Raw genomic sequence first — 111542 nt, 5'->3', positions numbered from 1 at the left:
CTCATCGTAAGCGTCCAACTTTTCCATAAGAGTATCGGCCTTTTCGATTACCCTTGCAAAAGCGGCGTTTTCCTCATCGGTCTGCTCTGGAGGGAAAAATTCGCCTCTCAGATTTCGTTCCAGCATGGAAAGCTCCAGCGGTGTTAATTCTATTTTTTCCATTCTTGTAGTTTATTTGATATTGCAAATTTACGTTATAATTTGAAACGGCGAGCTATCGAAATTGCCCGGCGAGTATATTTGTCGGATTTTCCATGTATGCCTTTGGTGATAACCTCGGCCCAGAACTCATCCACACTTGTTTTGCCATAGGAGCCGTAGCCTTTCTTGCGTTTGTCCTTGCTCCATTGGCGATATAGGTGTTGTATCTCTTTGCCGGCGGCCTTGTGCTTTGGTGAGGTGTAAGAACTGGTCCAAGTGGCGTGTGCTAATTCATGCGTAACCGTGTGTTGAGCTGCGCGATTGGTAACGTTCTTAAACCCATTGGCGTAGTTGGAGGCTTTGTAGGCGGCCTCAAATTTTCTCTTTGACGTGTCAAAGTGTCGGCGGCTTAGATATATGCCTTGTGAGCCATTAGGCCCGATATAGGTAACGCCATAAGCACCCGATATGTCGGCAATGCGGACGTGTCTTTCTCTTACGCCCATTACTGCCTCATAACGAGAGATAGCGCGATTGATTTGCTTTTCCATGTCGCGGTGCTGCATTGAGCTTGTGCCCGTTGCGGTAGCGGTCATCTTTGCCACCTGCTTCGGGGTGAGCTTGCGGCCATTGGAATTGACCGCTATGCCCGTTGTGCCTGCTTTGGCGTAGTTATTAACGCCCCCGGAGTTTCTGCCCATAGTCGTTATTTCTTTTTAGCGTTGATAAAATCGTGGATATAGAGTAATCCATGTTGGCGGCAAAATTCTTTTATCTCATCGCCACCGCCATAGACTACCAAATTGGGGCGTTCCAGACCGCTTATTTCCTGCGCCACTTGCAAATCGCTCTTGAGGCTCTCCATCCACCCGTCCAGTCCACGAGTGAAAAAGGCGTTGTAGCCTTTCGGAATACCCATTTTGTTATATTCGATAAACTTGTGGGCAACATTGAGGTCAGCGTAAACCTTAATGCCACACTCTTGCAAATAGCGACAAAGCCATCTCTTTTTATAGATAAGGCTTATGCCGTATGCGATAGGCGTTTGGTCGTGGCAGCTACAATTAGGCTCAACCACGGCCTCGCAACCGCTTGTGAGCAATTTAATCGGGTCTTTGAATAATGCCTCAAAGCGGTAATCATCCACATAGAAATGATAAGTCGCCACGTCTTTTCTTAGGCGGCTATTCGCTCCCCACGGATTAAGCGGTAACTCAACCTTGCCTGCTTGCATTTCAAGCAAGAGATTGGGGATTTCATAGATGTTGTCGCTCTCATACAACACGTCTTTAAGCATGGAGCGATAGAAAGCCTCCTTTTCATCAGCCTCTTCATCATCGCCTTGCTCATCGTCTATGTCGTTGTCATCGTCCACGTCCTCATCATCGGGATTGTCGAAAGGAGCCGCATTTGCAGTCTTGGCTCCGCCTCTCTTGCTTGCACTCTCTTTCGGAAATTCCAGACCGATAAAGCAAAAATCAACGTCCTCAAAAGCGGGGTCAGTCTGTAATGCGCCAAAATCCCACTCTCCGTTGTTTATGTTGGAGCGCAGGATAAGGTCGTTGCGCTCATCGTCCGTGAGGTCGGAGTAAAGCACGGTCGGGACCTCTTTAATTTTGAGCTTTTTTACAGCCTTGAGGCGTTGATTGCCATCCAGCACAACGAGGCGGCCGTCCTGTTCCTCAATCGCCATAGGTCGGTGTTCCCAAAATCCGTTGAGCTTGATTGAATCAACAACACGAGCCAGCCCGTCCTTGTCGATAGTTCGCGGATTGTTTGGCAGAGGGTGCAGGTCGGCAACCTTGCGATATTTCATTGGCTCACATTTCATCGTCCCCTGCACCCTCCTCAGCCTTTTCAGTTAACAATTCCTCATCCTCGGAGTAATCGGGATTGAGGTTTGTTTCATCCTCGGCCAGATTGAACACCTTGCGGATAAGTTCAGCCACGCGAATAAGGCGATAGTGGCGGCGATTGGCGATAAAAACCAGTCGGCTACCATCGTTTAGGTCAACACCCATTCCATAGAAACGGGCGCGATAGTCCAAAGGCAATTTAACCTTGTTGTCGTAGATATACACCGCATCGGCCACAACTTTTGAGAGTGTCGCGGTGCGATTGTAGCGGCCATTGAGATAGATATGCGCTTTATCGCCCTTAGAGAGCGTTTCGTGGGGCAATAGCCTTGCGACTTTTTCACCTATCCACTCGCGCCCTCCGACAAGCCAAATGGCATATAAGACAACCACCACCGCCAGAACGGTCCAAGCTATCATAACGTAATCTCCAACGTGTGGGGCCGAAATTTCCATGCGTGTAATATTAACTTGGTTAATGATGCGAAGATACAAAATAAAGCGTTTACAGAACACATTTTAGGTGAGAAAATTTACTATCTCCCGAAAACAAGCATAGCGGCATCACGCTTATGCTCATTCGTGCGTCCTTTCCACTTTGTAATGTTTACGAAAGTTTCATGCGTAATCTTGGTAAGATTGCGTTTCGGAGCAACCATTTCAAACCAAACGCCTAAGTCTTTGAGGTATGCCTCCCAGATAGACGCATCACGTTTGACAAAGCCAACGCCTTGCAGTTTTTTACGCTCTTCCTCGCGGGTCATATTCTCCGTACCAAACCACGTTCTTTGTCGCGGGTCCTCAACTCTCACATAAAGCCTTACGCCCTCTTGGTCGGCTATACTCTTGTACTGAGCCACCATTTCCATTGCCTTGTGGATTGCAACATCCTCAATAGCCCGGAAACACTGGCTCCGGCTATCCCACACGGCTATGCCTGTGTGGGTGCCGGTATCAATGCCAATGTGTATCATATCAGTAGTGGGCGCAAACTTTGTCGTAGATAGCCTTGCACACCTCTATGTCGTAGAGCGCATCGTGGAGCTTGCTATCGTCAATAGCAATGCCGAGGGTCTTGGCTACTGTTCCCTGCTTGAAATTCTCCATGTCGGCGCGCTGGACGTGGAGATTGAAAGTTTCCTTAACCTCTCCGTCTATTACCACCATGCCGGAAATCTGGTGGATTCCATGCTTGTTTACGAGCGTTCCGGTCGTTTCTAAGTCGAAAAATAACAGTTTCATTTTTAGAGTATTATTCTTTGATTTTACGAATTTTGATGTATTGCGGGCCGCCCATAAGCACTTGCATATAGATTGTGGCTATGATTTGCCAATAGGCTTCGCGCCCGGATTTCTTGATGATGTCCTTTTTGAGCTTACGCGGTAGGCGTATAGGCTTGTGGGGCTTTTTCGTGCGTATGCACTCCCCTTTGATGTCTTGTGTCATTCTTTCTCGGTCTTTTTGTATGTGAATAAGTCGTTGTTGTCGGTTGTAACGAATAGAGGCGGGATAGCACCCCCATACGTCATTTGTGATACATATATCCGTGGCTTTCTCTTGAGGCGTTCAAAGTCGGCCTCGGTCAACTCCCAGCAAGATATTACTTGGGCCCGTCCTCGGATATGCGACAGGGTAGCGGTTGCACATTCGCATCATTGCTTGAGGCGATTGCGTTTTGTTCTGGAAATTCTATCGGTTTCATTTTGCTTATCTGTTATCGCCCGTGCCGTGGATTGTACCCCGGAGCTTACGGGCAGCTATTTTTGCGAGATTGAGAGTTGCTACCTCGGAAAGTGAGTAGCCTATTGCCCTTGCAAGATTGGCGGCGTACCAAAGCACATCGCCCAATTCGTAGGCTATTCGGTTCCGTGTGTCCTTGTCGGAGAAATCCCCGTTGTGGTCGCGGATTATCTTTTTCACCTTGTCGGCTACCTCGCCGGCTTCACCGCATAAAGCGAGTGCGAGATATTCAACTTTGTTGTCGTTTGGGTAGATAGCCGTAGAGAGAGCCTCCGCTTGGTATTCGTTTAGTTCCATTCGATATTAGTTTTTGCTTGTGATTGTCTTTTTATATTCTCTCATGGCAGCGTGGAGTGTGCCGTGCTTGTCGAGCAACTTTATCAGAGTGTCAACCTCAACGGTCGGCTCACCGTCCAGATACGCGGCAATGTTTCGTAGAGCGTCAGCGATAGCTTTACCTTGCTTTGCATCCTTGAGGGAGCGTTGCACCTCTTTGTTGGTTGCGGTCGAGCGTCCGGCGGCCTTTGCAGTCCTTACGGCCGTTTTGGCGGCTCTCACTTGGTCGTGGGGGTCGGCGTAGTTGCTTGCGAGTTCACGCGCTGCTTTGGCCGACAATTCACCACTCGCTATCTTGTCTTGTAGATATTGGGGCAGGTCGAGCAATGCCAGGCACTTGCTAATGAAAGCTGGGGATTTTTTGAAAGTTTCGGCTATTTGTACTTGCGAATAGCCAAATTCCTCTTTGAAACGGCGAAACATTATAGCACATTCCAGCTCGGTAAAACGCTTGCCCTCGTTCCTCATCATCTGCTCAATGTAGAGGTCTTTCACGCTTGCATCCTTTGGAGCATTGAGAGCCGGAACATAAGGGATGTCGGCACCCTCGGAGATAGCAAGCATGGTCGCACGATAGCGGCGTTCTCCGTCAACCAGTTTATAGCGTTCCACCCCGTTTTCATCCTTGTAGGCGATAACGGTTATAGGGTTAAGTACCCCCTTTTCCTTGATTTGCTCTTTGAGTTCGTCTAAGTCGAAATCTCGGCGCACGTTAAATCCGTCCACAACCACGATGTTGCGCGGGTCCACAAGAAATATATCCTTGCGTTTGGTAGAGTTAGTTTCCATTGTAGTAACTTGTTGTACGTTAGAATAAACTTTTTTGAGCGACAGCTCCACGGAGGCGTTTCATGGCCGGCTCAAAATACTTTTCCAGTATCTCGCATCCGATAAACTTGCGCTTTTCGTTGTGGCAGGCAATGGCGGTCGAGAAAGAGCCGGCGTAAGCGTCAAAGACTACATCGCCCTCGCTTGTATGGAGCAATAATAGACGTTGCAAAAGGCTCACAGGCTTTTCGGTTTCATGTATGCGCTGCGCTGCTTGAGGCGGCTGGTTGCGAAAGGTTTTCAGTTGCATATCATATCCGAGAGAGTTGTATGTGACGCCTTTCTCACGCACATACACGATAAATTCCAGATTGTTGATATAGCAACCGTTTCCGAGTGGAATAGGGTTAGGCTTATCCCATACCAAAAGAGTTGCTACATAACCGCGCTGCTCCCACCATGTCATTATACGCCCTATCTGCTTGTTTGAGCAAAACACGCAGATATTCACACGCTTGCAAATACGCTCAAACTCGCTGAAAATCTTGTCGTAGTCAATGCCTTGCGACACGAAATATAGAGAGCTGTTTTTGCGCGACTGTATCTGCTTACGGGTGCAGAAATCACCATGCACACCACCACCGTTAAGGTCTAAGTCGTATGGAATATCCGACAATATGAAATCCACACTATTATCCGGCAGATTACCCATAACCTTTTCACAGTCGGCGTTGAAACACTTGCAATCGCCCAATATCACGCAGCTATCCATGCTCAATATCGAAAATCGGTGAAATGAATAATTTTGCCCTTGAACACATTGCCGGTGTGAACACTCCCGAAAAACCACTCTATAAAGTCGGGCAGTTCGAGGCCGTCATTCTTGGCGAGAGTTTCAATAGGTACTGGCTTGCCGTCAACCCACGCTTGGGGCTTTTCATCATCCACTCCGTAGGTAATGGTGATGTCTTGCAGTCCTACCGACACAAACTGCTTTATATCGGCCTGCTCGGAGTTGTAGGGTCGGCCCGTCCATTCTCTCACGCATAAGATTTTGTTTCCGGCGTTGATGTCGGCCACTTTTTGCGCCCATTGTCCTTTTTCATCGGCGCGTATGGTGTGTATCTTACGACCCGCAAAGAGCTTGACCGCAAAGAGGGTGTTTATGCCCTTTTTGGAGTGTGTGGCTGGGAATACCCGGCACAATGTAAGGATTACTTTCTTGCGTTCCATTTTTACTTGGTTAATTTGGTTAGCCATTGTTCGTAAACTTGTGTGGCTATCTGGGCTATCATTATTGGCGGTACGCTCATTCCGCAGATATATTCGGGCTTTTGAGTGCCAAAATCGTAGTCTTGTGGGAAAGATGATACTTTGCATATATCCGACACTGAGAGCCATTGTTTGCCCCAATCCGGCATAGGAGAGGCTTTTGCCCTATATCCGGCAACCAACGTGGGGTGTATGTCGGTTTTCTGAACGAGGGCGCATTGGAGATACTTTTTCGGCAATCCTCTCTTGAGGCGGTCGTATTCCTCGGAATAGCACGGGGTAGTTATCGGGTCCCCTAACGTAAGGCCGGCCTCCTCGCATGATATACCCGGCTCGTTGAAATCAAGTATCAGACGAGGCAATACATCGAAAAGGTTGTAGGTCTGCGGCACATAGTCGATAAGGTCTTTTCGCAGACACACGAAAAAGACACGCTCACGCCTTTGTGGTACGCCCATATTCTGCGCGTCTAAAAGCCAGTGTTGGCAATAATAGCCAGCCGCATCAAATTCGGCGTAGATACGTTGCACATACTTTTTCGCATCGCCTTGCAACAAGCCTTTGACGTTCTCGGCGATTACCACTTTCGGCTGGAGCTTACGCGCAACCTCGATGAAATCGAAAAAGAGTGTATCAAGCACTTGCGTAGCCTGCCCCTCACGAAACTTTTTCTCAACGCCCCATGCTTCCTCACGACTACCAGCCATCGAGAAAGCGGAGCATGGCGGGGACCCGTCCAGAATATCGAGATGCAGTCCTTTCCTTGAACATCTGAATTGACTCCAGAAACTTATAGCGCGGGTGATGGTTGCTCTCGTATAGGTTCATTACCCGAATATCTATCTCATTACAGCCTATCACGTCAAAGCCCGCCAGTTTATAGCCCATAGTCGAGCCGCCACCACAAGCAAAGCAAGAGAAAACCTTGCCTTTGTCTTTGGTGAAAATCGCGTCTTTGAGCGTCCAGTTGTAATTAAATCTATGCTCCATTTTCTTATAAAGCTGTTTGGTGAATACACTTATAGGGCGAAAAGAATTAACGCCGGCGGCTACCCCCGTGCAGTTCTATCACGTTGAAAGATTTGAAACGGTCAACAAGTCTGCCCTCAAAGCGTTGTTTAAGCTCCTTGACAGTAAGGTTGCTTGTGATATGATAGCGTTTGCCGTGCTGCTGGTATATCTCATAACGGGCAAAGAGAAATTCATCCGTTATCTGGGTAAGCAACGTGCCGAAACTCTTTTGATTCTCGGTTGCAAGTCCTAAGTCATTAAGGCAAATGTTATACGGGTCCACACCGTCATAAGCCTCTTGGCGGCTCGCTCCTTGCAGTTCGTTGTAGGTGTACTTGTCAATATGCCCGAAAACCTTGTGATAGTTCATAAGCTGGGTCATACTGATATTGCGAAACTGATTCACATTGTTTGTCGCTTGGAGATAGTCGGCGAACACTTGCATAAGCAATGTTTTACCTGTTCCGGGTTCACCTATCAAGAGTATGTTTTTGTGTATCTTGTAGTTCTCATTTGGAAATACAAGCTCGGCGAGGGGGCAGTCGTTGAAGTAGTATAACAGAAAACGCAAAACATCCTTGTTATGCTCATCAACCATGAAACGTGAAAACTCACGCAGCATATAGTTGTTACCCATGCCGATAACCATGTTGGCGTGTACTTGGTATTCCTGCTCGTCTGTAAGGTCATACTTAAAACCTTTCAGCATAGCCTTCCTCCTGCGCATCACCAGATTGCGGGCCTGCTCCTGCTGGAGCTTGTAACGCTCCTGTTGCATATCCCGTAGTAGCTGGAGTGCCTCCTGCTGATTTCGGGGTAGTCGTAATTGTTGGGGGTCGAGTTCCATATCTTTGTTGTCTTTCGTAATAAGCGTCTGCCACCCACGACAAAATAGCGCGATAGTGGCTTTTGTATTTTGAGTAACAGCCTTTTGAGCCTATGTAATTACTCAGTAGGTCAATCATGCCCTTTGTTTCGTCCTCGCCGTATTTCTCGCACAGCTTGGCGTATTCCTCTTGCGTCATTGAAACATAATCGGCATACTGATATTTTTTATTTTTCTCCGCTTTTGCCTTTTGTACCGGCGTTAGCTCTGGGGGAGCTTGAGGCACATCCTCATTATCGAATAATTGAGGTTGTGGCGGCTCTTGCTTGTTTTCGGGGGGAGGCTCAACGATTACGGGCGCAGGCGTTTCGGGTAATTCCGTTTGTTGCTCAATCTTGCGCATGGTTATCTCGCCACCTTTGCGGCCGGCGTTGCGCCTTATTGCGCTTATGCGCTCTTTTCTCACCATTTCGGGGGAGTAGTAAGCTCCTTTGTCATCAACCGCCAATAGCCCGTTCTCAATAAGAATTTCAAGTGCTATCGGGTCAATATCCAAAGTTCTTAATATCTGCTCTCTGGTGTAGGCTTTTCCGTTGGGATATGCCATTATCCCCCTTGTGGGGCTTTCCCACAGATAGCAAAGCATAGTTAGCCACATCCCCCTTATTTCGTAAGAGAGATTATTGATACGGGGGCTGTCTAACCATTCCCCCGTATCAATAGGCATTAGGGATTTGCTCCGCTTGTTTGCCATAGGGGATTTCAGTCTTTATGCCTCCAGAATGGCGATGTCGGGGGCTATCCCGCGGATTTCGTTCAGCACTCGGTCAATGGCCGTGTCGCGCCACTCATCGGAAATTTCCTTTGCGCCGGGCGATACGAGCTGTAAGAACACCTCGCCGTCCGTAAGGTAGTGGTCAAATTCCACATCGAAAGTGGTCTTTTCCGGCCCATTGAAAATAGGGATTTTCACGGTGAACGACTTGGGCAGGTTGCTTTCTACCGTTTGGCGATAGACCTCGGCGCGAGAGCCAGACGGGTCATGCTGCTTTTCGATTTGAGATTGGGCGTTGGCTTTGAAATTCTTGAGGGCCGATACGAGTTTCATGCACTGCTCTTTGTCCTCAAAGGCAGCACGATTGAGGCGTATGAATTGCCCCAGTTTGGCGGGTACCCAGCCGGCGTTGGGTTCGTTGATACCGAATTTCTTGAACACCTCGGAGAGTTCGGCGGTGCCGGAGATAGTGGCTTTGTTGTAGGGGTCGCTTTCATTGACAATAAGCGTGATTGTGTACTTTTCACGCTCTACCAGAATTTTTGCCTTTTTCTGGTCGATTGTGGCAACTCGCTTTTCCAGCCAGTCCTGCGGTGTCGAGAGAACACCGGCTACGTCCGTACTTACGGGGGCTTTCTCATCCAGCACTTTGCCAGCCACGCCCTCGCGGTAAACTATCACGATAGGCTTTTCGCCCGTGTAGTTTTCGATTGTGAGATTGATTTTGCTATTCTCATCCATTGTTGTAAGGATTAAGTTGGTGAATTGTTAATCATCCGTGCCGGTGCGCAAAAAGCGCGCAGCCTGAATGATGTTACGTTGTCTTTCTTCGGGTGTCATGGCACGTTCCTCTATCTTGTAGCCGTCAGCGGAGTAGTAGGCAGTTCTACCCTCGTCAACATCCACAATCTTGTAGGTGTCGGCCGTTACCCATTCGCCACGGGCTTTCAGCTCATCGAGTATCTTGCCCCGGCGTTCAAGCAATGGCTTGATACGGCCTTTGATGTCGGCGCGCACTTGTGCAAGCTCATCTTCAAGCTCGGCCACTTGGATTGACACGGATTCAAGCTCGGCGCGGCGGTCGTTAACCTCGTCTTGGTTGAAAGAGCGCGTAAAACTACGCGGCTCTATCTGGTCGCAGTTGTCGCGCAGCATTTGCTCACGAGCTTCAACCGGGTCATTGGGAAACATTACATCTTGCATATCTCTTATGTTTTTGGGGTGAATTGCAGTTTATTCAAGGTGGCCGCCCACGGTGAAATTGTAGGCATAGGCTTCAGCCCACAATTCCACGAATTGCTTGCCAAAGTATTCTGCCTTTTCCTCGGTGTCAAGGCACAAGCGGAAGCCACCGTACGCAATCGAGTACGAGGAACGATAAGTCGCAGTCAGAGAACCGAAGCCCGCAAACGCTCCAGGATCCGCAATAGCAGACAGGAGGGCACGGCGTTCATCATCGCTCATGTTGGAGATTTCGCCGGGGGTCCAGAGTGCCATTACCGGGTACCACCACACTTTGCTACCGTCAGCCGTGGGCTGGCATTTGTTCTCGCCGCCCCATAGAGCTTTGCAAATATGCTCCAGCTTCATTTGGGCGATAATATGGTTAGGTACTCCGGCGGCTACGAGCTTTTCAACGTCCATACTTTCGCCAAGAGCAACGCAAGCGTCCTCGTAGGAGCGAATTGTGGTATAGTCTGAAAGACTTGGTGCCGGTTGGGAGGGGGTTGCAGTTGTTTCGTTATCCCCTACGAGAACAGCGAGAATTTTGCGCGTGTTGTCATCGGCCATTGCATAAGCTGCCTCATAGTTCGCGCTTGTGATTTTGAGTTCTTTGTTTTCGCTCATCGTCTAATTGTTTGAGTTTATTGATGCTAATTTTAGTCATTCGTATTGCATTTGCCACTCTAAGGCTCTTTGTCGGATTAGGTGGCAAGAGGTCTAATATCATAGGAATATGTCTTACCAATTCCGATATTACGTTGTCAGCTACCGGTATCATTTGTGCGCCAATATTTATCCGGGTCAGGTATTTCGATACCGAGAAATTCACGTCCGTACTCCCGCAGCTTTTCGCAATAGGTTGAGAATTTCACGGTGTCCATTGTGGCGGTCGAGCTTGGAAATTCCACTATCTCGCCCGTATGTCGATTAACAACACTCTCTTTGGCGATTATTGATTTGAAAAACTCATGCACCTGCTCCACCGTGGTAAACTCCCAGCCCGCCTCTAAAAGAGCGTCTAAAAGCATGGGATAGATACAACCCCAGAGCCAACCGTTTTGGTCGTTGGTGCGCGGCTTGCGGATTTTCTTAACCTCAATATGGTAAAGTCCATCGCATACCTGCGCAAACCACTCGTATAGGGGTCGGAGATTGAAACGCCCGCTTATCTTTTCTACCATAACCTTTGCCATGTCAATACTTGGTAATGTCAAGGGTCAAGCCCGGATTTGCGGCATACACAACCTTACCTGTCAATCGTTCTATCTCGCTAATGAAATTCTCTCGGTCGCTATTCTGCGCGGATAGGTGCAAAAGCACGATATTCTGAACGAGAGATAGGTCATGCTCACTAATTACGCGCTTGCAAGTGTCAAGCTCCATGTGCGAGTTAGGCAGTCGCTCAATCTGGCTTTTGAGCGTGTAACCCTTATTCACGGCCTCAAGCAACTTGTAGTTGGAATAGTTGCACTCAATCAGCAAGTGGCTTAAATTCGGGAATGTTTGCAAGCAATCGCAACTGTCTGTAAGGAACAACAAACGGCCACATTCGGGGTGCATGATATGATAGCCCACACAAGGAACATCGTGGAAAGCGGGAAAAGGCAACACCTTAAACCGGCCCAGCTTGTAGCCTTTGCCCGGTTGTATGGCTATTGCACGAGAGCCGGCCACCTGCTTTGCAGTCCACACCTCCGGCAGTGCCAGTGTCGTAATTCCACTATCAACCATGTTGCGAATATATTTGGCGTGGTCGTTGTGAGCGTGGCTTATCAAGCATCCGACAACTTTCCGCAGGTTGTAGTTAAGAGCTTGCTTTACCTTGCTGAATGGTATGCCGGCTTCGATTATCAAAGCCTCCTTTCCATTATCAAGTATGTAGCAATTTCCGCTGCTGCTTGACCCTAATACTTTAAGTTCCATACTCATTTTGCTATTTCCCAATTAAAGCCACCTGCTTGTTTCCGCACTTTACCCGATTTGTATTCCTCTCTATTAGCAACTTGTGCAATGTTACGTTCACATATTCCGGTTGCATGAGCCGCAGCCTTGATACTGGGATATTTGGCAACGAAAATACCATCAAGTGTGTATTGCGCAACCGCTTTAATCTTTGTTAGGGTGTTGTACTCCACTATTCCTTTTGTTATAGTCGGAGATTTGCGGATTGTTTCAACATGATGGGCTTTCTTTGAAAGACATTGGAGATTTGAAATGCAGTTGTTTTGACGATTTCCATCCTTATGGTGAATTTCCATACCGGGTGCTATCGGGCCGACAAAAGCCTCATAAACTAACCTATGCAAAAGAGCCGTTTTCTTAGCTCCATTTGCCATAAGCGATATGCGGATATAGTCGCTTGTGCCATTTTTCAAAGAGCGAATAACGCCCTTTGAGTTACGCACATACGATTTCAGCCTACCAAGAGAGGATATTTCATAATATCCCTCGAAGCCTACAACTGCTTTCCAAATCTCCATTGCCATAGTGTTAAAATCCACATTCGATTACTTGGGCTTCCTCACTCTCCACCTCAGCGGGGGCAGGGGTAATGTCCTCATACTCCACCGTAGTTGCATCAACCGCTTGTGCGGTCGCTACGCCGGCAGTGTCAGCGGTCGGAGCTTTGACAACGCTTTGTGTTGCGGCCCCGTCATCGCTATCAAGTGCCTGCTGGAGTTCCACGGAGAGATAGCCATATTTACTTAGTAGATTCCTTAGCACGGTCTTAATCGCCATGCCGTGAAAGTTTCCGAGCCAGCCCAGAGAGCCGCTATCAGCTACCACGGGGAGTTTGGAAAGTTCCATAAGCGATTGAACGGTTACATCACGATTGCCCTTAATTGCTTTTGAGTAGCGTTTGGCGTGTATGGCTATTTCCTCTACACTCATGTAGAGTGCCTTGTGATAGCCGTTGAGCAATTCGATATAGGCAAAGTAGCCTATCACGGTTTCGCTCTTGCGGTCTCCGTCTAAGTCGATTTCGCCCGTGAGCTTGGATTTCTTTTTGAGTTCGCCCTCATACACCACATCGGCGTTGATAATGCGATACTGACCCGTGCGCATTGCGAGTTGATATAAACCCTTATAGCCTATCTGGAAAGTCGGCTCATACTGCTTGCGCTTGGAGCCGTCCGGCAGCGTAACAGTGTTGTTGTAGGCAATGATGAAAGCCTGTCCGAGAGCCTTATTGATAGGCAGGCGCAGAACGGCCGCTTTTAAGGCTTCTTTCACTACGAGGGTAGGGTCGCATAGCTGGAGCTTGCCGTCCGTGCTGAAAAGTTCCAGAACGGCCGCCATAAATGTTGAGGCGTTCTGCTGGAGGGCGTTCTCAAATTGTTTTTTGATTGCACCATTGTTAAGCACCTCGTTAAGTTGATTGACAGGCGATTTCTTTGCCGGTGCCGTCTGTGGGGCCGGCGCGGGTGCAGTCATCGGAGCTGCTTGTCTTGTCTGTGTCATTGTGGTAACTATTGAATTGTTAGAGTTCTGTCATAGCTCACGCGCAGATTGATAACCTGCGAGATTGTGGGGATTACCTCATTGACACTTTCGCGGTTGTCAATAAAGATAGGCGCGGAAAAGCCTTTGGCTACGCATAAGGCGTTGATTATGTCAAGTCCGGCATTGAGCTTTCCGGCGGCGTTCACATCGGGATAGGGGGTGCCGTTCACCGTGCATACACAAGTGATTTTCTCACCACCGTTCTTTTGCTCTTTGAGGAAAGAGAAAGAAACGTACTTGAAAAGGCCGTTGATACGCTCATAGAGCATTTCATCTTTGGCTTTAAGGAAGCGCGTGTAAGTGTCCTCCCAGCACTCCAAATCGGCTATGGCTTGATTGTTGGCAATCCGCTTTTCCTCTAACTCGGAGATTTCCTTTCGGCAGCGGGCGATTACCTCACGCTTACCCAGCCGGCGGTTGAGTTCGGCGATACTTTCCGACAACATGGCTTTTGCCTCTTGGAGTTCGCTTGTGTCGGCCGGCTTCTCATCGGCGTAAATCCGGTTGTTCAGTTCCTCTATTTCGTTGGCAAGCGCAACGCATTGAGGGTCGGTTCCGATTATTTCCTCAACATTGAGCGCGGCGGGAATATGCGCTTTGGCATATTCGATTTTGCCTTTCAGCTCCAGCACCCGGTCTTGGAGTGTTGAGATTTGCCCGGTAAGGCGCGTTTCATCAGCCTTTGCTTGGTCGAGCGACTTGCGCATTGGTATTCCACGAGCCTGTATCTCCTTTTGGCGTTTGGCTTTGTCCTGCTCAAAGTTGCCACGGATTCTATCAAGCGTTTTGGCGAGATTATCACCTTTCAGCGGTTCGCCACAAGTGGGGCAGACGAGGCTCTCTTTGGTCGGCTCAACGAATACCTCTAACGCCACGGCCTTAAAGTCCTCGCGTAAGCCTACAATATCCTTGTCGAGCTTGGATATAGTGCCTTGCACGGTTTCAAGCTCACGGGTCTTTGTGGCAATGTTGCGCTCCATTGTGGCAAGCTCACTCTCCATTGCCTCTAAGTCGGAGATAGCTTTGTTGCGGTCGGAATTGGCTTGCACACGGATTTCATTCTGACGGTTGCCTAACGCCAGACGCTTTTCTCCCTGTAAGCGCATAAGTTCTACCTTGCGCTGGTTGGCGGCATTGGCCGCTGCGCTCACATCGGAAAGTTGAGCGTCAATGTCGGCGAGGCTTTTTTTCTTGTCGGCAAGCTCACTTTCCAGCGCGGCCCAGTCCTCATCTTCGGGCATTAACTTTTGCGCAGTTTCGATGTTTGAGGGTATGGTTGTGAGTGCGTCATTACAACTCTTTTTCTTGGCGGCTACCTCTTGGGCGTATTTGATTAAGGACGTGCCGTTGATATGGTCGAGCAACGCCATAAATTCCGGGCTTAAAGCGGCCACCTCGTCATCGGATATGTTGCCTACCATTTGGAGCAACATTTCTTTCTGGTCCTCGGCCGACAGGCGGGGGAATAGGTAGGGGTTGGTTATCAGCCTAAATACATCTTCGGGGATAATCTCGGAGATTTCGGCTTGATACTCCTTTTTGGTGCCGCAACGCACATCGTTAATGAAAAACTGTGTTTCATCTTTCATCACCTCATCGGTAGTGCCGTTTACCTTGTTCCATTTCTCCACAAGGCAGCGTTGCAGTTTAATCTCTCTCCCGTCCACGTCAAACACACCTGTTACGGAGTGTTCCAGACGATAGATAGGTTTTCCGTTCTTGTCGAGGGTCTTGACATTAAAGCCCCCGTTGCCATCGCCACGGCCTGCGCTATCCTTTCCGAATAGCAGCCACAAGTAAGCATCATAGAGCGTGGTCTTGCCCGTGCCGTTCTCGCCAGATACCAGCGTTACCGCATTGGTGAAATCGGCATGAAACTCTCGCACTCCCTTAAAGTTTACGAGCGATAGCGATTTTAGCTTAATAGTTTTCATGCTATCTGTGAATTATTGTGTTTAACCTTTCGGCTTGATTGATTGCCATCAGTTCGGCGCGTGAATAGTAGCGTTTGGAGTTTTTTGCGGACCCGTTACGTTGTGGCGTTATCAATCCGCTTTCCACCCAGCGTTTAACCCTCACCTCTTGGAATTGACTATACGCCTCACGTTGAGAAATAAGGTCGCTTGCCGGAGCCGCTTCCTTTTGGTAGGTCGCAACACCAAGAGCCGCCATATTCGCGCATAGCGTTTTCAGTTCGTACAATTCCATTGTGATTGTCATTGCTTTGCTACCTTATGCGCTTTGTGAGCTTTGATTTTGCGAATAAGCAAATCCTTGAGGCTTTCCCCGTCCTCTTTGTCGAGAAAGAGTAAGCCCGAAAAATAGAGAGAAGCGGCTACGAAAAGCCAGTGCATCGGATTACCGGCGCATACTCCCCAGATAGCCCCGGCGAGGCATAAGAGCCAAATGCAGAGCCAGACGGTGTTGTAAATTTGTGTTCCTGTCATCGGTGTTGCAATTTTTATGTGAATAATTCTTGTTCGGGAATACCTAACTCTTTGGAAATAATAGAGGTTTTGAGTGCATCCGGCTTTTGAGTGCCGGCTATCCAGCAGCGTACCGTAACCTCATGCACTTTACACAAAGCGGCGATTTTCTTAACGAAAGCCGTTTTTGGGGCTACCTCAGCCTTTGGGGGCAGAGCGTCATAGAATTGGCGAAACCTTGTTTTTTTCTTGTTCTCCATTATAATTCTTATAGTGTTATGTGTTCCGTAAGCACAATTTTTTGTATCTTTGCGACACTACAAAACTGATTATGGTGCAAAGATAAAGAACTTTACCAACACAGCCAAATGTTTAGGTAAAAAATTTAGGAAAAATTTTTGCTCAAATCTCAAACAAGCTGATAATGAACAAGATAGACAGATACAAAATTTTAGTGCGCCACCTCATAAGCATTGGGATAGCGACCAGCCAAAAGGATTTAGGCACAAAATTGGGCTACAACAACGAATCTGCCTTTTCCCAGCTCATCAATGGCAAGGTAGTAGAGCCTAAAAACTTTACCGAGAAATTAAAGAGTTTAGTCCCCGACCTCAATCTTGAATGGTTGGAGAAAGGCGAGGGGGCTATGCTCATAAGCCAAGACAACAACGGCGGCGGTCAACATTTCCACGGGCCGATAACGGGAGATAACCCACAATTCGCCGGCCATGATTTCACCAACAACCCGCCATGCAACTTTGGCTTTGAGGTTGACAAGGTGATAGAGGCGTTGACAGCCCAAGCAAGCCTTACCAAAGAAGCCCACGAGATAACCCGTAGGGCGCAGGCGCAAGTTGACCGAGCGCAAGCGCAGGTTGACGTGGCGCAGCAACAGGTTAACCGCCTATTGTCAATAATCGAACAGAAACTAAATATCGTAATGGCATGAACAAATATTACCGAATGGTGATTGAGCTTTTCAAGGAAAGCCTCACCAACGTAAACCGGGTAAATCCCGATGAAAGCCTCCGGGTACTGATAGAGATAGAGAAAGCGATAACAACTGCAAAAATCACCGGCCAGCCCCTTGATGAGCTATACCAGCTTAAAGCGGATGTTGAGCTTGTGAGAGCATTGAACGAGTAGGACTATGAAAAAGCTAATTGCAATATTAGTGTTGGCGATAGCCCTCACTGCCTGCCAAGAATCCTATGAAAAGGCCGTTGATGATTACGTTAAGCAAAATTTCAACGACCCGGAAAGCTACGAGTGTGTCGAGCTTGGAAAGCCTCAAGAATATACCATTGTGCTATACGCAATGGAACAGGTTAGAGCAAAGGGGAGAGCTGAGGGATGGTCTGCCGATTCAATTTTCAACAAGACAATGGAGATACGACCCTACTTTGAGAGCTTAGGCAGCAACCCGGATAGCGTTCTCTTTCGTTTTGTCGAGCATACTTATAGAGCCAACAATGCAATGGGGGCTAAGGTACTCCACAAAGAGAAATGGTATCTTAACGATGACCTTACAGCCATAACGAGAATAGAGCCGCAATGAATACTCCGATAAGTAAGCAAATCATGGAGCGTTTTTATTGCGCCCTCGACGCGATAATCGCCATGAAACGTATTCGCGGCGTGAACACCTATTGCCGACTATACGAGATAGACCGGCGCAACCTTATCGCAAATCGGAAAGACTTGGATAGGGGGTGGTTTCAAGTATCGTGGCTCCAGCCAATGATAACCGAGTATGGAGTTAACGCCAAATGGCTCTTGACAGGCTCCGGCAAGATGTTTGAACAGTAAGCAAAGAAAGGGCGGCATTTTCGGATGTCGCTCTTTTTTGTTCTTTCCCCCACACCCCCTATTTCAATATACATATACTCTTAATATAATATAGTGTGTATATATACGCGCGCAGGCGCATTATGCGCGCAGGCGCGAGGCAAAATTTTGCTTAAGCAAAACCGCCTAAAAAGTATCTTGAATTTCAGCGACTTACAAATTTTGCTTAAGCAAAACGGTAATTTTCTGATTTTGCTTAGGCAAAAGTTAAAACGTGCTGATTGTCAAGATATTGCGATTTTGCTTAAGCAAAATTTTAGGGTGTGGAACATTTTGCCTAAGCAAAACCGAATTGTTAAAGAGTTGATTTATGCGGTATTACAAAATTTTGCCTAAGCAAAACGAGGTTAAAAAAGTGTGTTTGAGAGTCTATTTTTAAGCCATTTTCGCCCTAAAATATCCGTGGAACATTTTGCTTAGGCAAAATTATCAAAATGCACTACTGATATTCAAGATGTTACAAATTTTGCTTAGGCAAAACTCTATTTTTTAGGCTCGTCAACACTCGGTAAATCCAATGCCAGAAAATCAAGCACGGCGCGGTTGGCAGCGTCTATCTTATCCCAGCTCTTACGAATGTAGATGTCGGTTACACGCATATTCTCGTCAACATGGTTTAGGGCGGTATGCACCGTATATTTGTCAACTCCAGCGTCATTGTTGGCTATCGTAGCCCAACTATGCCGGGCCGCGTAAAACTCCAAATCATCAACGCCGATAATCTTGCCTATGCGTTTCAGCCCTTTGTTGAGCGCAGCGCAAAATGTGTCGGTGGATGAATAGAGCCGATAGAAATTGAACACCCTTTGCCCCGTGGGGTCGTGGTACTTATCCACAAGAGCCTGCGCCTCCGGCTCAATTCTTATGGAGATTTCCGCTTTGTCGGCACGGCGGTTGCGCGTCTTTTGGCGTTGGTAGGTTATGCGGCCGTCCGCGATGTCGGTCGCGGCGAATAGGTCGGCGGCGTTCATGCCGATAAGAAAAAAGCTCAAAAGAAAAACGTCCTTAGCAAAGTTGAATCGGTTTACTCCGGGTTGCAAAATCGTGGTGTAGGGTATTTGAGCAAAGGCCCGCATTTGCTCCAGGGTTAGGGCGCGTTTGCGGGATAGCGAGGGCTTTGGTATCTCTACCTTGTTGAACGGAGAGAAAGGTATGCGGATAATTCCGGCTTCCTCATCGTTAAATTCTTTCTTAGCTCGGTTATACATTGCCCGGAGTTGCGCGAGATACAGGCTTTGGGCGCGGTCTCCTTTCTTGCAGTCTTTCCGTGGTGGCTGCTTGGCTATCCATGCTATCCAGTCATTGAGGAATTGTACCGTGATTTCCTTAATGCTTACAACCTCACGCTCGGCAAATCGTTTCAGACTGTTTATTGCCACCTTATAGGCTTTAGCGGTCCCGCCTCGTCCGTCTTTCTCCAGCTTGGCGATGAAAGCCTCGGTGTAGGCTACAATATCCAAGTCAAAGGGTTTTTCTCTATCCTTTGCCAGCAACTCAACGACCTGCTCCACGGTCATATCGTCCAGACCCTCGCCCACACTGTTACATATAGCGCGGTAGCGGCGCAATGTATCCTCTACCATGTCGATGTACTTTTGGTTTTTGAGCTTGAGGGCGCGTGTCAAATCCTCTTTACCCACATACCACGGAGTAGAGAGATACTTTTTGCGCTGCTTGTGAGTAACGCGGATTTTTATGTTATAAGTGCCGTCAGCTCTCTTTTGGTGAGCATACACCTCTGCTTTGAAAGTTGCCATTTTCTCTTGTAGAACTATTGTAGAACATTCTCACGCAAAATTAGTCATTTTTTGCGGAAAGTGAGGAAACAAAAAAGCCCCACCCGGAAAAGGTGAGGCTTGATTTTGTAGCCCTGCGGGGAATCGAACCCCGATTTAAGGTTTAGGAAACCCTCGTTCTATCCGTTGAACTACAAGGCTTTATGTAGTTTAATCAATGTGTCAGTTCTCAAACATTCACTCGGTAAACAAAATTTGCACTCAAATTTTACGCTCAACCCGGAATAGATGTTTATAAATCTCTTCATCCTTTCTTATCCATACCTGCCCTGGATAAGAAACGCCAACATTGTATTCACGGATATTCTTACCAACTGCCAAAATTTTTTCAATCTCATAATATTGATCAAGATATTCCAGTATCTGCATTTCAGCCCTTTGTTCGGCTTGCGGTATGCGGTCCGGAACATCACGAATGATTTGCTTCATGTGCTCTTCAGTAGCAATGGAGCAATAATCCCTATTTGTCAGAAAACGATTGTATGCCATTGTTCTTGATGTTTATTATTAATAGTCAAAATCACCATAAACAGTGTCATTGGAATCAATAGTGGTTACTATTTCGGTCGATGCTGTCTTGTATTTGGAATAAGCCTGACTGAGATAATATATCATTGCATAATCAAAACAGTCTGAAAAGTGACCCCAACGCTCTACTCTTTCACCAGCATCATTGAGAATTTTCTTTTTCTCCTTAGTGCCATCAGGATTCTTTTTCTGATATACAAAATCCTCAATCAGTCTATGACAACGGGCATCAATATAGATTTTCCATCCCTGAAAGTTGTGTAACAATTCATTGATAAATTCCAGTCGTGTCACTACTGCCGGCTGTTTGCTCAATAACTGTATTTTAGGTTTTAATACAGCATTGGTCATATTCTTATTGGCAATCGTAAAGTTATTTACACCCTCTTCAGTTTGAGTGGAGCGTGATAAACCAGCCGGATCTCCAGTCAGTAATACACCGCCAATCTGACCGTCTGTTACAAGCTGAGAAGCAATCCATCGTGTAAATGCCGGAGTGTTGTTGCGCTTATCTTTAGGATAACCAACATATTCAGGAAAGACATAAACAATCTTTTCATCAAAATCTATCTGCATCGGCAGACAGCTCATGTATGGATTAACATTGAAGTCAAAGCTAAGAATAAGCGGCTTCAAAGGGTCGTATGCCTGTTCACGAAGATTATGTATCAGATGCTTATCGCCATCAAAATTCCAATATGCAGCCATCTTATTACTTGTAGTAAATAACCAGTTCCCATAAAGCAGACGGTCACGGTCAGCCTTATTGCGCAGTTTACTGAGCTTATTGTAATAGATAGCTCGGAACTGTTCGTTAGGATTATCAAATAAGCTAAAAGGAATGTAACGATAACCGGTCTGCAATTCCACAGGATCGCCATCATCGGTCATCACAAAGGTCGAGCGCACCCAAGTCAAGCAGGGGTTGGTTGACATAAAAAGTTTACCGACGACAAATGTCTCAGCAATCTTATAACGAATACGAGATGTAAGAACTTCCACAGCTTTTTCTGACACCTCAGATACCTCGTCAATAAAACCTCCCGTGATTTCCAAAGAACCCAATGAGTTAAAATCAGGGTCTTGTGGACTGGGGGTCAAATCCATTGCTATAATTTCAGACCCATTCCAGAAGGTAATAACATAAGTAACATTGTTGATGTGATAATGAATATCCTGTTTCAAGCCCCATGTCCGAAGCACATCTTTAAGCGTAACCCAAGTTGTTTCCAACAATGTCTTACGAACCTTACGAGCGACAACCATACGGATCCCCTCAAATTGCATACAGCTACACACCAGCCAGCAGCAACCTATATAAGACTTGCCACCGCCGGCAGAACCGCCACCCAATACTTGTTCCGGAATGTCTGTATTTCCGCATTGCTCACAAGTAGCTTGATATATACGATGACCTAATTTATCAAACCCATTAGGCTTCATTACAAGCTTGCCTCCGCACTTATCACAATGGTTAGGTTGCAGTGCGGTCCATAGCTCATATTGCCTTGCAGATGGTTTGAAAGTTATTTTGAGACCACGAGGTCGTTCCAATTTTGCCATGTTTTTCTTTTACTAATAATAGTTTGGCAATAAAAATCCACCCTACTTCACAGTAGAGTGGATCAAGCTTAATAACAAATTATTAATTAAAACCTAAAATCCAATCTTTCTTAACTGTTGCATTTGACTTTATTCAAAGAGTTGGAAATATTTTTGCCGATTTGTTTGAGACCTTGCGGTGTTACGGGTTTTGTTTTCTTTTCCATTATTCTATTACATCAATAGTTTGTAAATTGACTATCTTTGCTTTAGGATTATGATTAATGACCCGGACACTTTTATGTTCTTTCCATTTAATCAAACCGAAAAGCCATGAGTGCTTCTTCTGAACATTAAGTATGGTCAAGCTGTCTCGCACTTCATAATCTATAATAGTATTCTTGTCTGGTAATACCTCGACATCAATATTCACAAACGAATCTTCTAAGCTTGCTGTCAATCCACCAAAGGAATCAACAACTGCTATCACAGTGTCTTTACTTTGTGTAACTGAAGTAACTTCCGTAACAGAACCTACATCTTTAGGACGAACCTTAGAAGCAGCCAAAAGTCTATCATATTTCGCTTTCAGGTTGTCATGTGTCATATTCAGACTTTTGACTTCTGCCTGATATAAAGCTACTGAATCATTCAAGCGAATTTTGGTATATTCGATCTCTTGATTCAAATCATTGATAGTGGTCTCTAAAGTATTTGCCCTCTGATGGTATGCTGATGCCTTACGATTTGCATCATATAGAGCAAAGCAAAGAATACCAATAACAAGGAAAATTCCAACCTTATTTAATATCAACTTCCACATAAACAATAAATTAGAGCTTAAAATATTCGTCTTTTACTTCAAAACATGGGCAAGCTTTTGCTGCAAATTCCTTATGACCATGTATTGTAGCATTAGGATATAGTTTCTTCAGTTCTTTCAAAAGCTTCAGCAAAGCCTTCTTCTGAGCATCAGTGCGCGTATCTTTAGGAGTACCATCGGCAGTCTGACCACCAATATAGCAGATACCGATACTGATAGAATTGTGACCGGTACAATGAGCTCCAGAGATATTAATGTCACGCCCCTTATGTACAGAGCCATCACGGTAAATCACATAATGATAGCCAATATCAGAAAAGCCTCGCTGTAAGTGCCAAGCTCTAATGTCAGCTACTGTAAAGTCCTTACCCTCTGGAGTGGCAGAACAATGTACGATGATTTCTTTGATTTTGCGTTTACTTTTAAGGAGTTGAGTCACTTCGCCGGTTCTCAATACAGCCCAAGTATTTGGTCCAACAATACCATCAACTTTAAGTCCATAAGACCTTTGATGTTGTTTGACCGCTTCTTCTGTCAAAGAACCAAAAATGCCGTCCGGCATTAGATGAAGAGCGTTCTGTAAAGTTTTAACAGATTCACCTCTACTGCCCTTCTTTAATATTTCCATGATGTTATAATATTGTTGATTTTAATATACTTAGGGTTCTCATTCGATTAATTCTATCAGGGCCTTCTATAGAGCAAATAGGTATGTAATAATTTCTGATTCTTCTCATAACCTTGACATCGACATAAGCACCGGTTAAATTGCCTCCAGTATAGAGAATCCTCGTCACAACACCAGTCCGGTTAGTCAAAAGGCTATTCCCATTTTGCTCCAATTTTTTTGAATATCGGATAGTAATCTGATCTCCGATTTTTAATTCATTCATTGATTTGGATGCTGTTGTGAATTTCGGTGTGGGTAATCCCCCAGAATATCTTCTAACCTGTCTCTTATTTGCCGAATATCAGTTGACATATCGGCAAAAGACCGCATGGTAGCTTCAAATACAGCCTTATCAAGTTTCATATTGTCAAGTTTCACATACTGATCATCGACCTGCACCTTGATCTGAGCAATTTCTTTTTCCATTTGATCTATTCTCATCATACTTGCCTGATACTGAATATAAAGTCCACAGACAAATACAATGAAGGTAAAAATCGTCTTGGCATTGTTGATAACAAAGTCTCCGATGATTGAATTAGTCTTATTATCCATGATAGTTAGTTAAAAATTAATGAGTTATTCAATCACCTTATCAACACTATTGTCCTTATTGATTTCAGGAACAATGAGATTAAATGTAATGCCATCGCCATCTGCACCTTCCAGCATAACCTTATGCGCAATATCTTCTTTGATACCGTACATATCTATCAGTTTGCTGGCAGCATTAACAGACACAGCACGTAATGCCGCCGGAGAAAGAGTGACACCAAACTTGTCACAAACCATCAGTGTGGAACATTCATCTGCAATCTTCAGCAACATAGAAGTCAAACGAGGTTTAAGGGTAGCTGCATCAACCAAATTATCATTCTGAATCTGGCTGATGCGCTCCCTTATATCGTCGCGTAACATAAGTTGTCTAACTTGAATAGCAACCTCTACATCTTTTCGAGCATTGCTTTCAACTTCATCTGGATCAAACAATAGCCCAGTATTGTTATTGAAAACAAGATCAAATGTTTTTTGGGCATTGCCGTTATATGGAGAAGGCCCGCAGGCATATACCAAACAGAACTTCTCTTCTAAGTCTGTGAGCTTACTTTTTTCCATTATGCTATAAATACATTGGTTCTTTATAGATAATAGAAAATAAGCTCACAAAGGCTCAACACATCATTTTTCAGTAGAATCTTCTCTGAGATTTTGGCTCATTATTTTATGCCGGAACAATTTTACAATACCTTGTAAACACTGCTCAATACGCTCCATCGTATTTAGCTCTGCCATATTAAAATTGATCTGAAGAGCGTATCCCCCAATGTATGCAAGTGCTTTGCCGGTTTTTTCATCAGTAATCTGGCAGATGTCATAGTCCTCCAGTTCTCTGAACATCATCACTCCAGTTGTGATGGAATCCAGATATGCTTCGGGCAATTCATTTTCATCCACCAACTGAATAGGGGTTGGATGGTTAACACGCTGCATACGCACAATTTGATTCTGTCGTACATTAGCAGTTCCACCCTTAACTTCTATACGGTTTTCTTGCTGAAATACCGGCTTCGTGGTGTTTTCGTCAGGTTTGGACTGCACTACGTCTCTATGTACATTGGCTTGAAGCCCCTGAGCTACGGCGTCACTGGTAGGCACCATAGTGCCCGTCTTTTTATCGAACTGAAACTTATGCTTCATAGTCGTAATTATTGGTTGCTGACTTCATTATGCTGTACATGACAGCTCCCAAACACATGGTCGTACCAAGGATATACAGAATTGTACTCATAGCTTTATATTTTGAAATGATCTCTAAGTTTTTCTTTCTTCTCAGCAGACAAACTGCCGACGGCATTACCTCCACCAGATGATTGTTCACGCATCCTGGCAGTAAGCACTCTTACAATTTCTCTGGTAGCTGTAACATCGGCATCTGCATCATGAGCATCATCCAAATCAATGCCTAATCGCTCTGCCATTGCCTCCAGCTTCCATGTGGTAATGCTCTTGTCATTATCAAAAGTCAACTGACTGAGTATAATCGTGTCTAATTGAGCCGGCTGGAAGTTACCCCAGAAGTCCTTTTCACCCCTTACCAGCTTGCAGAATTCGGGCCACAATCCAGAATATAACATGATTTGCTGCATGAACTTCTTATCAAACAAAGGATTCTGCCCAATCATAAAAGGCTTATTGCTTGCTACAACTGGGAACGTATTGCGCTTAATAAAGTCGCAGATTTCCTGACACACATCTTCAAGCGGCTTACCCATTGAATAGAGCATATCCATTGTGATGTTAGAGTATTTCAGAGCCTTTTCATCATAGTCCATCAACTCTTCACCGTCATCTTCATATTTATTTTTGAGAACCTTACGTTTTGGCTTCCCAATTTCAGATTTCTTATGATACGGATATATGTATGCTGCGTATTTCTCCATCACCTCAAACGTATCAAGACGGATAGCGTGAAGTGATATCTGAGTTGCTGCACAAACAGTGCAGTCTAATCCTCCAGTCTCAAAGTCATATACTATTGCAGTAATGACATTTCCTTTTTCTACAGGTGCTGCCATTGTTATTTATTTTTGATTTCTTCGTATATGCGCTCTATATTATTAAATAGCTCCGCTTTCTTACCATTGTTTTCAATTACATAGTCATAGTCCTTATCAATCAGGTTTCTACGCTCATCACGACGTATTCTGGTCTCATCTACGCCAGACTTCCGACGTAATGATTTATTACGCTTAATAAGCACTGTATATATATCATATACATCGCCGAAATCCTTGCGAAGATTCTCAAGCCCTTTTTCATCTATAACATAGACAGTGCATGGACCAAATACCTGCCACTTGGTAGCGTAATAGTAATATCCACCAAAATGAGCGTAAGCAATCAGTTCAGTTTTATCAGGCACTATGTCAATAAAATGATGGTCGCGCCCCTCCACTTCCGTTGGTCTTGGAGGTCTTGTTGTGAAGGAGCAAATCACATTCGCATCCTTATGATGTTTTAGATGTAATGAGGCAAGTGTCTTACCACATCCGGAGCCACCAACGATACATAAGATTTTAAGTTTTTCCATATCTAATTGAGGATTTAAGTATTCATTAATACGGTGATTTAGTATTTCACGCATCAACATTTTTAATCTTGTAGGAGTGACCCTTCCACGCTTGCGACTGTAATGCGAAGAAGTCAACAAATTCCGTTTAACCATATTTACCTGAACTTGCTGTGGGTCTCTCCAATGATACCATGCGATTGCATCTCCATTCTCATCAAAGAGATTTGGCATGATATAATTTTCAACCTTATCATGATATATGTTGAGGTCACGTGCTTTGGCAATAGCAGCTTGAATCCGATACCATCCATTATATCCGGTGCCGGCACATTCATGTCTGAACTTTCTCAGTTGCTCTTGAACCTGATCATCCAGTTCTTCTTTTATGTCTATCAGAAATGACATATCATATCAATTTTAAGAAAGAACTTTTACCAATCTGAAGCGTATTCTTTTCATCATAATCACTCCATTTGATATTGACCACAGCCACAATCATACGTCCTTCAGCTTTTCTCAATTCCTTTTTCCAAACATCCCAATCATCCCAGATGGTCAAAATGTTAGTCTCAGTATTCTGCTGAAGCTCTATCTTACCAAAATGCTTAGTTTCTCCAGTTCTTTTATCCTTATAAGATTTGTCAGTAACCGAACAAATTGCAGCACATATTACACCCTTTCTCACTTCATAGAAAAGATTGTTGAGGTCAGAGAACTCGATATACTTATATGCAGAAAGACTTTTTGGCTTCTCCATATTATCATATATGCGTCGATAATCAATAGTGCCATGACCCGATACGGCGATTTGCTGACGGCTCCACCAATAATGTTTATCACGCATTTCTTCTGGAATATCCTTTTCTGTCAACTTAAAGCCTAACAGTTCGGCCGCTCTTTCAAGCAACCCATATCGCTCAAGCACTGAACCAACATTCTCACATTGATCAAAAGCACCAGCGAATATTAAATTTCTGACGCTTCTTGCTGTAACCGGGCAACGCTCCCTGACCTCAGCCGTTCCATCATCTTCAAAACTTTTGAACTTGCTTTTGAAAATGCGCTTGATAAAATCTTCCATGTTAAAGAACTCTCCATATAAATTTCGTTCCTGAACAATGTACTTGACTGCTTTCGGACCAAGCTGCTTAATACGCGACAAAGACCAGTAAATCTTATTGTTCTTGAAGTCAGCAGTAAAATTTTCACCTGAGATATTAATATTCGGTTTCTCCAATTCAGTACCACCAACAGACTTTATTTCATTCATCAGAACAGCCATTTTATCCTCATCCTGGTCTCTTAATACTACTGTATAAAAAGCAGTAGGATAATATGTTTTAAGCCATGCGCCGACATAAGCCGTCAGCCCATAAGCTGTGGCATGAGAGTTGCAAGTAACCACCCCTTTACCGGTTAAGAAGGTATGGTAGGGATGCTCCATTTCTACATCATATACAGCAGTGTCACATAGATATTCGACAGATACCACCTGTACGACAGCAGTACCTAAACCCTTTCGTCCCATCTTTACTCGCCCCATTTCATAATGAGCTTTCTTATGACAGCTTGCGCAGAGTGTCCTGACGTTGGAATAATTCTCTCCGACATCAGAATGATCACCGTTTACATGATGAATCTCCAGACGCTTATCTCTACATCCACACTCTTCACAATAATCCTTTTTAAGATGACTCTCATAATACTCCAGCTTTGTATATTTGCTATCACGCTTTTGAAAGCCCTGACATCCCTTTTGAGCATTGATGCTATAGGATTCTACGTTATCATTTGAATGATAACGAGGATTATTCAATTCTCCTCTATCAGTGAACTTATAGGACGTATTTTCTTTAATCCACCCGACACGGATATACATAAAATCCTCTCCAGGAATCAATTCATCAGTACGTTTTTGACCATCAAGGGTTGGGTGTTTATGATTGTCGGTTACATCAATCGTACTGCCATTTGCAAGGGTGATGCGATATACTGGACGCACACCTTGATAACGGATATCCACAACTCGATTTACCACAAGCTTTTCATCCTCATTCAGAGACCAACATGTGCCATAACCAAATTTGCGATATTTGCTTCTGAGAGAAAGTCGCCCATTCGCTTTTGCCCATTCATAATCATTCATTGTACGCCACATATCGCCTATGTTAATCTTGGTACCACGTCCTTTTTCTTTATGACGCCCCCACAGATATTCATGTCCGGCTATACAAGCATTAAAAGAATACTTTGCAGCATCTTCCACGTTACTCCAAATCTGATCGGCAGCTTCTTTAGGGCAACCATTCTGTTTAGCTCCTGAGAAAAATTTTGCTTGGAATTTACGTACTTTCTCCAATTTCTTCTTACTCAGTGCCTTTACCAGATTTACACCATCACCAAGGCTCAATCCACCTACTTTTTGAGCAACACGAGAAATCTGCTCCTGATATACCATCTGAGCAAATGTGTCTTTCAGGATCTCATAAGTTCCCCATAAATATGTAGGTTCATATTCACCTCTTTTGGCACGAACATAATTATCAGCAGCACCCGAATCCAAAGGGCCCGGACGGAACAACGCTACAGATGCAATCAGGTCATTAATATTATCTGGTGCAAGTCGCTTAATGAATTTTGTAATACCCTCACCACTCATCTGGAACACACCCTGAGTATTGCCTTCACGAATAATCTGAAAGACTTTCTCATCGTTTAGGTACTTAGAGGCTATCTCCAAAATCGTATATTTCACTCCATATTCACTTGCAACCAGATTCAGTGTATCTGAAAGGCGAGTAAGTTCCTTAATGCCAAGTACGTCGTTTTTCAGAATACCAATGGCATCAATGTCATTACCTGAAATCTCAGACACGAGAAGATCACCCATCTTTCTGATAGGGAGCAAATCAAAACACTCGACACGTTCTCCTTTGACATACTCAGGAGTAATGATAAGCGCCGAAGCATGAATACCGGCAGAACGAGCCTGTCCCATAATAGGCACAATCTCCTCAAACACATCAGGATATTTCTGAATAAAATCCCTCATGCGTTTATCCGTATATGCCATTTTCATAAGCTCCGTCCACGACATATTATCATCCAGAATAGCCGTTAGATAATTGGTGGTAGCCTGTGGAATCTTATGTGTTCGAGCAACGTCCTTGATTGCGGACTTTATTTTTGCTGTCGTGAATGTGCCGGCAGAAAAGACCCTTTGCATCCCGTCCTTATTATATCGACGTTCCAAATAAGCCTTAACTTCTTCACGACGCTCTGCATTGAAGTCTGAATCAATATCAGGCAGAGAACCATGATTGCGTTTAACATACCCGTCACCGGCATAACAGTCAGATACAATCGTAGTATCATTCTTATGCTTTATGCTTGTTATCTTCATGCAGAAATTTAGTTGGTAAAGTGTGAAGTAAATCACAGTTATCAAACTGAATATCATCACCTTCTTGCAACTGGTCTGCATATACGGTAAGCTGCTCACCATTCCTGATGACCACTAACTCCGCATCTTTATCAAGCAAGAGTTTTTTATTGTCATCCAATACCAATTCAAAGTAATCGGATGACTGAATATCTTCTGCCATTACTGTTACTTTATCCGGCTCCAGACCGGCGCGCTCCGGCAGTAGGAAACGCTCAAAAATCAAGTCATATTTCAAAGGGTCAATGAAAGTGATACCCATGAGATAAAGAAGCAAACAGCCACCGGCAGAGCCTCGACCAATGCCTGTAAGAATACCATTTTCCTGAGCCCAGTTCAATTCATCTCTCTGAATCAAGAAGTAATCGACATTATCGGTGCTTTCAATAACATATTTCTCATATTCGACACGTTTACGATAGACTTCCTCCTGACCTTCAGGCACAAGTCTCTTAAAGCCATCTTCAATCAAGCTATGAAACATAGTCAAAGTATCTCCATACTTTGCTTGCTCTTGGGGGGTCATATCATACTTTGGAGCATAGTTATCGCTCAAATCATAAGCAGCTGAAGCATTTTCGATGATGTCGGCAGTTGCCTCACACATATCGTAAAAATCATCATCAGTGAAATTGTCTGAAAAAGCCTTACGAAACTCATCATACAGCTCATCAATAGTTTTCAAATACTGATAGAATGATTGATCATGTGCAGCTCCAGTATCAACCTTATTCAAGACAATTTTAGTACGCCAATCCTCTTTATCCAAATAATAAACATCCTGAATAAGTACCGGACGAATATTCATGGCATACTCCATATTGCCAAGATAGAAGCTGTCAAAATAAGCTTTCTGACTCTGAAGCAGAGCTGAATCAATTCGATCGGCACGATATTCTGTTACGTCAACCTGAAAATATACCCAGCCATCAAAAGCGTCTATAAAGTCCTGCAAAGCGTTTTTATTCTCAGCAAGCCAATGTCCTGACCATTTATCAAATACAAGCGTATTGCCTCCAGCAAGATTCAAGAGCGTGATTAAGTCAATCTCTTTGGTTTCCCAATTATCTACGGCTATAGCCTTTTGAATACGCAACATATTTCTGAATCCTTGCTGAGTAGCCGCATATATCTTTACTCCAACTTTATCATTGCCAATTTGCACAGTCAAAGCATAACCAAAACAATAGCGTAAATCTTTATCAGTAGCAGATTGCTGAAGATCAAGTGAAGCTGCCATTGTGTTTTTATCCGACACAGCCAGCCCCTTATATCCAAGAAATTTTGTCTTAGCACACCAATCCTTCAAAAGACCACTGCCATTCAGTAATTCATAACCGGAATGTATGCCTAACGGATAGTAATTGCACTGATGTTGAAACTTAGGACTGGCACCCACATATCGGAGAATCTTAAACTGCAAGTCAGCCTGATCTTTACGAATGTCGATATAATACCAACGACAACCAAAAGGAAATACAATATAGAAAATCTCATCAGCCAATAGATAAGAGTAATTTTCTATTGCATTGAAAACCACATCGCCTTCCTTGTTCAACTTAAAGATGTGCTCAAAATCCTCCTGAATCAGACATCTGCCAAATTCGGGAATAACTACCACATCCTTACGCAAGGAATATGTAATATTATGGTTTTCAAGCCATTCTTTTAATGATATTGCTGCTTCCATGTCATGTCAGGTTAAATTCTCTTATGGTTTTAAGATTGAAAGCAAAGACATCATAAATATCTTCGACATCCATCTCATCCCAGTCTTTACCCACTCCGTCTGGTATGTCTGCAATCAATACATCAAAGTATTTCTCCAGTTCCATACCGATACGTGATGTAGTTTCTTTGGCATCATTATCATAGCCAATTACAATTTGTTCTACACCTTTCTTTTGAAGTTTGAACATTTGCTCCTGACTGATCTTTTTGCCAAATGTTGCTACTGGAACGATAGACTTATTATCATACAATTCAAGTTTCCGGTTCAATCCTACGACATCAAACGGCCCCTCACACAGAATGACTGAGTGCGTCACCATTGGCTCTATTGCATCGTAGTTATACAGCATTTTGGCAAAACCATTGCCATTCCGCTCATCTGAATTTTTGTACCGGCGTATCTGATAATGATGTCGGGCATTGTAACTGTCGATCTCTTCCTTGCTCAGAATACTCCTTGCTACAAAGCCGACACGACGTCCTTCATCAAGCACTTCAAGAATGATATAATCCTGATACTCTCTTTCAATAGCACGATTTGTTCCGACAGGAAAATACTCATAATCATCAGTAATCCAGCCACGAGATTTGAGGTAAGTGTTTTTATAGCATCGTTTATAGCCTCTGGGCATAGTGATTTCAACGAGATCATCATCAATCTCATCATCAAACATAGCTGAAATGTCAGTATCATCGTCAAGTTCTGCGGTCTCAGTTGGTATTAAATCCTCACGACCAAGAGCTTTGAGAGTTTCTTTCAGAGAACCAAAACGCCTATTACAATGGTAGCAATTAGACATACCAAATCGCTTCTTGCCTACATTGTTACCAATGTATATTCCATATTTGAAACCGTCATGCCCACAGAAAGGACAATTCGGTACCAAAATATTCCTTCGAGAACCATCCAACTTGCCGCCTAAATCATACAGCAGCTCATCTGAAATGGATCGTTGTATTTCCGGTGTGATAATCATTGTGTAGTCCTGTCATAACACTGCTTTCATCAATTATCATAGCCAGTTTTAGGAATTGTCCTGTGGCAGATTCAAGGTTCTAACTCTGTCATAGAACACCTCATGCTCATAGTCCAGAGCAATCCTAAAAGGCTCACCTTTCTTACAGAATCTGAATTTATCAGCATACAGACGCATAGTGCTTTCTCGATATTCTTTCTTGCTTTGATTAAGCGAGATTAGATGGGTACATGGACGCTGAAGTCCTTTACATTCAGAAGTATTGAAGGCTGTAAGGACATTCTTCTCATCGTTGACCCAATCAGGATTTTCGATTGTAGCCTGATAGGTAACGACCAGCCAACCATCAATCTCTGCTGCCAAATCTTTTAAGTCCTGAGCAGTGGCGATACGTTTATGACGCAATGACTTGGCATCCCAGTTCCGACCTGAAGCATCTGTCAACAAATCAAGAGAATCCACAATCACAACATCAGGATATTTACCGAATTTCTCACGATATTTATCACAATCGGTTCTAATGTCAGTAGTAGATACCTCCTTGCCAAACTTAGGATATGCTTTCACCTTCAATGTGCCCTTATATGTGTCGAGCTGACTTTTCAAGTGTTCAAGCGTATGGTTATTGATTTTACCACTTTCATATTCATAGGTGGTAGTTCCACTCAACATTGCAGAATAGGCATCGGTTGTTTCAGAAGCAGCACCCTCCAGCTGAATATGAAGAACATCTAATCCACTGATGTAAGCTGCATTGTAGCCAATCCAACGGGCAATATGACTTTTGCCCACACCTGACATTGCCAGAAAAAGCGAAAGTTGAGTGCGAAGATTACGACCTTGATTCATCTCATCAAGACCATCTATATAAAAGCTGTTTACCGGTTTAGTCACGGGATTGTCATGGCGCACTTTATTCTCACGCAAACGCTCCTCATAAGTCTGAGCAATGTCGATGAACTCTTCAGGTTTCAGTGTGAACTGCTGCAATTTGACAGCTTCTTTGGTGAAAGACATCATTGCGGTAATGCGCTCTCCATCCTCATATTTCTTAGAAACCTCCTTAAAGATCTTCTTAAACTGCACTAATTTAAGGTACTCTTCAAATTGATCTCTGATACCATCGGGATTAACACTGGTAGCCACATCTCTGATTTCTTCCAAAAGCTCAGAAACTGCTCTTGAAGAAGATAATCTTTGGGATATAATACCATACTGGGGGGCTGTCTTATACTCATTGAAGTAACTTTTCAATGCTGTATTTAACAGCTGATACTGCTGATCCGGGAGAAATGAATCTTCCATATAACGGCTTACCACAGAACATATCTGATTGTTCGTGATAGCACAGTTATACAATTCCGCAAGGAACTCAGATGTCAAGACATTTTCATTTTTCTTTCCTGCCATGATAAACTTCTTTCCTGAACCGCATAAGTTCTGGGTACTTCTTCGCGGTCATCTTTCCACACTCTACCCAGTTATCACATCGCCCACAAGTTTCTGAAAGCGGGCTCCAGCCGGTAGTTGATTGCTGACATAAAGCTAAACCTGCATCAGTATTCAAAAACCGCTTCTTGATAGGCTCTTCTGATGGAAGATATATCATTTTCTTTAATGGATTTGGCTTCTGCTTCGCTATCATTGCGGTCAGTTGGCTCCTTGACAACTCAGCTTCATCCAACCATTGATTTATGTAATAGTTCATGCCAGACTTACCATCAGCACTGAGAAACTGGTTACGATATTTCTCTAATGCAGACTGCGAGAACAAGTAAGTGTGGCGCCATGATCCATTCGCAAGTGAGGTACGTTGACGATACAGCTGATATACCAGATAATCGACAATACGTTCATCATCTATGTCAGATACACCAAAAAGTCCTGGAAGCGACTGTAATCCAGTTTGGATATAAAGTGCAACCACGCCACTTTGAGTAAACTGCCATCGAGGATTAATCGTCCTCTTCACAACAGTCTCGATCATCTGCCGGACTTTTACGGTTTTTTCTTGTAATTCCATATTGTCTTAGTATATATTGCAGTTCTCGTCTTGCCCAATAAATTCGGCTTTTTACTATATCCTCACTTCGCTTTTCAAGATGCCCCAGTTTCCATTCCGCTGCGGTTATCTCCCTGATTTTGTGCCCCTGCACATACATCATAAAAGGAGATAAACGCTGCGGAGGAATCTTCATCAATGCCGCTAACATTTGGTCTGAGATATTGTCTATCAGATTTCCAAATCCAGCTTCAACAATCATACTATTGCCATGCTGATAGAGGTCATCCATCGAACACATTTCAATATCAGTCCAATGTTGTGCTTCCTCATATCGTTTTTTATTCTGATAAAAACAAGCTCGCTTGACAACGATGTGAAGCCATGTCATCAGCTTTTGTTCCGGGTTATACGAACCGATATAGTTGTACAACTGAGCAAGGCAGTAATTATAATTGTCATCGACATCTTGATAGTTGTCGGTATAGTGTTTTGTCAAGCTTTTAATATCCTTCAGATTAGGCATAACGTACTTATTAAAAAGACGTTCCTTTTCTTTAGGACTTAACTGTCGACATTTTGCAGTCGATTTGGTGGGTTTTCCGGGTTCTTTTGAGGCATTGGGTAACATTTGAGGAAGGGCTTAGGCAAAAGGTTCATAATCATCTTATTTTTAATGAGTTGATTAGAGCTTGTAGCGATGAATGAAATACATGTAGATGTGAAGAGCATCTGCAAGATTATCATCACCTTCCACATCAATGTGGTATCGCTTTTCTGCAAACTCAATCATCATCTTTTTGTCCGCATTGCCTTTCCCTGTGCCATGCTTCTTGATGTCAGATGGCTTGAAGGTGACAACTGGAATATCCAGCGTCTCACACACTTCCAACAAGATTCCACGAAATTCACACAGCTTTCGGAAGTCGATAAAATGCCCATAAACCACATCCTCTGCTGCTACAGCCTTGATTTTATGGGATGTGAGGACTTCTATTAACCAGTTACGGAAAGCCTTGTGTTGAGCATAATCCGGACCCAGATATTTGGGAGCTTTTTCGTTGTTAGGAAACGTCTTAGTGCCGTAATCGCCCAAAGTATAGTAACCACAATGAGTAGCCACATCAAAAGCCATTACATCACCACGCCCCAACTGTTGTACATATTCTTCAGTTAGTTTCTGCATAAGCTATTAGTTTGAAATTGTTGATATTCCTTGTTTTTTTACTATTAATAGCTTATGCGGGTACCCTTCTGAGACACCTCCTTGGGTGATCAATAATGCAGTCTGTCCGAGCTTATTTAATGCCTCACAGTATGTAGCCATACCCATCTCATCAGACTTATCCAGTAGCTCATCAATAATGATGAAATCAAGACCTTTACCATCCTCACAATTAGAGTTAGTTAAAGTGTGAAGTGACAAGATACAAGCAAGGTTCAATCGAGCTTTCTCACCACCGGAGAATTTATGATAAGACCCACAATCAATGCCATCTCGCATAACCTGAACAGAGATCTTATCTCTGAGCTTGCCGGTTTTAGTTACCGTGAATCCTTCCAGTTTCAATCGGATGTCAGAACCAATCTTTTCCAAGAAATCATTCACAATAAGAGACAGTGCATCAATCTTCTTGCGGGCAATATGGGATTTGAACATTGTAAAATGCACTTCCTGCTCTTTCAGAATATTATATTCCTTCTGAACATCAGCAGCTTTTTCTTCTGCTGCTTGCAAATCATTCTGATACTTCTCCAGAGAAGCTTTCAAAGATGCCGCAAAATCTGTTTCAGGGGCTTCTATCAATTCTCTTTTAGACTGCTGATACTGCGTCATTTGTCCTTGAATGAACTTAATAGAAGATGCTAACTGAGCCAAATAGTTATCGCCGTTCATGACACGACCCTCCAGTACGCCGGTAATCTCTCCGAAAAGACGATTACGCATAACCTCAATCTTGCCATTCAGTTTATCGACATCATTCTGAGCAGTGGTAAGCTTTTTCTGAAATGATGCTATAGTGCGTTCTATTTCATCAATTTCTCTGGATAGTGCTATCAATGCTGAATATTCAGTGTCAAGTGCGCCATAACGACCTTTAATTTGCTGATTAAGAGCTTCTATTTTCTCAGTTTTGGATTCGGCTTGTTCATCAATCTGATCAAATTTTTCATTCAGTTTCTGAACAGCGGTTTTCTTATCTTCCATTTCTGTCCGGTAACTGATAAGATTCGCACGAATTTCTTCAACAGTAACCTTATTGTCAAGGAAGAATTTATGTTCGCACTTAGGACAGATGACAACGCCATCCATCATTGCCGAATTATGCGCAATCAAAGCCGACAGCTCTGCCTGACGATTTTTATTAGCTTTAATCTGCTCTTCAATCTTATCAAGTTGCTGATCAATTTTAGCAACTTCCTGATTGATTTTCTCAATCAGTTGCTTATCTTTTTCAGTCAGCTCATTCTGCTCGTCATAATGAAGCTTATATTGCTCATTTTGCTGATTATATGCTAATCTACGTTTGCCAACCAGCTCATTCTGACTTTTGATTTTAGCTGTTATATCATCAATTTCAGCTTTAAGAGCGGCTAAATCTTTTTTGTATTGTTGAGACAATACATCATACTCATTGATCGTGCCCAACTCATGCTCCTGACACATCGCTTTAATTAGCTGATATGATTCCAATAGTGATGTGTCAGATGCCTCCAACGACACTATCTCTTTCTGAAGCTTCTGTAAGAGCTGAAGGCGTTTTTCACCTTTCTGTTTTTTATCTTCAGTAGCTTCAATATCCTCACGGCATTTTTGTATCTGCCCGTCCAGTCTGGATATACGTGCTTCTCGCTCTTGTTTTGCATTTACAGTTTTTTCATCAACAAGGTCAAGCTCATTTTCAATAGCAGCAATAGACCCTTTGACATTAATCACTTGATTGTTTGCCTCAGTCAATCGCTCGACAATAGGCTCTATGTCTGCTTGAACACGTGCTATACTTTCATCTATGATAATACCATTACTGAAACGATTGATAACCTCTTTTTTGTTCTTATCAGAACAATCAAAGAAACTTTCATACTTGTTATCGCAAAGGATGAAATTATTATAAATATCATCCTTAGAAAGCCCGATCTCATTAAGAATGAACTTATTGTAATCTGATACAGTGGGTTGAATGGTTTTATCCATTTCAATTTCCTCACCGGCACCATTATATTTATGGCACTCAATAGTCTGAGGCACATTACGGCTGATGGTACGCTCAATGGTGAAGCTGTTATCATTAAAATCATTATCAAGTCTCAGATAAACATAAGCTTCATCTGCATGATCATTAATGATTTCTTCAACGCTTTTAACCTTGCGAAGCTGCTCTCCAGTCAAAGCAAATGATATAGCTTCAATCAGAGAAGATTTACCTGAGCCATTGCAGGGCTGAGAAGCATTATCTTCATTTTTACCGAAGATAAGGGTTGCTACACCCTGAGTGATAGTTAAAGCTGCCTCATGAAAAGAGACAATATTTCGTATTTTGATTTCAGTTAATTTCCACATAGTTAGCCCTCCAGATATTTCATACCCAGTTTACTGTCGATTGAATTTTCATTGCAGTAGTTCTGATATTCCTTCTTTATACCTTGCTTGTCATATTTCTCTTGAATATCAGCAGCAGCGGATTCTTTAGGTAAATCAGTTTCAGCTACGACTTCTACCTTATGAAAGCCTAAGTCCATTAACTTTTGCTTATCAAAGAGTTTAGCCTGTCGCTCGTTGCATCTTACTTTTACCTTATAGCGATAGCGATCATCTATATCCAGAGTGTACTTGTCAACATTTTTGGCATCCAGTTCAATGGTCTGATATCTCATGTTAACTTCATTCTTGACAAACCCATAAGATCCATCGGCATACAAGATTGTATAACCCTTCTCTTCATCTTCACCAAAATTAGCCTGACGAGAAGAACCTATGTATTCGATGTTGGTTTTCTTGATTTTGACACGATTATGATAATGACCGCACACTACTGCTTTGAATCCCAGCAGAGGCTCTTGTGGAAGTTCACCGTCTATTTCAAAATCACCTAATGCACCATGTACTCCTTCATGGATGTACAGGATTATATCATTTTTCTTGAACTGAGGATACTGACTCGTCGTATCAGCTACAGCAATATCCAGCTTCTCCAAGAATGATCCGTTTTCCGGGAAATAGCTCATCAAAAGCAAACAAAAGTCACATCCTTCCCAGTATAAAGTCTTATGGGTATCAACAACATCAATACCTTTCAGACCAACCCATAAATGATTGTAGCCTTCAATAGCTTCCTGATCCGTTTTATCATGGTTGCCTTCGCCAATGGTAATATAGATACCCTGACGTACAGCTTCAGTAAGGGCTGCTTTTACAGCAAGTAAGGTTGCAAGAGTTTGTGATGCTCTGGAGGTAAACACATCACCTCCAATAACAATGTCTGCGATATTCTCACGTTTGCACACAGACAACATCTCCTTCCAGTTCTGATTGAACTCGGCGATATTATCTTTATTGACGTGTATATCGTTGATAAATAATGCAATCGCTTCTTTCATCTTTCCTGTCTGAATTATAGTTTAGAGAAAGAGAGGGCATGGGCACTGACCCAATGCCCTCTCGAACTACACAAATTATTGTTATCTAAAGACAGGAATTATCTAAGACGACGGGTATGAAGCCGACGAGCTGGAGCAGCTTCTGCCGGTTCTTCATCTTCGGCGGCTGCCGGTTCTTCAACAGTAGGTCCAGGAGCTGCTTCTGCTTCACTGCCCGGACGAGCACGACGGCGGCGAGGTTCTGGGGCTGCTGGAGCTTCTACAACAGGCTCTTCTGATGCCGCCTTTTCCTCTTCCGGCTCATTTTCAGGATCCTCTTCAGGTTCTTCTACCTTGGGTTTTGGAGCCCTACGACGTGCAGGAGCCGGTGCTGGCTCTTCTATTTCTTCTTTCTTAGGCTGAGAAGCTTGTGAATCCATCACTTCTTCGATTTCTTCAAGAAGCTGAAGGTTGTTCTTGGTACGCGAAATACGCACGTCAAGCCCCTTGTCCTCGATAAACTGACGGATTTTTTCACGAAGCTCCTGGTATTCTTCGGATTTTTCATTCAAGCCCTGATCGACAATAGCATCGTATTCGGCATACAGAGAATCCAGAGTAACTTCATCCTTGCCGTTATCCTTATTGGTAGCATTTGCAAGGTCAAAATGCGAAGTATCATCTGCGGACAGTTCGCCTTTGAGCTTTTCGACGATTTCCACGAAATCCGGCTCTTTGCAAACTTCCATTCCATGCTCCTGATCATACTGCTCCAGGAACACAAGAGTAGCTTCAAGCTGATAGCGGGTATAACGATAGAGTTGTTCCGGGATACGAGGAAGTTCCAGCAGCTTTTCAGCTTCTTCTTCCTTGATATCAACTGTCTTACGACCGATTTCTACCTTATATTCAGTCTTGTTATTTGTTGTAGTACGGATTACCTTAACTGGATAAGCATCGGTGAACCCACTAATAGGGCATGTCTCCTGACCTTCTTCACGAAGTTCTTTCCAGAGACGCATTTTTGCCGCATCAATGTCCTTATACTGGCTATGTGAGCATTGCCATAGCTGCGGACCTTTTGCACGTTCCTTATCACTGGAGACATCCAGTACCATGATTGCGTGCTGATAGTTCCAGCGAATACCGCCTTCATACGAAGAACTGGAAAGCAGCTTAACAAGATCGTTGTCATCTGCATACATCTCTTTGGCAATCTTAACATAGGCATCAAGAATGTCAACAGAATGTCCCACTTCTTTATCAGTGGTACGAATAACCGGGATACTGATTTTTTTAGTTTTACCTTTCTTGCTGGGAACCTTAATGCCCAGGAAGAACTGATGGACGGCATATTCATAGCCCTTACGATCCATCGGAAGGATATTGCCCTCATTGTCAAAACTTGGAGCCAGAGGCAATATACGGATTACATACTCGCCGTCCTCACCAATACGGAATCTGTCAACCTTGGGGGCGCCGGCTTCTTGTTTAGCTTTTTCTTCTGCTTCAGCAAAAGTAAGCTGAGTTTGCTGGAACGCTTCAAATGCGCTCAGTTTTCTTGTTTCTTCGCTCATCTTTAGATAATTTGCGCGAAGAGATAAAATTGCTCCAATCAACCTCTTGATTCAAGTAGGCTTGGCTATGCAGTTCCCGCATTTCCGGATCTTTAAGATCCTCCTGCCGAGGAACCTCAATGCCCCATTCCTTTAGGGCATATTCAACGACTTTCTCTATAACATCGTTGACATCACTTGCTTTCTCCGATTTTAGTTCGCAGTATTGAAACTGCCGGTTGTTTATTTTGACGGTATGAATCGGAGCGAACATATCCTCAAAATACTTGTAGAGAGCGGTAGTGCTGGGATGATCCGGTAACGAATCTGAAATGTATTTTAACACTACCGAGAAAAAATAGGAAAGATAGGGCAAATTCCTATTTCGAGTGTCATCACAAATGACAAAAAGATAATTGTCATTATCGGGCAGCTTTTCACAGGCTTTCTTAAACTCGTCTATCACGGTATGCCCAGCTACCTTCATTAGCTTACCTTTTCCTTTAATCATGTTTTCATATCGTTCATGCGATTGGTTTTAGATGTTGTTACTGTTACTTTCGCTGGCAAAGTTATAAAACATATCTGAACCCACAAAATATTTTTTGAAAAATTTTTATACCTGAACATCATTATTTCTTTAATACTATGGTTTGCAGTATATTAATGTATATTTTAATGTACAGTATTGTTGCCCTCACGCACACGCGAACATTATAATTGCAATATTGATGCAATATACTCAAATGTTAAAATCAATGGGTGTAATTAAATTTTCTACAAAAATATTTGCAGCATCCAAAATATTGCATTACCTTTGCATCGCAATGTTGGAAGTGACGATTCAGCAATGCGAAGATATGAAATATATTCGGATTGCTAAACGCATCCGTTCCTATATTGCAAATGCCCCGCAAATGATCGTCACTTCAGTTTGCGGGGCATTTTTATATACCCTTACTTCCTAACATTGTCTGGAAGCAGCTTTGAGTGTTTCAAGCAACAACCAGTATCAACTCAAACACCGTAGCGGGCCTTTAGCTTCCGTGACATGGCAATCTGGCACAACAACGATGCACAGATAGATGAAACCAAGCTAATGCAGAAAGCAGTCGTTGGTAAATAGAGAAAACACTCTTGGACGCATAATCCATAGGGAGCGGCAAATGATAATGCCAAGGCTTGATAAGCCGAGAGATAACTTCAAGAACACCTATGGTGCTGACGGCATATTCACAACCCACCGGGCACGTCTGAAACTCGCAGGGATATAGCGAGAGTCGCGGGGTAGGAATGAAGAACCGCATTATTCTTCATTAGGCAGATGCGACTTAAAATAAGATCTTGCCCTGTGCAACAGTATAACTGTACGCAATGAATTGCAATGCACAGCGAGTAGGGCGAAAACTTCAGTTTAACCCCCTATAAGGGGTAACTGTGTTCGTAAACTACCGCAATGAATATTTTTTTAGCGCACGCATGAGTGCAGGTGATGAAAGCAGTGTTTCATAAAAGACTACATTATGAAACAGCAAAAGCAAAATGTGCTAATCGTAGTTCTGTTGTTAGCACTTACATGGAGCATCATTCTGAACTGGCTTCAGGGTGAACAAGTAAGCAGACTTATGAAAGAAATGGAAGAGATGGAGTATGTGCAAACAGTTCTCTCTTCTCAGATTGATGAACTGGAACAAAAGGAGAAGGTCGAAGATGGAAACGAATAATCTCACTCTCGATCAGCTCCAGCACATGCAGCTTATCATAGAGAACCATAACATCAAAAAGGATTATCAGGCTATTGACGCGATCTTGCCAATGGCTTTGGTTTTAGTCAAATCAAAAATTCAAGATATTCATGATTCTCAAAATGAATCCCAGTTCTATGTTCCTAATCTGATAAATTATCTGCTTCATAGATTGAGCAACAACGAAGAGCCGCTTTCTAAGGAGGAATACCAATTCATGCGCGGGGAAGTTGCGCAACTATCTATGTCGGACTTCAAGCCCGCAAACTCAGATATAATGGGGTACCATCTTCAAGTTCTCACAGTTCAGGAGATTAGTGAAATGATACTTGCCCTTAAACATTTCTTCCAACTCATTTAGTCTATTATTGAGTACCAGGCAGGATAGTCTATCTGGTGCTAACTCATCATTATGGAAACAACCAATATTATCACCAAGGATGGCAAACCGGCAAAAGTTCCTGATGGAATGACTGTCGAGGAATGGCTAAATGGCGAGGAGCTTCCAATAACAATATGGAAGAATAAGTATCGTCAAGGTAATGAAACCTTTGAACAATGGCTGGAACGAGTTTCCGGCTCTAATCAGTGTATTAAAAATCTTATCCGTCAGCAGAAATTCATATTTGCCGGTCGTATTCTGTCAAACCGTGGAGTGACTGATAGAAAAATCACTTACAGTAACTGCTATTGTTTGACCCCTCCGGAAGATTCACTGGAGTCGATCTTTGAGGCTGGAGCCAAACTTGCAAGAACCTTCAGTTATGGGGGTGGATGTGGACTTGATGTCAGTAAGCTTCGCCCCAAAAACGCTCCGGTTAATAATGCCGCAAAAAGCACATCCGGCACAGTCAGCTTCATGGACTTGTATAGTTACATTACGGGGTTGATAGGACAAGAGGGGCGGCGTGGAGCCTTAATGATCAGCATCTCCTGTGAGCATCCGGATTTAATTGAATTTATCAATCTCAAATCTGACCTGGATGTTTGTACCAAGGCAAACATATCAGTTCGAGTAACTGATAAATTCATGAAAGCAGTAGAAGCCAATTCTGATTTTACTCTTCGCTTTACTATGGAAGATGGGTCAGAAATCACAAAGGTGATTAATGCTCGTGAAGTGTTCATGCTGCTTGCCAAACGTAATTGGGAAATGGGAGAACCCGGCATCTTGTATTGGGATCGTATTTCCAATTATAACCTGCTTCAAAATTCAGGATTCAAATATGCTGGTGTAAATCCGTGTGTAACCGGCGATACTCTTATTCTTACTAAGAATGGCTACGAACCTATAGCTACTCTTGTAGGACATAAATGTATAGTATGGAATGGCTATACGTGGTCTGAAGTGGAACCCAAACTGATGGATAAAGGCGCAAAAGTTTATGAAATATCTTTTAGTGACGGCACTTCTATCAAGTGTACTGATTATCACAAGTTCCCTATTAATACAGGCTCTTATCGTAAACCTGAAGATACTCGTAAACAGTTAAAAGACATAAAGATTGGAGATAAGCTCATTAAATGCTCTTTCCCTCTTGTCTTTGGTCCTTCCGAAGATTGTGGTGAATCCATGTACACTCAGGGCTTCTTCAGTGGAGATGGATTTGTCTGCACAGATAGAAATGCTTCGTACATCAAGTTTTATGATAATAAACGATGCTGTATTCCTTTTTGTGATATAAAAAATCAAAGAGGTGAAGATGCCACTTCAATCACTTACTCTGTCAATGTCCAACGCCCTAAAAATTTTGTGCCAAATGGCTCTTTTAGCTTGAAAGATAGACTGGATTGGTTAGCCGGCATCATTGATTCAGATGGATGCTTAAATTCTCAGGATGGAGCTATCTCAATTTCGAGTGTTAATCGTGATTTCCTTCTCAATATAAAGTATATGCTGAATACGCTTGGTGCAACAGGCGTAATTGCTTTAATGCACGAGGAAGGTGATCGTCCTCTCCCTGCCAGTGATAAAGCTACAACTCAGAAATATCATTGTCAAGACTCATACCGATTAACAATCAATGCTTCAAATGTGGTTACGTTAGGACTTCATGGATTGAAAACGCATCGAGTAACGGTAAGAACTTGTTGGCCCAATCGAAATGCTACGCGATTTATCAAAGTGGTGTCGATTACACCTTGTGGCAAAGAAGATGTATTCTGTTTCAATGAGCCCAAAAATCATACGTTTATTGCGAATGGTTGTATCACAGGCAACTGTGCTGAAGAGCCTCTGCCTGCCGGTGGCTCATGTCTGCTTGGTAGTCTTAATCTATCGAAGTTCATCAATAAGCCATTTACACATGATGCTCAGGTTGATTATCTGGCATTACAATCTGCTGTACAGTGTGCAGTCAAAGCCTTAAATGAAGTGCTTATGGAAGGACTGTTATTACATCCTCTTCAGGAGCAGCGTGATTCTGTTACAGGCTGGAGACAGATTGGATTAGGCACAATGGGATTAGGGGATGCCTTAATTATGTTAGGTCTGAAGTATGGCTCCCCTGAAGCATTAGTAGTAGTGGAAGAAATCTATCATCTTATTGCTACTAACGCCGTTCTCACATCTTTACAGCTGGCTAAGGAACATGGTGCTTTCCCTAATTGCACTCCAGAAATCAAAAAAGCCATTGTCGATTCAGACTTTATCAAGAATCTTCATTTGTCTGAAGAGGTAATGAATGAGATTTTGGAGTATGGGTTGTATAATTCACAGTTGCTTACTTGCGCCCCTACTGGCACAATCGGTACAATGCTTCAGGTAAGTACCGGTGTTGAGCCAAATTATGCTTTTTCATATAATCGTCGAACTGTTTCTCTAAATAAAGAGGAAACTGTTTATAAAGTAGATGCCAAGATTGTATCAGACTTCAAAAAAGCTACTGGCTCCACCACTCTGCCCGATTATTTCGTTTCCGCAAATGAAATCGGATATAAGGAGCGTATTAATATGCAAGCTCAGTTACAACTTTATATAGACGCATCTATAAGTTCCACCGTTAACCTTCCCAATCATACCACAATTAATGATGTAGCAAACCTATATCTTCTTGCTTGGAAGAAAGGGTTAAAGGGTATAACGATATGGCGTGACGGCTGTCAGAGACAAGCAATTCTATCAACCGATACAAAGGAGCTGGAGAATAATGCACCTACTAAAATCAAAAAAGCATCTGATGATTGTATCGGTCGTAAACGTACACTTATTACTGGCTGTGGTACTCTTCATCTAACCGCTTTCTTTGACCGTCACACCGGACAGCTGCTGGAAACCTACTTTAGCAAGGGTTCTCAGGGTGGTTGCGCTTTGTTTATGGTGGGACTGTCACGCATGGTATCGTTAGCTGCAAGAGGCAATATTGCGATAGAAGATATTGTCGATCAGCTGAAGAGCGCCGGCACATGTCCTTCTTATGCAGTCCGTAAAGCCACTAAGAATGATACATCGAAAGGTTCATCCTGTCCTGTAGCGATTGGGTATGCACTTACTGAGATGTATAATGAGCTTCAAAAAGAATTGAAACTTAATAATCAGACTACTTCAGTTGTGGATAATATAAAATCCGATGCTAAGACTGAAGATGTGGCAAATCCCAGATGTCCTAAATGCGGTGAAGAGTTGAGCATGTCTGAAGGCTGTATGACCTGTTCTTCATGTGGATATTCCAAATGCAATTAATAGTGCTGAGGTATCAAGACGCTATAGTAAAATCACAGGAGATACCCAATGAGGTGTCTCTTGTGATTTACATATCTGGTTGTCCCTTCAGATGTAAAGGTTGTAAGACTCCTAAACTTCAAGAAAATCAAGGAGAAGAACTGACTAAAGAGGTTGTGAATATGTTCCTTGATTCATTAGGAGATGATATAACCTGTATCATTTTTATGGGTGGTGATATTGCTCCTGATGAAGTAAATGAGCTTGCCGGGCATGTTAGAAAATACTACCCATATCTAAAAATAGGATGGTATAGTGGTGATGAGACTATCTCGGTGTTCACTGAATACCAGAATTTTGATTATTTGAAATTTGGCCCCTACATTAAGAAGTTGGGAGATCTTAAATCACCAAAAACCAATCAACGATTATACCGGGTAGAAGGTGAATATCTGAGAGACATCACCAAATCTCTGAGATAGTTCTAAAGCATAGCGTCTGATTTTTAGGATGCTGTGCTTTTTATTTTGTGCGAGGCAAGTTTTTTAGTAATTTTGTAGCGTTTCCTTTACCTTGAGTATGGGGAATGACATAAGAGCCTAATTCGCGTCGAAATCACCACCTCTGATAAGAAGAAGGCTTTGCTCTATATTAGGCAGGTCTGCGCATAGCGTAGGGTCTGCCTTATAGAGCATGGTTTGTGGTGAACCACGACGCGAAGGGCAATGACTCTACGCTTTTCGCTTTGGTCATTGTTATTTTGAAACAATGTAAGTAAAACAAATTCAAAATGACTATGAAACAGTTGATATTCTTTTTCTTAATGGCATTATCATTTGCCAGCTGTAAAACCGATACAGCTAATCAAGCTATACAACAATGGGAATATAAAATTGTTACATTTACAGGCTCTAAGCTCCCTACGGTATATAGTCCTAATGATAAAGCTGCTCTTACTACCCTGAGCGATTCTCAGTCATTGTACTTTCCTGAAACAACCGCGATTCCCAATTCTCTCAATCTTTATGGTAAAGAAGGTTGGGAATTGGTCAATGTTTATACGACCCAGGAAACGGTATTTCCTCAGTCGGAAGATGGTGGAAACACTCGCACCAATACAATTAATTTTGTGTTTAAGAGACCGGTTCAGGAGCAATAATTCTGTGGCAAAATCTAAAAAGAAAGCGCGGCAGAAGAAAATCCCAGACATAAAATGCCGGCTTTGTGGTGAGACAATACAATTAACTAAGTGGAGAAAACATTTAGAGTATTGTCATAATGTAGGTGATAACCCACGGATGCGTGATTTTTACATCGGAAGTAAATCAGATTTAGATAAAGCCCAAAGAGAATGGTATAATCCAAATAAAAAATCAAAAATACAATCTGATTGTCCTTGCGGTACTGTTGTCAGTGGACCGCCTAAAGTGAAAATTATTTATAATTCAATATTTTCAAATAGGAAAAAATTTTAAGAAAGATGCACCGGGCAATTCACTCGGTGCATCTTTTTATAGCTTCATATACATGAAAGCTATTTCGGGCAAAGTAACATGCGTCTTTAAGCGTCCATCCAGTAGGGCGTAGTGGTTTTAATCCAAAACGTCGATATGCTATTAGAGCGCGTCTAAAACGAGCTGTTCTGAAAGCCGGATTATCGCTATGGAGGGCGATTGTTTCTATGATATTATAGCTAATACCTTGATGTCTGCCAACCATTTTCATTGCCTGATAATACTCAATTAAAAGACAATATTGCAATGGCGCATAAACATATAGAAAATGTCCTACCTGAGTTTCGATAAACTTAAATCGTTTCTTCCGGCTGATAGCTTTCGGGCCTCGTTTCTTTTTTAGTTTTCGTCTTTTTTTGCGAAGGGGCTTTTTCTGAGGCTTTTGTAATAGCTTCTCCTTCTCCCCCTCTCTGAACTTGATTTCCAACATTGGCTTCATGGGTTATTATTGGCGAGGTAGTCGCTATTCCCGGCTCTTCCTTCACCTGGGTTTCTTGCTTCTTGAGGCTGGTCTGATGAGCATAGTCGCTCTTGTAATTAAACACTTTCATAATCTATTGGTTATATTGATTAATATTCTGTATCAGCGACAATTATGTTGATTTTGTTGAAGTTAATCATAAACTTAGACATAATGTTTCTGATGTCTCGTTCATAATCTTCATGATTGTAATTGACTGTATCAATTATTGCGGGAGCATATACATTGGTCTGATCAATGGATTCCAGATAAGCATCGTTGTATTTTTTGCCATTGTTTTCATTATCCCAAAGCAAAGCATTGTTCCATAACATTCTGTTTTCCCATAAACCTGTATTGATGCAAGTAAGGTTCATGTTCATGTTGACTAACGGTTCTGTGTCGATAAACCAACGCAGGGAATTATCCCAGTGCAAACCGTTTCTCCAGATATCACTACTGAAACAAGATACTGATTCATTGATACCCTGGGTGATAAAGAAAGTATCATTTTCATTCTGGAAATGTGATTTAAGACGATATTTCAGATACCATTCAAGAGATGATTTTTGAGCTGTCACCTGGCACTCTATGAATTTCTGAAGCCCCCATATCTTAAATCTATTGTGTGCAGATGCGATGGGGCTGAGGATTGCCTGAAGGAGCAAGGAGATTTTCTTTCCCCTTGCCCAAAATGGCAATAGCCTGCCTATTAGCTTTGCGTTGTCAATATTTGTAAAGTCAATGTTTATCATCTTGTTCTTCTTCCAGGGATGCAAAATATTCGTCCATTTTTGATGCCGGAACCAACGTCAGATTATCACTGTTGATAGTCATTACTGAATTGATGTCGAGTAAACGGATGTAACCACTTTTGAGCCTTGTACGACTTATCAGTTCAATCGGCTCATCATATTTACGATCAGTGGTATTGTATGAGCTTATATAGATGCGGATGTTGTTACTGATGTCAGTGATATGTTCAGTTTTTCTGATTACATCTAATACCGATTGATAATAAAACATTCCATTAAATTCCATTTCATTGGCAAAATCTATCATTGCTTGTTGCAATTCAGATAGAGCTTGTGCAGCTGTCACATAGCTGTCATTATAAAAAATGGGATTTTGTTTATCGGCAACAATGGTTACAATATCGCCCGGCGAACTTTCACAATAGATGTCAGCCCCTACAAATTTGATTTGCTGAATGAACATTCTGAAAGCTGTAAGCTCATAATCGTTAAGCTGCATGTATGGAATACCATTGTTGACTTCATTTGAATTATCATTCGCTTTACATACTTTAAGTGTCAACGCTCTATCATCAGTTTGCCATGCAGCCTTTTCAATGATTCTATGAGAGGTATCTGGTTGAACATACTCAATCTTCATGGTATCTTCATTGAACCTCATTTCATCACCGGTTTCAGTGACGCTGTTATACTGAAATTTTCGTGCCATGATAGCATACCATTCAGGTGTGCCATTGATACGACCATTGAGAACTTCAGCTATTCTAACCTGAAACAAATCCAGAATAGCTTCATAAGTATGGATACAGACAGCAACAACATAAGTCAGCAAATTGATCATACTGAGTTTGCTGTTGCTGCGCCCGGTGTTTAGCTCTGTCAGTTGTAAATAATTATTTCTGGTGCTGACGGCTTCTGAATATATTTGACTTACACTTCTCATTGCGTTATAATAAGTTTATTTAAGTCCTCAATTTTTAAGTCTGATAGGAAGGTATCTGCATAAATGGTTCCCAGTGGATAATACACACCGTTCAACTCCCGAAGATCAAGTTTTTCAAATTCAAAATCTCCATAAAGAGTTATGATATGCTCACCATTGCCTTTGTAACAATGCTCTACCTCTAACTCTTCTTCCCCTTCAACAATTTGTGGGGTGCTGTAATCCCCCCATTCCACAATCATGTGTTTTTCAGGTTTTAACTTAACAATCATATTAGATGTCTGACCTTGCTGATGAACAACCAAACGTGGGGTATAAAGAGATTCCCAGTACATGTTTTGCTCATCTGATGACATGAGTGAAAGAGAGTTATATAAATTTGAATGATATAATTGAATATGATTCTTGATAAAGCTTTCTACATCAAGATAATTGTAGATATGTTCTCCATTTTTAACAAGTACATTATTGTCCTTCAGCCAGATTACTATGTTTTTATTGATAACAAACTCTTCATGGTAATTAAGCACCATCCCATAGGTCAGAGGCGTCTCCATGTTGAGCCAGCTGTTACTTGTCAACAGGTCAAAAATACCTTCGACACTGCCATAAAGAGTCATGGCTACGTCATAAATGTTTTGTCCGCTTCGGACCTGATATTGTGCCATTATACTTGATTAATGCTTTTGAGTGAATTTTGCCGTAGCAGTCATGCCGGCACCTATGCCAATAAGATATGGATATATTGTTTCCCACCATTCGGGGATAGTTGCTCCGCCAGAAGTCAATGACATCTGTATAGCAAGTGCGATAGCGGCAACACTGGTTCCAATACCCATAATCCATTGAAAAAATATGGGCATCTGAGCTTTCCAGCGCTCTTTCATTGTGGAAAATATTTTTTTCATTGCGATTCTGATGTTGGTTTATTATTGAACAAAAGCCGTCCAAGGACAGAATATATCCAAGGACGGCCCGAGTTTTGCCGGTTAATTACGCTTCAGTGATACCCATCACTTCCTTGGCGACAGCCTTGCACTTATTGCGCCATGCCTGATAAGCCTCGTATTCGGTGGTATATTCTGCTGCCTTAGCTTCAGAAATCTCCTGAGTACGAGCGGTCAGGAAGTTGGCGGTAATTGCCTCAGACTGATCAGCGTTGTATTTACGCTTGATAAGGGCTGCAAGCAGCTGGGGATAAGTGATCGGCAGTTCGAGAGCTACGGTCTCATCTTCTACGGTCACTACGGCACATTCACCGATTTTCTTAACGTGATTACCATAGAGATCCTGGTTCTTGAGGGCTTCCATTTCGGCAAGCTGCTCAGGTGACATGAGGTGCTCTTCGGGGGCGATAACCTCCTGCTCTTCGGGGACTGTGTTGTTGTTAATCTGATCCATGTTCGGACTGTTTTGAAATTAAAAATGATGTTTATTTATTATTAATAGTCTTTGTGACTTTCAAGTATGCTTATTGGTGGGATTTCGACTGGAGTGTATTCAGACAACATCCTAATATACTTGGCTTTATCATCTCTTTCTTCAAATCTGGCGATCGGCTTAGGTAACGAAAGCTGAGTTTGATAGTTGTGATAAAGCCGATATCTTATACGATTTCTGGGATGGTATCTCTTTTTGAGCTTAACTATTTCCATGCTTCCTTGGATATAAAGCCATTTGAATAGTCTTATATCAATTTCCATCAAACCATTATATCTGATAGCATAAGTATCATAGTGTCTTAGCAAGCCTAAATAGCTGTTGACTGATGATAAAGCTCTAATGATTTGACTTTTAGTTTTGCATTGATTCAAGCGATGAATACTGTGCCTAAAATTGGTTACTGTGCGGTTCAAGGGGTAAATTCTGCCTGGTTTTACAACGGCACCGGTAAAATCTAATCCTTTGGTATAATGTTGCATATAGAATTTCTTGGGAGATAATTTTAGACCCAATGATTCTAATTTGATGCGTATTTTAGGAATAGCGTTCAGTATTGCTTCGGGGGTTTCTGAGATGAGGTAAATATCATCAACATATCTTCCGTGATATTTAATACCAAATTCTTTTTCGATCGCCCAGTCTAATGAGTTTAAGAGATAATTGGCGAACATCTGAGAAGGTAGATTACCAATCGGCATCCCTAACCCTTCGCCATTAGTGAATAACGATTTGCTTGCGGGCAAATGATTCCACATGGTAATTGATGATTGTCTTATACAATTTTCTTCAGTACAGTGACTTAATACAACATGACATAAAAATCTTAAATCATCTTTGTCATCGCCAGTGTATTTCTCATCAATCAACCGGATTACCAAATCTTCCACTAACTTTTTAAGGATAGACATAAAGAAACTGTTAATATCAACGGTAGCGACATAACAGTCTTTTGTGTAATTGTTTGAACATTCAATTATATCTTTCTTCAGCTGATCTACACCTGCTAAAGTACCTTTACCATCGCGGCAATTAAATGTTCTGTCATTAAATTCTTGTTCGATCAACGGCTCCAAACGAAGCCTGATGTAATGATGAATTATTCGATCTGCAAAATCAGCGGCAAAAACCTCACGGTATTTGGGGCGGCTAACAACAAAACAAATGGAACGTCGAGGTCGATATGTTCTGTTATTGATGGCTTGCATCATATCATACAGATTGCCTTCCACATCAAGAGTAAACTTGATGCAGTTGTTTGTCCGCGACTTATGTACACGACAATCTAAATAGGCTTCTACCAAATCCTCATACGTCACCATATCAGCACTAAAAGTGATAATGCCATTATATTTGTGTTATCTATCGCAATTATGCCTTTCGTTGAAATGCTGCCACGGCACGGACGTAGTTGCTGTTCTGCACCTTATCGTTCCAGTTGTTGAGGTTGCCGTCGTTCAGGTTCAAGTTCCAAGCGTTCGTCGCCGAGTTCTCAGTGTTTCGGGTACGTTGTCTTATTCTTAACTACTTATGGCAGTAGTACCCCCATTTCTCACGGAAGCGCATACTCTATGGTCATCCTTAAACTTCCATACTCTGTGCGTTGCACCGATCAATCGCCATCTTCAGCAATTTCCCGCTTTCGATACCTCTTTTTCGATGCGTTCTTCCATGCTGTCACTTGTTTGCCGATAGCTGCCTCCAAATACATGAGATTTGATTGTTGCTTCCGGCTTATCCAACGGTTATCACCAGCCAGTCTAACTATCAATTTGCAATACTCAAACTCACAAATGAAATCGGTGAGATAGGCTTCACGTTCACTTTTGAACATATTTGCCCGCACAATGAATGTAGGCAATGAAATCACTCTCTTAATCCATTCTTGACCAACGGTATGTTTAATATCCCTTGGAAAATTTTTATGAGTATCAAGCACTGCTTGAATGTAATGATAGGTTTCAACGTAAACCGGCAATTCGTTGGATAAAGCCATCGCAACAGTTGTTTATAACAAAACTGATTTTCATCAATTCGTGTATTTGTTTAATACCAAGCCAAATACACCAAATCCCTTAACTACTTTACCCTCATTCACTTATTTACTTATCTTAAAGCCTTGGAACATAATCCTGAACCTTCCTAAGTCGGCGAATTTACTTTGAGATAAGTTGAATAGGTGAATCTCTTCAACCCTTATGCTCGCTTCGCTCGCTCGTCGCTACGCTCCGAAGAGTTAAAGGGTTGAAGAGATAAAGGGTTAATGAAATGCTGCCACGGCACGGACGTAGTAGCTGTACTGCACCTTACCGCGCCAGTAGTTGAGGGTGCCGTCGATCAGGGACAAGTACCAAGCGTTCGTCGCCGAGCCCTCAGTGCTGGACCAGTACCAGCTCTCAGAAAGCTGGCTGGCGCCAGAAATGACTGAGAGGCAAAGGTTGATTGCATATTTGTGCTTCCAAATGGTAAGCAGTTCCGCTATAGATGGGAGCCACCATTTACCTGCACCGATGCCAATCATAGTGCCGGCTTCATCGCCCTTGTTATAAGAGCGATCATAAGCATTACACCATGCGGGAGCATACTGAGTCCATTCCTCTTCGTTTTCACCAAAGAGTTCGACACCATTAGCCATGATAGCCGCTGTGCGAGTTTTACCAGTGTAATCCACATACGCCTTGCTGTAGTCACCGCCAGTATCAGCATTGACTGCAATAGCGTTCTTGGACCATTTAAGGTTGGTCTGGGTGGGGGCTACGATAATGGGAGCCTGACCGTCGATAAGGACAAGTACACCATCGGCGACCTCACCAGCCTGTTCAAGAGCGGGCCACTTCCAGTGAGGTACAGCAAGAGGCCAATTATCGCTTTTGCGATGATAGGTTACAAAACAGCCGTCTGTAGCTGCCTGAAGCTGGGGGTTGGCGTCACCCAGATCTGAGTTCAGATTGTTAAGCTGACTCTGAAGGGTTGCATCTTTGTCATGCAGAGACTGAAGCTGACCCTTGATGAAAGCCTGAACCTGAGCACCGGTAAGCTGTGCGCCTTTGGCACCCCAGTCCGTGTCCATTGTAATTTGCTTTTCTGTTGCCATGTTGTTAAATGTATTAAAACTGTTAGTTTTTTATATAATAGTATTGATTTGTAAAAACACTAATTCCCGTTATCCCACACAGCGTCCTGTTGCCACGGATACTCATTGATCCACAATCCAGTACCGATTACACCATCATGTGTTATGGTCATTTTTTCCTCCAAATGTGTAAGACGTTTTTCAACATCAGTTGCGTGATACCAACTTATTTTTATTGGTACCCCTTGGGGGTTTGTGGTGACATTTTTGGCTATGGATAAACCCCAGCCATCAGGTATATCTGAATCTGGATAAATTACACACTGTCCCGGATGGAAACCTGCTGGATTCCCACTTACCGGATCTGTATAAAGCGTGTGTGCGTCAGTGGGCTGTTGGTTCGCAACGGGAGTGTACTCATCACGGCTTAAAAGAGCGATCATGTAGTCCTTAGTCAGTCCAAGCTGTTCCCAGCAGGCTATGCTAAAATGCTTGCCGTCAATTTTAAGCGTTTGTAAGATATTCGTGTTTGTATCTGCCATTGCGATGATTGTTTAGTGTCAGTTACTCTGCGACAGAGAAACCGGTGAGTGTCAAAGTCTGAGTAGCAGTGTCATAAGAATACTTATTAGCTGTTGCGTTAACAGCAATCCCCTCAAGTTTAGACTTCAAGGAATCGGTAAAGTCATTCTTGGAAAGACCATAACCGGCAACTTTATCGACCTTCTTATCAAGTTCAGTGTTGGTTTCAGTCTTGGTATAATAGTTACCAATGTTCAAGTTATTGATAGCTGCTGTAATAGCCGCGTTCACAGTGGCTGGATTACCATCACCTCCAATACCAACAAGAAGATTTTCAATGTTAGTGATAGCAGCCGCCATCTGCGTTGCTTCGCCACCATGAGTAGCCGCCCAGTCGATAAGTTCCTTGTATGAATTGACAACACCATCGTCAGAAACTTTGGTTGCAAAATCATTGAAAGCGTCTGTAATAGCTTTTGATACAGAACCGGTGCCGGAGCCATTAAGAACGTCAATCTTACCGCTAAGAGCGGCTACGGTAGAGCTTTCAGCCTTTCCATTGATAACCGCTGCTAAGGCTGCATTAAGGTCATCTACTGAGACATTAGCTTTATATGCCAATGCAGCAAGTCCTTTAACCGGTACGTCAACCCCAGCGACTGAGATAGAGCCATTAGCAGTGCCAGTGCCAATGATAAGGTCAACAATTTTTGATGCGATGCTGAGTGCAACGCCATTTACTTTCACACCCTCCAGCACGTTTACCTGCGCGCCAGTTGCGATGCCAGCAAGTTTGTTAAAGTCATTGGCTGACATAAGACCATTCTGATCAGCAGCAGCAGCCGGGATAGCAAAGGTCTTTCCATCAATGACAAAACGAGTTACTTTAAGATCTGCCATGTTTTGAATATGGTTTATTACTATAGATTATACGAGCCTTAGCTCCCTCGTATTTAGAGCTTTTATATTGATACGGTTGCTGTCTCAGGGTCATACGATTTCACTGCTACGGAAGCCACACCACTATCACCGGCAACTTCAGTAATCAAGGCATCTGACCATTTGGATGTATTATCCCATAAAAGCAGATTTTGCCATTTACCGACATTAAGCACAGTAAAGCAATCCATGAGCGTTTCCAGCTGTGCCTGCTGCTGTGATATAATAGATTGTTGAGCGGTAAACTGCTGCATGAACGATGCGAATTGAGCTTCAAGGACTGTAATACGGTCGTTATGCTCAATCACTTCGGTTTCTATTTCTACTAAGCCATTGGGGTTGTCAATCCAAAGATCTTCGTTGTTCCAAAAATATGGATTGCCCCATTCACCTTGCTCTACACATCCAAACTGACTTCTGAGATCATTGATAGCAGTTTCATTCTCTTGAATTGCTTCTGCATTGTTTTCAATAAGCTGATGGTTGGCTTGGATAAGCGAGAGGTTAGTCATTATATCCTCATTCGCTTCATGGAGCTTTTGACGTGTATCATGAAGAGAGGACTGAAGATCGTCCAGAGCTTCTTTAAGCACACCGGTCTGATTTGCCCATAACTGCTCGTTATCCCAGATGAACATATCATTCCAGATACCATCAGCAAAGCAGTTGAAGTGTTCACCAATTTTAGCTATTTTTTCATCTTGAGCAGCTTGATCTCGCCCCATAGCTCGGAACTGATATGCAACACTTCGATGTTCTTTGACAGCCGCCTGTTTAATTTCTTCTATTTCAGAAGAATTATTATCGACAGCGGCATTTAAGCTACTAAGGTTATCTTGATGTTGAGCAATGATTTCTTCATTGTTCGCTACTTTGGTATCTGTTTCGCTTAATCCGGATTGTAAATTAGCAACATTGTCATGAAGCGTCTCAAGCTGCTCTCCAGTATCTATAGGACATTCGCATCCGGCACTTTCATTATAGTTAACCCAATTAGAATCATTAATCCATAAGAGGGTGTTGTCCCATTGACCATTGGTGAGAATTGAGATTCGATAAAGCAATGTATCAATCTCTCGTTGCTGCTCAATATCTCTGGCATCCAGATTATCAAGCTTGCTGGTAAAGCCTTGATGTTCTGTACGGAAAGCATCATGCTCATTAGTAAATTCCCGATGTTCTTTTCTAAAAGCGTCATGCTCTTTTCTGAACCCATCGAAGGTGGAGTTGATACCCTTTAATGTATCGGCTGCATCTTTTTGAACTTCGGAGATCCTATTAGAAAGCTGAGTAATGGCTTGCTGATGTTCTTCAATTAGATGATAAACATCCTCAAACGTATTACACATGAAGTTGGAATTTTCCCACAGAGTTTCATTACTCCATTTGAAGTCATTCTTCCACTGTCCGGAATTAAAACAAGACAAGGCATAGAGCAAATCAGTTATTTGCTGATCATGCTCTGCTATCAGCTTCTGAAGGGCTTTAATCTCCCCGTCATGTTTTTCCAGATGTGTATTGAAAGCGTCATGCTTTCTACCGTTTTGAAGTAATGCCTCATCAATTTCAGTAAGGTGCTGATTAATAGCCCTTGTATCTGTCTGATGTGTCTCTGAAAGAGTATTAATCCTCTCAGATAACGCATCAGTTAGGGCATATTTGTTATTGTCCCATACAGTAACGTCACTCCAGTAAAGATTGTTTTCCCATATCCCTTCACTGAAGCAACAAAGAGAATCATTAATGTCGTTAGCATGGTTCAGAAGATATTCATTAATATCCTCCTGATAACGCTTTTGCTTTTCATCATAGATGTCTGCCGTAACCGCAACAACATGGTCTGAAGCGGTACTGGTTAAGGCGTTGCCTATTTTACCTTTTGCGATTTCCATTATGTTCTTATTTTGCGGTTATGTTTACTTCGGCACCAGCGTTATATACTGCGCCGGATTCATAGATTTTGTATTCCACATTATCAAATGTTTGTTTCCGGCTGTTCATCACATAAGGTGCGCCACCCATAGTGAAATCACTTAATGCTGCAATATCCACTGGAACAAGGATATAATATCGTTGATTGTTCTTTGTGTTGATTGTCCTATAATTGCCGGCTGCGGATGTTCTTGCACTGATTTGATGACTGGAATTTTTAATGTCCAGAACAGTTGCACCAAATCCACAATATATCGGGTATCTGGCATAGAGCGTTATACTGGCAGGGAGTATAAGTCCTTTATATTCAGTTTCAGCTCTAAATAGGACATCCACATCAGTAGATATAGGCATCTGATGCGATAGGTTTTGCACTTTAGAAGAATCTACAAGCCTTTGTCCTTGATAGATACTCAGATTATCAATATCGTCATCAATATTGACCTTTGCTCTTAATGTGATGTTCGTCTCAACGCCCTTGTGAACCACGTTGGGGGTGAGACTAAGAGTTGTTTTAGCGCCCAAAGCCAAAACCAAAAGCTTGGCGTCAGTCGTATCTTGATATATTTTCTGATCTTTCTCATGCTGGTCGATATGGTTATTAATATCGGTTATATCCTTGTTATGATGATCAGTCAGTTCGTTGATTTGACGCTGTAAGTCATCAGTAATGGCATATTTGTTATTATCCCATACTGTTTCGTTGCTCCAAAGCAATGTATCAATCCAAATGCCTTCGCTAAAACAGCTGATTGTGTCAAGGACAGAATCTATTTCACGCTGCTGCTCTTCATTTGTTTTTTCGATTGCATTGATGTGTTCCCACTGTTTTTTATCATCTTCCTGAATAGCATGAATTTCTTCTTGCTGTTTTTTAATAGCCTTATCCAGTTGTTTGACATAATCCAGCGTTTCCTGCGTAAGTTTCTTGGTATCGACGGCAAAGTTGTAGTAATATGCCATATCAACCAGCACATCCCATACGTCTGTATTGGTATAGACTATATGGCCCTGGTTATCCGTAATCGTAACTGGAGATTTCCCCTGTGCTTGCAATACCTTACATCTGAAGACACAGCCACAAACTGTGACCACGTTCTCCTGATAATATTTTTTGGTAATGTCGAAGGTGTTTCTCCACTTTAGGGCGGTACCAATTTTGACAATATTATCATTATTCATATTATTGGTTTATTTGAGTGGCATAAATGTGTTGTGTAATTTCATCCATAGTCATATCACTGATATTGGTGCTATTGGAAACGATACCAAGTAATCGACCGGTGTGGATGTCTTGTACTAATCCCAACATATTTTTGATGTTGGCACTTGTCTGAGGAATGATGTAAAGACCCTTACCTTGACGGAATTGGTCTTGACGGATCATATACTTTACTGTTGACCTTCGTTTTAATATGAAACACTTATGGCATGTTTCAGTAAGCCAATAAGGTTGTTCAATTAAGGCGGTATATAGTCTTGTCTCATCATTATCATTGATGATAAATATCGGAGCATCTTTCACTTTATCTTCTTTTTCATCATCAAACATGACAATAGTATTAGCTTCTAATGTAGCTGAGACGATATAGTATTTGTCACTGGGGATAATATCACCTACACCATTAAATTGTCCGGCAACAACCGTATTGGCAATACGAGAAGATGTAGTAGTATAATCTGTGAATATCAGAATATTTAGAACATACGGATAGCCATTTAGCAATTCCATAAAGTCTATATCTGACAGCTCATTAAGCACTACATTCCTGCGCACGTACTCATCTGTAAATAAACTGAAGAATTGAAGGTTCAGGTTATCCACATCTTTCAGATCAGTGTCAATTTCTTCTCTTTCCGGACTAAAAAGTACATCGAGTTTGCCGGTCTCATTATCGAAATCAGCATCCTGAATAGGCTTTTTATCAGCATCAAACTGGGTTTCCAGAACCTTTTGTAAATCAGAATGAGCCACCACACAATTCAGATATTTGGTAGCCCCAACACCCGTAGTGGGGTATCTGTAGCTTTTTCCAGGAGCACATAATGTTAATAACTGAGAAGCCTGGTCATCACTGTAATTAATACTGAGGTCAGTGCTTTTAGCAGAATAAATATATGCTTTATCCAGAACCTCAGACTTACTGTTTTGTACCATTTTGACAATGAACTCACCATGAATGTCGATAAATGGAAGCATACAGGCTGGAATAGGCGCTGCTATATTCTTGCTAAGAACATAACTGTTAACAGGCAGACCAAATTCTCCCCTGATATTGCTGAAAACATAATACTTTCCATTACGCAATGCAACCAGTCGAATTCTGAAATTGCTGGTACTGGGCATATAGGCTGATGTAAACCGACATATTAGCTCTCCATTGTCATATTGAATAATGCTCCAATATGCTTCTGGAATTATGATGTTGCAGATGAGAATATCAATTTCTTTATCTTCATCAAATATGTTGCCCCACAGTGAGTCGAATACTGGTACAGAGGCATTTGACTTATCCTCCACAGACAAGTCACGCTCCTTCATATCCAAAATTAAGTCTCTTACCATATTTATCGACTGTTGTTTATCTATAATAGTCTATTAGAGCTGATCAAGTGATAGTTATTTTGGTAATGGAAGCGGTGCCGGAAGAAGGTGCCGATGGGCGTGACGCACCTCCTGGCATTGTGTTTTTAGCAATACCGTTAATCCAGTCCATGATACCTCCACAGACAACTTCCCAAACTTTTTGCTGGGGGTCTGTATCGCCGACATCATGTGTCGATTTTAGATTACCTTGAACTGTAGTAATTTTAGGATTTAAGAATGGCTTTTGAGGAAATACGACACCTGCATTACCCGTTGGGGCAAGTTGAAACCCTGCTATAATATTGTTCTCTATCTGTTTTATCCAGCTATCAAAACCGTTTGAAGGACTGGGAGGGGCGCAGTTTCCTACAATTTTGAATGTATCAGTTACAACCGGGTCGGGATAAGGATATGCGGATGCTACTATTCCTGAATAAACAATGGACACAGTCGTATGAGCTATAAGATATTCTGTAATACCAGCGGCTACTGCACTCATAGCAGCAGAAGCACTTCCAGAAGTATAATCTTTACCAGAAGTGCCTATAGACCCTTTAAGTTTAGCGATAATGGTTTGTGCAAATGCTGACTTGCTCATATTAAGTTCCGCTTACAGATGAACCACAATGAGGCGCGCCACTGAAAGGACAAACTTTAATGGCATTGAACGGGCCTTGAAGATCAGTGCTGCTGACACCTTTGGTTTTAAGATTGCCGCCAGTTATTGTGACATTACCACCATCAACTTTGATGTCAGAACCCTTTATTTCGCAGCTGTCTGTTTTGATTTTTACTGATCCATCCTCTTCAGTGATTGTAGTGCCCCCGATAATAAAAGAAACCTTACCACTGGTTTCAATGCTGACATTTTCACCATCAATAGTGATTTTGGTATCACCAACAGTAATAATTTTGTGTTCAACTGTTTTTTCTTCCTTAAATCCAATTTCATCATCTGGAGATACGACCTGATCAGTAATTGATGTGGATTTATAGATTGTGTTTGCTTTATTCTTGGTTGGCTCTAATTGGTCATAGTCTTTTTCAAGACCATCATCCGTTTCAACGGGCTTTTCAGTTTCAAAAACTCCAATTTCGATTTCTCCCTTATCTTCACCTTCAATGGAATGAGCAATGTGTTTGATAGTCTGAGCGTGGCTATACATAATCACATATTCATTTCCATCAGTGGGATTTTGAATGATAGTAACCTCAGAATACAACATTGGCACAATCAAAACACCATTCTGATTGTTTTGAATTGCTGACAGGAACACACCTTTATGATGTCCGGTGCCCATAATCGGGTATTCATCAGGTTCATAATTAAATTCCTGAACATCCACTGTACCGGCTAATTCTCCATCTTCATGGATAGCGCAAACATAACCATATATCTTTTTAGTACCTCGAATCGCGCCATCCATACCAGTCATACCTTGACGAGCAATCTGACCCATGAATCGACGTACATCGCCAGACACTTTATTTATTTCATGTTGAAGAGACATATATTATATGATTTGAACGGTTTTTGAGAATGTTGCTATTTTGAATGGAATGGATAATTCTCTGCGATAGCCATTTACTCCAAAAGTGGTATTTACAGCTTCAACATAGTAATATCCATTTTTCTCAGGCTGACGTACATCAATCAATCCTACAATTTCGGTTGGTTTGATAAATAAATCGCCAAAGATGACTATTGAGCCTGAGATGCCATTGGGATTGTAATTTGCCCAATACTGTTTGGCTTCTTCGATTAATTCTTCTTCAGTGATTCCTACTTTAGTGGATAGATAATGTATTACGTTATACTTATCAAGTTTGGCAGCATCAGTAAGATGTCCTTCAATTCGTTTGGTGCTCCAAGTACCATTAATGAATTTCATTTTCTTACGATCTTTTACCTTACGCCGATTGACTATCTGGAATTGACTATCGGCATCAATCATCCACCCTTCGTCATCCGGATCTGGATTTTTTCGTACAGTCAGCTTAAAAAACTGATTTTCCTTGGTTCGCCCCTGGGCTTCTACAGCGAGATACTTCTTATCATTGCGTTTGAGTGTAAGTTTATCCTGTGCAACATCCCAATCAAATTGGATGAGCTTGATAGTATTATTCCCACCATTATAGGTGATATATTTCTTATCATTATTAGGCAAGCCACCTCCACCTTTACCGGCATAGTAAGTGAGACCAACTCTAAGCTGAACGCTGCCATCAGATTTAGTTTCCATCATACAAAGGACACCACTCTTATTCCATTCAGTCAAGACATCAGCTATGGTAAGATTATTGCTGATAGAACCTCCACTGACAGCAATAGTTGATCCTTTACTTGATGCAGCCAATGGAATACCGGTATCTTTTAATAAATGATATTCTCCATCATCATCTAAAAAATCTTTTACCATCAAAGTAGCTTTAGCTGAGATGTTTGGAGTGCTGACAGAAGCCAAAATATGAGCCATATTAGTACATTCCAATACTAATGGAGTATCTACAGAAACCGAAGTGATAAACCCAGTAAAGACAACATCCAGATTAGGATCACTGTCGGCAGTATTCATTTTTTCAAACTCTTGTTCGGAATAAGCGTAACCCAATCGAATTTCAATACGATTTCCAATAGCAACATCATTGGGGCTGAGAAGAGCTATTTCATTTTTAGTTCGATTAAAATCTATCAATCCTTTATCATCATAATTAGCAGCTATAGATGTTGTTGATACCCCATCTTGATTAAACAAAGCAGTAGAGGTGGTAAGTAAATCGCCATTATTGTTTGCCTTTTTTAGATCTTCAAAATTTTCTGTTAAATCAGTAAGATCCCCTGTCACCACACTCTTATCTTTATGACTGGAAAGACTGATGACAGTGCCTCGTGGAAATCTGACAACGGCTTTATTTATAAGATTCTTAGCCGAATCTGATACTTCAATGCTTTCACATTCTCGGATCGTCAGACACTGATTGGCACTGGGTATGCTAAACCAGTCATTCCCCTTTGCTTTCCATATTTTGATTTGACACACCAAGATAGCCAGCTTATCTTCGTATGCTTCGTGCATGTGATATTCCGGCGAAAGTGTGTACTCGATTTGTTGAACTAAATCGGGTCTTTGGTTAAGTCGTTCTGTTAAATCAGATGCCATAGTTATAATTTTTCTTCCAACATACCAGCAGCAAGCCCGACACCCTGTTTGAATAAGTCAGAAGCCATTGATTTCAATCCTTCAAGCTGATTGTTCAACATCTTCATCCATTCACTACCATCATCTTCTTTAGCAGATACAGCTTTCTGAGGAATAATCGAAACCGTATCTTCATTGATGTCAATTATCTGTTCAGGCTGCAATCCGATAGCGGAAAATGTATATTGTTGTAAAGCTTTATAGCCCTGACGAGGTGTCACATTGAAGCTTTCAATAACAATATGGGTTATGCCAAGTTGATCAAGTACCATGTTATTGACCTTGATAATCCCCTTATACTGCATAATCTTATAAAACTTCTTCATTTCTTCAGCCGGATAAATATCAGGCTTCCCGCTTGTTATCTGACCCGATACAGAAAATCTGATGTCCCCATTGGAAACCAGCTCTTTACGACTATAATCACGACCTACGACACGAGTAGCTATAAGATTCTTATCGGAATTAATGGTAATTAATGCTGTTGTATCATACCATACTAATGTATTGGTGGTCACAACATTAGTGATAGTATCTGGCTCTTGCTCTTTATAAACGCCTTTCTTTGCATCAATGACTTTGGTACGATATACTGGGAATTTTTGTGTTACTGTGATGTTTTTATAAAGATCTATACCCAGCATGAGTGCTTCTGTAGCAATGCCTCCCCAATCATCTAAAGCATAAATGGTTCCACCTTTGACTTCCATTGTGCCGTATTCCTTTTGCTCTTCCTCTTGTTTAACAAGTTCAGAATTAATCCAGGCTTGACCGGCTGTGTCTTTGGTGCGCTTACCATTCAATAATGAGTTAAAAGCATTGACAGCTTCATTTTTAAGTTCAGATACAGCTCCCCTGACAGCACCTTTTACAGCTACCTGTAATATAGAGCCGCCGGCACCATCATTATAGAAGAATTTGCAGTTACTGTCGCGTCCACCGTTGGCAATCTTACTCTGCAACGTATTAAACATGGCCCCCATAGCAGAGGACATGGCACTTCCGGTGGCTGTGATTGCGAGGTTATTTAGACTTATGCTCATATCCTATAATAGTTTTTCCGTAAAAAAAGAAAAATGCCGCCTTTCCCGATAGAATTTCGGTACCAGGCGGCATTGTATTTTAAGTAAGATCCATTATTCGCTGGGATTGGTTGGAAGCCTCAGCAAAGATTTGATAGACTGCACCGGCGATACGCTCTTCCATAGCAGCCATCAGATCACGTTCATCAGCATTAGATGCAATCGCCGTTCTGTCAAAGTGAGCCAATTCATTGATATTGATGATTACTTGTGTAGGTTTGGCTGCACTTCTTTCATAAGGGGAAGCATAAGCTGTCTGATTATTAACAGAAGTTGGAGTGGTGGGTGTTGATACACCTTGAGGTGTGTTATTATTTTGATTACCCATCTTTTCTGCCTGATTAATCAAATTTTGATTCTGCTCCAAAATTTTATCAGCTGTTTTGCCTGCCATATTGCGCCACATCTGTTTCTTTTCTTCTGAACGGGAAACAATTCGGTTGCCCAAATTAAGTGTTTCTCCAGAGCGACCCATAATAAAATCGACATATTGTTTTTTGCTGATGCCAGCTTTAACCCATTCAGAATTACTATTACTCCGAATCCATTGATCATAATAATCTTCCGGGGTTTTATCATTATATTTGGCCCCTGTCATTTGATGCCGAATCTGGTTTCTAAGGCTATTTCTATCTTTTATATCAATGACACCAGCTTCAGCCATCATTTTATAGGCTGTGCCAATAATGTCTGAAAAACCCTGAACTGTCAGATTAAAGTTGGCTACTTTATCACGAATTTGCTTTAAGATATTCGTAAAGTCCAAACTGCCATCAGACAATGTGGACAATTCAAGTTCAATTTTGGCTTGTAATTGACCATCATCTGAAAGAGCATCGTAGATAATGTGATAATCTCCAATGATATTAGAAATCGCATTATACCATTCAGCCGTATAGAGTTTTGCACGATTTTCAGCATCAGATAGCCACTGATAGGCGTTCATTTTGCCTGTCATTGTACCTAACTTACCATTGATAGTAGCATCAAGAAGATTCTGTGCCCCTAACTGATATGTGTCATAAACACTGCGATTACTTGTTTGCTGGAATTGTTCCGGGGTCATTCCGGCAGCAGGTAATTTTGCAGTGAATTGCGACATGAAGTTAGTACGAATTTCTTGAGCTTTTCTTTGATATTCAGCTTCAGAAGCTATCTCACCATTCAAGAATTTTTGACGTAATTCTGCAATATTTCTTATGGCTTGTTGGGTACGGATATCATTAGCGCCCTCAATCATCAGTGCATCTTGAACCATGCCATTCCTTTGATTGATAGCATTATCCTCATCAGCGTGCCATAGATTCCAAAGAGCTACTGCGCCATTAGTGCTGTTATTATATGGATTATAATCTAATTGTTTATGCTTCTTAGAGAAATCATAGTTAGCTGCATTTCCAATAGCCAATCTAAAAGCGGGGTTACTGTTAATGACTGAACGCCATTTAGTTGACACATCGTTAATCGACTGTTTACTTGCGTCTTTTGAAAAATCATTAAAGATGGTGGCGTACAGTTGTTTGAATCGCTCCTCATCGGCTTTATATTGCTCAATCTGTTGAGTATTAATACTGGAGATGACTGGTGAGGGGGCAGGAATATTCTCATTCATATAATCCTGATACCATTTGCCCTCTTTCGTCAATTCTCTGGTAGTTTGATCAGCAGCCTTATTAGCTTCTACTCTTGCACGTTGCTGTGCCTCAGAAGTGCCATCAATACGCTGTTTCAATTTATAAAGACCATAACCAAGACCTGCAACAGCGCCAACTGCCAAGGTTACAGGATTAACAAGGAACCAGGCAGCTTTGGCAAGCCCAGTCAACAGACCCATAAGCATACTCTTTAATCCTCCAAACATAGGAGCCAAAGATGCCATTGTCGGCAGTGTTGTGGCAGCTGTTTTGAAGGCTCGTACAGCTCTCGATGGTCCATATATTCTTGCAGCTCTTTCACGAACAGCAGCATAGTGTTGACGAGTTTCCTTATTAAGCGTTTCAAGTGTGGATTTTCTTGAAGCTCCACTAAGGGCTAACTCTCCTGCAAGAATGGCATTGGCAGTCATTGCCTGACGTGCCCGTGCTGCTGTGTTTCCAGAAATGGTCTGTTTGCCCCATTTTCCTTGACCCACTACAAGAGGCGTACCCATCATAGCTGCATTTGCAGCAGAACTTACAGCAGCCCCTCTCGTTACATTACGAGCAACAGAAGTGCCGGCGACAGATGATACTCCAGCCAACCACAAGATTGCCCCTTTGAGACGATCAAATACGCCTATCAAAGAAACAACTGGTGCATTCAAGGCTCCCATCTGAGTAATACCCATCTGAAGTATTACCCACCATTTTATCATGTTGGGGGCGGCATTATAGAGGGATGCCCAAATCTTGACAAACCAAGCCATTACCTTACCAATTTCGATGATCATATCCAGAAGATTCTGCATAATCTGAATTGTCTCCGGCTTGGCAAGATAATCTCTGAGTTTCTTCAATATGCCTTCAAATCCACCTTGACGTTTCTCAAAAGCTTGAACAATGCCTTCGGTAAATGTTGAAGTTACCTGCGCCCATAAACCTGTAATGGTATTCTGTTTTTCTTCAGCAATAGCACCTGAAATATTGCCATTGACAGAATTACGGTTAGCCAACATTAGAGAGACAAGTGAACTCATGCCAGCCTTGCTGCTCATCTTGTTAGACATCATCTCAATGCCGCTACCAATTTCTTCAGCTATTCCTTTATCACCTCCGGCAGCTGCCAGCAATGTGGCAGCGGCTCCTGGTTGTGCAGTGATACGGAAAAGATTGCCGACAATTTGAGCCATTTGATTCTCAGGTATGCGTTGCGCCATCTCAATCAAGATGTCAGACATAGCTCTGTAACTACCATCTTCTTTCAAAGTGGTAATTCCATAGCTCTGATTCATCATATCGAGAACCTTCTGCTGATTCTTATTAGGCTTGAATAAGTTCTGATACATCATACGCAATGCGGTACCGGCAGATGATGCCTGAATACCGGCATTACCCATGACACCAAACAAAGCCATTGTATCAGCAAAGAGATTGGGATCATTACGCCCATACATATTAGCTACGCCACCACCATATTTAGCAGACTCAGCCAGCATCATCAGGTCGGTATTTGACCTTGTTGCAGTTGTTGCCATAATATTTGCGGCTTCACGCATACGCTCCGGCGCAATCTGGAACGTGGTCATAATGTTAGTCATCTTATCGGCGGTCTCTCCTAAATCGGAATCACCAATAAGAGCTAAGTCAGCAATAGGTCTGATAGCATCATTGATGGCATCAATATCATAACCAGCCATTGCAAGAAATCGTGCTGCACTTGCTACTTCAGGAGCAGAGAACTTGGTTTTGACACCAACATTACGCACAGTGCCCTCCATATTTTTGAAGGCGTTCTGACTATAAGAATCAGTACCATTCTGAAGTATGGCTTGGGTAGTGCGCATGGTGTTTTGATACTCCATTGCTTGACTGAAAGAGCTACCGATAGCAGACATGGCACCCCCAATCGCAAACATAACACCCATGCCCTTTGCCATATCAACAGCCATAGGTGTGCGAACACCGAAAGATGTTTGTCCGGTAAAGGGATATGCCCATTTACGTGTACGATCAAAGAAAGGCTTCTGTCGAACAGGCATAGGAGCCATTGCACTACGAGAAGGTGAAGATTCTCCAATACCCTTGCTCTTAGCTATCTGACCTTCCAGTTTGTTGATTTGGCTTTGTAATTGCCAGGGAACTGCAACACTTGCCTGCTGCATTTGAGACGAAACACCTTGCAAGTATCTCAACATCTGAGGAGCCTCCATGCCAGGAGTAGGCACAATGCCAGTAGTGGCAACCGCTTGACGGAAGAACTTGCGATGCTTAGTCAGCATATTCACTTGCTCCTTACTCTGAGCAAATGGAAGCATTGAATTATAAGCTTGCGCCCTTAATCTGGTTGCCTGCTGTTGATGTCGATTTATGCTATTGGCTACGGCCTTGGCTCGTTCCTTTGCCTCATAAGGGGTGGGAGTCGCAAATGCTGCTGTAGCATCTGCTCTCATGCGAGCTAATTCAGCATTGCGTTTCGCTTGTTCACGTTGAATCCAATTCACATCAGGTTTTGCATCTCTCGGAATATTCCGGAAAAGATGATTATACATGGATTGCTGTTGAGCATACCATGCTTGCTGCTGTGAGATATATTCCTGATGTTTTGCGGCTCTAAATCTATTATCACCTCTCTGCTTACGCGCTCTTTCTTCAGATTGCTGTCTTTGCCTATCGTAGCGTTCCTGAACAGTAAGGGGCTGATGACCGGTGTGACCAGTTTGTTTTTTTCCTTGCTGAGTTGTACCGCCAGTAGCGATAGGGGGCACAATAGGAGTAGTCGGAGTTGTTGGAGCGACAGGTGTTTGCTGTGCAGTTGTTGCCTGAGTAGGAGTATTTGCCGGTACACCAGTAGCTGTCAGCTTTATGTTTTGTGGACTTGCAGCTCTTACCTTAGCAATAAACTCTTCCAAAGCAGCTACAGCTCCAGTTGTATCAAGAGTTAAAGAAACTGGTGGAATTTTAGGCTGATTCAGTTGCTTGGTAGAATCGACAACTGGAGTTTTCTTAGTTGCTGAAGTTACAGTCTGTTGTTTTGGCTGAGATACAACCGCAGGTTTTGAAGCGGGCGTAGGTGTAGTTGCAGAATGAACTGCCGGTACACCAGTAGCTGTCAGCTTTATGTTTTGTGGACTTGCAGCTCTAATTTTGGCAATGAACTCTTCAAGTTGAACAAGAGCAGTCGAAGAATCAAGAGACAGTTTTATAGGCGGGATTGTGCCAGCCATTTTTTTCAGTTGCTCTTGTCTTCCGATAGCACCACGTTCCCACATCAACTTTATGGCGACTGGAATAGTCTGACGTGGAATCTCCTTAATCTGACGTATAACGTCTCTTGTATCAACTACACTGGTAACAGTTGCTTTTGAAGATGCCTTTTTAGTTTTGGCAGTAGGAGGAATTGCAGCAGTAGTTGTAGATGAAACAGGAGTTGTTGCAGTTGTCTTGGAGCCAGTTGCAGATTGAGTTACTGGCTTCTGAATAGGTTTGGTCTGTGAAGCAAGAGTTTGTAACTGTTGCTTTGCCTGATCTGTGACAAGATGAACCTGTACATCCAGAACCGGTTTGGGTGTAATTGACCTGACAGAAGCTGCAACCTGGTCTGACATTATTTTTACATTGACCGGTATAGCTTCTGTAATCTTACCTTCCAGTTTGGTTATTTCACCAACGATAGGAACAACAGGTGGTTTAGCTGTTACATTAATCTTTGACAGATTACCTACTATATCAAGAGCTAACGGCTTAATTGCTTTGGCTGTTGACTGAACTGCTGCGACAGATCTACCTTGCAAATTGCGAACAATGTTTTCTTGCTCCGCCCTATTTGCCTGATAAGTGGCTAATGTCTTTGCATCACGAGTTATCTGCCCTTTAACAGCTGGTGTCCTCTGCTCTTCGGGAATGGCTCTGTTAGCATCAAGACGTTGCTGAATGGGAGCAATTTTATCATTCCAAGTCTTGATTTGCTTACGAGCGTCCGCTAATCTGGTTTTTTCTTCTTTAGTAAGAGTAGAAACCACATTGCCGGGCTTCCCTTTAACCTTTGTATCTTTTGAAGTGAAGGGGGCAACTACGGCAGCGCTTAAACTTGCAAGCTGACGCAGTTGAGCTTCAGCAGCAGCAAAGCCTTCAGTGTTCAATACCGGATTGATATTGAAAGAAGCTTGCGACTGTAAGGATTTTAATGAAGTTTGAATTTGTTCAATCACAGTCAATGCACCATTGGAACCTGAAGCGTTTCCACGGATATTGACTGTCAGAGATTTATTTTTTGCATCGCCAAAAGCTTTCTTCCACTCTCTAATAACTGCTGGAGTTACATTGGTGAGTTTGGCTGGCTGAGGTGCGGTGGTACGGGAAGTAGCAGTAATAGCAGATGACTGTGCTTTTGTCGTTTTTGCCTGCTGTGCCGCCGCCTCCTTTTCAAGTTTCTCAGCCATTGCAAGTTCAGCTTTGCGTTGCTGAATGATGTTTTGAATAGCTCTTTTCTGAGTTTCCAGGGTCATTAATTTTTCCTGGAATATGGCTTGATCATGTACACTGGCTTTTGCCAATCCATTTTTGGTCATTTGAATCAAGCCATCACGATTTCTTATGGTATCACCCTTTTTATTTTTTTGGGGTGTACCTAAGAGTTTATCTAACTCTCTGTTATAGCTTTCAATATCCTTCTTTATTGCTGCAACTGTTCTTGGAGAATTTAGAGCAGAACCAATACCTTTTTGAGCGGTTTGAGTTGCAGTTGAGTTACCAGAAAGAGCTTGAAAGATTGCAGAGTGCATTTCGGCGGCGGCACTTCTAACTTGTGTCACCATTGCTCGCAACTGATTATTAAATGCACCGGTGTCTATTTTAGGCGCAAATGTAATCTGCGAATTTTGTTTTAACTGATAAACCGATTGGCTCACCTGAGTGATAGCCTTCTGCAAAGTCTGCATAGGACCCTCAAATTCTTTTGCGATAGTCGCAATCGACTGAAGACCTTCGGCTGCCTTGGTTACATCAGCTATAATGTCATACCTGACAATGTAATCTTTATAGTCTGCCATTTGGTAGTAATTCTAAATGATTTGCTACCTTATAATAGTGTACAAAAAGCCCCAAACCCTTTTGGGGGATGGGGCGAGGTTCTTTGATACGCTTGAACCTATAAAGAGTTAAATATCATGTGAAACCTCTTCTGAAATGAAGCCACTGTAATTAACCGGTCCAACCTCCAATTTCATGGAAATTGCATCCGTTTCCAACAAGTCATCATTATCCAGAAAAGTGACTACACGACCGTCTATCTGATTTTGACCTTTTTTGTTTTTCATCACTGAATCCAAAATGGTATTAATAGAATCAGTAATAATCGCAATAGAGGTGGTACTAATATTATGAGTGCCTGGCACATATATGTGATTACTATTCACATAAGGAATAAGTGCGGTACAAACTGCACGTCTGCATTTGTGCATAACGCGATTATTCGCTATGGTACTGAATTGACCTTCACATAAAGTTTGATCACTACTCAAAAAATATGAAGCTTCAATACCTTCATAATCAATAGGAATAATATAGCCTTTGGCTGATATGGTGTTTGCCCATACTCTATGTACATTTTTCATTGGAGTACCTGTGCTGCCCACACCCCATTCAGGATTATTGAATCCTTCATTTTTATTGAGGTCACATTTTTCAAGAGATGCAATGCTTTCTTCGGCACCACATAGAGCCAAACAAGCCATAATTAATCCTAACGATGTGACCGGTGCCTGAAATGGATTGCTGCCTTGCATTTGATGCACTTCTTGAGAACCGTTTTGTACAAGAGCTATAGAAACTTTAGGGCAATTCAGCTCAATAGCATTAGGAAGTTTTTTGTAATTAATCTTTTCTCCCCCAAGGTAATTGCTGTTACCACATAACATAATATGTAACGGTACCATTGTATGAGTTGATACTCCAATTTTACCATTAATTTCATCAGCTTGTGCTTGTAAGTCTGTAATCAGGGAAGTGAATCCCATTGACTTATCTTCACGAAGTTTCCAAATAGGCTGAGAAGTCCATACTCCAATATGAAACAATCTGCCGCTTACTTGTTGCTGCATGAATTGAATAACATCCCAGTTTTTTGAACAATCAGCGATTGCTATATATACTTCTTGATTATCTCCAATGAAATCAAAAAATTGAGAAAGATGATAATAAACTAATCCATTCAGAAAAGCATTATTCTCAATCCCCAGCAAAAGAGCATCATCCATGTTTTTGATACACTGTATTTTGCCGTCTTGGAAATTATGATATAATAATGGATAAGATTCAAAGGGTTTGTCAAAACCACTTATATCAAACAAGAAAGCCCCCACACTTTCATCAGTGGGGATATTGAATGTTAAGTCCGGTTTTTGCTTAATCCCGGTATCTATATAACTGAGTTGCGCCATGATGACTTTTTATAATAATAGTCCAGAAATAAGAATAGGAGCCGTTAAGCTCCTACCCTTATTTATTTGCACCTCCAGTGAGCATACCTACCGTATTGGCTTGTTGAACCATTAACATCTGAGAATGTACCCAAATTGCGTTTTCTGACCAAAAGGCAAAATCGTCATCGGTCATGTGATCCCAGTCCAAATGAGGATAGTAGTAAGCCGTTAGTGCAAAGCGTTGTCTGTAATTATCCTCTTTACCTATGCGACAACGCTCTATTTTTTTACCATGTCGGCGTTGCGGGAATCAATCAGTTGCGAAAGCTGAGACATGGTTCCATAGAGGAACAGGTCATCATCATCAACCAGTTCACGATCGCCGGCGAGGAATACGTTGGTGGCAAGCATCTTGTTTGCCTGAACCACGTCCTTCTGAACGAAGTTCATATACTGACTGAAGTGCATGAGGCTGGGGCGGCGCAGATAGGCGATATACAGGGGCTTTTCGTCACCTTCTTCACCTTCTACAACGACGATGAACACCTTGCGGAGCTTGTGTTCAGCCTTCAAAGCTTCGGCTTTCTTGATGATTTCTTCGCGCACTTCAATAGGCACATTGACATTGTTGATGAATTCGATAGCGGGAGCTGCCTGTTCGGTCTCCATCTGCACAGGAGCAGTTTCTGTTTTGCGTTCTCTACTCATTGTTATTGGTTTTTTGTTAAGAAATCAGTTAAGCGCATTTTTGCGCCGTCAATATATAATAGTACCCATTAAAAAAAATACGAGAGAGCAGCCATTTTTGACTGCCCCCTCTAACTGAAGTATAACAAGAAAACCGATTAGGCGCCACCGTAAAGTTCGTGAGACCAGCTCATGTTGGGGTTGCTCTGAACTTTGCCGGTGTAGATGCGATGCGGATGGAGGTCGAACTCTCTTGACAGAGAGGTGTCATCCTGGTTAGCGTCCATACCACCTTCTGCGAGAATACAGCCGGCAAGGGTTACAGTCTCAGAAGTGATATTGGCGGCTACGTCATTGACCCAAGAAACGATGAGGTTAAACTCACCAAGACCAAGTAATGTGCCGTCTGCGGACTTGTCACGAAGAGCAATCTGAGTGCCATAAGGCAGTGTGATGCTGGCTTCATAAGTGACGTTGCCGAAACCACGCTTACGGGGCTGACCGCCCAGACCATAGATAGGTTCAATCTTTCGTTTGGTGTCCCACTTAATAGCGGTACAGTCAACTAAAATAGGGTTCTGGGCACTTTCACCTTCGAGGTTGGTCTGAAGCTGAATCATCGACCAACTGTATGCTACATTATTAATTGTTGCTGCCATTGTTGTATAATTGATTTAGATTAAACTTTGGCTTTAGATAGTGGAAGTGAAGCCCTCAGTCACATTGATAACGCTGGTCACGCCGAGCGGAACCAGAGCATATTCGATGTCGATTGCATCGGTATCCAGCACATTCTGATCAGCATCAATGGTACAGGTACGTCCACTGATCTGAGGTTTAGAAGTGCCGGGTTCTACCATGTTCTTATCCAAAGCCTCGATTACAAGGTTCTGGAACTCTGCAACAGCTGATGCTGACAGTGTGCCGGTGCTGGCATCAATCTCTACATTGCTGTTTACGCGAGGCAGGAGAGCGCGGCGAACTACACGACGACTCTTGTGCATAACACGACAACGAGCAAGAGTGCGATAATCGCCGGTGCTGAGTGTCTGATCACTGCTGAAGAAGATACTGTTTTCAAGACCGTCATGGTTGGTTAGGAACACATATCCATTCTTGTGAAGGTAGGTGTTGCGTTTCGTGTAACCGATAGTCTTGATGTTGGTGAACGAAGATTCTGCCGCATACTTCTTGTTGTCAGCATCCTCAACGAGTTTGCCAAAACCAAGTTCTGCATCCTGCATAATAGCAGCGAGGTTGAAGCTTGCAACGTGGGCGATACTTTCATTTGCAGGAGCTACTGCAAGACATCCCAGTGCTGCGCCTACACAGCCGACAGGAGCATAAGAAGCAGTGTCCTTTACATGATTGATGGCATACATCAGTTCATGCACAGTATCCGAAGGTGCCTGACCCAAAAGAGCAGTAACCTTTGGCATATTCATGCCACTAAGATCCGGAAGTTTCTTGATGTCTATGACAGCCTCATTCAGAATTGGTGCTGATACCAGAATGTTCAGAGGTGCGTTGCCCTCATAGTTGGTAATACCAACCTTACCACCAAGAACTTCTGCAACAGCTTCAAGCTTTGCGCAGACATTTCCAGCCTCAATAGAGTATGTGTCATCGGCATTTTTCTTAGCGAGAGGTTTGCCGGTCCATACACCAATCTGATATATAATACCGCCAGATACAAGCTGCATCTTTTCGACAGCCTCAAAATCGGGGTCATCGTCGCTGTTCATAAATGATACAAAGATGCGCTGTGTGCCACCGGCAAGGCTGAAGAAACAGTCAAGATGGTATTTTGCAATACCTGCAAGAACGGTCTCGTCAATACCGGCTTCAGTCACATCCTTCGAGGTGTTCAGTTCCACCACATTGCCTCCAGCGAAATTAGTAGCTGCTAATGTGTCTGCTCCAAGAGCTGCTTCAAGACCACCTACGATACTGGTATCAAAGATGAGACCTACAACATTCTCAGTGCTGAGAAACACATTGCTGTTACGCTTACTGTCAATGTCAGTGGTAAAAACACCGCCTAAATTTGTATTCGTAGCCATGTGAGTTTGTTTTTTATTTGTTGTAAAATTTGTTTTTATAAAGCTTTGCGCCTTTAAGAAGAAAAGCTGAAGCACCTTTAGGATGAACAAAGCCATCAGGTGTAATCCAAATCTCTTCATACTGGGGGTAAAGACGCATCAATTCTGCATCACGAGGCGAAATTTCATCGGCTGTTTTACTCTTTTTAGGAGCTTCTTCAACCTCTTTAATATCGTTAGGAACTGGAGTTTCAGCTTCTGACTGAGGTTCAGATGGTATTGTTGGCTCTTCGACTTCAATCTCTACATTAACTACCGGTTCTTCGGTTTTTGCAGCTTCGGTTTTTTTGTTTCTACCCATATTTGTTGAATTTTAAGCAAGGCGGCTGTAACACCGCCTTGCGTTATCGTTAGTAGCTGAATTAGAGATTAACCGCCAGTGCCGGAACCGCCACCTGAAGAAGCTGCTGTATATGTGAACGGAATATGAGCAGTAATCTCAGACGGGCGAACAATGTTTACGTCCATTTTGAGAAGAACCTTCATGAAGTAAAGCTCAGAGTTGTTCTGAAGCTTTTCGATCTGAAGCACATCTTCGTCATTGGCATAATCAACACCCATCCAGAGATTTGAATCCATGCCGGTTGTAAAACAGCCGAAGAAGATTGTATCATTGGGGAGTGCAACCATCGGAATTATGCGCTTGCCCTGGAAGCGATGCTCATTCTCTTTGCGGTTGTCGCTATATTTCATAGTCTTAGCCGATAGATACTTGTTATAAGCATCCCAGGACTTATAGTCCATCAGGATAACAAGACCGGCTTTTTTACGAATCTTGGGAGGAGTTGCTTCCCACATCGCATAAAGCTCTTTCTCGACTGCTTCGCCATCTGCAAATGCGCCTGAACCGGCGATCTTGACCTGACCACACTTAGCATCTTCCGATGTAGCAGCAGCTGCTGCGTTCATAAGCATACGAGCGATAGCGCCATTGAAATACTTCATAGGACCGGCTTCCGCTTCACCACCGATTTCAGTCTTGCCAGCAGCAACTTTTCCATCACTGCTTGAAACCTTAGCGGCTTCATCTGGTGTTGCAGAGCACCATATAGCCTGGTTAATGTATTCCTGTTCACGCTCCATGAGCAGACGAATCATAGTAGCCTGAACCTTGGGATCAAGCTCACGGAACACAAGATTGCCCTTGGGCTGGAAGGGACGATAATACTGCTCGAAGTCACGAGGATTAAATTCGAGATAGATCATAAAGTCTTCCGGCTCCAGATAGCGTTCTGCGAATGTATATTCGCCCTTACTGGAATCAGGTGTAGCCTTATGATCCTGAATGATTTTTCCGAGCTGTACGCTGGGAAGTGCATACTTCTTCTGGATGCCCGATTTGATATGAATAAGACCCTCCTTGTAAGTCTCATTCTCCTGGGCGGCAAGGGTCAGAAGATCACCAAGGACTTCACCAGTATAGTTACTCTGACCTGCGTTAAAAGTAAATGCTGCCATTGTTGTTAAAATTATAGTTTATTAATGATGAATGGGTTGGTGATTAGTCGAGAGTACGGAACTTGAAGCTCTGACCTACAACTTCTTCGACCTTAGCCTGAATTTTCTGCTCTTCAGTCTTAGTGCCTTTTATGGCTTCTTGCTGATTTGCATGAGAAATGATGCCACCAAGGTTGTCACGGGCAGGAATCTTTGCGAGCACTCGTTCAGCCATTTCAAAGTCGTTACGGGCCATTTTGAGATAGTCCTCACGCTCATCCTTGTTGATTTTGCACTCAGCAATAGCCTTGTCGATAAGGTCATTGACCTTTTTCTCCTGAGCCTTGGCTTCTGCGTCCTGATAAACTTTCAGAGCTTCCTTAGTCTTTGTAAGATCTTCAGTCAGATTCTTGATTGAAGTCTTAGCGCCGGTAAGTTCAGCATTGGCTTTAGTAAGCTCTGCCTTAGTTTCGTCAAGAGCCTTCTGCGTAGTTTCAGCCTTGTCAGCTTTAGCTTTCAGCTCATTGATTTTCGCCGTAACATTGTCGGCGGTTGCCTTATCTCCTGTCAGTCCGAAAAGAGCGGCAAAAACGGTGATTTTACTTTCATCCATTGTATTTATTTTTAATATGGTTTTCTGCTCGTTAATAGTTGTTGACGGGAGTGTAGGTGACACCAATCCATAAATTGCCTTGATTTGACTGACATCCTTGGTGTCTTTCAAAGCAGCTTGGATTTGGTCTTTGATGGCTTTTGGTGTTTCAATAACATGATCGGCTTGAACAAATCCTTTCTCAACTGCCTGAGCTGCTGTCAGGAAAGTGCCATCATCACCTTCTTTGCCATTCATAATGTTTTCGACCTCTTCTTCTGAGAGTCCAAATCGCTTAACATAAATGGTTTTAAGCTGCTGAGTAAAGGCTTCAGTGGCTTGATTGTATTGTTTCTCTCCATCTGCATCACAGAATGGATTATGTATCATCAGAAGCGCATAATCTTTCATATACAGCTCATCGCCAGCAGCCCAAATGATTGAACCCATTGAAGCAGCCAAAGCGTCATTGATACACTCAGTTGGAATCTTGCAATCCATGATTTTTGCAAAGACGCTCATACCTTCGATGACACTTCCGCCTACCGAATTGATATGTATGCGTATTTTGCTGGGATTGATATAGTTGACGAGATAGTCAAACTCCCATAAGAAATCTTGAACGCTCCAGTAATCGACATCAGTGTAATAGCAAATATCAGCTGGAGAACCAGCACAATATGCGCCTTTGATAAACTTAAAATCTTTACTTTTTGCCATTGTTGTTTATTTTTCTTAGTAATAGTGAGGAACAAAAAAGCCCCTGCAATTTGCAGAGGCTATTGATTTGATATATAGTTTATTACATTGTATTTTGCTAATTAGTATAGTCCGTTGCTTCATCATACGTCTTAGGATGATCCAAGTTAGTATGATTATCAGGATTTACGCCTTCAATAGTAGGGTCTTGGTCAGCATGATTAGTGAATGGCGGGCAAACGAATTTTTTATACATTTTATTTCTGGTAATCCAAATATTCTTTTGTTTGAACCAAATTTCATAAGTCATCCAGCATGGTTGTAATCCGTGATCAAAACTTTCCATTGGATCAATATATTCAAGCTGACATCTCTCTTGCAGACATTCATATTTGCTGATGTTCTCTTGAATTGTCTGATGAATACGTTCAGCTACATAATACACGTCCATATCGTGATCATCTTCATGCACATTTAAGCTATTGAGAATAAACCTGATTCTCAATTCTGCTCGACCTTCATTAATTCTGGACTGTTGAACAAGGTACCTCCAGTTAATGAAGTGAACAAATGCAGCGGGAAAACCCATTGTCTCTTCTTTATTACCACTGGGTGATATTATGCGCTCATATTGCCCATCATCAATTTGCACAGTTTTGAAAATTGCTGGGCTATCCGGTACACCATACTCCCATTTAACTTCACGAAGAATTGTTTTGAAAGCTTTTAATACATCCATAGGACCATTCGATTCCACTTGGATAGGCTTTACCGGCTTCTCTTGAGGAGTAGCTTCAGGGGCTAATGCACTTGTCTTATTGCCGCTAATGACCTTATTATTCTTTTTATCTATAATCATCGCTGTTTCTTTATTGATAATAGGTTAGGTCTTTTTAACTAAGAATACACTGTCAAATAGGTACAGCTTCATCATTTTTCTCATAAAGCTATCTGTAAAGGGGTTGAGATAACTGGAATGACCCATAAATTGTCGTTTAATATATGGCTTAGGCTTATGGCCATTCCATCCACTACCATACGTTCCTTTGCCTTCATTATGGTAGCCGGCATAACAAATACTGTGCTTTTTATGATGGGCTGCATTTGATGGCACAATATCAGTATAAATCCTCGAAGTCATTACTCCAGCATGTTCATCCATTTTGATAGAGTTATACAAATCTCCATACTCTTTCAAAATACGACTACCGGTGCCTCGACTTGCTCTTTTCTTCAAAGTATAAGGGGCAAGCGAAGCCCATGCACGGGAACGACTGCTATAGAATTGTTGATATTTGAATGAGTTCTGGAACACCTTCATTGCCCTGCGTCCTACGACTACACGGAAATTCTCAGACTGCACTCTTAAAGCATATAAGCTGATTTGAATTTGACGAATCCATTGTTTTGTGCCGTGAAGTACAGTAGCAGAACTATCAGAACCACGTTTCCCTTGATTTATATCCGAACCCCAACGTCCACTTGAAGAAGCTTTACGAACTCCACCATTAGAATCCAAATAATTAACACGGCTCCAGTTATAATTAGGATTTGCACCACCCCTAAGAGCCATTGGCTTTGCCCAAGAAGCCAAATGACCTTGACGAGTAGTGAATTTAGTGCCGGCACTAAAATATTTCCCATATTGTTTTGGAAAAGTAGCACGCCCCTTAACAGTACCCCCGTTTTGACTACGAAGCCACTGCTTATATTGTCGTTCTCTATAAGAACCAAGTTGTTCCCCTTCATAATAAAGTTTCCCAAATTGGGTTTTAACTTTACTGGGGTCAAACTTACTACGAGACATGATACTTCTCCTTTAACCGGGTTACAAATCCAGCAAGCATGGATTTATCTGTTTCTTTAACAGAAAAATAACTATGAGCAGAACTAAAAATACGACCACATTTTGCAAGAGATTCACTAAACACTCCATCTAATTGCTTTGGTGGTGTCACATTTTTAGCAGAACCTTTGATATGACTGAGTTTAGCGTTAGCGCGAGGAACCTCAAGAATCTCCAAGAAACAACGACAGTTATATTCGATAGGAGGTATCATCCAAGCAGGAAATTCATCTCTGGGGGCGGCATAACCCTGTAACGCCATGTGCCAGGGTCTTACTTTAGCATCATTTTGAGTCCAATAGACGGCATAATCTGTTGCTGACATTTTTAGCCAAAGTGCAGCCACTGCGCCGGCATATTCAATATCGCCATTTTCAATAGCAGCATATTGATCATTGTACTTTTTACACAATGCCAATAACTCATCATAATCATCTGAATTAAAATCAATCTCAGAATCACCAACTATATCTATGACCTCATCATACAACTGATATTCCTCACAAACTGAGAAATCTATCAGATTTAGGATAGCTGCTTTAAGCCGATCAATAAGATCCTTGTCATGCTTAGTTAAATTATCATCATTGGCATTTTCCAACAGTGTAATTGCTTCATCAATGCTGATACCTAAACCTTTGACAACATGCTTAAAAGCTATATCGGTTCTTAACTCTGAAAGAGCATAAAGTGTCTCTTCCTTGTCATCATTATGCAGGGATTTCAACAATGCAATAAATAAGGCTGTTAAAGACTGATAGTCGCTGTCATGCTCAGTTTGTTGTTCTTCTGTCATGGCAGCTTTCGATCGCTTAACCAATTCAGAGGTGCATCCGCCTTTTAATGCACCCCTGACAGAAAATTTACTCGATTCCGGTGATGCCCATAGCGTTTGTAATATTCTTCATCACTCATACGATGACCATCGCCATCACCATCTTCATCCCAATCTCCAAGACCGCCGCCACTGGTGCCGGCTTCAAAATTGCGCTGTTTACCAACCTCGACACCCCATTCTTTATTGATTTCTTCAGGCTCAATTTCATATTTGTCTGTCAGCATGTCATAAAGCTTAATTTTATTCTCATCTGACATTTCGATTTTGTTCATGTACTTAAAGTACACATCATCAGAGATAATACCCCAGTATCTTAAAACAGGAACTACCTGTTCGTTCATCACGTTTTCGATTCGGGTACGATAAGAATGGATTCGAGCACGATATATATTTTCATGTGCTTTGGTGGAACCGACATACGACTGAGTGGCACCAGCCATTGATTCAGAGCCAAGAATTAAGCTGTCATTTTCCTTATTGGTAAATTCAGCTAAAGTCTCATATATTTTCTCAGAATTGGAGGCGGCAAATGCCTTAATGTCAATCTCATCACCCTTGCCAGTAACAAGCACTTTATTTTGAGCAGCAGATCCAATTTTTCGGGCAAGTCGTTGTCTGGACTCATTATCCTCTGCCTCAGTTTTACCATGAATGATAGGCTGACCATAAGTGTGACTGAAGTTAACCCAGTTACTTACAGTATATTTCTGAGCAAGAATATTAGGTGTTGTGGCTGCGAACAAGCCGAAGCCGCCAGTATTCACCAGAATATAGTTATGTTTATATTGTTCTGAATCCAAGTCCCAGCCTGGGCTCCACTGACACCAATGCTGTATTACTCGACGTTGATCCGGCAATACACAACGACGCTCGATACTATTGACCTCTCTTAACAAACCGGTCTCAGGGTCTAAGTCAGGCATGATTTCAAGCAAAGTATATCCATATAACTCAGCCTCAATAATGCCCTTGATAATCTTTTCAAATTGAGAACCTTGACATATTTTAGACTGTTTGGGATCCCTTATCCATTTGCCCTCCTTATCTTCACGAGCAAACATATAACGCTTACCGACAAGCTGAGAGAATAAGGTTGCAATAGTTCCCTGTAGGTGAGCGTTCTGGATATAACATGCCTCATACAAATCAATAAGTCTGGAACGGTCATCCATAACTGTCCCATCCTCAACTTGGCTGACAATGCTTTTATATCGGCATCGACGAGTTAACTCATCTGTATATTCCACAATAGTTTTCTTGACCAGATTATAGCTTGCTACAAGCGCCTCATCAGTAAAGAAATTACCGTTGGAATTATTTTCAGTACGTTTACGCATAATTGTTTATTTTACTGGTAATAGTCTAACTGTATAGCCAGTTGGATAAATCCTGCACACCTACAATCTTATCAATACACAGGTAAAATAAAAAAAATCAAAAATTTTTATAGCTTATTGTCAGCAGGTTACGGCATACATTGTTTCACTTTACTCAATATTACTATACACCATATACTATTATAAATAGGAGTACACCAATAACTCTTACTAATTATACAATAATGAATTGGAAAAGTCTTAAAATCAATCCTCCTTCTGAGAATTGTAATATATGCTTGAAAATAGGTACTAACCATGAAACCTATATTTTCAAACGATACACACCTTATAGTTGGGAGCTATACAAGTACCCCAGAGCATTTGGACCAGACAAAATTCCTGATGATGCTTTATACATCAATCTGGATGAGATAAAAAATTGATGACACGCAGTTTAATTCAAAACAATGTAATCATGGAGACTTTTATAGAAGCAAAAGTCAAATTCAACAAACAGTTAGAAAACGGCAAATTCAAAAAGGTAAATGAACCGTACATAGTCAAAGCTCTCTCTTTTACAGAAGCTGAAGCACGTGTAACTAAAGAGGTATCGCCTTATATCAGTGGTGAGTTTACTGTCTCAGCAGTCAAGAAATCCAATATCGTTGAAATATTCCGCAATGCCGAAGGTGATTTTTGGTATAAGGTGAAAGCCAACTTCATCAACATAGATGAAAAGACTGCTGTCGAAAAACTCACACCTGTATATTATCTTGTTCAGGCGCAAGATTTCCGTACCGCCTATGACAATTTCCTGAAAGGCATGAAGGGCACAATGGCTGATTTTGTTATCGCCAGCATCACGGAAACCAAAATCATGGATGTATTTGATACATTATAAAAGCAATGGATTATAAAGTTACGATCCTAAAAAAAGAAATACCTACCGAAGAAACTCTTTTGCCGGAGATTTCAGATTTGCATTTTGGTATCTTAGCCGAAAATAAGGCTGTATTTGATTACACCGCTTATATAGAAGCTAACAAACTGCAAATCGACTATAAAGTGTTTATGCGAATGAATAAGCATTTTATAGAAATACTTGCTAAAGCATCCGGTAAAAAGACTTCTGAGCTATTCTTTCAGAATACAAATGGTCATATCTTGGTAGAAGCAGAGTTGGCTTTTATCTTTCTGGCATTTGTAAATCCTGATATGTTCCTTTACTTTAATGGACTGTTGACTGATGCAATCAGTGATGGTGTTGCTTACAGTCACAGTTACATTTATAGTTTAGCCGCTCAGAGGTTGCCTTCGGAAGTTCTTAAAGACATAATAAAAGAAAGAAAGAATGACACAGCCGGAGATCAACAATAAACCGACTACTATAGTGGCATTTGATGCGTCTTATGTCTTAGTGGCAATTTTCAAATCAATCAGTGAAGCAGCCACCTTGACAGGCACAATCCGACAATCATTAATCAAAGCCGCTTATGGAGATATTATTTCGGTCAATAAAAGATACTGGAGAGTTGTGCCACCAGATTTTCAGATAGAGCCGGATGATGTGGGGCATCTCACATTATTTGAGTTTGATGCAGCGATTGGGGAAGATAGAAAAATATATTCCACTCGCAAAATGCTTAAAAACTCAGTTATGCTGGAAAGCGAATATCTCGTCTTAAAGAGTAATACAAGTAAATGATTTTAATAGATACTATTATATAAAGAAAAGATGAAAGTAGTTTTATTATCCCCAGGTGCTAAAATCCCTAAGCGAGCAGACGAATATGCCGCCGGTTACGATGTATTCACTCCTACGGATGTGACTATCAAGCCGGGTAGAAATGTTGTTAAGCTCGATATAGCCATAGAGCTTAATCCTAAAACAGAAGGCAATATGCGTCCTCGTAGTGGATTTTCCGTTAACGGAATGGAAGGCGTATCTATAGAAGAGCCTGATGTTCTTAAAAGATTTGATGCCGACGTGTTGGATGGCACTATCGACGAAAATTATCGTGGCAATGTGGGGGTTATCATAAAGAGTTATGAAACCACCCCCTTCATCATCAAACAGGGCACCAAAATCGCACAACTTGTCGTAAAAGACTATGTATCGGATCCTTTTGAGGTTGTTACTGAACTATCTCAAACAGAACGCGGAGTTCAGGGATTCGGTCATACTGGAACAATGTAATTCCTTAACTACTCATAGGGCAGTAGCCCATAGGGAGCGTGAACAATACCGACTCACGCTCCCTATTTCTATATAGGTACTTCTCCTTAGTCTTGTGTTTTAGATAATCCTATTTAGAAAAAAGTGAAACTTATTTAATCGTATAATCATCGCCTAACCAATTATTTACGCTATGTTTAACATTTTTTGGAAAGTGAAACAATCAAAAATATTTGGATGTTTCACTTTTTAGAGATAATTTTGCGAAACTAAAATCTGAATTGTATGAGCATGAAAGGAAGTGTGACAACGGCAGATTATTTGCCGTATGCCGATTATCAAAAACTCGTACAGACCCTTATCAACGAAAAAAAGTATTGGTGGGCCTGTTATTGCATCCTGTCTTTCTGTACTGGATTGCGTTTTTCTGATGTATGTAAACTTAAATGGTCAGATGTCCTTGATCAACGAAAAATCGTAATCACTGCAAAAAAGACAAACAAGACCCATGTAATCCCTATCGGACAAAATGCTGCTGATCATTTTGTCACGCTTCACAAGTTGATGGGCAAACCGTCTAAAAAGGAGTTGATTCTTATAAATCATAAAGGCGAGAATGACAAGCCGGTCTCAATTCAGTATATTAATCGTACATTAAAACAATGGACGAAAAAATATGAATTGGATATTGAAAACTTCAGTACCCATACGTTTCGTAAGACTTTTGGAAGATATGTATATGATAAAGGTGGTCGAGATGAAAAGACGCTAATGTACCTCAACAGGATTTTCAAACATTCCAGCTTAGACACCACTCTCATATATCTTGGCATAAGGGATGATGAAATTACGAATATCTTTGATTCAATACAAATATAAATTTATATGTTATTGGATAATATCGGCACTTGCAAGTCTTGCGGCAAAAAGATTTGGACGCTTGGTTATAATTCTCAAAATAGAATTGCATACCTTATGCAAAAGGAAGGAGTATGCTATGATTGTGCTTTTTGGGAAGATTTGATAGCCTATCCTCATCAATATATGGAGGTCGTAAAAAATCAATGTCTGAAGATATACCCGGTAGCAGATAAAAAAGACAAAACATTGCTTTTAGGCGGTAAGGGCAAAAAACGATATTTTATGCGTCCTGACGGTTCCCTTTTTGAATCCAATGATATATGGGTGATCGGAACAATCCCAGAACGCTTTATATCTCAATTACCAATTACTGCAATAGAAATATCATTAAAAGCATATCAATCATTGAAACGGAATAATAAAAAATGCAACGCTCGTGCTTGCTTAGACCGTTATCACTGTTTTAGATATGATAAACAGATAGAATCCGATGATAATGGTCCCTACAATCAGATTCCACCCACTTGGAAAGTAGGTGATGAACATTGTAGGTTCTTTATCAACCGCCAAGATATACAAAATTGATGAAAAGCAGTTTTAACCTTCAATCTGAAGTTAATGAAACAAAAAACCGAACATCTGCTTGACCAAGCAAGACAGATCATGGGCGATGATGCCGATTTCTTTATCATTGCTCATAAGAAAGACAAATGTGGAGCTGTTGCACATGGTAATACAGATACTATCGCGCAAGCTATATTCTCTTGTATGCACAATCCTGGAGATCCTATAGGCGCTACCATGTATCGTATCATTAAGCTCAATGTGATGAATATATTGAAAAGTCCATCGCCGTATGCGCTGGACTTAATCGACACCATCAACTCAATCCTTCCAGACAATGAGTAACGAATATAAGCCCTACGATAAGTCAGACATTGACACTCTACTGAAAGAGCCGTGGGAAATAAGCGATCAGCCCTTCATGCTTCATGCAGCGTATGCTCTTAGCTCTCTGTATGATCTGTGCGCTCCTGAAGATGATGAAGAATTTACTCCAGATGATATATGGGGATGCAAAATTGAAAAACGGATTCTTGACCGGCTGGTTTTGGATATAGCGGCTGATTTTAACGATGCTGCATCCAATTATAAGCCAGTTAAAATATGGGATAAAAGTTATTCCATCCGAAAAGTCAATGCCTATGACCGGAAGAGACTTCAGCTAATCTTCAAATTCCCTCTGGAAAATGGGGAGTATACTATCACTAAAGAAGGTGTGCTGGATTTGCGTGGTATAACTCCGCAAACCCTACAGCCGTATGAGATAACTAAAGAACAAGCCCAGCTTAATAGAGCATACCTCAGACAAATCATCATGCTTGCTGAGGATGATGAGCATGATGGCTGGGCAAAACTCACAGATATGGAAATTATCGCTTACTGCTGGGCGTTGTTCTACAACAAACATCAGTATGATAATTTCATCCACTTCAAACAGGACTATAAGGATTATCTATACGTCAACGAGAAAGAAATTCTTGGTTGTTTGAATGAAAAATCTTCATTGAGAGGCGGTCCCATAGGAATGTACGCCTTCTCTCACGACAAAATCCAGCAATGGAATCAAGCCCACAATCAAGAATCAGAGGCAATCAAAATCCCGATTTCAGATGCAGAAGATTATTGGTACACTGTGGCGCTCAAATCTACATTCAAACCTATTGACCAGCGATAAAAATAAGGGGGACGGCTTTAAGCTTTCCCCCTCATTTGTCTGACCTCTTTCATAAATAAGAGACCTTCAGTATAATCTAAAATATAGTTACCGGCATTTAATCTATCAGTGTGTTTTCTGGTTCCGTCATCCCTATCCATCACCAGTTCAAACCGATCATTAAGATACCAATACACATTATTCTTCCCACGTTTGGTGGTTTTCACAAATTTATGGAATCGTTCATTGTACGACCATCCAGCATTGGAGGTGGCAGTATGTAATCGCTTTATATCAGCTTCCGTAGCTTGTCTAAGGGGTGTATAGTTGCAATCTATCCAATAATCCATTTTTAACTCTTCACCACTAAGAAATGCTAAAAAATGATATTGACAATTTGCTGTTTCTAAATACATTCCCACACCAGATTCACCACCATCCTCATTTTCTAAAGTAACATAAAAATATTTTTTGGGGGTGTACATTGTGACCATTCTCCCGGCACGAACTGAAAAATCCATGTCAGCCTCAAACATTAGACGTTTCCAATGCTGTCTTTTATCCCAATCCAGTGTCATCAGTCTTTCCGGCTCTAACACTTCCATTTCATTAATGATAAGATTGCCTTCATAATCACAATAGGCGGCCAAAATGATTTTGTCAGGCAAACTATATCCAACAATTCCCATTGTATTGCCATATTGAACCATATCACCAGACCCGAAACCATTTTCCAACCAACTCAAAAAATTAGCATAGGTTGATTGAGCTTTAGGATTTATAGTTTTATGAATTTTTCCGCCTCCATAAAGCTTCCGACAATAGTCAAGAATTTTCTGCCAATCCCCATCAGAGAATTGACAATCAGATGTGTATCGGTATATTTGATCAAGGGTTTTCATCGCTGGGAAACATTATAACTTGCAAAGTTACTATTAAAAATTAAAACTGATAGAAATAATGCTCCATTATTTTGGGCAAACTTAAATTATTAAGTAACTTTGTTTTCAGTAAATGAGGATGATACAATCCTAACGTGATGAAAGCAGTGTTATGAATACCGCATAACATGAAGCGAATACCGCAAAGAGCAAAGCTCCCACAACCAGAACCTATTGTAATCACGCTTGACCCTAAACAGTTACGGGGAGGCATTACATTGCCCAAGGTCAAATATCAGGTACTTGCCACTGTTGAAACTGAGGAAGTGTTCAATGGGATGGTTCTACCCATTCCTAAAGTCCTGATATACTTTTTAAGCCGGAATGAACTGATGGTGCTTGCCACTATTTTGGAGGAAACCAATGAAACCGGCGATTGCTCACTGTCCGTAAAAGAACTGGCAATCAAAATCAAAATCTCCATTCCCACTCTCAGTGCTTGTCTTTATTCACTCCGTAAGATTGGATTGCTATTGGAAACACCAGATGGTAAAAGGGGTGGAGGCAGGATCAGGACATTAAACTATCCAGCCATTCAACATCTGAATGATCTCGTAGAAAACGAAGATCCTGGTATCTACGCCAGGATCCGTAAAGCTACACGTAAAATCAATATTCTGAATCTCACTAAAGATGACATTAAGGGCGCATACGACTATCAGGTACTTGAACCCGACCATGATCCGGCTGAGGAAGAAGAGTATGATTAATTGATAAAAATCAGTGTCATTCAAAACCAATACAATGAGCAGACCGATTCATTTTGAATATCAGAAATTTGGCAATGTTACTGTCGTGGCATTAGATTCCAAGTTATCTGATTATGATTTCCAGCCTTGCAATGAAGGTGGAAAAATGGTGATGAAAATCCCAGCAAAAACAATCAAAGACTGTCGTAACATCGACGGATGTATTTATCTTCATCTGGGTTATGTCAAAGATGATGTGATGGTGGACTTGATTGAAAAATTCCAGAAACTGAAAGTCGAAAAAGGCTGGAAGCCGTCTAAGGGGTTGGTGGTACCCGATCATAAGTTCATCATTTGATATGACTTTCAAAGACTACTTGATGTCATTAACCTGGAGATCGTTTGCAAAATATCCGGAGCAAGGAGATACCATCTACATTCATTGCTTCACTGATGATGGCTGTCATCACAAGTTTGCTAAGGTGAACTTCTTCAATGCAGTCTCACTTGATTTCCAGAAAATCGTTCAGAAAACTCCTAATAATCATAAATGGCAGTTCTCATGGCTGCCAGCTAAACCAATCGAAGAGAATTATGATAAGTCAACTGCTGATTAGCGCAATGATGATGGTAACGCCATTTCATCCCAAAGAATCAGTGCCGGAACTTCCCAAACAATATGCAATCCTGGCACCTGAAGAGAACCATAAAAAGACATCCAGACAAGAGCGCAGAGCGAAAAAGCGACTTCGCAAATAATCTGCGAGAATAGTTTTGGAGGAGCCGAACTATTATGAGAAGAGAGAAAAAGTGATTTTTTGTTTCATAGAAATAAATTCAGATTTTAGTTAAAGGTTAGACGATGTGCCGGGCTGAGAAGTTCGGCATATTTTTTTGGCTTTTGGGCATAGCCGCCGGAGCAAGAAAGACGAAACAAAGAAAAGAAAAAACGAAAAAAGAAAAAAGCTTTCAGTAAAAAAGAAAAAAGAAAATAAATAAAAGAAAAAAAGAAGAAAGAATATCCCCCTTTCTCACTCGTTCTTCTTCTCCTAAAGTCGAAGAAGAATCTCGCTCGAAAGGGGGCGCGCACGCGAGCGCGAAGAGCCTGCTTAGAACTTCTTAGCAATGTAGCTTCCATTCCCAGTAAATTAAACAAAGACTGTTTAGTCCACTTTTGGATTAACTGTTTAGAAATATTTTATAGCAGCGTAGTTCACATCTCAGCAATTTTATCAAAACTTGATGCGTGAAGGTTGCGTGTGGTGGAAGGAGTGGAGGGAGTGGAAGAAGGTTTAGAATTATTTCTTTTTTAATTTTTCAAAAACATTCTTATAAATAATGCCGCGCGCCCCGCCGCCCCGGATCGCCGCCGTCGATGCGCCCAGACCGAAAAACTGTTTTGAAAAATCACCTCCGGAAAAATTTGGGCAAGCTGTTTTAGGGATTTTCTGGTGTGCCAGGAAAGAAAAATGATGGTGCCAAGTCAGGAAGATAAAAGTTGGGATGTGAAGAATATTGCAAACACCTTAAATTTACCCTCTCAGATGCGCTACAATCGACGCAAGCTCTTCAGATGTGTAATTTATCATCTGAGGAATTGAATCGCTAAAATAAGGGCATTTTAGAGGGTTTTGATTTTGGTGGGGCTGGAGTGGTTGGGGGCGAGATTTGGGGTTGAATGGGCAAATTTGGTTTAATTACTGGATATTCAGGCAAATAGATTGGTTGAGGGTAAAATAAGCTGGGAGAACGTGATTGGAATCCCTAAATTGTAGTGATCTCAGGGTGTTTTGTGGGGCTGAGATGGCTGTAACTCTTATATATAAAAGTGAACCAAAATCGAAATTTGAAAATCGGAAAAAATTTACATACGCCTTTAAGAGCAAGGAGACCACCCACCCCGGTTTTTTATTTATTTTCAGATAGTTAGCCATATTTTGAGCTTGTTTTTGTTTCACTTTTACAATAAGTGAAACGTCTAATTTTTGCACTATTTTTTGACTTCATGTGTTAAAAAGTGTTTAATCTTTGCTTAAGTAATCTAAGTGCATGTTTTTCACTGTTTTACTTAAAATTGTAATTTTTTGTTTTACTATTTTCAAAAGTGAAACATCTTTTTATATATGTGAAACTCCACCTTTTAACATATTTTTAACACTCCAAAATACCCTCATCCATTTTTAGCACCTTCTCAAACATAAATTTTCGGGTATCTCAAAAAATTTTTCAAGAAAAAATCATTTTCTTATTTACTTAATAATCAACTATTTACACTCTTGAAAACTGCTTTACACCTTAATAGATATAAAAGATGGACTATCTCAAAAAATTTTTTGCAGAAAGTGTTGTAACCGTCCACTGACCACTGCAATATTGTGGTGTAAGATTTGAGAAACGGATTAGCTCCCGAACCTCTCAAAAACTTGCAAGCGAACCTTGACATATTGGTGCTTAGTTGCTTTTGGCAATAGGTGTGAAAAGTGAAATCCCGTGACTCCATGAGTGCGGAAAATTTAGCAAATTTTCGCTTTATCCTTTGCAGTTCCATGAATTGCGCTTACAGGTGAAAAGTGTGTAAAGTATCGAAGTAACAAACCGTTTCAAAGATTATGCAACAAAATTGTATCGTGTGGGTAAAAACCGCAATAGTGCGGGCGTATAAAGCGATGCAGCCCCTGCGCACGGGGGAAGAGTGGCGTGATGCGACCATTCGGGGGAAACCTTTGCCTATCATGTAGGGTGAAATGACTCATATAGGTAGCATTAGGCGCAAAAACAGATAGAATGTGCAAATACGTTGCGCATAAAAAGCAGGCAAGGCAGCCTGAAAAGCGCACTGACGTTACCCCTTTGTGGGCGTGTCTATCTGGGGCAGGAGCACAAGCTGTACCCGTCTGGAAAGTACAAAAATCAAATAACACTCTATAGGGTAAGTCCGTACACAAAAGCGGCGCAGGGGATTGCAATGCGTCCCCGTACCCACTATGTATAAACTTAAAGCAGTTGTGACCGCTCCCGTGTGGGGTCACTATACCATCATGGCAACTTCTGTAACTCTTAACGCAAAACAGGTTAACGCAGGTTCACGTGAAATCATCAACGCAACCTCACAACTCACGCAGGTACTCCGCACCTTCGAGAACCTCTACACCCAAAAACTGTCCTCATGTGAGGGCATGACCGTCGAAGCGTGGATGAGCGCAATGGGCGTGGAACGCTTCACCACTACCAACAAATCGGGTAAAGTCACGAAAAAGGGCTATACCCCCGGAACTATCCGCAAAGGATGGAATACGTCTATGCAGACAGAAGCAGGCAAAATGTGCGTGTTCAAGAACGTGCCGGCGAAGTACAAAGATGAAGATGGCACGGTGTATCGTGTCTTTACGCCGGAAGAGACGGCAAAGATAGACGGCAAGTGCGTAACTCGCTTCATGCTGTCCGAAATCGCGGATGACAAATGGACTGTCGCAATCATCCTGCGCGGCTTGAAGCAGGGGCGCGACTACAAAAAGTACAATGACCGCAGTGTCGAAAGTGAACTGAACTGGGAAGAACTGGATGAACTTTGCGTCATCCGTGTGGTCGAAGATGAAAACGGGCAGGAAGTCCGTGAAATCGTGAACGTCAACAAAGATGAGGTTTATTTCTAAAACCTCTTGCAAGGGTGCAATCCGTGAACGCGGATATAGGGGGTGTTGTGTACCCCCTCACTCACTATATTACAACTGATGTTAGACTCACGAATATCAGTTATTTATAAAGTGAGCCGGCTGACTGACAATCGCAGTCGTAAGTTATTCACGATTGGTGCAGTATTATGAGGAGCAGCCTGCAATGTTCCCGGCTTTTTATCCGAATTGTAGCTGAATTGGAGTACAATGAGGACGCATTTGATTTATGCGGACAGGATTCAAATGTGATTGATTAACCGCGATTTTTTGGCGCAACATACGGAGTGGTTGCAAACACTCTTGGTGTGCAATGGGTTCGAGTCCCCTAAGCGTCAACTAACAAACATTTAAGCAATGGCAACAAAAACATTCAAAGGGACATCTATGCCCAAATCTAAGCTCGACGCCTATGGTGTTGGGCTTTTACGTTTGAGTGAGGCGCATATCAATGCCGAAAACTTCAAACAAGAGGAAATAGAATATATCGGCAAATGCAGCATCCACCGGCGCAAAGTGGTGCTGGGTCGTATCGGTAACGTGTGGGGAATTGCCGGGCGCATGGCTGAACAACGGAACCATGTAGCCGCACAGTTTCAAGCGGAGCTGCGTTTTCGTGCTCACTATGTTATCGAGGGCAAACGTGTTACGGTGCTTCATGCCTCAAACGGCAAAACTACTGTACAAGCAATGTCTGATTTTGAGCGCCGCGATACTTCTAAAACCGTCTGGGAAATGGGCGCAAATGAGCTTTTCAAAGTGGCTCAGGGGCGCAGACCGTCTCGCAAACACGCTCCCAAAATGGGGTTGTCAACTCGCATTGCAAACTCTATCCGTATGGAAAAATAATATTCACTTCATAAAATCATCACCAATGAAAACGACAGTTTACTATCTCTGTGGACGCCCTCATGTAGCCGTTAGAGTGGCTACCTGCTCAGGAGGCAATTACATCAACTTTATCAACTCTTCTAAAAACTTCAAAAAATGAAATCACTTCTTAAACTCTGTGTTATCGCTCTTGCAGCGGCTTTCTGTGGCGTTGGCTGTGCTGCCGCCGCTTCATGTATCAAATACAACAAAGTTGAACCGGTTGACACCATTTTGGAGTACACTTCCGAAAATCGTCCTGTAAGCGGTATGTTCTTCTCTGCTGAATATGTGGTAGAGGAATATGAGTATGACGATGCTTTCTGTCTGCTCTATGACGATCCGGACGCAAACATGTGCAACGTGGAAATCTGTGTTGACCTTGAAACCTATCAGGCTGTGCAAAAAGCTATCAAAGAAAAACGTGAGATGGTCGGTAGCCTTGTGTTGAATGACGATTACAGCTTTGACGGTGTGGAAGTGTACACCTTTATGCCGGAGCCTGAATTTGAGATGGCTGCCGCAAGTGCAAAACTCTAAAACTCCTGAACAATGAAAAGATATATTCTCTCATTTGCTCTGATGTTAGCGGCAATCGGAGCGTATGCCCAAAGCGAAGTCAAAAATGACACAATCGCCGTCAACAACACTGAAATCAACAAAATCGTCACTGACGAAACCACCAATTCCAAGGGCAAGAAAGTTATAAAGTATTACTTTCTCTACGGTGGTGAGCTTATCCAGGCATCCCGTCATGTAGTGGAATCATATAACCTCTGTCAGAAGCATGGTGCAAAATGCCACCTTGCTATGGTGGTCAACAAGAAAACTAACCGTAAACGAATAATTCTACACTAACACCCGTAAGGAGCGGGAATCAACGTATGGCAAATTATGAAAACATGTCGGTTGAAGAGCTGGAGGAAGAGCGCGACCGACTTGAAGCAGAACTGCAACAGTCAGACGATGACGATGAGATAAATTATCTCACTGGTCAAATCGAAGAAATCGAAGATATACTCGATTCATTCTATCCAACAGATTGGGATTAAATCCCGTCTATCAAAAAACTGTGGTCGGTGCCTTTAGTGGTGCCGACCACTTTTGTATAACACATCAAAATTATCAATATGGCTAATCTCGAAGTAAAATGCAATTTCGCAAGCGTATTCGCAAAATATGATACAGTTGAAGAACTGAAGGCTATTGCCAACAACATCTGTGGTCAGGTAAAAACTGCTTACGATGCCCGTATCAAAGAAATCACTTCTGGTCATACCGGCGTAGTGGTTGAAGTAACAACCACTAAAACGGAGGCAAAATCTCAAAAGGAAAAGACCGTCAAGACAAAGGAAGCTGTGAAAAAGCAAGCCGAACCTGTCAAGACCACTGCAAAAACCAAGCCCGACAAGGACACCGACACTCTTATCTCTATCACGGATATCAAGGCAATCAAGGAGCTGGGGCTTACTTTCGAGAAGTACAACGACCGCTGCTGGGTACTTCGTGGCAACACCAAACCGCTTCGTAAAGTCCTCAAAGACCAGTTCAAAGGTGTATTCAATAGCCATCTGACCGGTGGCGAAGGCTGGGTCATCAAAACTGCTAACGTGGAAGGATGTGCTAAGGCTCTCGGCTTAAAAATCACTAAGGCTGCATGAATGAATTGGATGAGCATAAAGGGCAGTGTCTGCCCAGAACATTGCCCTTTATCAATTATTAACATCCATTAGTAAATTTCTGAGCAATCAAACTTCTAATAAACAAAAAACGGACTCACAAATGAAACAGACATCAATCGAAATTCTCAATGCCATACTGACCATTGTGCTCGGTATCCTCTCGCTCATCGTTCTTTTCAACCGTAAGGTCTGGCTCAAAGTGAGCCGGAACATCCTCAAACCTCATTTCGGCATTGAGACCAAAACTTATAGGAAGTGGCATGACAAACGCTCTGCCCGCATCCAAAAACTGCTTGACAAGGAACATAAAGACAACAACATAACCTCATTCGGATAATGCTTAACACTGCTAAGATAATTCAGACCATGCGTAACATTGTGGCTGATGTTATGACCAGTTTCAAAACGGACTTTGAAAACTACGACCGCCCATACATTGAGCAAGCAGCCACCGAACAGTTCCCGATGATTTGGATAGTCGGGAAATCACATACAAACCTCTTACAGTTAGGAGCGTTTCGCAATTCCTTCTTTGAAAGAGAAGATGTACGATACAGATATGCTCAGGGAGATGATGGGTTCTCAGGTTATCTGGAGCCTTTGAATAATGATAGGGTGTTCTTAATCACTGTTGATGACATCAATCAAGTGTCAAAGAAACAAGCTTGTGAAATCATACGTGACATTACACTGCCAGTTGTTAACGAATGGACTGCCAAAAATGGTGGACTTCCAGATGATACCCGTATGACAGTCATACTTTCCGGTATTTCTCTTTCCAAACTGAAAGAGTTAATCCACGACTGTCAAGCTCATGGCGATAATTCACTACTTAAAGCCTTAAAAGGCTTACGTCAACGTATAAAGCTTGGTGCTGACCATTATATCCAGGTTACTTACCATTCGTCTTATAATGAGTTTGCATTCTGTGAATATCTTAACGGAACCCCCAAAATTAATGGGGGCATAGTTTTTCACGGATGGCCCGAAACAGGTTATAAGACCAACGGTTCTGTTCAGATTTTTCCTTCTTATGGTTGGAGCAAACATACTTAACACTTATAACTATGAGCGATGAAATAAAACCTTGGGAGCCATACATTCCTGAGTATGTTAGCCTTTACTATGTCGGCTATAACGATAGTCTCGATAACAATAGCAAGCTTCTTCGCAAGTGCATTACTGACAACAATCTCTATCCTCTGAGTGAATCGGTATATGATTGGTGGGATTTTCCTGAAGGAGAATATCTGGAGGAGATGCAGAAAGCGATGGAGAATGACGATATAGAATGGGATGATGATTGGAGAGATGAAATTCTTGAAGCTATTCGTGACAAGGATACCAGCACCCCAATCGAAGACCTCATAAACAACACATCAGACCTTCACTGTTATTTCGATCTTGGTTATGACGTGGATGAGCCATTCGGAGCTGATGAAGAAGAGCAGGAAGAGGAAATCGACGCTATCTGCAAGCAGCTCAAGATTGCCAAGGACTCTCCGATGAGAGACAAAATCGCAAAAATCTACTATAACGCATCCTATGGTGGAAGCCTTCGCATTTATTTCCCGGCTGGTCTGATGACATTATTGACCGGCAATGGTTGGGATAGTGCTAACGAGGACTTCAAAACCATCAAGTTCAAAGGTAAATTCCGTGTAGTGATTATCGACACCGTGAATGGTAGTGGTGATTTCGAGGATGACGTTGAACTCGATGTGGAATATGATTTTGACCGCGCCTTATTAGGCATGTCAGATGAGGATCATTATGGATTTGAAGAAATTTTCGGCGATGATTGTGGTATCTCGCATTGTGAAACCCCGACATTTGAGAAAGTTCTTAAATCCGATACCATCCATGTGGATAGCGAACCGCTTCGTCAGGAACGTGAAAAACAACAGAAGTATAACGAAACATTCCAAGCAGGAAAATGCACTTATGGTGATACGGACATGAATCGACACCGTGATATCAAATACTCCAATAGCTATCCATGTGGCTGGAGCTGTCCTTATTGTGGAATGTTCTGGACTGATTGACCTATGCGATATTCAACTCCAATCTATTCAAACAGCTTGAAAAAGAAAATCAAGCAAATAAACAAAACACAAGTTCGCAAACGATATGATGCAGGGGAGACAGTTTATCTGCTCCCTTGCCTCTGCAATGTCGATGGAGTTTGGGTTACTCCTTATCCGCTTAATAAAGAACACGCTGTATGGTGGGGAGATTCGTTTGATAGCGATGTCATCAGCTTCACCAATTACAACTGCTGCTCTGAATTGGGCAAGTATCCAATCTTCTTTATCGAAACGCCATGAACTTTAATATTGAAATCGTTCAACGACCTAAAACTTATGTGACAGGTTTTTGTGTTGGGCGAAGTCAAGATGACTTGAAAGCTGCAATCCTTCGCAACAAAAAGGTCACACTCGACATTAGTTTTTACACAAAGACATCTCTGAATGTGTCTCTCAATATCGAGGATATTTCATTCAGATGCAGCTACGTTCCTGCCGGCTGTGAAAATCTAAAGTTTCACACAACACCCGGGCACAATATGTGGACCAGTGGCAACTATGAAGCCAATTACTTCAAAATCCTGAAGAAACAAGGATGGAATGAATTGAAGCACTATGGTATGGCGCTTGTCGATTCACTCCGTCTGAATACCAACGAAACAATCACGCTTTGCTTTCTTTTTGATGAAGAAGTTATGAAAAAGTTGGGAATTGTTGAGGGTAAGCAATCAGGATGTTTCTTTCATCACTTCAAAAACGATTGATAGATGAGAACCATTATAATTGGTGATTATGAATTTGTGGCTGATGCACTTTATGAGATTTTTGAATATCTTTTAGAGGCAAAAGCGCAAGATGCCTTTGAGTTTGTGCCAAAAGGACATCAATATGGCTGGATGGTGACACCTCAGCCTAAATATTATCTTAATAAGGATAAACAAGAGATTCCCGCTCTTCCTTTTCATACCTTTAATTGGGAAATGTACAATGAAAGGTGTGGTGTTTATCGTGGTATGGAATGGGGGTGGGTCTTAAAGGTGGAGCAACGACTTTATTTTATTTCCATGCCTGGTGATGTTCCCAGTGGATTTGAAATGAACTGTTGGTATCGAAATTTTTACACTAAAGGTAATAAAAACAGTTTGATATAATCAGCAATGAAATACATAGTTGAAGAAAGCCTCCGTAACTTCAAATTTTGGAGTGGAGGCAAAGACCGCGCAGATAATTGCTCCCCCGATGAACTTGATAGTATCGAGGAATTTCTTGAGGAAATCGAGCCTGCTGATGGGTGGACGGATGGCGCAATCAATGATATGTTCTGGTTCGATTTTGACACACTTGCTCAACATCTCGGATACAAAGATGAAGAGGATTTTGACCGTCAACACGACCCAGATTATCTCGATGATGACCAGCTTGAAGAATATGTCAAAGACTGGTTCGTCAACTTCATTCAGAAAGTCAAAGCTGATGAGGGTTATAATAGCATAATTTATCTCTATGAGAATTGCTTCGATGGTGATTATCGTGATTTTGTTGACACGGATAAAGAAGCGGATGAGATTACTGAGGCTTATGATTATCCTGAATGGCTTGGGGAACGATGCTTCAATTATCTCATCTCAGTTGAGGCATCTGAATTAATGGAAGCACTCTTTGAAGATGACAATGGTCACGAAAATCTGACTGACTTCCCAACAAAAGAGCAATTCCGAAAAGAAATGATGTGCAAACACAAAAAATCAGAACAGCAATGAAGCAAGAATTATATCACACCAATTATGCAGTCGCCGTAAAATGGTGCAACAATGCACTGGTGCTCTGCAATAATATCCCTGAGATAGATGATTCTGTGTGGGATAATTTTGAGCCTATCGTCGATTTGGAGTATGAACCTGAATATGATGAAGAGGGCGAAGAAATCAAACCTAAGTGTCCGGAATGTGGCGGTGAAATGGTGCAGCGTGGACCTAATATGGTGTGTGAAGATTGTGATGAAGGCGAAGATCAAGTAGAAATCTATCAGTGGTACATTACCGATTGCTCTAAGTGGGATGTAGAATATCTCACAAAAACTTTTGGGTTGCTTTTCACTTACAGTGATTTGCTTGACTGCTATATCCTTTGCGTAACCCACTTCGGTACCGGCTGGGATTATGTGGACTGGTACACCACCAATCCTAATGCTAAACGTGAATGTGGCGAGAAAAAATAAGTATTATGGAAAAGAAACTATACTCCACAGTTAGATTCGTGCAAAGTTCCGATGAGGATTACAATCGAATTGAGGCTGTATTCAGTGGGCTTAGGACTTGGTATTGTGAAGGCAATGCCCAGCCGGTCATTGACTATCTTAGTGATTGGGATGATGAAGAGAATGAGCTTACTGCTGAAGAGCCGATGATTGCCAAAATGGGAGATACAAGGTATGCCGATGAAAATGGTACTTACACTCTTCTTTACAATTCTACCATAGGCGGTTGTTTCTTGCTTTATAGGGAAGCGACTGAAACAGAAATTGATTGGCATAACGACCATGCTAAATAACACAAGACAACAATGAAAACTTCAATTTGCGTCAAAAGTTTCCCCGGATTCTATGAAACAATTTTTGATGAAAGATACATAGAGTCCGACCAGCGAGACCAACTTTATGAGCTGTATAAAGGCTTTAAGCATCTTGACGATTGGGAACTTCCGGAATCGTATCGGTCTGAGGTCGCCAAAGAGTTTGCTGAGATGTATATCAGTGAGCTTAACGATAAGCTCGGTCTCAAAATGGAGTTAACATCAGAATCCGTTGAATCCCCCAGAGAATATAATTTCACTACAGATCAGGTTATCTGTTTTGTCGAAGTTGGTGACTGGGATGGGTTTGTTAAAAAGGTTTCTTCATTGATGAGCCAGCCGGAATATACAACCGAACTTGCCAAAATCATTAAAGAGAATCATTCAGATCGCCCTGGTTTCTGGAGTTTCATGAGCAACGATATAGAATATTGGTATGGGGCTATATTAGATCCTGACAATACCAATTATCTGGAATGTGTGTTGTGGTATCTTTATTGCTTGAAATCCGGAGAATCTATTTACAATGATGGTGACTGGAATATGGCAGAACAAATCTATGAAGAGCTTAGTTGCTCACGAGATACAATGAATCTTATCCCAATCACAGACGAAGCCAATAAGGAGTGGGAGGAATGGCGTGATAAGGAAGAAGCCAATACGGGACTGCATTGATATTAAAATTATGGTTACAAAAGAAATCACAAAAGAGCTGGTTGAAAAGCAGATGAATAGCACTTTGAGTTATTTCCCTTGGGGTGGTAAGGTAATCGCTGTTCGCCAGAATGAATGGGGCGAATGGATTGCTGACTGCAAAATCCCCGGTCATTACAGTAGGGACTGTGATGGGCCTGGCGGTCATTACTACCGTATGGAAGATGCAGATTGTCCTATCCGTCAATTTATGGTTGTTCTGGAATATCATGAAGCCAGATTTGGCATGGAGCCTTGGTGGTTGACGAGATATTGGGAGGCGGCAAACAATATGAGAGAGCCTACTTTCCCTGAATCTATGGATTTCTTTGACCCCGATGCCCCTCGGAGTCCATACATACTGGCAAAAATAAAAGCCAGCATAGAAAAACATCCCTGCCTGTTTCAACTTCAGGAGATGTGGGATAAGTTTGCCGATACCCCAATCAATTCTGAAGATGAGATAGAGCAGCCATTTTACTTTTGGGAAGCCGGCACATCCCGGTTCGATATATGGCATTGGTTCGATGAACTTTGTCCTAACGGTCTTGCAGTAGATTTGATGGGCGAAACTCCTAAAACAGTTTTTTAAGTTATGACAGTCTGTATTCAGGAATTGAAAAACGGAAAGGTTGTTGGTGAGTGGATGGCAGTCAGTTCAGTTTGTGCCGCTCGTAACCAGTTATATGCCATAAAGAACACTAAGACCGCAACAAGTCCGGGTGTAATAATTGAAGAATCCCGCAACTTCATTGCTCTTCATTATTCTGATGGCTCAATTAGAAAGTATCAAATCGTCAAATACTTTACTAAAGAACCGATATGAAAAAATTAACCGATAAAGAATGGTTGAGGGTATTTAATCAATTCTTTGATCAATGTTTCAAAGTCGAATTGAAAAACGGTCTTTCAACTAAAGAAGCTATGGAATTGGCTTTTCAAAAGACTGTAGATCTTGAATACCACCCCTATTCCCCAGTTTCGCTTTCAGTCAATCACAGAGTGCTTGGCGAATGGGGGGAAAAACATCAAAATATGTTAGCTAACAACATTCATATAGCCATAATCAACAGCACACCTCAAAGTACAGAAGTCGGCATCATCAAAGTAAAGCGTGAATGGTTATGTTGCGATTTTCCTCAGTGGCTGATCGACAATGGGCATTATGATTATTTCTATGAAATTCTAGATGATGAAACGGAATTGATTGAGCTATTCCTTTTTGTTTATTGCGATTACAGCCAAAACAATCTACTTTGGCAATGTGTGCCGGCAGATATTCAGCTTAAACGTAAGACTATTAAAGACTACCAAAAATGAAACATACAGATTTCTATGCTCTTCACAAAAAATTGGATGAGCAAGCACGTAATGAGCTGGTAGCCGCCATCAAAGCTCATGGTGGTGAATATATTTTTATTCACGAAAATGAGGATGGCGATTATAACAATGAAGAAAAGAACAATGCTCCTATAATTGCCGCTTCCACTCGATATATGGATGGATATGAGGACTTTTATGTGGTTCGTGTAGCTATTGAAGATGATTGGTTGCAAATCTATGGGTTCCCTAAAGATGATTGGTATGCTGAAGCTGAATTAACCAGTGTTGCACATGGTCATCTGGAATATATTATTGACATGATCCCGGAAACTGAAAATGTGCAGGACGTAACCATTGCATCCAAATCCTAAAAACTCTTAAAAATCGAGGTAACATTCTAAGAAATCGCATTTCTGCGACTATTCAACTATAAACAATTATTAACATGACAGTACAAGCTATGAACTGCCTTGAACTATATCGAGGCGGCAACCCCACTACTATCAAAAAACTGCTTCAGGCTCAGAAACCATCAGTGGTGAATGAGCTGAAAAATCACTTCGGCACCAACGATTTAGACAAACTTGCTATATGTCTGAGCAAAGGCAAATAATATAAACTTAAATTCACAACCAACATGATTTCAGAAGAAATTTCTAAGGAGATTTACGCCTCCTTACCCACAGAGCAGAAACTTAAACTTGCTCTTTACAGCGATTTCGGTGATGAAGCCAAAGAAGTTTATGATTTTCTCAGCTCCACCAAAAAGGAAGATGAGCAAATCAAAATCTCAATCGCACAAACAGAAGGCTCTCATCAGGCTATTCTGAATGATGGAGTTTACTACATCTATGAAGATGGCTCTGTTGAAAAGTTTGATTACGATAAACGTAATGCACCTACTCAGAAAGTAGAACGTATCGGCGTGGTAATGGGTAGTCATGCTCTCGCTGTCAATCTGGAAGATTACCCGGAACAACCTCTCACCAATCAGAAAGACCGTGGCAACTATCAGGGGTACATCTCAGAATACGATGATGCTGTTGCTGACTGGAATGGCAAGTCTAATACAGAACATATTAAATCTATCGGTACCGGCATAGAACTGAAAGATGATGAATGGATCCCGTCAGTCGCTGAACTCTACCTAATTTATCTCAATAAACGTGCAATCAACGCCGCCATTGAACTGAGCGGCGGTAGCCGCATCAAGAATGGCTGGTATTGGTCATCTACTGAGCCCTCGGCGACGAGCGCTTGGACCTTGGCCCTGTACGACGGCTACCTCTACTGGGCCGATAAGGTGCAGGGCAGCTACTACGTCCGTGCCGTGGCAGCATTTCATTAACCCTTAACCCCTTTATCCCTTTAACCCTTGGAGCGAAGCGACTACGAGCGGAGCGAGTGAGGGATAAAGGGGTTTAATCTCTTCCTTATGGAACCTTCATATCTTAGCAATGTCCGTAAATTATTACAGGCAAAGGATTATGAGGCTATTGCAAAAACAGAACCTCAAATTATATCAGATTGCAAAGATAAATTAAGTAAATGCACTACCTCGATAGGGATAATGCAGGCTTTTCTGCTTACTTTTGAATCTCTTCATAATGGCAAACAGAAGAATCCAAATGACCCATTACCAGATTATTTATTGAATATAACAAATAGGTTAATGAGTGAATATGGGTTCATCAAAATTGATGACTATAAATCGCTTCAAGCAGATGATGTAACCTGGTATTGCTGGAAACATAAAGGTAAAATTAATATCAATCCAGTAGTAATTAATAAGGTCATAACTGATTCTAAAGTTCACATTCGATATACTCATCACGAACCTCCAAATGGTTTTGAACACACATTCAAAGCCAATAATTTCAAATTTGCAATCAGACAGTTGGCTTCACCTACAAAAATGAGAGCTAACGCTAAATATACATTCTTTTTCTTCAACTTATAAACATTTGATAATATGGAATTTACATCTTTTGAAACCGCAATAAAAGATTATCTTGACAAACACGCTCAGGAAGATCCCACTTTTGCTCCAATATACGCAAAGCCCAATAAATCAATAGCTGAGTGCTGTAAGTACATCACTCAGGAGGTTGAGAAAAACTGTAGAAAGGGTGGTCGATGTGTAGCCGTCCGTGAACAAGAGGTATATGGTTTAGCTATTCACTACTATGATGAAGATGACATTGTAGTTGATGGGCCGAAGAGCAATGTGCAAGTAGCAGCCGGCACACCGGAAGTTACTTCCGAAATCGTAGAAGCGACTGCTGAAGCTCCCGAGACTACAGAAACAAAACGTAAGGTTCGCAAGCCCAGAAAGCCTAAAGCAGAAGTTGATCCTAACATACCGGAACCATTAGAAATCCCAATTTTCTAACTTGAATCACTTATGACAGTATGAAACCAAAGAATAAGCTTCAAAGGGAGGTTTTGAAACTATCTCAAAGCCTTCCTGAGCTGAATGATTATCAGCGTAAGGACGCAATCAAAAAGGTTGCTCCTCATATTGCAAAATATAATTCTAAGAAAGAATATGTTTGCTTGGATTGCGGTCATTCGTGGACTGGAGATGAAGCAAAGAGTGTTGTCTGTCCTCATTGTCATGTTCAGTTGAAAGTTGACAAATCTCGTAAATGGAATTACTGTGATAAGGCGTATTTTGCTATTGTTGCCAAATGGCAAGGCTTTCAGGTAATCCGAATGTTCTTTATGCAGACAAACCTCAGAAAAGGTAGAGAGGCTTCATACTGGATTTCTGAAGCATTTCAACGCTGGCTCAGACCGGATGCTAAATGCACTATCATCAGTCGTGCCCGGCATTGGCTTTCTCATTATTGTGATTGCTGGAATTGGGATAGTGATTTGGAGCTTCGTAATGAACATTATGGTCACACAATAATCCCTTATAAGGTTGTCGGACACTCATCAGTTATTCCAGAAATCAAACGCAATGGTTATGATGGCGATTTCCATAAATGTTCCCCATATACTCTTTTCAAAATGCTTCTGACTGACAATCGAGTTGAAACAATCTTGAAAGTAAAACAGTATCATTTGCTTAGATATGCTATGGCTTATTCTCATACCATATCAAGATATTGGGCTTCGATTAAAATCGCTCTCAGACATAAATATCAAATCAATGATCCGTCAATGTGGTTTGATTTACTCAATGCACTGGAATATTTGGAGAAAGATTTACGCAACCCTCAACTAATTCTTCCGAAAGATTTGAAAAAATCACATGATGAATGGATGGCTAAAAAGCGAGCCAAAGAAGAGAGGGAAGAAAGACGTCGGCAGCGAGAACGGGAACTGAATGAAGAGCAGCGTTATCTGGAGAATCTAAAAAGAGTAGCGAAAGATGAAGCTGCTTACAAGAAAGCCAAATCCAAATTCTTTGACTTAGAGTTTGTTGACAATGAGATTGTTATCAAGCCTTTGACAAGCGTGAAAGAATTTGTTGAAGAAGGTCATTTGATGCACCATTGCGTATTCTCCAACCAATACTTTAAGAAAAACGATGTACTGATATTTCATGCTTTGGTTTCTAATGTGTCGGTGGCCACTATCGAACTGTCATTAGAGAACATGATGATTGTTCAATGTCGCGGTGTTCATAACTCCAAACCTGAGCAGTATGATCGGATTGTAAACACAATTCAGTCCAACATTCCTAAAATCAGACAAAAAATAGCATCATAATATGACACAAAACGAAATTATCGCTGTGACAGCTATCAATAAGTGGCTGTATTATGGCTGGAATTATACGACTAAGTATTTCAGTTGGATTGATTCTGCCGGCAATGAGCAGGGTGAGTATCTTCCGGAGTTTCTTGGTGAAGTCAAATGGACTTGTCCTTTTCTGCACATGGTAGGAAAGTGGCATAAAGCCACGGAATCCCGCAATGCTGACGCATATCTGGTTTGTTTTTATGCGGAGTTAGACAATCAGAATAGACAGCTTTTGCTGGAATGGGTTCTACGATATTACTCCGGTGAAAAATCAATATTCTGATTATCATGGAAGTGTATTGTGTAAAGGTTGAATACGAAGGAGCTCGTGTTTCAAACAATTCTACTTGTCACATTCTTTGGTCATCTCTTGAAGGTGCAAAAGAAAGTTTGAAAAGAGAACGTGATTATATCCTTCAACATAACCCCTGGCTAAATAATGAGAACTGCATAGAAAAGGATGAAGACGAATATTTTTACGTCCATGATGACGATGATTATTACACTGTAACCATATCTAAAGAAACCGTCCATGACTGACAAGATATTAGAACTGTTTTTCGAGCCTGATCGGTGGACTTATGCCATTCATAAAGGCATTGGAAAACATATTAACAAAGCTCATCTATATCAGCTTACAAAACCATCTACAAGAATGGCTATGTATGCTGCTATAAGAAATGGCAAATATGTTATTGCGCCGCCACATACTGCTCTAATCCCTAAAGACAATGGGGAGTTCCGTACCGTATATATTAATGAGCCGGTTGATCGGGTATTTCTTAGTATCGCTAACGATTTACTGTTTGAATTGATGCCTGAAATGATTCATTCCAAGTGTCAATCCTATCAGAAAGGGATTGGTTGTGGCAAGATCGTCAAGGAAATATCTCGCAAGATTTGTGAAACCAAAGGCGAAATCATCGGCTGGAAATCTGATTTTAGTAAATATTTTGATTCTGTCCCCATTCAGTTCATAGATGATGCTTTTGATAAGGTAGAAGCCAAATGGGGACATTCATCAATCATAGATGTTCTCCGAAAGTATTATCATTCAGATTTATATTTTGACACTGATGGATTACTGCAAGAGAAGTATCAGTCATTAAAACAGGGTTGTTCAGTTGCCTCTTGGTTAGCCAATGTAGTGATGTTCAGTTTGGATGAACGTCTCAGTCAACTGAATGGCGAATATGTCCGATATTCTGATGATGCTCTATTTGTTGGACCTGACCATGAAATTGCAATGCAAATCATGGAGGAAGAGGTTAGCAAACGAGATATGGAGTTAAACCCCAAAAAGATAGAGTTTCTTACTCATACTCGATGGTTTAAGTTCTTAGGCTACTCGATTAAAGGAGCAGACATTTCTCTAAGTCAAACAAGAATTAAGGCTTTTCAAAAAGAGATTGAAAGTCGTACACTTCGATTTAAGGGCGCTACCCTTAGCAAAGCCATGTATTTGGTCAATCAATATCTCTATCGTGGTAACGGAGAGTATAGCTGGGCAACGTCAATCTTGCCAGTCATCAATGTTGACAAAGACATTCAGACACTGGGAGTATTTGTTATGGATTGCCTGAGGGCTGTTGTGACCGGAAAGACCAAAGTAGGAGGCTTAGGTTATGTAGCTACTCAATCTGATGGCTGCATCCAACGAGGTATAGGCAAAAATGTTAAAGCGAACCGTGCTAAAACTGACAAGATGTTTCCCGGTTTCTTTACTCTTGGATGTATGCAAAAGGCATTAAGAACCAGCAAAGAGGCATATAAAACACTAATATCCACAATGTAAACTTCATAATCATGCGACATCATATTAGAGACAGATAATCTATTTATATTGAGTGTGCAATCTTTGACAGAATGATGATTCATTTAGAGACGGATCAACATACAAACTGTTGGGCAAAGCTTAACAGCTTTCTGCCCAACGGTCTGACAGATCCTCCTGCATCAAAATATTATAGTAACACACAATTTCATCTGACTGTCAATTATCGAGTATGCGATTATATCTGAAGGGTCTTATCTTCAATTATACAGTAAACATTATGAGATGACCCAGCATTAATCATCCTGGTTCATCTCATCCGTTGTACTGTATATATCAACTCAATAAAGTAACATACCAAGGGCATGACAGATATATAAAGCTAAGTATATGGCAACTTTCTGTGAGATGATAAATTCAAATCTACCTTCGCTAATGAACGCGGCTTAGGCTTTATCAAGCCTCCTCCGCGTAACCGGAAGGTTGAATATCAATCCAATAAAGCAATATACCGCATCATCTTCAGTAGTTTCTTGAAATGCGTCAATATCGGTTCAAGAAAAACATCATTCAGTCATCCAGAATTGTACGCGGTTCAGGTTGCACCGGCTTTCACGCCGTGCCCGGTCGTTCAGCCGGTTCCACCTGAACCTTCTGGATTCCATCAATATAATAAAGTAACGCATCACAGTTTTTGAGAACCTAAAAAACCTCAGCATAGAGGATATAATCAAGAATGGCAAATTCATAGAGACTGGTCAAGATCAGGTTCCGAATCGACTCAGCCAGGTTGAGTCACCGTGGCTTCGAGTCGATTCGGATCCTGTCAGACCAGCTCTGTAATCGAACACAATATAGAAATATGCCGTGTCACTGAGATTATACTTTTTTATTCATATCAATTATGCAGAATATTTATAATGAATCTATTGAGAAAGTCGCAAATGGAGCTAAATTCCAAGTTGACTTTCAGACACGAAGCCTGAAGATTGATGGTAAATATATCATCAAAAATGGTGAGTATGATGGAGAGTTGGGCGTAGGTCTGACCACTAATCCATTGCTCATCATCACTCAGCTTTTCTTACGTTATCAGCACAGTTTGCCTTCAGAAAGAAGTGATAATAAACGTAAGAAATATTTCATCGCTCTTCCGGAACACGAACTGAGCGATGAGGATATGCTCTATGGCGAGCCACGTGAAACTGCTCAAATAAGTTTAGAACTATATGTTCTGGGCGTAATTCTGAATGGTTCTTTACAGTGGGATAAATTTGCTAAAGACAAATGGTTCTGGCAGTCTCCCAATGTAAAAGAACTTGTAATCCTAAAAGAATGGATTGAACCAACAACGAATAAATAACAAACTAACAATATCATACCGTTATGAAGAAAATCAATGTACAGTGCCCTAAGTGTGGTGCCAATATCGAAATCGAACACGTAGCAGTTGCAATCCCAGCTATTGCTGTCAGCTTCCCAGTTAAAGACGTAAACAAAGCTGAAAGCAAAATCGAAGCTCTCCGTAATGCCGGGGTGGATGTTTCCAATCTGTTTTCTATCTGTGGTAAAAACGGCGATTATGAAGTCGGCAGGCTGGCTAATGGTCGGCTCTCTATCGTGCCGGATGATGACCCTATATTCGCAATCATTAAGAAGAACGGCACAATTCCTGACCGTCGCTTATTCCGTCGCTGGATCATGGCTCAGGTCTTTCACATGCTGACTGAAACAGACTATAAGAGCAACATTCCCATAGGCTTTACTGCCGCTCTTCGTAGAAAAGGCTATAAATACCAGTGGACTATGGTAGTTGAAGAAATGCGGGTTCAATCCAAATTAAATCTCTCAGACCCGGAAAACTTTGCTGAACGTAATCGTTGGTTCAACAAGAAAGTTGTGGTCGAAATGGCGCAAGACTACATTTCACAGCTTAAAAAAGTAGTTAAGGGGCTACGTGTAAGACATTGCAAGGGCGTACCCTATGTGCGTCTTGGCAACACCAACATCTTTGTTACTGATATTCAGAGCAAGGTGTATGACCAACTTGAAAAGGCTTTGAAGTCTATCAAAAATGCCCGTACACCAGCTGTTTTAAGCATCGCCACTGAGAAATATTATCAGCTTATCAAGAAAATCTATCTGGCTTACGAACTTGATCAGTCAAGAGCGTTCAAAGACGCATACAAGGGAGCCGGTGCTTTCTTCACATTGAAGAATCTCATTCTCTTCCATGATTGTGTATTTCTCCACATGACACAGGAAGCATCTCTCGCTTACCTCTACCAACTCATTGAGCCTAAAGATTTCGAGGGCTATAAACTCTTCGGCATCTTGAAAGATTTTCTGAAACAGAACAATATCAACATAGCCGCTAAACAAGCTGAATGGCGAGCACAATCTTCTAAATAATGCTGCCTGACATTATCAGAACTGAATATGAGGTAGAAATTCTTTCGGATAACAGCAATGTTTATGTTCCGGGAGATTTCTACCCATCATCAGACTTCATTGAAGATTTCCTTTCTCAATATGAAGTTGATGATGTGGAGTATGTTGCAGTGAAGAGTCTCAAAACACCAGAAGCCATAAAATATATTTGTCGCCTTTGGGAAATAGACGCATATCTTCACACTTATAAAACAATTCACAAAACTCAATCTGTTAAAGACTTATGAAAGCCTATATCGTATGGTATGAAGAACTTGGCTATGAAGTCACGATACCAATAGATGAAAATGGTAATCTTCTTTGGGATAAATCTGATTTAGACCAAATTAAAGATTATGAACTAAAACTCTTCGGAAACAAAAAATGTGATAACTATTTTCATAGACATAATTATTCTCGTAAAAAAGGTATTGATCTTGCTCAACAACTTATTGAAAGCGATATTCGAGAAAATATATGGGAACCTGAAGAGATACAGCAACTGACAGTCTATCCAAAAACGGCAAAAGACTATCTGACAGATAAATCTTTGGACGAATTAAAAACAGCTTTTTATGAGCGGTTTAACATTACCAATTATGTTCCGGAGCTATTTGATCTTATACCTGAAGATGTTTTATATAGCTGGTTGACTGCGCAGTTTGAGAAAGAGTTTACATTACAAGAACTTAAAGAAGTATTTGAAGATGAATAGACTTGCGACTATACTGGAGGATTTCTGTGGATGCACGGGGCTACCTTTTGATAGTAAGACCGGCAGACTTACCGAAGAAGGTGTTAAGGCATATCAAATCCTTAAAAACATCATCAGTAAATTAGGTGAGCTTGAAATCATAGATGCCAAGAACGCCCATAAAAAGCTTGATAACCTTCGATATGGTTATCTCTTAGCAGGCAGATGGGATTATTCTGATTCTAACATTAAAAAGATTGCTAAGGCAACAGTTGGCAAGTCTTTATTTCAGTATGATTCTTGGAATGGTTCGTCTATGACAATCGTGATAGAGGATATTGAATTACAAAACAATGCGATTCATTTCACTGGTACAAACCATTGGGGTGGTAAATCTGGTATTGATGTCAATAGAGCAATGGTTGGTCAATTATTGGCTACCGGGAAAGCGGAGCGACACAATACTCTTGAAGGCTGTGATATAGTGACTCGATGGTCGTTAAATGACACATCTAATTAAATAATTTATAACATATAGCACATGAACACTTTAACAATAGGTCAAGATGTCTGGTGGTCAGACCCTGAAAATAAAACTTCAGGCTCTTATTTAGTGCTTGAAATCAAAAAAGACCCTAATGATGGTCTTGATGATAACACTATAATTCTCATCGGAAATGGTGTTTCTGAAGCAGAAGTTGAAGCTTGGGAGTTACAGGACATCGAAATCCGTAGAAAACGCATCAAAGAGCTTGTAGATCAGGTTACAACAATTGCAGAAAACGATGATTGGAGCGTTTACAATCATGATGATGAATATAATACCATTGACCTCTATATTTCAAAACGCTCATCAATGGATCAAGACTTTGGTTTTTATATTGAATGTAAAACTGCGGAAGCTGATGAGCTTATTAAGGCTATTGAAGATTACCACGATAGTTATGATCCTGATGAAGAGGCTGCTCTTTGGGTCGGTCCGGATGGTCATGGCTGTAATGGTGCTCCTTACAATTTGTCTGATCTTATTGAAGATATGCAGGAGTGTAAAAGCAATGTAAAAAAGTTGGTTGATTTACTCAATCAGGAGTTTAATGGCATCAAAATCACCAAACCTCAACGTCACTCTCAATTCTCTGAACGCTTGTATAACATCCGAACAGAAGTGCTTGAAGAGATTAATGACACCTTACATGATATTCGTGACAAGACCGGCTCAACAAGTGTTTTGTGGTCAAGCATAACCAATCAGCTTAACACTGACATTTGTGGTTATGATCAATCGGTACTGCCTTCCACTATTGGAATAAGTGACGATAACTCTTCAGAATTTGTTATTGTTTTTGCAGATTACTGCAACTGCTCTGATTCTATCAATGGAGAAAACATCTATACTGAAACACTGATTGACATCCTGCAATATCTTGAGGAATACCTATCAAAACTTTAATAAAAATTCAAAATGAGAACCAAAAAGACCGAAAAGGATACTGCTGAAAAGCGTCCGGCAAACTATACACCTCAGCCTGGCAACAAAGCCACTCTTACTTTGGCAGATTTCACTGATGATAATCTGTTTGCAGAACTTAGAAGACGTGGCTACAATGGTGAGTTGCGTTACTCAAAAGTAATTACGGTATGAAAAATCAAGCCACCAACAAGAAGTTGCAGTCAAAACTTTCTCGTCTCTGCAAGAATTGCGACTTAAAAAAGGATATGGGGTATTGCCCATTTTCCAACAAACCTGTTGGCGGAATTAATTTAGTGCATACTTAATTCTGCCAATGGGCTTGTC

137 protein-coding genes and 1 tRNA gene (1 of these 138 running past the window's edge) are annotated in these 111542 nt (G+C 41.7%); 58 read left to right on the top strand and 80 right to left on the bottom strand.

From position 1 onward, the window contains the following. The 26 genes from C5S62_RS08205 to C5S62_RS08085 form a co-directional block, all read right to left on the bottom strand. A protein-coding gene (locus C5S62_RS08205) for a hypothetical protein (RefSeq protein ID WP_133159547.1) crosses the window boundary here: on the bottom strand, nucleotides 1–162 show its 5' portion. 63 nt of this gene lie to the left of the window's left edge; the window shows 162 of its 225 coding nt (coding positions 1–162); its start codon is at nucleotides 160–162; its stop codon lies off the left edge, out of view. 32 nt (nucleotides 163–194) lie between these two features. Further along, nucleotides 195–842, bottom strand: coding sequence for a hypothetical protein (locus C5S62_RS08200; RefSeq protein WP_104404890.1), 648 nt, complete (start codon nucleotides 840–842; stop codon nucleotides 195–197). Between the two features lie 5 nt (nucleotides 843–847). After that, nucleotides 848–1957 carry a DUF4417 domain-containing protein gene (locus tag C5S62_RS08195; protein ID WP_223301192.1) on the bottom strand — a complete coding sequence of 370 codons (1110 nt, stop codon included), beginning with the start codon at nucleotides 1955–1957 and terminating at the stop codon, nucleotides 848–850. Between the two features lie 4 nt (nucleotides 1958–1961). Further along, nucleotides 1962–2417: a hypothetical protein gene (locus C5S62_RS08190; RefSeq protein ID WP_190311572.1), complete on the bottom strand. Its 456-nt coding sequence runs from the start codon at nucleotides 2415–2417 to the stop codon at nucleotides 1962–1964. A 116-nt stretch (nucleotides 2418–2533) separates the two neighbouring features. After that, a complete protein-coding gene (locus C5S62_RS08185) occupies nucleotides 2534–2971 on the bottom strand; it encodes a hypothetical protein (RefSeq protein ID WP_104404887.1) in 438 nt (145 codons plus the stop codon). Nucleotide 2972: 1 nt separating this feature from the next. Then, complete coding sequence (locus C5S62_RS08180) at nucleotides 2973–3239, bottom strand: hypothetical protein (protein WP_104404886.1); 267 nt, start codon at nucleotides 3237–3239, stop codon at nucleotides 2973–2975. A gap of 10 nt (nucleotides 3240–3249) precedes the next feature. Continuing rightward, the gene (locus C5S62_RS08175) at nucleotides 3250–3444 is read right to left on the bottom strand and encodes a hypothetical protein (RefSeq protein WP_104404885.1); all 195 of its coding nucleotides are present in this window, start codon (nucleotides 3442–3444) and stop codon (nucleotides 3250–3252) included. Between the two features lie 261 nt (nucleotides 3445–3705). Next, nucleotides 3706–4035 carry a nucleoside triphosphate pyrophosphohydrolase family protein gene (locus tag C5S62_RS08170; RefSeq protein ID WP_104404884.1) on the bottom strand — a complete coding sequence of 110 codons (330 nt, stop codon included), beginning with the start codon at nucleotides 4033–4035 and terminating at the stop codon, nucleotides 3706–3708. 6 nt (nucleotides 4036–4041) lie between these two features. Further along, nucleotides 4042–4863 carry a ParB/RepB/Spo0J family partition protein gene (locus tag C5S62_RS08165; RefSeq protein WP_104404883.1) on the bottom strand — a complete coding sequence of 274 codons (822 nt, stop codon included), beginning with the start codon at nucleotides 4861–4863 and terminating at the stop codon, nucleotides 4042–4044. A gap of 19 nt (nucleotides 4864–4882) precedes the next feature. Beyond that, nucleotides 4883–5614 carry a DNA methyltransferase gene (locus C5S62_RS08160; protein WP_104404882.1) on the bottom strand — a complete coding sequence of 244 codons (732 nt, stop codon included), beginning with the start codon at nucleotides 5612–5614 and terminating at the stop codon, nucleotides 4883–4885. A gap of 2 nt (nucleotides 5615–5616) precedes the next feature. Further along, the gene (locus C5S62_RS08155) at nucleotides 5617–6102 is read right to left on the bottom strand and encodes a hypothetical protein (protein ID WP_223301191.1); all 486 of its coding nucleotides are present in this window, start codon (nucleotides 6100–6102) and stop codon (nucleotides 5617–5619) included. Further along, the gene (locus C5S62_RS08150) at nucleotides 6078–6821 is read right to left on the bottom strand and encodes a DNA cytosine methyltransferase (RefSeq protein ID WP_371411197.1); all 744 of its coding nucleotides are present in this window, start codon (nucleotides 6819–6821) and stop codon (nucleotides 6078–6080) included. Before C5S62_RS08150 ends, C5S62_RS08155 begins: the two co-directional genes overlap by 25 nt. Then, on the bottom strand, nucleotides 6811–7104 hold the full coding sequence (locus tag C5S62_RS14120; RefSeq protein WP_371411196.1) for a DNA cytosine methyltransferase: 294 nt from the start codon (nucleotides 7102–7104) through the stop codon (nucleotides 6811–6813). The genes C5S62_RS08150 and C5S62_RS14120 overlap by 11 nt, the downstream gene beginning before the upstream one ends. 46 nt (nucleotides 7105–7150) lie before the next feature. Continuing rightward, on the bottom strand, nucleotides 7151–7834 hold the full coding sequence (locus C5S62_RS08145) for an AAA family ATPase (RefSeq protein WP_223301190.1): 684 nt from the start codon (nucleotides 7832–7834) through the stop codon (nucleotides 7151–7153). Beyond that, nucleotides 7818–8705, bottom strand: a complete 888-nt coding sequence (locus C5S62_RS13285; protein WP_133159546.1) for a hypothetical protein — start codon at nucleotides 8703–8705, stop codon at nucleotides 7818–7820. Before C5S62_RS13285 ends, C5S62_RS08145 begins: the two co-directional genes overlap by 17 nt. A 15-nt stretch (nucleotides 8706–8720) precedes the next feature. Next, on the bottom strand, nucleotides 8721–9467 hold the full coding sequence (locus tag C5S62_RS08135; RefSeq protein WP_104404880.1) for a hypothetical protein: 747 nt from the start codon (nucleotides 9465–9467) through the stop codon (nucleotides 8721–8723). Nucleotides 9468–9494: 27 nt separating this feature from the next. Next, entirely contained in the window at nucleotides 9495–9929 is a 435-nt protein-coding gene (locus tag C5S62_RS08130) for a hypothetical protein (RefSeq protein ID WP_104404879.1), read from the bottom strand. Nucleotides 9930–9959: 30 nt separating this feature from the next. Further along, nucleotides 9960–10574 carry a hypothetical protein gene (locus C5S62_RS08125; RefSeq protein ID WP_104404878.1) on the bottom strand — a complete coding sequence of 205 codons (615 nt, stop codon included), beginning with the start codon at nucleotides 10572–10574 and terminating at the stop codon, nucleotides 9960–9962. Nucleotides 10575–10711: 137 nt separating this feature from the next. Continuing rightward, the gene (locus C5S62_RS08120) at nucleotides 10712–11143 is read right to left on the bottom strand and encodes a hypothetical protein (RefSeq protein ID WP_104404877.1); all 432 of its coding nucleotides are present in this window, start codon (nucleotides 11141–11143) and stop codon (nucleotides 10712–10714) included. 1 nt (nucleotide 11144) lies between these two features. Beyond that, entirely contained in the window at nucleotides 11145–11873 is a 729-nt protein-coding gene (locus tag C5S62_RS08115; protein WP_104404876.1) for an MBL fold metallo-hydrolase, read from the bottom strand. 2 nt (nucleotides 11874–11875) lie between these two features. Then, the gene (locus C5S62_RS08110; RefSeq protein WP_104404875.1) at nucleotides 11876–12436 is read right to left on the bottom strand and encodes an HNH endonuclease; all 561 of its coding nucleotides are present in this window, start codon (nucleotides 12434–12436) and stop codon (nucleotides 11876–11878) included. A gap of 4 nt (nucleotides 12437–12440) precedes the next feature. Next, nucleotides 12441–13412, bottom strand: coding sequence for a recombinase RecT (locus tag C5S62_RS08105; protein WP_223301189.1), 972 nt, complete (start codon nucleotides 13410–13412; stop codon nucleotides 12441–12443). A gap of 8 nt (nucleotides 13413–13420) precedes the next feature. Continuing rightward, a complete protein-coding gene (locus tag C5S62_RS08100; protein WP_104404874.1) occupies nucleotides 13421–15388 on the bottom strand; it encodes an AAA family ATPase in 1968 nt (655 codons plus the stop codon). 1 nt (nucleotide 15389) lies between these two features. Further along, nucleotides 15390–15674: a hypothetical protein gene (locus C5S62_RS08095; RefSeq protein WP_104404873.1), complete on the bottom strand. Its 285-nt coding sequence runs from the start codon at nucleotides 15672–15674 to the stop codon at nucleotides 15390–15392. Beyond that, nucleotides 15671–15901: a hypothetical protein gene (locus tag C5S62_RS08090; protein ID WP_104404872.1), complete on the bottom strand. Its 231-nt coding sequence runs from the start codon at nucleotides 15899–15901 to the stop codon at nucleotides 15671–15673. The genes C5S62_RS08095 and C5S62_RS08090 overlap by 4 nt, the downstream gene beginning before the upstream one ends. Before the next feature lie 14 nt (nucleotides 15902–15915). Next, nucleotides 15916–16140: a hypothetical protein gene (locus tag C5S62_RS08085; protein ID WP_104404871.1), complete on the bottom strand. Its 225-nt coding sequence runs from the start codon at nucleotides 16138–16140 to the stop codon at nucleotides 15916–15918. 164 nt (nucleotides 16141–16304) lie between these two features. Between C5S62_RS08085 and C5S62_RS08080 the strand changes: the two genes are divergently transcribed. The 5 genes from C5S62_RS08080 to C5S62_RS08060 all read left to right on the top strand — a co-directional run bounded on the left by C5S62_RS08080 (nucleotide 16305) and on the right by C5S62_RS08060 (nucleotide 18064). Then, nucleotides 16305–16829, top strand: coding sequence for a hypothetical protein (locus C5S62_RS08080; protein WP_104404870.1), 525 nt, complete (start codon nucleotides 16305–16307; stop codon nucleotides 16827–16829). Further along, entirely contained in the window at nucleotides 16826–17026 is a 201-nt protein-coding gene (locus tag C5S62_RS08075) for a hypothetical protein (protein ID WP_104404869.1), read from the top strand. Before C5S62_RS08080 ends, C5S62_RS08075 begins: the two co-directional genes overlap by 4 nt. 4 nt (nucleotides 17027–17030) lie before the next feature. After that, on the top strand, nucleotides 17031–17438 hold the full coding sequence (locus C5S62_RS08070) for a membrane lipoprotein lipid attachment site-containing protein (protein ID WP_104404868.1): 408 nt from the start codon (nucleotides 17031–17033) through the stop codon (nucleotides 17436–17438). Then, nucleotides 17435–17689, top strand: coding sequence for a hypothetical protein (locus tag C5S62_RS08065; protein ID WP_223301188.1), 255 nt, complete (start codon nucleotides 17435–17437; stop codon nucleotides 17687–17689). The genes C5S62_RS08070 and C5S62_RS08065 overlap by 4 nt, the downstream gene beginning before the upstream one ends. A 147-nt stretch (nucleotides 17690–17836) precedes the next feature. Continuing rightward, entirely contained in the window at nucleotides 17837–18064 is a 228-nt protein-coding gene (locus C5S62_RS08060; RefSeq protein WP_104404867.1) for a hypothetical protein, read from the top strand. A 146-nt stretch (nucleotides 18065–18210) separates the two neighbouring features. Here C5S62_RS08060 and C5S62_RS08055 read toward each other — a convergent pair whose 3' ends face one another. The 22 genes from C5S62_RS08055 to C5S62_RS07945 form a co-directional block, all read right to left on the bottom strand. After that, nucleotides 18211–19485, bottom strand: coding sequence for a site-specific integrase (locus C5S62_RS08055; RefSeq protein ID WP_223301187.1), 1275 nt, complete (start codon nucleotides 19483–19485; stop codon nucleotides 18211–18213). 108 nt (nucleotides 19486–19593) lie between these two features. Then, a tRNA-Arg gene (locus tag C5S62_RS08050) sits at nucleotides 19594–19665 on the bottom strand. A gap of 60 nt (nucleotides 19666–19725) precedes the next feature. Continuing rightward, nucleotides 19726–19953 carry a hypothetical protein gene (locus C5S62_RS08045; RefSeq protein ID WP_133159544.1) on the bottom strand — a complete coding sequence of 76 codons (228 nt, stop codon included), beginning with the start codon at nucleotides 19951–19953 and terminating at the stop codon, nucleotides 19726–19728. Between the two features lie 78 nt (nucleotides 19954–20031). Then, a complete protein-coding gene (locus C5S62_RS08040; RefSeq protein WP_104404865.1) occupies nucleotides 20032–21615 on the bottom strand; it encodes a phage terminase large subunit in 1584 nt (527 codons plus the stop codon). A gap of 205 nt (nucleotides 21616–21820) precedes the next feature. Beyond that, nucleotides 21821–22417 (bottom strand): DUF6549 family protein, encoded by a 597-nt coding sequence (locus C5S62_RS08035; protein WP_104404864.1) that lies wholly within the window; start codon nucleotides 22415–22417, stop codon nucleotides 21821–21823. Nucleotides 22418–22427: 10 nt separating this feature from the next. Then, nucleotides 22428–23045: an N-acetylmuramoyl-L-alanine amidase gene (locus C5S62_RS08030; RefSeq protein WP_104404863.1), complete on the bottom strand. Its 618-nt coding sequence runs from the start codon at nucleotides 23043–23045 to the stop codon at nucleotides 22428–22430. Between the two features lie 261 nt (nucleotides 23046–23306). Next, a complete protein-coding gene (locus C5S62_RS08020; RefSeq protein WP_104404861.1) occupies nucleotides 23307–23642 on the bottom strand; it encodes a hypothetical protein in 336 nt (111 codons plus the stop codon). A gap of 24 nt (nucleotides 23643–23666) precedes the next feature. After that, nucleotides 23667–24203 (bottom strand): hypothetical protein, encoded by a 537-nt coding sequence (locus tag C5S62_RS08015; RefSeq protein WP_104404860.1) that lies wholly within the window; start codon nucleotides 24201–24203, stop codon nucleotides 23667–23669. Nucleotides 24204–24266: 63 nt separating this feature from the next. Further along, on the bottom strand, nucleotides 24267–24785 hold the full coding sequence (locus tag C5S62_RS08010) for a hypothetical protein (RefSeq protein ID WP_104404859.1): 519 nt from the start codon (nucleotides 24783–24785) through the stop codon (nucleotides 24267–24269). Nucleotides 24786–24880: 95 nt separating this feature from the next. Beyond that, nucleotides 24881–25663, bottom strand: coding sequence for an exonuclease domain-containing protein (locus C5S62_RS08005; protein WP_104404858.1), 783 nt, complete (start codon nucleotides 25661–25663; stop codon nucleotides 24881–24883). A gap of 2 nt (nucleotides 25664–25665) precedes the next feature. Continuing rightward, nucleotides 25666–26565 (bottom strand): hypothetical protein, encoded by a 900-nt coding sequence (locus C5S62_RS08000; RefSeq protein ID WP_104404857.1) that lies wholly within the window; start codon nucleotides 26563–26565, stop codon nucleotides 25666–25668. A gap of 1 nt (nucleotide 26566) precedes the next feature. Then, nucleotides 26567–29563, bottom strand: a complete 2997-nt coding sequence (locus C5S62_RS07995) for an HNH endonuclease (protein ID WP_190311571.1) — start codon at nucleotides 29561–29563, stop codon at nucleotides 26567–26569. Next, the gene (locus C5S62_RS07990) at nucleotides 29538–31292 is read right to left on the bottom strand and encodes a PHP domain-containing protein (protein WP_104404855.1); all 1755 of its coding nucleotides are present in this window, start codon (nucleotides 31290–31292) and stop codon (nucleotides 29538–29540) included. Before C5S62_RS07990 ends, C5S62_RS07995 begins: the two co-directional genes overlap by 26 nt. Nucleotide 31293: 1 nt before the next feature. Further along, nucleotides 31294–32133, bottom strand: a complete 840-nt coding sequence (locus C5S62_RS07985) for a toprim domain-containing protein (protein ID WP_190311570.1) — start codon at nucleotides 32131–32133, stop codon at nucleotides 31294–31296. Nucleotides 32134–32358: 225 nt separating this feature from the next. Beyond that, nucleotides 32359–33474, bottom strand: a complete 1116-nt coding sequence (locus C5S62_RS07980) for a DnaB-like helicase C-terminal domain-containing protein (RefSeq protein ID WP_223301186.1) — start codon at nucleotides 33472–33474, stop codon at nucleotides 32359–32361. A gap of 226 nt (nucleotides 33475–33700) precedes the next feature. Continuing rightward, nucleotides 33701–34333, bottom strand: coding sequence for a hypothetical protein (locus C5S62_RS07975; RefSeq protein ID WP_133159543.1), 633 nt, complete (start codon nucleotides 34331–34333; stop codon nucleotides 33701–33703). Further along, nucleotides 34266–34943, bottom strand: a complete 678-nt coding sequence (locus C5S62_RS07970; RefSeq protein WP_104404851.1) for an RNA polymerase sigma factor — start codon at nucleotides 34941–34943, stop codon at nucleotides 34266–34268. The genes C5S62_RS07975 and C5S62_RS07970 overlap by 68 nt, the downstream gene beginning before the upstream one ends. Before the next feature lie 54 nt (nucleotides 34944–34997). After that, entirely contained in the window at nucleotides 34998–35498 is a 501-nt protein-coding gene (locus C5S62_RS07965) for a crossover junction endodeoxyribonuclease RuvC (RefSeq protein ID WP_104404850.1), read from the bottom strand. Between the two features lie 6 nt (nucleotides 35499–35504). Beyond that, nucleotides 35505–37874 (bottom strand): hypothetical protein, encoded by a 2370-nt coding sequence (locus tag C5S62_RS07960; protein ID WP_104404849.1) that lies wholly within the window; start codon nucleotides 37872–37874, stop codon nucleotides 35505–35507. 2 nt (nucleotides 37875–37876) lie between these two features. Next, complete coding sequence (locus C5S62_RS07955) at nucleotides 37877–38911, bottom strand: metallophosphoesterase (RefSeq protein WP_104404848.1); 1035 nt, start codon at nucleotides 38909–38911, stop codon at nucleotides 37877–37879. 98 nt (nucleotides 38912–39009) lie between these two features. Then, complete coding sequence (locus tag C5S62_RS07950; RefSeq protein WP_104404847.1) at nucleotides 39010–40467, bottom strand: hypothetical protein; 1458 nt, start codon at nucleotides 40465–40467, stop codon at nucleotides 39010–39012. After that, entirely contained in the window at nucleotides 40433–40957 is a 525-nt protein-coding gene (locus C5S62_RS07945) for a hypothetical protein (RefSeq protein WP_104404846.1), read from the bottom strand. The genes C5S62_RS07950 and C5S62_RS07945 overlap by 35 nt, the downstream gene beginning before the upstream one ends. A gap of 1012 nt (nucleotides 40958–41969) precedes the next feature. Between C5S62_RS07945 and C5S62_RS07940 the strand changes: the two genes are divergently transcribed. From C5S62_RS07940 to C5S62_RS13280, 6 genes are all read left to right on the top strand, one after another. After that, on the top strand, nucleotides 41970–42170 hold the full coding sequence (locus C5S62_RS07940) for a hypothetical protein (RefSeq protein ID WP_104404845.1): 201 nt from the start codon (nucleotides 41970–41972) through the stop codon (nucleotides 42168–42170). Next, entirely contained in the window at nucleotides 42157–42552 is a 396-nt protein-coding gene (locus tag C5S62_RS07935; RefSeq protein ID WP_104404844.1) for a hypothetical protein, read from the top strand. Before C5S62_RS07940 ends, C5S62_RS07935 begins: the two co-directional genes overlap by 14 nt. Nucleotides 42553–42603: 51 nt before the next feature. Further along, complete coding sequence (locus C5S62_RS07930; RefSeq protein WP_104404843.1) at nucleotides 42604–45873, top strand: LAGLIDADG family homing endonuclease; 3270 nt, start codon at nucleotides 42604–42606, stop codon at nucleotides 45871–45873. Continuing rightward, nucleotides 45849–46334, top strand: a complete 486-nt coding sequence (locus C5S62_RS07925) for a 4Fe-4S cluster-binding domain-containing protein (RefSeq protein WP_223301185.1) — start codon at nucleotides 45849–45851, stop codon at nucleotides 46332–46334. Before C5S62_RS07930 ends, C5S62_RS07925 begins: the two co-directional genes overlap by 25 nt. 314 nt (nucleotides 46335–46648) lie before the next feature. Continuing rightward, nucleotides 46649–47011 (top strand): DUF4177 domain-containing protein, encoded by a 363-nt coding sequence (locus C5S62_RS07920; protein ID WP_190311569.1) that lies wholly within the window; start codon nucleotides 46649–46651, stop codon nucleotides 47009–47011. 4 nt (nucleotides 47012–47015) lie between these two features. Then, the gene (locus C5S62_RS13280; RefSeq protein WP_133159542.1) at nucleotides 47016–47327 is read left to right on the top strand and encodes a hypothetical protein; all 312 of its coding nucleotides are present in this window, start codon (nucleotides 47016–47018) and stop codon (nucleotides 47325–47327) included. Nucleotides 47328–47659: 332 nt separating this feature from the next. Here C5S62_RS13280 and C5S62_RS07915 read toward each other — a convergent pair whose 3' ends face one another. The 30 genes from C5S62_RS07915 to C5S62_RS07765 all read right to left on the bottom strand — a co-directional run bounded on the left by C5S62_RS07915 (nucleotide 47660) and on the right by C5S62_RS07765 (nucleotide 81893). Next, complete coding sequence (locus C5S62_RS07915) at nucleotides 47660–47917, bottom strand: hypothetical protein (protein ID WP_104404841.1); 258 nt, start codon at nucleotides 47915–47917, stop codon at nucleotides 47660–47662. A 19-nt stretch (nucleotides 47918–47936) separates the two neighbouring features. Next, on the bottom strand, nucleotides 47937–48581 hold the full coding sequence (locus tag C5S62_RS07910; protein WP_104404840.1) for a hypothetical protein: 645 nt from the start codon (nucleotides 48579–48581) through the stop codon (nucleotides 47937–47939). After that, nucleotides 48568–49524, bottom strand: a complete 957-nt coding sequence (locus C5S62_RS07905; RefSeq protein WP_104404839.1) for a hypothetical protein — start codon at nucleotides 49522–49524, stop codon at nucleotides 48568–48570. Before C5S62_RS07905 ends, C5S62_RS07910 begins: the two co-directional genes overlap by 14 nt. After that, entirely contained in the window at nucleotides 49521–50192 is a 672-nt protein-coding gene (locus tag C5S62_RS07900; RefSeq protein WP_104404838.1) for a hypothetical protein, read from the bottom strand. Before C5S62_RS07900 ends, C5S62_RS07905 begins: the two co-directional genes overlap by 4 nt. Nucleotides 50193–50201: 9 nt before the next feature. Beyond that, a complete protein-coding gene (locus tag C5S62_RS07895; RefSeq protein WP_133159541.1) occupies nucleotides 50202–50432 on the bottom strand; it encodes a hypothetical protein in 231 nt (76 codons plus the stop codon). 85 nt (nucleotides 50433–50517) lie between these two features. Beyond that, nucleotides 50518–50925 carry a hypothetical protein gene (locus C5S62_RS07890; protein WP_104404836.1) on the bottom strand — a complete coding sequence of 136 codons (408 nt, stop codon included), beginning with the start codon at nucleotides 50923–50925 and terminating at the stop codon, nucleotides 50518–50520. Between the two features lie 41 nt (nucleotides 50926–50966). Then, nucleotides 50967–52286: an RNA-directed DNA polymerase gene (locus tag C5S62_RS07885; protein ID WP_104404835.1), complete on the bottom strand. Its 1320-nt coding sequence runs from the start codon at nucleotides 52284–52286 to the stop codon at nucleotides 50967–50969. 290 nt (nucleotides 52287–52576) lie between these two features. Beyond that, complete coding sequence (locus C5S62_RS07880; RefSeq protein ID WP_104404834.1) at nucleotides 52577–52960, bottom strand: four helix bundle protein; 384 nt, start codon at nucleotides 52958–52960, stop codon at nucleotides 52577–52579. Between the two features lie 264 nt (nucleotides 52961–53224). Then, nucleotides 53225–54058 carry a DUF1566 domain-containing protein gene (locus tag C5S62_RS07875; RefSeq protein WP_104404833.1) on the bottom strand — a complete coding sequence of 278 codons (834 nt, stop codon included), beginning with the start codon at nucleotides 54056–54058 and terminating at the stop codon, nucleotides 53225–53227. Between the two features lie 59 nt (nucleotides 54059–54117). Next, nucleotides 54118–54579, bottom strand: a complete 462-nt coding sequence (locus tag C5S62_RS07870) for a hypothetical protein (RefSeq protein WP_104404832.1) — start codon at nucleotides 54577–54579, stop codon at nucleotides 54118–54120. Between the two features lie 22 nt (nucleotides 54580–54601). Next, nucleotides 54602–55459, bottom strand: a complete 858-nt coding sequence (locus tag C5S62_RS07865) for a hypothetical protein (protein WP_104404831.1) — start codon at nucleotides 55457–55459, stop codon at nucleotides 54602–54604. A gap of 62 nt (nucleotides 55460–55521) precedes the next feature. Next, complete coding sequence (locus tag C5S62_RS07860) at nucleotides 55522–57390, bottom strand: hypothetical protein (protein WP_104404830.1); 1869 nt, start codon at nucleotides 57388–57390, stop codon at nucleotides 55522–55524. A gap of 7 nt (nucleotides 57391–57397) precedes the next feature. Further along, nucleotides 57398–58612 (bottom strand): hypothetical protein, encoded by a 1215-nt coding sequence (locus tag C5S62_RS07855; protein WP_104404829.1) that lies wholly within the window; start codon nucleotides 58610–58612, stop codon nucleotides 57398–57400. A gap of 1 nt (nucleotide 58613) precedes the next feature. Next, nucleotides 58614–59996: a hypothetical protein gene (locus C5S62_RS07850; protein ID WP_104404828.1), complete on the bottom strand. Its 1383-nt coding sequence runs from the start codon at nucleotides 59994–59996 to the stop codon at nucleotides 58614–58616. A 43-nt stretch (nucleotides 59997–60039) separates the two neighbouring features. Then, nucleotides 60040–60615, bottom strand: coding sequence for a hypothetical protein (locus tag C5S62_RS07845; RefSeq protein WP_104404827.1), 576 nt, complete (start codon nucleotides 60613–60615; stop codon nucleotides 60040–60042). A gap of 1 nt (nucleotide 60616) precedes the next feature. Beyond that, a complete protein-coding gene (locus C5S62_RS07840) occupies nucleotides 60617–61528 on the bottom strand; it encodes a hypothetical protein (protein WP_104404826.1) in 912 nt (303 codons plus the stop codon). Between the two features lie 3 nt (nucleotides 61529–61531). After that, nucleotides 61532–63178 (bottom strand): hypothetical protein, encoded by a 1647-nt coding sequence (locus tag C5S62_RS07835; protein ID WP_104404825.1) that lies wholly within the window; start codon nucleotides 63176–63178, stop codon nucleotides 61532–61534. A 2-nt stretch (nucleotides 63179–63180) separates the two neighbouring features. Continuing rightward, entirely contained in the window at nucleotides 63181–64260 is a 1080-nt protein-coding gene (locus C5S62_RS07830) for a DUF6046 domain-containing protein (protein WP_104404824.1), read from the bottom strand. A gap of 79 nt (nucleotides 64261–64339) precedes the next feature. Then, nucleotides 64340–70984: a phage tail tape measure protein gene (locus C5S62_RS07825; protein ID WP_104404823.1), complete on the bottom strand. Its 6645-nt coding sequence runs from the start codon at nucleotides 70982–70984 to the stop codon at nucleotides 64340–64342. A 108-nt stretch (nucleotides 70985–71092) separates the two neighbouring features. Continuing rightward, entirely contained in the window at nucleotides 71093–72373 is a 1281-nt protein-coding gene (locus tag C5S62_RS07820) for a DUF2586 family protein (RefSeq protein ID WP_104404822.1), read from the bottom strand. A gap of 261 nt (nucleotides 72374–72634) precedes the next feature. After that, nucleotides 72635–73063 (bottom strand): hypothetical protein, encoded by a 429-nt coding sequence (locus C5S62_RS07815; RefSeq protein WP_104404821.1) that lies wholly within the window; start codon nucleotides 73061–73063, stop codon nucleotides 72635–72637. Nucleotides 73064–73200: 137 nt separating this feature from the next. Then, nucleotides 73201–73701: a hypothetical protein gene (locus tag C5S62_RS07810; protein ID WP_223301184.1), complete on the bottom strand. Its 501-nt coding sequence runs from the start codon at nucleotides 73699–73701 to the stop codon at nucleotides 73201–73203. A 33-nt stretch (nucleotides 73702–73734) separates the two neighbouring features. Further along, complete coding sequence (locus tag C5S62_RS07805) at nucleotides 73735–75105, bottom strand: DUF2586 family protein (RefSeq protein WP_104404820.1); 1371 nt, start codon at nucleotides 75103–75105, stop codon at nucleotides 73735–73737. A 13-nt stretch (nucleotides 75106–75118) separates the two neighbouring features. Beyond that, entirely contained in the window at nucleotides 75119–75445 is a 327-nt protein-coding gene (locus C5S62_RS07800) for a hypothetical protein (protein WP_104404819.1), read from the bottom strand. 68 nt (nucleotides 75446–75513) lie between these two features. After that, a complete protein-coding gene (locus tag C5S62_RS07795; protein WP_223301183.1) occupies nucleotides 75514–76602 on the bottom strand; it encodes a hypothetical protein in 1089 nt (362 codons plus the stop codon). Between the two features lie 43 nt (nucleotides 76603–76645). Beyond that, nucleotides 76646–77893 (bottom strand): ATP-dependent Clp protease proteolytic subunit, encoded by a 1248-nt coding sequence (locus tag C5S62_RS07790; RefSeq protein WP_104404818.1) that lies wholly within the window; start codon nucleotides 77891–77893, stop codon nucleotides 76646–76648. A 97-nt stretch (nucleotides 77894–77990) separates the two neighbouring features. Further along, complete coding sequence (locus C5S62_RS07785; protein WP_104404817.1) at nucleotides 77991–78731, bottom strand: hypothetical protein; 741 nt, start codon at nucleotides 78729–78731, stop codon at nucleotides 77991–77993. Between the two features lie 24 nt (nucleotides 78732–78755). After that, nucleotides 78756–79679, bottom strand: coding sequence for a hypothetical protein (locus tag C5S62_RS13275; RefSeq protein ID WP_133159540.1), 924 nt, complete (start codon nucleotides 79677–79679; stop codon nucleotides 78756–78758). Beyond that, nucleotides 79669–80514: a hypothetical protein gene (locus tag C5S62_RS07770; RefSeq protein WP_104404814.1), complete on the bottom strand. Its 846-nt coding sequence runs from the start codon at nucleotides 80512–80514 to the stop codon at nucleotides 79669–79671. Before C5S62_RS07770 ends, C5S62_RS13275 begins: the two co-directional genes overlap by 11 nt. Before the next feature lie 44 nt (nucleotides 80515–80558). After that, on the bottom strand, nucleotides 80559–81893 hold the full coding sequence (locus C5S62_RS07765) for a DUF935 family protein (RefSeq protein WP_104404813.1): 1335 nt from the start codon (nucleotides 81891–81893) through the stop codon (nucleotides 80559–80561). Between the two features lie 454 nt (nucleotides 81894–82347). Here C5S62_RS07765 and C5S62_RS07760 point away from each other — a divergent pair, with 454 nt between their 5' ends. The 8 genes from C5S62_RS07760 to C5S62_RS07725 all read left to right on the top strand — a co-directional run bounded on the left by C5S62_RS07760 (nucleotide 82348) and on the right by C5S62_RS07725 (nucleotide 86650). Continuing rightward, nucleotides 82348–82776: a DUF4494 domain-containing protein gene (locus C5S62_RS07760; protein ID WP_190311574.1), complete on the top strand. Its 429-nt coding sequence runs from the start codon at nucleotides 82348–82350 to the stop codon at nucleotides 82774–82776. Nucleotides 82777–82781: 5 nt separating this feature from the next. Then, nucleotides 82782–83252 carry a hypothetical protein gene (locus C5S62_RS07755; RefSeq protein WP_104404812.1) on the top strand — a complete coding sequence of 157 codons (471 nt, stop codon included), beginning with the start codon at nucleotides 82782–82784 and terminating at the stop codon, nucleotides 83250–83252. Further along, nucleotides 83227–83580, top strand: a complete 354-nt coding sequence (locus tag C5S62_RS07750; protein ID WP_104404811.1) for a hypothetical protein — start codon at nucleotides 83227–83229, stop codon at nucleotides 83578–83580. Before C5S62_RS07755 ends, C5S62_RS07750 begins: the two co-directional genes overlap by 26 nt. A 30-nt stretch (nucleotides 83581–83610) precedes the next feature. Beyond that, complete coding sequence (gene dut / locus C5S62_RS07745) at nucleotides 83611–84072, top strand: dUTP diphosphatase (RefSeq protein WP_104404810.1); 462 nt, start codon at nucleotides 83611–83613, stop codon at nucleotides 84070–84072. Between the two features lie 264 nt (nucleotides 84073–84336). Beyond that, complete coding sequence (locus C5S62_RS07740; protein ID WP_104404809.1) at nucleotides 84337–84930, top strand: tyrosine-type recombinase/integrase; 594 nt, start codon at nucleotides 84337–84339, stop codon at nucleotides 84928–84930. A 6-nt stretch (nucleotides 84931–84936) separates the two neighbouring features. After that, on the top strand, nucleotides 84937–85497 hold the full coding sequence (locus tag C5S62_RS07735) for a hypothetical protein (RefSeq protein ID WP_133159539.1): 561 nt from the start codon (nucleotides 84937–84939) through the stop codon (nucleotides 85495–85497). 33 nt (nucleotides 85498–85530) lie between these two features. Continuing rightward, nucleotides 85531–85821: a hypothetical protein gene (locus C5S62_RS07730; protein ID WP_104404807.1), complete on the top strand. Its 291-nt coding sequence runs from the start codon at nucleotides 85531–85533 to the stop codon at nucleotides 85819–85821. Beyond that, nucleotides 85814–86650, top strand: a complete 837-nt coding sequence (locus tag C5S62_RS07725) for a hypothetical protein (protein ID WP_104404806.1) — start codon at nucleotides 85814–85816, stop codon at nucleotides 86648–86650. Before C5S62_RS07730 ends, C5S62_RS07725 begins: the two co-directional genes overlap by 8 nt. A 17-nt stretch (nucleotides 86651–86667) precedes the next feature. On the opposite strand, the gene C5S62_RS07720 is transcribed toward C5S62_RS07725, so the two are convergent. After that, nucleotides 86668–87531: a hypothetical protein gene (locus tag C5S62_RS07720; protein ID WP_104404805.1), complete on the bottom strand. Its 864-nt coding sequence runs from the start codon at nucleotides 87529–87531 to the stop codon at nucleotides 86668–86670. A 167-nt stretch (nucleotides 87532–87698) separates the two neighbouring features. On the opposite strand from C5S62_RS07720, the gene C5S62_RS07715 reads away from it, so the two are divergent. Genes C5S62_RS07715 through C5S62_RS07705 form a run of 3 tightly spaced genes read left to right on the top strand, consistent with a single transcriptional unit; the run spans nucleotide 87699 to nucleotide 88876 of the window. Further along, nucleotides 87699–88280 carry a hypothetical protein gene (locus tag C5S62_RS07715; protein WP_133159538.1) on the top strand — a complete coding sequence of 194 codons (582 nt, stop codon included), beginning with the start codon at nucleotides 87699–87701 and terminating at the stop codon, nucleotides 88278–88280. Nucleotides 88281–88314: 34 nt separating this feature from the next. Continuing rightward, nucleotides 88315–88617, top strand: coding sequence for a hypothetical protein (locus C5S62_RS07710; protein ID WP_104404803.1), 303 nt, complete (start codon nucleotides 88315–88317; stop codon nucleotides 88615–88617). Between the two features lie 22 nt (nucleotides 88618–88639). Beyond that, nucleotides 88640–88876, top strand: a complete 237-nt coding sequence (locus C5S62_RS07705; protein ID WP_133159537.1) for a hypothetical protein — start codon at nucleotides 88640–88642, stop codon at nucleotides 88874–88876. 227 nt (nucleotides 88877–89103) lie between these two features. Here C5S62_RS07705 and C5S62_RS13270 read toward each other — a convergent pair whose 3' ends face one another. Next, nucleotides 89104–89397, bottom strand: coding sequence for a hypothetical protein (locus C5S62_RS13270; protein ID WP_133159536.1), 294 nt, complete (start codon nucleotides 89395–89397; stop codon nucleotides 89104–89106). 1471 nt (nucleotides 89398–90868) lie between these two features. Here C5S62_RS13270 and C5S62_RS14035 point away from each other — a divergent pair. The 36 genes from C5S62_RS14035 to C5S62_RS07535 all read left to right on the top strand — a co-directional run bounded on the left by C5S62_RS14035 (nucleotide 90869) and on the right by C5S62_RS07535 (nucleotide 111389). Further along, nucleotides 90869–90997, top strand: coding sequence for a hypothetical protein (locus C5S62_RS14035; protein ID WP_255400147.1), 129 nt, complete (start codon nucleotides 90869–90871; stop codon nucleotides 90995–90997). A gap of 246 nt (nucleotides 90998–91243) precedes the next feature. Then, nucleotides 91244–91912: a hypothetical protein gene (locus tag C5S62_RS07695; RefSeq protein ID WP_104404800.1), complete on the top strand. Its 669-nt coding sequence runs from the start codon at nucleotides 91244–91246 to the stop codon at nucleotides 91910–91912. 375 nt (nucleotides 91913–92287) lie between these two features. After that, nucleotides 92288–92779 (top strand): hypothetical protein, encoded by a 492-nt coding sequence (locus C5S62_RS07690; protein ID WP_104404799.1) that lies wholly within the window; start codon nucleotides 92288–92290, stop codon nucleotides 92777–92779. Nucleotides 92780–92917: 138 nt separating this feature from the next. Continuing rightward, on the top strand, nucleotides 92918–93340 hold the full coding sequence (locus C5S62_RS07685; RefSeq protein WP_104404798.1) for a hypothetical protein: 423 nt from the start codon (nucleotides 92918–92920) through the stop codon (nucleotides 93338–93340). Nucleotides 93341–93352: 12 nt separating this feature from the next. After that, on the top strand, nucleotides 93353–93658 hold the full coding sequence (locus C5S62_RS07680; protein ID WP_104404797.1) for a hypothetical protein: 306 nt from the start codon (nucleotides 93353–93355) through the stop codon (nucleotides 93656–93658). A gap of 26 nt (nucleotides 93659–93684) precedes the next feature. After that, entirely contained in the window at nucleotides 93685–93852 is a 168-nt protein-coding gene (locus C5S62_RS13605; RefSeq protein WP_190311567.1) for a hypothetical protein, read from the top strand. Between the two features lie 78 nt (nucleotides 93853–93930). Further along, entirely contained in the window at nucleotides 93931–94461 is a 531-nt protein-coding gene (locus C5S62_RS07675; RefSeq protein ID WP_104404796.1) for a hypothetical protein, read from the top strand. Nucleotides 94462–94582: 121 nt separating this feature from the next. Continuing rightward, complete coding sequence (locus C5S62_RS07670; protein ID WP_104404795.1) at nucleotides 94583–94819, top strand: hypothetical protein; 237 nt, start codon at nucleotides 94583–94585, stop codon at nucleotides 94817–94819. 29 nt (nucleotides 94820–94848) lie between these two features. Further along, nucleotides 94849–95538, top strand: a complete 690-nt coding sequence (locus tag C5S62_RS07665; RefSeq protein ID WP_133159535.1) for a hypothetical protein — start codon at nucleotides 94849–94851, stop codon at nucleotides 95536–95538. An 11-nt stretch (nucleotides 95539–95549) separates the two neighbouring features. Then, nucleotides 95550–96527 carry a hypothetical protein gene (locus C5S62_RS07660; RefSeq protein ID WP_104404793.1) on the top strand — a complete coding sequence of 326 codons (978 nt, stop codon included), beginning with the start codon at nucleotides 95550–95552 and terminating at the stop codon, nucleotides 96525–96527. A gap of 36 nt (nucleotides 96528–96563) precedes the next feature. Then, nucleotides 96564–96809 carry a hypothetical protein gene (locus C5S62_RS07655; RefSeq protein ID WP_104404792.1) on the top strand — a complete coding sequence of 82 codons (246 nt, stop codon included), beginning with the start codon at nucleotides 96564–96566 and terminating at the stop codon, nucleotides 96807–96809. Beyond that, nucleotides 96806–97273 carry a hypothetical protein gene (locus tag C5S62_RS07650; RefSeq protein ID WP_104404791.1) on the top strand — a complete coding sequence of 156 codons (468 nt, stop codon included), beginning with the start codon at nucleotides 96806–96808 and terminating at the stop codon, nucleotides 97271–97273. Before C5S62_RS07655 ends, C5S62_RS07650 begins: the two co-directional genes overlap by 4 nt. A 3-nt stretch (nucleotides 97274–97276) precedes the next feature. Next, nucleotides 97277–97660, top strand: coding sequence for a hypothetical protein (locus tag C5S62_RS07645; protein WP_104404790.1), 384 nt, complete (start codon nucleotides 97277–97279; stop codon nucleotides 97658–97660). A gap of 6 nt (nucleotides 97661–97666) precedes the next feature. Further along, complete coding sequence (locus C5S62_RS07640) at nucleotides 97667–98269, top strand: hypothetical protein (protein ID WP_104404789.1); 603 nt, start codon at nucleotides 97667–97669, stop codon at nucleotides 98267–98269. Beyond that, entirely contained in the window at nucleotides 98266–98727 is a 462-nt protein-coding gene (locus C5S62_RS07635) for a hypothetical protein (RefSeq protein ID WP_104404788.1), read from the top strand. Before C5S62_RS07640 ends, C5S62_RS07635 begins: the two co-directional genes overlap by 4 nt. 5 nt (nucleotides 98728–98732) lie before the next feature. Further along, a complete protein-coding gene (locus C5S62_RS07630; RefSeq protein WP_104404787.1) occupies nucleotides 98733–99059 on the top strand; it encodes a hypothetical protein in 327 nt (108 codons plus the stop codon). A 12-nt stretch (nucleotides 99060–99071) separates the two neighbouring features. After that, entirely contained in the window at nucleotides 99072–99755 is a 684-nt protein-coding gene (locus C5S62_RS07625; RefSeq protein ID WP_104404786.1) for a hypothetical protein, read from the top strand. 10 nt (nucleotides 99756–99765) lie between these two features. Beyond that, a complete protein-coding gene (locus C5S62_RS07620; RefSeq protein WP_104404785.1) occupies nucleotides 99766–100365 on the top strand; it encodes a hypothetical protein in 600 nt (199 codons plus the stop codon). A 3-nt stretch (nucleotides 100366–100368) separates the two neighbouring features. Then, nucleotides 100369–100599, top strand: a complete 231-nt coding sequence (locus tag C5S62_RS07615; protein WP_104404784.1) for a hypothetical protein — start codon at nucleotides 100369–100371, stop codon at nucleotides 100597–100599. Continuing rightward, the gene (locus C5S62_RS07610) at nucleotides 100596–101093 is read left to right on the top strand and encodes a hypothetical protein (protein ID WP_104404783.1); all 498 of its coding nucleotides are present in this window, start codon (nucleotides 100596–100598) and stop codon (nucleotides 101091–101093) included. The genes C5S62_RS07615 and C5S62_RS07610 overlap by 4 nt, the downstream gene beginning before the upstream one ends. Next, nucleotides 101090–101467 (top strand): hypothetical protein, encoded by a 378-nt coding sequence (locus C5S62_RS07605; protein WP_104404782.1) that lies wholly within the window; start codon nucleotides 101090–101092, stop codon nucleotides 101465–101467. Before C5S62_RS07610 ends, C5S62_RS07605 begins: the two co-directional genes overlap by 4 nt. A gap of 74 nt (nucleotides 101468–101541) precedes the next feature. After that, the gene (locus C5S62_RS13600; RefSeq protein ID WP_190311566.1) at nucleotides 101542–101709 is read left to right on the top strand and encodes a hypothetical protein; all 168 of its coding nucleotides are present in this window, start codon (nucleotides 101542–101544) and stop codon (nucleotides 101707–101709) included. A gap of 24 nt (nucleotides 101710–101733) precedes the next feature. Beyond that, nucleotides 101734–102444 (top strand): DUF1566 domain-containing protein, encoded by a 711-nt coding sequence (locus tag C5S62_RS07600; protein WP_104404781.1) that lies wholly within the window; start codon nucleotides 101734–101736, stop codon nucleotides 102442–102444. Between the two features lie 87 nt (nucleotides 102445–102531). Next, on the top strand, nucleotides 102532–103056 hold the full coding sequence (locus tag C5S62_RS07595) for a hypothetical protein (protein ID WP_104404780.1): 525 nt from the start codon (nucleotides 102532–102534) through the stop codon (nucleotides 103054–103056). Between the two features lie 12 nt (nucleotides 103057–103068). Further along, nucleotides 103069–103488 (top strand): Cas9 inhibitor AcrIIA9 family protein, encoded by a 420-nt coding sequence (locus tag C5S62_RS07590; protein ID WP_104404779.1) that lies wholly within the window; start codon nucleotides 103069–103071, stop codon nucleotides 103486–103488. A gap of 20 nt (nucleotides 103489–103508) precedes the next feature. After that, complete coding sequence (locus C5S62_RS07585) at nucleotides 103509–104816, top strand: PcfJ domain-containing protein (protein ID WP_104404778.1); 1308 nt, start codon at nucleotides 103509–103511, stop codon at nucleotides 104814–104816. A 1-nt stretch (nucleotide 104817) separates the two neighbouring features. Beyond that, nucleotides 104818–105132, top strand: coding sequence for a hypothetical protein (locus tag C5S62_RS07580; protein ID WP_104404777.1), 315 nt, complete (start codon nucleotides 104818–104820; stop codon nucleotides 105130–105132). Nucleotides 105133–105239: 107 nt separating this feature from the next. After that, nucleotides 105240–105389: a hypothetical protein gene (locus tag C5S62_RS13595; protein WP_190311565.1), complete on the top strand. Its 150-nt coding sequence runs from the start codon at nucleotides 105240–105242 to the stop codon at nucleotides 105387–105389. Then, complete coding sequence (locus tag C5S62_RS07570) at nucleotides 105382–106644, top strand: reverse transcriptase domain-containing protein (RefSeq protein WP_104404775.1); 1263 nt, start codon at nucleotides 105382–105384, stop codon at nucleotides 106642–106644. Before C5S62_RS13595 ends, C5S62_RS07570 begins: the two co-directional genes overlap by 8 nt. 883 nt (nucleotides 106645–107527) lie before the next feature. Then, nucleotides 107528–107986, top strand: a complete 459-nt coding sequence (locus C5S62_RS07565) for a hypothetical protein (protein WP_104404774.1) — start codon at nucleotides 107528–107530, stop codon at nucleotides 107984–107986. Nucleotides 107987–108009: 23 nt separating this feature from the next. Further along, nucleotides 108010–109035, top strand: coding sequence for a ubiquitin carboxyl-hydrolase (locus tag C5S62_RS07560; RefSeq protein WP_104404773.1), 1026 nt, complete (start codon nucleotides 108010–108012; stop codon nucleotides 109033–109035). Beyond that, on the top strand, nucleotides 109035–109301 hold the full coding sequence (locus C5S62_RS07555; RefSeq protein WP_104404772.1) for a hypothetical protein: 267 nt from the start codon (nucleotides 109035–109037) through the stop codon (nucleotides 109299–109301). Before C5S62_RS07560 ends, C5S62_RS07555 begins: the two co-directional genes overlap by 1 nt. After that, complete coding sequence (locus C5S62_RS07550; RefSeq protein ID WP_104404771.1) at nucleotides 109298–109768, top strand: hypothetical protein; 471 nt, start codon at nucleotides 109298–109300, stop codon at nucleotides 109766–109768. The genes C5S62_RS07555 and C5S62_RS07550 overlap by 4 nt, the downstream gene beginning before the upstream one ends. Further along, complete coding sequence (locus C5S62_RS07545; protein ID WP_104404770.1) at nucleotides 109761–110267, top strand: hypothetical protein; 507 nt, start codon at nucleotides 109761–109763, stop codon at nucleotides 110265–110267. The genes C5S62_RS07550 and C5S62_RS07545 overlap by 8 nt, the downstream gene beginning before the upstream one ends. Nucleotides 110268–110288: 21 nt before the next feature. Beyond that, on the top strand, nucleotides 110289–111197 hold the full coding sequence (locus C5S62_RS07540; protein WP_104404769.1) for a hypothetical protein: 909 nt from the start codon (nucleotides 110289–110291) through the stop codon (nucleotides 111195–111197). 12 nt (nucleotides 111198–111209) lie between these two features. Continuing rightward, nucleotides 111210–111389 (top strand): hypothetical protein, encoded by a 180-nt coding sequence (locus C5S62_RS07535; RefSeq protein WP_104404768.1) that lies wholly within the window; start codon nucleotides 111210–111212, stop codon nucleotides 111387–111389. Nucleotides 111390–111542 lie beyond the last annotated feature (153 nt).

It is taken from the genome of Prevotella sp. MGM2 (assembly GCF_002933955.1).
Lineage (GTDB): Bacteria > Bacteroidota > Bacteroidia > Bacteroidales > Bacteroidaceae > Alloprevotella.
The sequence above is the reverse complement of the archived record's forward strand: the minus strand, read 5'-3'. Positions and strand labels throughout refer to the sequence as shown.

What these genes read in the sequence shown, in the direction of transcription:
- C5S62_RS08200 (WP_104404890.1), bottom strand. Translation starts at nt 842, where the DNA reads ATGGGCAGAAACTCCGGGGGCGTTAATAACTACGCCAAAGCAGGCACA.
- C5S62_RS08195 (WP_223301192.1), bottom strand. Translation starts at nt 1,957, where the DNA reads ATGAAATATCGCAAGGTTGCCGACCTGCACCCTCTGCCAAACAATCCG.
- C5S62_RS08190 (WP_190311572.1), bottom strand. Translation starts at nt 2,417, where the DNA reads ATGATAGCTTGGACCGTTCTGGCGGTGGTGGTTGTCTTATATGCCATT.
- C5S62_RS08185 (WP_104404887.1), bottom strand. Translation starts at nt 2,971, where the DNA reads ATGATACACATTGGCATTGATACCGGCACCCACACAGGCATAGCCGTG.
- C5S62_RS08180 (WP_104404886.1), bottom strand. Translation starts at nt 3,239, where the DNA reads ATGAAACTGTTATTTTTCGACTTAGAAACGACCGGAACGCTCGTAAAC.
- C5S62_RS08175 (WP_104404885.1), bottom strand. Translation starts at nt 3,444, where the DNA reads ATGACACAAGACATCAAAGGGGAGTGCATACGCACGAAAAAGCCCCAC.
- C5S62_RS08170 (WP_104404884.1), bottom strand. Translation starts at nt 4,035, where the DNA reads ATGGAACTAAACGAATACCAAGCGGAGGCTCTCTCTACGGCTATCTAC.
- C5S62_RS08165 (WP_104404883.1), bottom strand. Translation starts at nt 4,863, where the DNA reads ATGGAAACTAACTCTACCAAACGCAAGGATATATTTCTTGTGGACCCG.
- C5S62_RS08160 (WP_104404882.1), bottom strand. Translation starts at nt 5,614, where the DNA reads ATGGATAGCTGCGTGATATTGGGCGATTGCAAGTGTTTCAACGCCGAC.
- C5S62_RS08155 (WP_223301191.1), bottom strand. Translation starts at nt 6,102, where the DNA reads ATGGCTAACCAAATTAACCAAGTAAAAATGGAACGCAAGAAAGTAATC.
- C5S62_RS08150 (WP_371411197.1), bottom strand. Translation starts at nt 6,821, where the DNA reads ATGGCTGGTAGTCGTGAGGAAGCATGGGGCGTTGAGAAAAAGTTTCGT.
- C5S62_RS14120 (WP_371411196.1), bottom strand. Translation starts at nt 7,104, where the DNA reads ATGGAGCATAGATTTAATTACAACTGGACGCTCAAAGACGCGATTTTC.
- C5S62_RS08145 (WP_223301190.1), bottom strand. Translation starts at nt 7,834, where the DNA reads ATGCTGAAAGGTTTTAAGTATGACCTTACAGACGAGCAGGAATACCAA.
- C5S62_RS13285 (WP_133159546.1), bottom strand. Translation starts at nt 8,705, where the DNA reads ATGGCAAACAAGCGGAGCAAATCCCTAATGCCTATTGATACGGGGGAA.
- C5S62_RS08135 (WP_104404880.1), bottom strand. Translation starts at nt 9,467, where the DNA reads ATGGATGAGAATAGCAAAATCAATCTCACAATCGAAAACTACACGGGC.
- C5S62_RS08130 (WP_104404879.1), bottom strand. Translation starts at nt 9,929, where the DNA reads ATGCAAGATGTAATGTTTCCCAATGACCCGGTTGAAGCTCGTGAGCAA.
- C5S62_RS08125 (WP_104404878.1), bottom strand. Translation starts at nt 10,574, where the DNA reads ATGAGCGAAAACAAAGAACTCAAAATCACAAGCGCGAACTATGAGGCA.
- C5S62_RS08120 (WP_104404877.1), bottom strand. Translation starts at nt 11,143, where the DNA reads ATGGCAAAGGTTATGGTAGAAAAGATAAGCGGGCGTTTCAATCTCCGA.
- C5S62_RS08115 (WP_104404876.1), bottom strand. Translation starts at nt 11,873, where the DNA reads ATGGAACTTAAAGTATTAGGGTCAAGCAGCAGCGGAAATTGCTACATA.
- C5S62_RS08110 (WP_104404875.1), bottom strand. Translation starts at nt 12,436, where the DNA reads ATGGCAATGGAGATTTGGAAAGCAGTTGTAGGCTTCGAGGGATATTAT.
- C5S62_RS08105 (WP_223301189.1), bottom strand. Translation starts at nt 13,412, where the DNA reads ATGACACAGACAAGACAAGCAGCTCCGATGACTGCACCCGCGCCGGCC.
- C5S62_RS08100 (WP_104404874.1), bottom strand. Translation starts at nt 15,388, where the DNA reads ATGAAAACTATTAAGCTAAAATCGCTATCGCTCGTAAACTTTAAGGGA.
- C5S62_RS08095 (WP_104404873.1), bottom strand. Translation starts at nt 15,674, where the DNA reads ATGACAATCACAATGGAATTGTACGAACTGAAAACGCTATGCGCGAAT.
- C5S62_RS08090 (WP_104404872.1), bottom strand. Translation starts at nt 15,901, where the DNA reads ATGACAGGAACACAAATTTACAACACCGTCTGGCTCTGCATTTGGCTC.
- C5S62_RS08085 (WP_104404871.1), bottom strand. Translation starts at nt 16,140, where the DNA reads ATGGAGAACAAGAAAAAAACAAGGTTTCGCCAATTCTATGACGCTCTG.
- C5S62_RS08080 (WP_104404870.1), top strand. Translation starts at nt 16,305, where the DNA reads ATGAACAAGATAGACAGATACAAAATTTTAGTGCGCCACCTCATAAGC.
- C5S62_RS08075 (WP_104404869.1), top strand. Translation starts at nt 16,826, where the DNA reads ATGAACAAATATTACCGAATGGTGATTGAGCTTTTCAAGGAAAGCCTC.
- C5S62_RS08070 (WP_104404868.1), top strand. Translation starts at nt 17,031, where the DNA reads ATGAAAAAGCTAATTGCAATATTAGTGTTGGCGATAGCCCTCACTGCC.
- C5S62_RS08065 (WP_223301188.1), top strand. Translation starts at nt 17,435, where the DNA reads ATGAATACTCCGATAAGTAAGCAAATCATGGAGCGTTTTTATTGCGCC.
- C5S62_RS08055 (WP_223301187.1), bottom strand. Translation starts at nt 19,485, where the DNA reads ATGGCAACTTTCAAAGCAGAGGTGTATGCTCACCAAAAGAGAGCTGAC.
- C5S62_RS08045 (WP_133159544.1), bottom strand. Translation starts at nt 19,953, where the DNA reads ATGAAGCAAATCATTCGTGATGTTCCGGACCGCATACCGCAAGCCGAA.
- C5S62_RS08040 (WP_104404865.1), bottom strand. Translation starts at nt 21,615, where the DNA reads ATGGCAAAATTGGAACGACCTCGTGGTCTCAAAATAACTTTCAAACCA.
- C5S62_RS08035 (WP_104404864.1), bottom strand. Translation starts at nt 22,417, where the DNA reads ATGTGGAAGTTGATATTAAATAAGGTTGGAATTTTCCTTGTTATTGGT.
- C5S62_RS08030 (WP_104404863.1), bottom strand. Translation starts at nt 23,045, where the DNA reads ATGGAAATATTAAAGAAGGGCAGTAGAGGTGAATCTGTTAAAACTTTA.
- C5S62_RS08020 (WP_104404861.1), bottom strand. Translation starts at nt 23,642, where the DNA reads ATGGATAATAAGACTAATTCAATCATCGGAGACTTTGTTATCAACAAT.
- C5S62_RS08015 (WP_104404860.1), bottom strand. Translation starts at nt 24,203, where the DNA reads ATGGAAAAAAGTAAGCTCACAGACTTAGAAGAGAAGTTCTGTTTGGTA.
- C5S62_RS08010 (WP_104404859.1), bottom strand. Translation starts at nt 24,785, where the DNA reads ATGAAGCATAAGTTTCAGTTCGATAAAAAGACGGGCACTATGGTGCCT.
- C5S62_RS08005 (WP_104404858.1), bottom strand. Translation starts at nt 25,663, where the DNA reads ATGGCAGCACCTGTAGAAAAAGGAAATGTCATTACTGCAATAGTATAT.
- C5S62_RS08000 (WP_104404857.1), bottom strand. Translation starts at nt 26,565, where the DNA reads ATGTCATTTCTGATAGACATAAAAGAAGAACTGGATGATCAGGTTCAA.
- C5S62_RS07995 (WP_190311571.1), bottom strand. Translation starts at nt 29,563, where the DNA reads ATGAAGATAACAAGCATAAAGCATAAGAATGATACTACGATTGTATCT.
- C5S62_RS07990 (WP_104404855.1), bottom strand. Translation starts at nt 31,292, where the DNA reads ATGGAAGCAGCAATATCATTAAAAGAATGGCTTGAAAACCATAATATT.
- C5S62_RS07985 (WP_190311570.1), bottom strand. Translation starts at nt 32,133, where the DNA reads ATGTCTAATTGCTACCATTGTAATAGGCGTTTTGGTTCTCTGAAAGAA.
- C5S62_RS07975 (WP_133159543.1), bottom strand. Translation starts at nt 34,333, where the DNA reads ATGGAATTACAAGAAAAAACCGTAAAAGTCCGGCAGATGATCGAGACT.
- C5S62_RS07970 (WP_104404851.1), bottom strand. Translation starts at nt 34,943, where the DNA reads ATGTTACCCAATGCCTCAAAAGAACCCGGAAAACCCACCAAATCGACT.
- C5S62_RS07965 (WP_104404850.1), bottom strand. Translation starts at nt 35,498, where the DNA reads ATGCAGAAACTAACTGAAGAATATGTACAACAGTTGGGGCGTGGTGAT.
- C5S62_RS07960 (WP_104404849.1), bottom strand. Translation starts at nt 37,874, where the DNA reads ATGTGGAAATTAACTGAAATCAAAATACGAAATATTGTCTCTTTTCAT.
- C5S62_RS07955 (WP_104404848.1), bottom strand. Translation starts at nt 38,911, where the DNA reads ATGAAAGAAGCGATTGCATTATTTATCAACGATATACACGTCAATAAA.
- C5S62_RS07950 (WP_104404847.1), bottom strand. Translation starts at nt 40,467, where the DNA reads ATGAGCGAAGAAACAAGAAAACTGAGCGCATTTGAAGCGTTCCAGCAA.
- C5S62_RS07945 (WP_104404846.1), bottom strand. Translation starts at nt 40,957, where the DNA reads ATGATTAAAGGAAAAGGTAAGCTAATGAAGGTAGCTGGGCATACCGTG.
- C5S62_RS07940 (WP_104404845.1), top strand. Translation starts at nt 41,970, where the DNA reads ATGAAACAGCAAAAGCAAAATGTGCTAATCGTAGTTCTGTTGTTAGCA.
- C5S62_RS07935 (WP_104404844.1), top strand. Translation starts at nt 42,157, where the DNA reads ATGGAAACGAATAATCTCACTCTCGATCAGCTCCAGCACATGCAGCTT.
- C5S62_RS07930 (WP_104404843.1), top strand. Translation starts at nt 42,604, where the DNA reads ATGGAAACAACCAATATTATCACCAAGGATGGCAAACCGGCAAAAGTT.
- C5S62_RS07925 (WP_223301185.1), top strand. Translation starts at nt 45,849, where the DNA reads ATGTGGATATTCCAAATGCAATTAATAGTGCTGAGGTATCAAGACGCT.
- C5S62_RS07920 (WP_190311569.1), top strand. Translation starts at nt 46,649, where the DNA reads ATGAAACAGTTGATATTCTTTTTCTTAATGGCATTATCATTTGCCAGC.
- C5S62_RS07915 (WP_104404841.1), bottom strand. Translation starts at nt 47,917, where the DNA reads ATGAAAGTGTTTAATTACAAGAGCGACTATGCTCATCAGACCAGCCTC.
- C5S62_RS07910 (WP_104404840.1), bottom strand. Translation starts at nt 48,581, where the DNA reads ATGATAAACATTGACTTTACAAATATTGACAACGCAAAGCTAATAGGC.
- C5S62_RS07905 (WP_104404839.1), bottom strand. Translation starts at nt 49,524, where the DNA reads ATGAGAAGTGTAAGTCAAATATATTCAGAAGCCGTCAGCACCAGAAAT.
- C5S62_RS07900 (WP_104404838.1), bottom strand. Translation starts at nt 50,192, where the DNA reads ATGGCACAATATCAGGTCCGAAGCGGACAAAACATTTATGACGTAGCC.
- C5S62_RS07895 (WP_133159541.1), bottom strand. Translation starts at nt 50,432, where the DNA reads ATGAAAAAAATATTTTCCACAATGAAAGAGCGCTGGAAAGCTCAGATG.
- C5S62_RS07890 (WP_104404836.1), bottom strand. Translation starts at nt 50,925, where the DNA reads ATGGATCAGATTAACAACAACACAGTCCCCGAAGAGCAGGAGGTTATC.
- C5S62_RS07885 (WP_104404835.1), bottom strand. Translation starts at nt 52,286, where the DNA reads ATGGTGACGTATGAGGATTTGGTAGAAGCCTATTTAGATTGTCGTGTA.
- C5S62_RS07880 (WP_104404834.1), bottom strand. Translation starts at nt 52,960, where the DNA reads ATGGCTTTATCCAACGAATTGCCGGTTTACGTTGAAACCTATCATTAC.
- C5S62_RS07875 (WP_104404833.1), bottom strand. Translation starts at nt 54,058, where the DNA reads ATGGCAACAGAAAAGCAAATTACAATGGACACGGACTGGGGTGCCAAA.
- C5S62_RS07870 (WP_104404832.1), bottom strand. Translation starts at nt 54,579, where the DNA reads ATGGCAGATACAAACACGAATATCTTACAAACGCTTAAAATTGACGGC.
- C5S62_RS07865 (WP_104404831.1), bottom strand. Translation starts at nt 55,459, where the DNA reads ATGGCAGATCTTAAAGTAACTCGTTTTGTCATTGATGGAAAGACCTTT.
- C5S62_RS07860 (WP_104404830.1), bottom strand. Translation starts at nt 57,390, where the DNA reads ATGGAAATCGCAAAAGGTAAAATAGGCAACGCCTTAACCAGTACCGCT.
- C5S62_RS07855 (WP_104404829.1), bottom strand. Translation starts at nt 58,612, where the DNA reads ATGAATAATGATAATATTGTCAAAATTGGTACCGCCCTAAAGTGGAGA.
- C5S62_RS07850 (WP_104404828.1), bottom strand. Translation starts at nt 59,996, where the DNA reads ATGGTAAGAGACTTAATTTTGGATATGAAGGAGCGTGACTTGTCTGTG.
- C5S62_RS07845 (WP_104404827.1), bottom strand. Translation starts at nt 60,615, where the DNA reads ATGAGCAAGTCAGCATTTGCACAAACCATTATCGCTAAACTTAAAGGG.
- C5S62_RS07840 (WP_104404826.1), bottom strand. Translation starts at nt 61,528, where the DNA reads ATGTCTCTTCAACATGAAATAAATAAAGTGTCTGGCGATGTACGTCGA.
- C5S62_RS07835 (WP_104404825.1), bottom strand. Translation starts at nt 63,178, where the DNA reads ATGGCATCTGATTTAACAGAACGACTTAACCAAAGACCCGATTTAGTT.
- C5S62_RS07830 (WP_104404824.1), bottom strand. Translation starts at nt 64,260, where the DNA reads ATGAGCATAAGTCTAAATAACCTCGCAATCACAGCCACCGGAAGTGCC.
- C5S62_RS07825 (WP_104404823.1), bottom strand. Translation starts at nt 70,984, where the DNA reads ATGGCAGACTATAAAGATTACATTGTCAGGTATGACATTATAGCTGAT.
- C5S62_RS07820 (WP_104404822.1), bottom strand. Translation starts at nt 72,373, where the DNA reads ATGGCGCAACTCAGTTATATAGATACCGGGATTAAGCAAAAACCGGAC.
- C5S62_RS07815 (WP_104404821.1), bottom strand. Translation starts at nt 73,063, where the DNA reads ATGAGTAGAGAACGCAAAACAGAAACTGCTCCTGTGCAGATGGAGACC.
- C5S62_RS07810 (WP_223301184.1), bottom strand. Translation starts at nt 73,701, where the DNA reads ATGGCAGCAACAATTAATAATGTAGCATACAGTTGGTCGATGATTCAG.
- C5S62_RS07805 (WP_104404820.1), bottom strand. Translation starts at nt 75,105, where the DNA reads ATGGCTACGAATACAAATTTAGGCGGTGTTTTTACCACTGACATTGAC.
- C5S62_RS07800 (WP_104404819.1), bottom strand. Translation starts at nt 75,445, where the DNA reads ATGGGTAGAAACAAAAAAACCGAAGCTGCAAAAACCGAAGAACCGGTA.
- C5S62_RS07795 (WP_223301183.1), bottom strand. Translation starts at nt 76,602, where the DNA reads ATGGCAGCATTTACTTTTAACGCAGGTCAGAGTAACTATACTGGTGAA.
- C5S62_RS07790 (WP_104404818.1), bottom strand. Translation starts at nt 77,893, where the DNA reads ATGGCAAAAAGTAAAGATTTTAAGTTTATCAAAGGCGCATATTGTGCT.
- C5S62_RS07785 (WP_104404817.1), bottom strand. Translation starts at nt 78,731, where the DNA reads ATGATTATAGATAAAAAGAATAATAAGGTCATTAGCGGCAATAAGACA.
- C5S62_RS13275 (WP_133159540.1), bottom strand. Translation starts at nt 79,679, where the DNA reads ATGTCTCGTAGTAAGTTTGACCCCAGTAAAGTTAAAACCCAATTTGGG.
- C5S62_RS07770 (WP_104404814.1), bottom strand. Translation starts at nt 80,514, where the DNA reads ATGACAGAAGAACAACAAACTGAGCATGACAGCGACTATCAGTCTTTA.
- C5S62_RS07765 (WP_104404813.1), bottom strand. Translation starts at nt 81,893, where the DNA reads ATGCGTAAACGTACTGAAAATAATTCCAACGGTAATTTCTTTACTGAT.
- C5S62_RS07755 (WP_104404812.1), top strand. Translation starts at nt 82,782, where the DNA reads ATGGATTATAAAGTTACGATCCTAAAAAAAGAAATACCTACCGAAGAA.
- C5S62_RS07750 (WP_104404811.1), top strand. Translation starts at nt 83,227, where the DNA reads ATGACACAGCCGGAGATCAACAATAAACCGACTACTATAGTGGCATTT.
- dut (WP_104404810.1), top strand. Translation starts at nt 83,611, where the DNA reads ATGAAAGTAGTTTTATTATCCCCAGGTGCTAAAATCCCTAAGCGAGCA.
- C5S62_RS07740 (WP_104404809.1), top strand. Translation starts at nt 84,337, where the DNA reads ATGAGCATGAAAGGAAGTGTGACAACGGCAGATTATTTGCCGTATGCC.
- C5S62_RS07735 (WP_133159539.1), top strand. Translation starts at nt 84,937, where the DNA reads ATGTTATTGGATAATATCGGCACTTGCAAGTCTTGCGGCAAAAAGATT.
- C5S62_RS07730 (WP_104404807.1), top strand. Translation starts at nt 85,531, where the DNA reads ATGAAACAAAAAACCGAACATCTGCTTGACCAAGCAAGACAGATCATG.
- C5S62_RS07725 (WP_104404806.1), top strand. Translation starts at nt 85,814, where the DNA reads ATGAGTAACGAATATAAGCCCTACGATAAGTCAGACATTGACACTCTA.
- C5S62_RS07720 (WP_104404805.1), bottom strand. Translation starts at nt 87,531, where the DNA reads ATGAAAACCCTTGATCAAATATACCGATACACATCTGATTGTCAATTC.
- C5S62_RS07715 (WP_133159538.1), top strand. Translation starts at nt 87,699, where the DNA reads ATGAAGCGAATACCGCAAAGAGCAAAGCTCCCACAACCAGAACCTATT.
- C5S62_RS07710 (WP_104404803.1), top strand. Translation starts at nt 88,315, where the DNA reads ATGAGCAGACCGATTCATTTTGAATATCAGAAATTTGGCAATGTTACT.
- C5S62_RS07705 (WP_133159537.1), top strand. Translation starts at nt 88,640, where the DNA reads ATGTCATTAACCTGGAGATCGTTTGCAAAATATCCGGAGCAAGGAGAT.
- C5S62_RS13270 (WP_133159536.1), bottom strand. Translation starts at nt 89,397, where the DNA reads ATGGAAGCTACATTGCTAAGAAGTTCTAAGCAGGCTCTTCGCGCTCGC.
- C5S62_RS14035 (WP_255400147.1), top strand. Translation starts at nt 90,869, where the DNA reads ATGCAACAAAATTGTATCGTGTGGGTAAAAACCGCAATAGTGCGGGCG.
- C5S62_RS07695 (WP_104404800.1), top strand. Translation starts at nt 91,244, where the DNA reads ATGTATAAACTTAAAGCAGTTGTGACCGCTCCCGTGTGGGGTCACTAT.
- C5S62_RS07690 (WP_104404799.1), top strand. Translation starts at nt 92,288, where the DNA reads ATGGCAACAAAAACATTCAAAGGGACATCTATGCCCAAATCTAAGCTC.
- C5S62_RS07685 (WP_104404798.1), top strand. Translation starts at nt 92,918, where the DNA reads ATGAAATCACTTCTTAAACTCTGTGTTATCGCTCTTGCAGCGGCTTTC.
- C5S62_RS07680 (WP_104404797.1), top strand. Translation starts at nt 93,353, where the DNA reads ATGAAAAGATATATTCTCTCATTTGCTCTGATGTTAGCGGCAATCGGA.
- C5S62_RS13605 (WP_190311567.1), top strand. Translation starts at nt 93,685, where the DNA reads ATGGCAAATTATGAAAACATGTCGGTTGAAGAGCTGGAGGAAGAGCGC.
- C5S62_RS07675 (WP_104404796.1), top strand. Translation starts at nt 93,931, where the DNA reads ATGGCTAATCTCGAAGTAAAATGCAATTTCGCAAGCGTATTCGCAAAA.
- C5S62_RS07670 (WP_104404795.1), top strand. Translation starts at nt 94,583, where the DNA reads ATGAAACAGACATCAATCGAAATTCTCAATGCCATACTGACCATTGTG.
- C5S62_RS07665 (WP_133159535.1), top strand. Translation starts at nt 94,849, where the DNA reads ATGCGTAACATTGTGGCTGATGTTATGACCAGTTTCAAAACGGACTTT.
- C5S62_RS07660 (WP_104404793.1), top strand. Translation starts at nt 95,550, where the DNA reads ATGAGCGATGAAATAAAACCTTGGGAGCCATACATTCCTGAGTATGTT.
- C5S62_RS07650 (WP_104404791.1), top strand. Translation starts at nt 96,806, where the DNA reads ATGAACTTTAATATTGAAATCGTTCAACGACCTAAAACTTATGTGACA.
- C5S62_RS07645 (WP_104404790.1), top strand. Translation starts at nt 97,277, where the DNA reads ATGAGAACCATTATAATTGGTGATTATGAATTTGTGGCTGATGCACTT.
- C5S62_RS07640 (WP_104404789.1), top strand. Translation starts at nt 97,667, where the DNA reads ATGAAATACATAGTTGAAGAAAGCCTCCGTAACTTCAAATTTTGGAGT.
- C5S62_RS07635 (WP_104404788.1), top strand. Translation starts at nt 98,266, where the DNA reads ATGAAGCAAGAATTATATCACACCAATTATGCAGTCGCCGTAAAATGG.
- C5S62_RS07630 (WP_104404787.1), top strand. Translation starts at nt 98,733, where the DNA reads ATGGAAAAGAAACTATACTCCACAGTTAGATTCGTGCAAAGTTCCGAT.
- C5S62_RS07625 (WP_104404786.1), top strand. Translation starts at nt 99,072, where the DNA reads ATGAAAACTTCAATTTGCGTCAAAAGTTTCCCCGGATTCTATGAAACA.
- C5S62_RS07620 (WP_104404785.1), top strand. Translation starts at nt 99,766, where the DNA reads ATGGTTACAAAAGAAATCACAAAAGAGCTGGTTGAAAAGCAGATGAAT.
- C5S62_RS07615 (WP_104404784.1), top strand. Translation starts at nt 100,369, where the DNA reads ATGACAGTCTGTATTCAGGAATTGAAAAACGGAAAGGTTGTTGGTGAG.
- C5S62_RS07610 (WP_104404783.1), top strand. Translation starts at nt 100,596, where the DNA reads ATGAAAAAATTAACCGATAAAGAATGGTTGAGGGTATTTAATCAATTC.
- C5S62_RS07605 (WP_104404782.1), top strand. Translation starts at nt 101,090, where the DNA reads ATGAAACATACAGATTTCTATGCTCTTCACAAAAAATTGGATGAGCAA.
- C5S62_RS13600 (WP_190311566.1), top strand. Translation starts at nt 101,542, where the DNA reads ATGACAGTACAAGCTATGAACTGCCTTGAACTATATCGAGGCGGCAAC.
- C5S62_RS07600 (WP_104404781.1), top strand. Translation starts at nt 101,734, where the DNA reads ATGATTTCAGAAGAAATTTCTAAGGAGATTTACGCCTCCTTACCCACA.
- C5S62_RS07595 (WP_104404780.1), top strand. Translation starts at nt 102,532, where the DNA reads ATGGAACCTTCATATCTTAGCAATGTCCGTAAATTATTACAGGCAAAG.
- C5S62_RS07590 (WP_104404779.1), top strand. Translation starts at nt 103,069, where the DNA reads ATGGAATTTACATCTTTTGAAACCGCAATAAAAGATTATCTTGACAAA.
- C5S62_RS07585 (WP_104404778.1), top strand. Translation starts at nt 103,509, where the DNA reads ATGAAACCAAAGAATAAGCTTCAAAGGGAGGTTTTGAAACTATCTCAA.
- C5S62_RS07580 (WP_104404777.1), top strand. Translation starts at nt 104,818, where the DNA reads ATGACACAAAACGAAATTATCGCTGTGACAGCTATCAATAAGTGGCTG.
- C5S62_RS07570 (WP_104404775.1), top strand. Translation starts at nt 105,382, where the DNA reads ATGACTGACAAGATATTAGAACTGTTTTTCGAGCCTGATCGGTGGACT.
- C5S62_RS07565 (WP_104404774.1), top strand. Translation starts at nt 107,528, where the DNA reads ATGCAGAATATTTATAATGAATCTATTGAGAAAGTCGCAAATGGAGCT.
- C5S62_RS07560 (WP_104404773.1), top strand. Translation starts at nt 108,010, where the DNA reads ATGAAGAAAATCAATGTACAGTGCCCTAAGTGTGGTGCCAATATCGAA.
- C5S62_RS07555 (WP_104404772.1), top strand. Translation starts at nt 109,035, where the DNA reads ATGCTGCCTGACATTATCAGAACTGAATATGAGGTAGAAATTCTTTCG.
- C5S62_RS07550 (WP_104404771.1), top strand. Translation starts at nt 109,298, where the DNA reads ATGAAAGCCTATATCGTATGGTATGAAGAACTTGGCTATGAAGTCACG.
- C5S62_RS07545 (WP_104404770.1), top strand. Translation starts at nt 109,761, where the DNA reads ATGAATAGACTTGCGACTATACTGGAGGATTTCTGTGGATGCACGGGG.
- C5S62_RS07540 (WP_104404769.1), top strand. Translation starts at nt 110,289, where the DNA reads ATGAACACTTTAACAATAGGTCAAGATGTCTGGTGGTCAGACCCTGAA.
- C5S62_RS07535 (WP_104404768.1), top strand. Translation starts at nt 111,210, where the DNA reads ATGAGAACCAAAAAGACCGAAAAGGATACTGCTGAAAAGCGTCCGGCA.